Origin of the sequence: Martinezella lusitana (genome assembly GCF_900094565.1) — a bacterium.
Classification (GTDB): Bacteria; Pseudomonadota; Alphaproteobacteria; order Rhizobiales; family Rhizobiaceae; genus Rhizobium; species Rhizobium lusitanum.
On the sequence record NZ_FMAF01000012.1, the window covers coordinates 55,654 to 169,072 of the forward strand.

Here is a 113,419-nt window from a genome sequence, read left to right on the forward strand (position 1 = left end):
GATCCGTGCCGCATAGGTGCGTCGCGTCGTCGGTCCCACCTTAAGGCCGAAGCCGCGTAGAATGCTGCGGATGCTCATCTCGATGTCATGAAGTTTCCCCTGGATCAGTTTGCGGGCTGTCAGCAGCGCGCGCACCTCTTGGGCGGCAAGAGATTTGCAGTGGACCGGCCTGAACCAACCAAGCCGCATCAACTGCGCAATGCCCCGCGCATCCTTCTTGTCGGTCTTCACTGGCATCGTCTTGAAGGCCGCACGCACGTGCCGCGTCTCGATCAGCTCGACCGCCAGACCCGTCTTCGCCATCCCGGCATAAAGCCATTGCGACAGGGGGCCAGCCTCAAGGCCGATCCGCTCCATGGCCACGCCGTGCTCGGCAAACCAGGCGGTCAGCGCATCGGGCTCGCTGAGGAGCTTCGCTTCCCGCACGATGCGACCATCCGCATCCACCACGCACACACTCGAGTATTCCAATGATACGTCGATGCCGGCATACTGCTTCATGGTCGTCTCTCCGTGATGCTATGGAGCAGGCCACTCCTGACTCCGCGACACCATCATTGTGAGGGACGACCACCAAAGCACCAAACCTTCAAACTCGGCTGGCTGGGCTCCGCCCGTTACACCATCTAGAAAACTCTCTGGAGGCCAACCATGCCGATGACAGCAGATCAATCTCAAGCGCAGACCGCTACTCTCGTCGATCTTGGCGCAATTTTCGTCTCGTTGGTCTAAGTAAGTCAACATGGCTGGTGGCGGCTCTGTCACCTGGCAGCGAAAAGATGTCCCGCCACAGCATCAGTGGAGGCGATATCGCCGGTTTGTTTGCATGCTTCGCCGCACTTCGCCAGAAGGTCAAACGGCGAAAGAACACATTGTACCCATTGGTCGTGATCCAAGAGGTCGGGCTGGATGGCTTCTGGTTAGGACGAGTGCTGAGCAAGGAAGCTTGGATAGAGAGCCACATTGTCGAGGCCGCATCGATTGCCATGCCGCGCCGGCATCGCCGGGCGAAGACCGACCGTATCGACGGTGAGACGCTGATCCGGGCTTTGATTGCGTGGAAACGTGGCGAGCCTCGTGCGTGCTCAATGGTTAGGCTTCTCACACCCGAGGAAGACGACAACCGACGGATCGGGCGGGAGCGGAAAACTCTGATTGCCGAGCGCGTCTTCCACGTCAATCGCATTAAAGGACTACTCTTCGCGCAAGGAATACGGGAGTACGAACCTGTCAATCGAGATCGCCGCCAACGTCTGGATGAGCTTCGAACTGGCGATGGGCGTCCGCTATCAAAACACCTGAAGGCCGAAGTCTGCAGAGAACTTGACCGCCTCGAGTTGTTGCTCACACAAATCAAGGCTGTAGAAGCCGAGCGAGATGCCTTGATCGTCCGCGAGACGTCGGAGACACCGAAGGAAGCGACCGCTCTTTTGGGCATCAAAGGAATAGGGCCGGAATTCGCTACGATACTTTACACCGAAGGACTGTTCCGACACTTCGACAACCGACGCCAAATCGCATCGCACGCAGGCCTTGCCCCCTCCCCTTGGCAAAGCGGTAACATCAACCGCGAACAGGGCGTGTCTAAGGCGGGAAATCCTCGTTTGCGAGCCACTATGGTCGAGCTCGCCTGGCTCTGGTTGCGGCATCAACCGAAATCGACATTAACGCTATGGTTCAAAGAGCGCATTGCTCGCAACGCCGGCCGCTTAAAGACGCCGATGATCGTGGCGCTCGCGCGTAAGCTGCTCGTGGCTCTATGGAAGTATGTGAGCTCCGGTGTCGTGATCGAAGGTGCGATCATGAAAACCGCTTGAAGCTGGAATGTGTGAAACGAAAATTCGAATCCTCAGGACCTGATCAGTCCTGGCGGATCCAGGTGAACGGACCGGGAATCCTTTTGGCCTTTAAATGCCGATCTTGAGTTTGGTCCCGTTCTCCTGAGCCCGTGCCCGTCGAATGCGGGATAATGGTGCAGCCGCTAAGAGCGGCGACCGGATGTGAGGTTGTATAGGCCCGAGAACCGGGCCGGTAATTGCTATGGGCTCAGACCAAGGATCCCCTTACAAGGAGAAATACGATGCCACTCGAATGAACAATTGACAAAAGACCTGATGTGAAAGGATTCGAACCGCCGACCTTGTCGTTCAAGCAGCATATGTTTGTGTTAATTTCTATAAGCGGGGCAATAACTTGCGCTCCAGGAGCGCCGATCTGGAGCCAAGAACGGACCGATAGGTTTGCTTGTTCAGAACGGATTAACCGCCACTAATGGCACGCCTATTTGAATGACTACTTCTCACCTAGGTGAAGCATCTGAATGGTGAGGAAATTCGAGAAAATGGCAGCGGTCATCTGATCTGGCGGCTGGCATCGGTGGCGACAGCGTCAACGAGTCATATCAAATTTTCCGCAATAAGAGCGGATTTTCGAGAATGATTCAATAGTGGCATCATATTGATTTTTCCGCGTTAGAAGCGGATAAGGAGATATGATGCAAACCGGACGATCAACGCTGTCTTCCTACGCTTCTGGTCTACTTGCTACGGGCAGGGGAGTTTTCTCTGCAGATGAAGCCCAGCAGGAGATCGGCATCAGCCGGGGCGCATTCCTTGACGCCGCCGAGCGTTTGCAGCGGCGCGGCCAGCTTATCCGGCCTCGTCGCGGCTTCTATGTGGTTGTGCCGCCTCAGCACGCCGTCATGGGAGCGCCGCCGCCGGAGTGGTATATCGACGCCCTGATGCGCCACGAAAAACGACCCTACTATGTGGGATTGCTGACGGCCGCCGCCGCCCATGGCGCCTCCCACCAGGCCACCATGGTATTTCAGGTCGTCACGAACAAACTCCTGCCCGATATTGAGGCCGGGCGAACGCGGATCGTCTTTTCGTATCGCAAGGATATGGGAGCAGTCTCGGCGGGAATCGAAGATTGCAAGACGCCCTCGGGATATATGAAGCTATCCTCGCCGGAACTGACGGCGCTCGATCTGGTACGCTATCCGCATTCCGGAGCTGGTCTAGACAATATTGCTACGGTGCTTTCCGAACTTGCCGACCGGTTGCAACCCAAAAAGCTTGCTTCCCTGTCGCGTGCTTTCGAGAAAGCGGTCGCACAACGCCTCGGATATCTGCTTGGGAGGCTGGGTCACTCGCAGATAGCGGAAGCGATGTTTGCAGCGCTATCTCCACGTGGGCCGTTGCCATGGGTCGAACTCGATCCCAAGCAGGCCGGAGATCCAGATTTGTCGCCGCCGCCATCTGAACGCGATGAACACTGGCGTGTGATCGTTCGTTGGCCACCGGAGATCGACGAATGATACCGCAGGACTACATCACCGCCTGGAATGGTGTGGTGCCATGGGCAAGTCCACGGCAAGTCGAGCAGGATCTCATCATCAGCCGCGCGATTGTCGCCATCTTCTCCGATCCGTTCCTGCGCGACGAACTGCGCTTCCGCGGCGGCACTGCGCTCAACAAGCTGCACTTCCCCAAGCCACAGCGCTATTCGGAAGACATCGACCTTGTGAGGACGACTGCCGGTCCTATCCGCCCGTTACTGGAGCATCTCCAGGACGTTCTCGATCCGTGGCTGGGCAAGCCGCGTTTCGATCAGAGCCCGGTTGCGCCCAAACTTAAATACGCTGTCGAAGCCGAAGACAAGGCTTCTCCCGGTTCGATAAAACTCAAGATCGAAATCAACACGCGCGAGCGTAAAGCTTACGATCCACCCATCGAGATTCCTTTTGGTGTCGAAAATCCATGGTTCACCGGAACGGCTGCAATCCCGACCTTCTCTCGGGAAGAAATGCTGGCGACCAAGCTGCGTGCCTTGCTTCAACGCAATAAGGGCCGCGATCTGTTCGACCTTGACTACGCGCTCAGCGTGTTCGAGGGGCTGAACTCGGCCAGGATCGTCGAGTGTTTTCTGCTCTACCTTGAAAAAGGAGAGGTAGCGATTTCCAGAGCCGAGGCGCAACAGCGCATGTTCCAGAAACTCGTCAATCCGGGCTTCTTCACTGACATGGGCCCGCTGCTTCCAACGGATCTCGCCAAGGCTTTGACCGAAGAAACGCTTAAGGCCGCGTTTTCGAGGGTAATGAAGGAACTGATCGACCGGATGTCCGGCGACGAGTGGGCGAAGGCGGGGGAAATGCGAAAGCGGTTCGGGCTGTAACCAGCTTAAAGCGTCGGGACTGTGTGGCGCGCTTGCTGAAACAGAGCCACTATGTGAGCTTCAGGGATTTGATCTCCTTTGCCGCCTTCACGACACCCAGTTCGTCAGGGCCAGCTCGGGCTGCCGGGCTCTTTTTGAAGGTGGACCCGGCCGTCTCACATAGCGCATTGTGTGTCGACGCTGGCTAAACCGCAACGTCGATGGAACTCGATATGAAATGGATGGCTTCATCATTGGGCTGCGGCCTGCCGAGCAGATACCCTTGCCCAAGGTCGCAACAGAGCTCCTGAAGATATTGAAGCTGGCTCGGCTCCTCGATCCCCTCCGCCGTGACCTGGACACCAAGGCCATGTCCCAGCGCGACCATGGCCCTGACGACCTTGTCTTGCTTTTCGCTGGTCTCGAATGTCTGGATGAAGCTTCGGTCGATCTTAATCTTCTGGAACTGGTAATTCGACAGCTGTGAAAGGCTCGAATAGCCAGTCCCAAAGTCGTCCAAGGCGATCCTGATCCCCGCTTTCGTGAGATCCTCCAGAACCTCTTTCGCAACGGCGGCGTCCTGGATCAGCGCGCTTTCCGTGATTTCGATTTCCAAACGCTGAACCGGCAGCCCAACTTCTCCCATGATCTTCAACAGCCGCAGTCCGAGAAGTCTGTCGCTCAATTGCGTTGGTGACACGTTGAATGAAAGGATCGTATCTGATGGCCAGGACATGGCGTCCTTGCAGGCGCGGCGGAACAACTGCTCCGTCAACTCAACAATGCGGCCGGCGTCCTCTGCGACCGGAATAAAATCGCAAGGAGGAATGAAACGGCCTTCTGCCGTCTTCCACCGCGCCAATGCTTCAAACCCTGCCAGCTTTCGCGTGCCCAAATCCATGAATGGCTGATAGTAGGGTTCAATCAGACCGGTTCGCATGGCGTCACGAAGCTGCGCCTCGAGTTGGACCTGTTTGTTGAGCTCTTCAAGCATGGCAGGGATAAAGGCAGCGACGTTGTTACGGCCAGCTTTCTTCGCGGCGTACATTGCGCAGTCGGCCTGCTGTATCGCCTTTGGAAGGTCAGCGTCTTCCTGGCCGCTCATTGCATATCCGACACTGGCACCGAGATCGACAGTTGCACCTTTAATTGCCATCGGCTTCGAAATTGCCCGGACAATCCGCGTTCCAAGGGCCTGGAGATCGGGTTTACCTTTGATTTTTGTCAGAACAACAAATTCGTCTCCGCCCAGGCGGTAGATGAGATCATCTGGAAACACTTCCGCCAATCGGCCTGCCGCCGTTGTGAGGGCCTGGTCGCCGCTCTCATGCCCCCAGAGATCATTGACTTTCTTGAAGCCGTCGAGGTCAACAGTGAAGACGGCATAGCGATCGCTGGCGGCCAACTCCGCCCGGGAGCAAACGGCGTCAAGCATGCGTCTATTCGGCAATTGCGTCAGTGGATCATGACAGGCGATCCAGTCGACATTTCGCTCGGCTTCAAGGCGGCGGGAAATTTCGTGGGCCATATCCTTGATACGGAGCGCCGAATAAATCAGCCCAAGAAATCCGGCGATATTGAGCGCTGTGAAAATCTCGTCGAGATTGTAACTCTCGTGATCCCGAAAATAGTGATCGAGCACCTCATGGGCATCGAAATATACAGCCAGTCTATAAAGGACTATGAACGCACCGCCCCAAACGAGCGCTTCGAGCCGCGCGCGATTATACTGAATGCTAGGCATTCCCTACCTCTATCCACAAGAGTCGGCGTCATGCCTCGATTGAGAGATTAAATCATCTTCACATCTGCAATTTCGCTTTTATGTGTTGAATAACACTTAAACCGCCCCGATCGAGTCCATCTCTGCGTTCTCTCGCCAAGAAGCGTTCACAAAGGAACGTTTGCTGCACCTTCTGCATTTGTACAGACCGCTTACGAGACATATAGTGTGTCGATATATTGCGATTCTATCGACATGATTTGACGACATATCCGCTCGGCATGTCGATCGCACGAGGATGTGGAAACAAAGGTCGCTAGTCGCATCAAATGCTTCCATAACCGCTTCGGCAACTGGCAATTCTAAGAGCAGTTATTCGACCCACTTTGATGGGTTGAATAATTTAAAGAAATGCATTATTTGAACCATTGAAAGGGTCAATTAATGCGCCTAACGCTCCAAATCCATTTCAATGGTGAGTGGCATCGCGCCGCGACGCTGGAACTCAAGGACGATGCGACCGGCTTTCAAGGCGCGTCGATCGTCGATTACGACCTCGATTATTTCGTCACAGTGGCGTCGGCGGAATTCGTGGCCGGAAAAACGGTCTGCGACCATCGCGCCTTGTCAGTCCGTTATCCCGTTAACCTCGAAAACCGATTTAGCCGCAGCTGGCCGCCCTTCCTGTTGGATCTTATGCCCCAAGGGCATGCAAGGCGAAAGCTTGCCGAACATCTCGGCCTTGCTGAAGGCTCGCGCGCTTCCGATCTGCCGCTGCTTCTGCGATCGGCGACTGGGGGCATAGGCAATATCCGGATCAAAGAAGCGGCAGAAGCCGAGACGGAACGGCTGCGCGGCGTTGAGCGCCAAGGGGTTACAGAAGCGGAAATCCTTGAGCGCTCCGATCGGTTCATGGAAGTCGCCGATCGCTTTGGAAGGCTCGCCTCCGGCTCTAGCGGCCTGCAAGGCGAATGGCCGAAGGTCTCGATGACCCAGGCGAATGACGGGTTATATTACCCCGACAGCTTCGTGACCGATGATGAGGCCGTGCGCCACATCATCGTCAAGCTGGTCCGCAGCAACGAGCCTGTGGACCGCCTGATTCTCGAAGGCGAAGCCCTCTACTCGCGGATCGCTCAAGGGATCGGTCTAAATGTCAGCGAACCATCGACCTATGCCGAAGGCGTCCTGATCATTCCCCGTTTCGATCGGAAGACTAAAGAAGGCGGCGGAACCGTGCGGCTGGGTCAAGAAAGCCTGGTGTCAACGATCGGCGTTGCCGATTTCGACCATGTCGGCACGCATGAGGCCTATATCGACGTTCTGCGCGAATATTCAGCCGATCCCTTCGCGGACGTTGTGGAATACCTGAAGCGCGACATCGCCAATCTGGCGCTCGGTAATCCCGACAATCACGGCCGGAATTCGGCACTCAGCAAGCATCAGGACGGCACGATCCGCCTGTCTCCGCTCTTTGATTTCGCACCAATGCGGCTCGCCAAAGAGGGGATCGTTCGCTCCACCCGTTGGGCCATGATGCGTGACGGAGGTCGCGATCATCTTCCTGATTGGAAGCGGATTTGCACTGAACTGATGCCAAATCCGGAAGAGCAGAAAGTTCTCGCGGCTGCGCTTTCCGCGTTTGCCGAACATCTGCGCCAGGGTCCGGCCATGGCGAAGAATATGGCTGCGGCCCCGGAGGTTCTGGAGCGTGCAATGGGACGCTGCATTGAGATAGCAGACAGCATTCTGGCGGCGTGCCACTGATGACGAAGGACCGCTAAATGGCTCGATGGAAGAAACCGACGAAAGAGGAGATTCTGGAAAACCGGCGAGCACTGGCGGAACGTGCTCGAACTGGGGACCTGAGGCTGCCCGGTGCTGTGGCGGAGATCCGTAAAGGGTTCGGCATGACGCAGGAGGAGTTTGCCAAGACGCTGTCGCTTACTAGGCGACAAGTTGCGGAGATCGAAGCCGGCACCGGGAACCCAACGCTCGAAACATTGGAAAAGATAGGCCGGTTGTTCGGATTCCGAGTTGGTTTTGTGGCCAAATAGCTCTGCGTGGCGTGAAACGCGGGCAACACAGACATTGGAATATTCGGATTTTCAAGAGTCTGTATTGTGGGCACCAGACGGGAATTTGTAACGCAGCTTTTCATTCAGACATTACATCAATCCGGCTCTGCTTGCTCTTTTCAGTGACCGTCGGCCTCCGGTGGCAGCCGAGCGATGAAGCGCCCGGACACCAGACAGCGCCTGATCGGCTAACGGATACATCATTTGTCGCTAAGCGGATTCTCTGGCGCGGCGCTATCGTGCCGGTCGGTCCGCCTTCACCTCAGGCGCCAGTCGGGCAGTAGCCGCAACCGCGCAGGAAAAATGATGCCGCTTCGCGCGCATGATTTTCCATCTCCGTCTTGACCGGCGTCAGGTCGGCATGAAACAGCGAGGACATCATCATCGGCAGCAAGACCAAGTCGATGAAGCGGCGGGTCGTCGCCGGAAGATTGTCCGGTGCAAAGGCCGGGAGAGATCTGATTTCCTCGGCCTCCGCCAGTTCTGCGACGAGCTTCATCACCGTGGCCGTCCCATGCGCACGGATGGCATAGTGGATGGTGGTAGCCAGCTCCGGATGGCGCGTTGCCTCTCCCATCACGCTACGCATGAGCCCTACGGTCTCGTCCTTGATAGCGCGCTGCACAATCAGGACACCCGCAGTCTGGAAACGTTCCTGAATATTGCCCGAAGTGGCAGAGGCAGCCATCTCGCCGGACTTCTGCACCCAGCGCAAAACCACCTCCCTGAACAAGGTTTCCTTGCTGGTAAAGCGCGTATAGATGCTCGGCTTGCCGGCCCTGGCTACCTCGGCGATTTCGTCAATGCTGGCCCCTTCGTAACCGCGGGCGACGAAAACCTGAAGAGCGGCCTGCAAGATCCTGTCTTCGACTTCTCCAGCCATTTCTCGCGGCGGCCGCCCGCGCCGGGGCATGCCTGCCTTCGGCTCTATATTTTTTAGTTTTGTCGTTTCTCTCGCCAAAACGCGCCTCACCGATTTTTGATTGGCATGGATCGGGGTCCCTGCCCTGCCCGCCTCTTGACTAACATCCCGATCAGTTCTAAGTCAATATTTAAATGAAACGTTTCGTTTCAATTTAATGCATCGAGCAAAGAGGTAGAACATGAGCGCGCCTCAGGATGAGACCTTTGGAAAGCTGATCGTGCTGGAGCCTAAAAAAGGCAGCGCGGCGGCAGACAATGAGCAGGATAACATCACGGCAAAACAGGAGCAGGCGGAAGCGCCGCACACCAGCGAGCAAGCCCGCATACGTGAGGATGAACGACAGGCTCCGGACAATTCCGATGAGGAGAAAGCCAAAAGTGGGCGCTCGCGACGCTCAAGGATGCTTTTGATCGGCGGGACCGCGCTGGCTGTGGCGGCGGCTGCAACCTATGTCTATTGGGATAATGGCTCGCACTATGAAAGCACGGACGATGCCTTTATCGCCGCCCGTCAATATGCCGTCACCTCTAGGGTTGCCGGTTACATTTCTTCCGTTGCGGTTACCGATAACCAGCATGTGACGGCAGGCGAAGTGATCGCCCGGATCGATGACCGCGATTACCAGACATCTCTGGAACAGGCGCAGGCGCAGGTTGCCGCCGCAGAGGCCAATATCCGGAATACCGAAGCGCAGAAGCAGGTCCAGGAGGCGAATGTGGAACAGGCCAAGGCTCAGATTGAGCAGGCCAAGGCCAACCTCGTCTTTGCCCAGCAGCAATATGACCGCTACGAAACGCTGATGAAGAGCGGTTCCGGCACCATTCAGGAAGCACAGCAATATCAGTCGCAATTGCATCAGCAAGAGGCTGCCCTGAATACGGACGAAGCCTCTTTGACCGCCGCGCAGCGCCAGCTTGCTGCCTATGATTCTCAGATCGCCAGCGCCCAGGCCACCCAAAAACAGGATCAAGCGCAGCTCGACCAGGCAAAGCTAAATCTCTCCTATACGACCATAACGGCGGCGCAGCCCGGACGGGTCGTGCAGCTTTCGGCTGGCGATGGCCAATATGTCCAGACGGGGTCGAATCTTGCCATGTTCGTGCCGGACAAGCTTTGGGTGACGGCCAATTTCAAAGAAACGCAGCTCGACCATATGCGTCCGGGCCAGCCTGTCACGCTGACCATCGACGCCTATGGGGGACGCTTACTCGATGGCCATATCGCAAGCGTACAGCCGGGATCGGGTACCGCTTTTTCGCTGCTCCCGGCGGAAAATGCCACCGGCAACTATGTAAAAATCGTACAGCGAGTGCCGGTGAAAATCGTGCTTGACGATGTGCCCAGCGATGTGGCGCTGGGACCGGGCATGTCGGTCGTACCAACCGTGCGGACCGATGCAAGCCTATCCCTGTGGGAAAGCTTGAGGAGCCTGCTGTGAGCACGAACGCTGTTGCCAAACCATCGGCAACCCCTTGGATCATCGCCATTGTCGTAGCACTCGCCAGCTTCATGGAAGTGCTTGATACGACGATCGCCAATGTCGCACTGAATTACATTTCCGGTGGCCTCGGCGTCAGTCAGGACGAGGCATCCTGGGTTGTCACCACCTATCTCGTCTCCAATGCGGTGATCGTGACGGCGACGAGCTATCTCGTGCGCATTCTGGGACGTAAGACCTTTTTCCTTGGCTGCCTGGCGTTGTTTACAATCAGTTCGGTCATGTGTGGCTTTGCACCCAACCTGCAATTCCTGCTCTTAGCCCGGATATTGCAAGGCATCGGCGGCGGCGGGATGGTGCCTGTCGCGCAGTCCATTCTAGCCGACAGCTTTCCGCCCGAAAAACGCGGGCAAGGCTTTGCCCTTTTCGGGGTGGCGGTTGTTGTTGCTCCTGTGGTCGGACCGACCCTGGGCGGCTGGCTTTCCGATAATTTTTCCTGGCACTGGTGCTTCCTGATCAACGGGCCGGTCGGCATTCTGACGCTTGCAGCCGTTGCCATGCTGATCAAGGAGCCCGAAGGCAGCGCCGAGGAGCGCGTGCGGCTGCGGAAGGAAAAGATTGGCTTCGACTGGATCGGCTTCGGCCTTGTTGCGACCTTTCTCGGAGCGCTGGAGCTGATGCTTGATCGTGGCCTTGAAGACGATTGGTTTGGATCGAACTTCATCATCATGGCCGCCGCGATCTGCGCTTTGGCCTTTGTTTTAATGGTCCCCTGGGAACTGAAGCACAAGAATCCAGCCGTTGATATCAGGATGCTCGTTAGCCGGCAGTTCGGCACCTGCTTCCTGGTGATGATGGCGACGGGCGCGCTGCTTCTGGCGACAACTCAATATCTGCCGCAGTTGGTTCAAGCAAATCTCGGCTATACGGCAACTTGGGCTGGCTTGATGCTGTCTCCCGGCGGCCTTGTGACGATGATCATGATGTTCGTCGTCGGCGTTCTGTCGTCAAAAGTGCAGCCGAAATATCTGATAGCGGTGGGTGCCGGCTTTGTTGCCTTTTCCATGTATCAGGTGACCAGCGCCTACAGTGGCATCGGCTTCTGGTATCTTGCCGAGGCGCGCATGTTGCAAGGAATTGGCCTGCCCTTCATATTCCTGCCGATTACCACGGCCTCTTATGACGGCATTCCCTCCAGCAAGACGGACCAGGCATCGGCGCTGCTGAATGCCGCGCGCAACACCGGCGGATCGATTGGCGTGTCGCTGATATCGAACATCATTACCCATCGGGAGCAGTTTCACCAGAGCCGTATGGTCGAGCATGTCATACCTTCGAACGGGGCCTATCAGGATACGCTCAATCAGGTGACGAATTACTTCACCGGTCAGGGTAGTTCCCTGGTGACGGCAAATCAGCAGGCGCTTGCCTGGATCAACGAGCAGGTGCAAAGCCAGGCTTCGTTCCTGGCTTACATCGATGCCTTCTGGGTTTTGACGCTGATTTCCCTGGCCGCAATTCCGCTGGCCCTTACCCTACGCAACGTAACACTCGGCAAAAAGGCATCCATGGGACATTAGAGCCTTTCGAAACCAGCAGCCCCAACTTTGTTCAGATGTGTTCCGGTTCTTCAGAGGAGCATTTAGGAGACGGAGAAAGCCACCTCCTCAATGCCCGTCCGGTGCGACAGCTTCCTTCGGGATAGTGTCGGTCAGATTCTTCCGGTGGAAGATGAAAAGACCGGCAAGCACGATGATGGCGGCTCCGAGGAAGACCTGGATATCCGGAATGTCGCCGAAGAAGAAGAAACCGAGCGCTATCGCCCAGATAAGCAGCGTATATTGCAGAGGTGCGAGCAGCGACGCGGGCGCAAGTTTCAGCGATCGCGTTATCAGCATATGGGCGCTGCCGGCGACGACGCCGAGCGCCAACATGGCCGCAAAATCGAGCGTCGAGGCGGAACGCCAGTTGCCGATGCTGAGTACCAGTCCTGCGACAAGTGCGCCGACAGTCTGCCAGGCGACGAGCGTCGCATCGTTAGTCTGCCGCAGCCGCCGGCCAAGCACGAGCGTCATCGCGAACGCGAGGCTGCCGCAAAGGCCGAAAAGCGACGGCCAGGAGAACATTGCCGTCGAAGGTTTAAGCGCGATCAGTACGCCGGCAAAACCGAGGAAAACGGCCAGCCACCGCCGCCAACCGATCCTCTCGCCAAGGAAGAAATGCGAGATCGCGGCGACATAGATCGGACCGGCCATGTAGAAAGTCATGACATCTGCAAGCGGCAGATAGGCGACAGCCGCATAAAAGAGACCAACGTCGGTGGTCGTCATCACTATGCGTAGAAGCTGCAACGGCGGCCGCTCGATGCGGAACAGTGCATCGCTTCCCTGCCGCGCGATCATGGGCGCGAGAATGATGAAGGAGCCGAGCGAGCGTATCACCAGAACTTGGCCGACGGAAAAGCTCGCGACCAACCACTTGCCCATGGCATCGTTCAGTGAAAACAGAAAGTCGCCGAGAAGCATCAAAAGCACGCCGGCAAGCACGAGATTGCCGTCCGTGCCGGCTTTGCGAACATCCATGATGCTTCTCCCGACGATTCTCATGTTTCTTTCGCATGGCTGTAGCCGCTTTTGCCCCGACCCCGCAAGGCGGCCGCGAGCGGGTCGCCTGGCTCGCTGCCTATATCCCGATCAGCCATTTTGAGGCGCAGACCATCTGTTTGCGGGATCAGGTGACGCCTGTTACCTTTTGCCTTGCTGAGCACTTGGTGTTTCGCATGGCAAAGAAGGGTGACAAGATCGGCAGAGGCCGACCAGTTCGATCGCTTATCCGATCATGCGGGAAGAAATGCGCTTGGTTGGTCGCAAGTTGAGATCTATGCCCTTACCTCCAATGACCAAAATGCATCCTGTGTTTTCATGGTTGGATAACCCGTTGCCGATATTATTCATTAGCGAAGCAAGAGAGCAGTGATGACGCAGCAGCCGGGAAATCCGTCGAAGTCAACCATAGAAGATCAGAACGACGACGACCGGCAGGCCCGCGTCTCGCTCGAATTGCTCCAAGCTCAGCTTCTGTCGCTCACCGAGCGATACGAATGGCTCGAGGCGATGATCAACTACGTGCCCGACTTCATCTACGCCAAGGATAGAGACGGCCGCTTCCTCTTTGCCAACCGTGCGATCGTCCTCAACAATGGCTTCACGCATGTCGACGAATTGATCGGCCTTACCGACGCCGAAATCCACCCGGTAGCCGACGCTCATAAGATTGATGAAATCGAACGGCGGGTCATGGAGACGGGTGAGCCTGATCTCGGCGTTGAGGAACGACGGCTGAAGGGTGAAGGCTGGCTGATGATGTCGCGCGTGCCGTTGCGGGACCGGAATGGCAATATCATCGGCGTCGTCGGAGCCTCCCGCGATATCTCGGCCCGCAAGCGCGCAGAGGAGTTGATGAGCGCGCAAACGAAGCTTCTCCATGACGTTGCGCGAGGCGTTGACCTCGGTTCGTTTCTCAAGGATGCCCAATTCCTGCTTGAGCGCCTCCTCAACGGAAGACGGGTCAGCTTCATTTTGGACGGCCAGCAACGCGAGACCCTGGCGGATGAAGCGATTGAGTTTCCCATCTTCTCGCGAGATGGAGGCAAGCACGGTACGTTGACAGCGTCGAAGACTGAGGATGACGAAAGCGGCCTCGTGGAATTCCTCGCAGGAATCGCTCAAACCGTCGGCATCGCCATCGATCGCCATCGTGACATCGCTCACATTGCCTATCTTGCTGAGCATGATGCGCTGACCGGGTTGCCAAATCGCACGCTCCTCAATCGAAAGGTCGTCGCTCTCTTGGAAAAGGCATCGCAGGCGGGGAAATCCTTGGCCGTAGCCTTTGTGGATCTTGATAATTTCAAGCTGGTGAATGACAGCCTTGGACATGCCGCCGGAGACGAATTGCTCAAGGTGGTTGCCCAGAGGATATCGGCGCAAATTAAAAGCAGCGGCATCGTGTCGAGGATCGGCGGCGATGAGTTCATCATTGTTCTGGAAGAGAACCAGGACCCTTTCCATGAAAGACTCAAGGCTATTCTCGAAGGCATATCCGAGCCGCTGACCATCGATGGCGTCGAAATTCGAGTCAGTTGCAGCATCGGCGTAGCGTGCTCCAGAAAGCACGGCGATACCGCGTCGGAGCTATTCGCAAACGCCGATATGGCGCTTTATCGCGTGAAGGAATCCGGTCGCAACGGTATTCAGCTGTTCACGCCCGCAATGGGGGAAGAAGCCCGCAGCAAGCTGAGCCGTATTGAGGAGCTGCGGCGGGCGGTGGAGCGGAACGAGTTCGTGCTTCACTATCAACCGCAGAAGAATATCAGTAGCGGTCAAGTGATCGGCGTCGAAGCGCTCGTACGATGGCAGCATCCTGTCGAAGGCTTGCTATTGCCGGGAACGTTCATCCCGCTGGCCGAAGAAACGGGGCTGGTGGTCTTGATCGGCGATATGGTTTTGCGCGAGGCTTGCCGCCAAGCTCGGGCCTGGCAGGACCAGGGTCTGCCACCATTGCGTATAGCGGTGAATGTATCCGCCAGACAGTTTCTCGAGAATTCGCTGATAGACCAGGTTGCATCGGCGCTTCAGGCTGCCGGCCTCGATCCACAATGGCTTGAGCTGGAACTGACCGAAAGCTTGATCATGCGGGATGTGGAGGGGGCCATAGAGCGCATGCATGCATTGAAAGAGCTCGGTGTCAGCATCGCGATCGACGATTTCGGCACGGGATATTCGAGCCTAAGTACCCTCAGACGCTTCCCCCTCTCCCGGTTGAAGATCGACAGGTCGTTCATTGCGGACATTCCCGAGAAAGCTGGCGACATGGCGATCACCTCCGCCATCGTGTCACTTGGCAGAACTCTCGAATTGGAGGTCGTCGCCGAGGGTGTGGAGACCGAGGAGCAAGCCCAATTCCTCGAGGGGGCCGGATGCGAAATGTTTCAGGGCTTTTTGTTTGCAAAACCCCTTCCCGCTTCCGAGGTCGGAAACCTTATTGCCAAGCTGGTTGCCCAAACCGGATAGCCCAACCGCCGCACCTTACGCACCAGCGTAACCGCTCCTCTTCGGCTGTCCGAGTTCAAGGCAACGTCACGATTTCGATCCAGTTCGCGCCGGCGTCGACCGGATACCTGCCGACGGAACCGAGCGTGCCGCTCGTCTGGTCGATGGCATAAACAGACAGTTTGTCGGATTTCTCACCGGATGCCACAAGGAATCGGCCCGACGGATCTATGCGAATGCCACGCGGTTGCTGCTCGGTCGGGTAATTCGTGACATAGGTCAGCGTCCCGTCCCCACCAGCCACATGGAAGAGCGCAATTTTGCTGGTGGTTCGCTCGGTCGTATACAGGAATTTACCGTTGGGCGTGATGCCGATGTCGGCAGCCCAAACCTTCGGTTTGCCGTCATCCACTGGGGCTGCGGCGGGCGTGATTGCATTGAATGGTGGAGGAGCCGGCGGGGTGGCGCCCGGAGACAAATCCGCGTCGTCAGGCACGGACGCCACGCTTTCGATTTCGCTCAACGTACCCCTGGCGGGATCGAGAGCGTAGTGGATGACGTGGCCGGTCAATTCGGTCAGGACATAAGCGGACTTATTGTCCGGAGACAGAATGATATGACGCGGACCGTATCCCGGCCTGGTCGCGACGTGCGGCGGATCGTTCGCCTCCAGCATGCCGGCCTCTGGATCGAGGACGAACTGCTGCACGATATCGGAACCGAGATTGGTTGCGAAGACGAATTTGCCGGTCCGATCGCTGACGATCGAATGGGCATTGCGGCCGGTGAGGACCATCTGTCGCGCGCCATCGGTGACAAGTCCGTCCCTGCTGATAGGCAGTACGGCGATCTTGTTGCCGCCATAGGAGGCGGTGAAAAGCAACCTGCCCGATGGGTCAGTGGAGACGTAAGCCATGCTATCGGGCAAAGCAGCAACAGCTTCGTGCGTCAGCTTGCCGGTTTCTGGGTTGATCGCCAGCGTCAGCACCCGATATGGTTGCGAGCGAATGACGGCATAGAGATGCTTCCTGTCCGGGCTGACGGTCATCGGCATGATCATCTTGCCCGCATCGAAAGTCGAAACCTGCGTGAGCACGCCTGTCGTTTCATCCATACTGTATGTGTCGATCGTCCCCGCCGTCGTTGCGGCGACATAGACGAACGTCCGGGTAGCTGCACGGAACGAAGCTTCAATCATGGGTCACCTCACCCGAGCGTTGACTGCCGGCCTGGCTTGACGATCAGACGAGCCTTCTAGCAAAAATTATCCGGCTGCGGCGACGATCTTTTCCAGCACGGTCATTTCTTCCGCCGTCAGATCGGTCAAAGGTGGTCTCACTGGACCTGGATCCTTGCCGAGCACGCGCAGGCCCGCCTTGATGATCGAGACTGCATAACCTTTCCTGCGATTGCGCAGGGTGACCAACGGGAAGAAGAAGCCTTTGAGGATATTGTCCACCGTTGTCTGCTCGCCGGCACGCAACGCTGCATAGAAGCGCTGTGCCAAGGCGGGCACGAAATTGAAGACGGCGGAAGAATAGGTCGTTACTCCAGCGCCGAAATAGGCCTGAGCATAGACTTCGTGGGTCGGCATACCGCCTACATAGACGAGGCGGTCCTTGAGCAGCGTCGTGATCTCGATCACCTTGTCGACGTCACCCACGCCATCCTTGAAGCCGATGAGGTTCGGACATTCGTCGGCAAGGCGCGCCAGGCTCTCGGCGTTGAGCACGGCATTGTCGCGATTGTAGACAATGACGCCGATGCCGACGGCCTGGCAGACGGCCTTCACATGGGCAATCAGACCTGCCTGCTCCGCAAACATCAGATAGGGCGGCAGCAAAAGCAGACCGTCCGCGCCGGCTTTTTCCGCGGCCCTGGCGATTTCGACGGCAAGCGACGTTCCGTAGCCGGTTCCCGAAATGATCGGCGTATTGCCTGCCGCGGCCTTGGCGGCACGAACGACCTGAGGGATTTCGGCAGGGTTGAGGGAGAAGAACTCGCCGGTGCCACCGGCTGCAAAAAGTGCCGCTGCATCGTAGCCTGCCAGCCACTCGACGTGACTGCGATATTTGGCTTCGTCGAATGTCAGATCCTGATTAAAATGCGTGACGGGGAACGACAGAAGACCGCTGCCAACTGCCTTTTTTAGTTCATTCGGGTTCATCGTGAAATCCTTTTGCAGATCGATGGAGCGACGATGCTTCAGCCGTGTTCGAGCGTCTGGACGAGAGCGGCGATGTACCCGTAGCAGAAGGCGAAGGCGACGCCTGTGGGATCGCGGCCGCTGATCGTCGGCACGTGGTCGGGCATCAGCATGTATGGATAGCCGACCTCCTTGTAGATCCGGGCCGAGCGGATCATGTCCATATCGCCCTCGTCCGGGAAGGTTTCCATGAAGGACAGCTTGCCGCCCCTGATGTTGCGGAAGTGGACGTTGAAGATTTTGCCGCGCGTGCCGAACCAACGGATGATGTCGTCGATCTCCGCGCGCGGATTGTCGAGCATTTCGCCGATCGAGCCCTGGCAGAAGTTCAGCCCGTGATAAGGGCTTTCGCGCATAAGCACGAATTTCTTCAGGCCCTCCACCGTGCCGAGGACGCGCGTGACGCCGCGGTAACCTGGCGGCGTATAGGGATCATGCGGATGGCAGGCGAGACGGACGCGATTGCTTTCCGCCACAGGAACGACGCGCTCCAGGAAATAGTCGATCCGCTCCCAGTTCTCGTCTTCCGACAGCACACCGGCCAGGCCGGGGGTTGCCTGGTGGTCCGCCTTGTCCCAGCGGAAGCTCGCATTCATCGAGCCGCCTCGCCCCGCCTCCTCGGGCGTGCGCGGGATGCCGATGAGATTGAGATTGTATTTCGCCGATGGGATGCCAGCGGCCGCAATATCTTCGATCAGCTTGCAGACCGCGTCGATCTGCCGGTCGCGATCGGGTCCGGCAAGTAGGATATCGGGATAAGAAGCCTTCTCGATCGGCTGGGACGGCAGAGGCAGCTGGATCATGTCCAGGATCAGCCCGAAGCTTTCGATCTTGTCGCGGTGACGTTCGAGATCGGGCAGCGTCCAACTGTCAGGTCTTCCCGGCGGATCCGCGCAGATATGCTTCAGCCCTAGTTGCCTGAAAACCCGGTAGTCATCATCGTCCCGTGCCTCGACCTGCGTCCCTGCATACACCTGGTGTATCTCCCATGAGATTCATATCATATGACATAATATGACTTTTGTCGGGAGTCGAGCCCAATTGCGGTTGCTGTTCTGCAAGGAAGCGATACCGTCGCTGGCTCGCCATCATGTGAGCACGCATCGTTTGCCGCGCACGCTCCGGATCCTGATCTGCGATCGCCGCCAAAATCTCGACATGCTCCGCATGAACCTTTTCCAGATAGGCGCGATCATTCGCCTCCGGCAATGTCGGAAACTGCCCGCGCGGGATGGTGCGAGTACCGAAATGCCTGAGCACATCCACGTAGAATCGGTTGTTGGTGGCGATGGCGACGGCCATGTGGAATTCGTAATCCGCTTCGACGGTCGGGAGCCCCTGCTCTATCAGGGCAGCCATTTTCCGATTGGCCGCAGCGATTGCCGCCTCCTGTTCGGCGGTCCTGCGATAGGCCGCAATGGCGGCCGCCTCACCCTCCGTAGCCATGCGAAACTCCAGCAATTCCAGCGTTTCCGGGATGCTTCTGATCTCCACAGGCGTCAGCGTTGATCCTGAGGGTATCATCATTTCGGCAACAAACACGCCCTTGCCCTGAACGGGCCTGACGAGCCCGGCAGAGCGCAGATCGGCAATCGCCTCGCGCACGACGGTCCGGCTGACGCCATATGTTGCCTCCAGCTGCGGCTCCGTCGGAAGTTTATCGCCCGCCTGAAGCTTGCCCGTCTCGATCTGGACGCGCAGCTGGTCGATGACCCGCTGCGCCAGTCTTTGCCGGCCTCGGCCGATTATCGTCATTCCTTGGTCCCCAAATCTGTCATGGCAAGTCGATCTGTTTCGTCCATAGGCCGGATCAATCCAGAAATTCATATTATGACATGTGAATACCATAGGGAAGCAGGTATCGGAGAGCGCGTTATCCCGAAAACAAAATCAGCATATTGACATTTGTCGATAGCCTATCGAATATTGTCAATATTGGTGCTTAACGGAGGCAATCGGTGTTAGCCGACCTTGATCCGGCATCGGGAGTGCGGAGGAGAAAGTGGATTTCCTGCTTGAAGTGGAAGGACTGAAGAAGTCCTTTGGCGGCGTTGCTGCGCTGCGCGACGGGCGCTTTCAGTTGCAACCGGGGTCTGTCCACGCATTGTGCGGCGGTAACGGCGCTGGCAAATCGACCTTTCTTAAGATCCTGATGGGCATTCACAAGCGTGACGCCGGCTCCATCCGCCGCCGCGGCAAAGAGGTTGATTACGCCAGTCCAGCGGAAGCCCTTTCCGCCGGGATCGCCATCATCGAGCAGGAGCTCAGTCCGATCCCGCACATGACGGTTGCGGAGAACATCTATCTCGGCCGCGAGCCGTCTGCCCGTTTCGGCGGCATCGATTTCAAATCGATGAACCGCAATGCACAGGCGCTGCTCGAACGCCTGCAGTTCAATATCCGCGCCACGCAATTCATGATGAACCTCTCGGTCGCCCAGGTTCAATTGGTCGAGATTGCCAAGGCGCTCAGCCACGATGCCGAAGTGATCTTCATGGACGAGCCCACCTCGGCCATCGGCGAGAAGGAAGCGCAGCAGCTGTTCTCGACCATCGAGCGGCTGAAGGCCGAGGGCAAAGGGATCGTCTATGTCTCGCACCGGCTATCGGAAATCTTCCAGATCGCCGATTCCTACACGGCCTTTCGCGATGGCTCCTATGTCGGCAGCGGTGCGCTCGCCGATATCGACAGACCCGGCCTCATCCGCATGATCGTCGGCCGCGAACTCGGCGAAGAATACATCAAGACCAATGTGCCGACGGATGTGCCCGGACTGGACGTCTCGGGACTTAGGGCCGATGGCAAGATCGACAACATCTCCTTTGTTGCACATAAGGGCGAGATCTTTGGCATTTACGGCCTGATGGGGTCGGGCCGTACCGAGATCTTCAACTGCATCTTCGGCCTCGATACGGCAAGCGGCGGCGAGCTCAAGCTCGGCGGACAACCGATCACCGTGCGCAAGCCAGCGGAGGCCATGCGAAACGGCATCGCCTTCGTGACCGAAGACCGCAAGCTGACGGGGCTCAATCTCACCGATAGCGTGCGCAACAACATCTGCTTGGCGAGCCTGCCGGAAATGAGCCCGCATTTTTCGATGGATCGCCAAGCCGAAGCGGCCGCCAGCCTCGATATGATCAAGCGTTTCGGCATCAAGGCCGCGCACGACAGCATGTCCGTCTCCGGCCTTTCGGGCGGTAACCAGCAGAAGGTCGTGCTTGGCAAGTGGTTCCTGCGCAAGCCGAAGGTGCTGCTTCTGGACGAGCCGACGCGCGGCGTCGATGTCGGCGCCAAGCGCGAAATCTATCGCATCATCTGCGACTTCGCCGCCGAAGGCGGCACGGTCATCATGATTTCATCCGAAATAGACGAGGTTCTCGGCATGTCCGATCGCATTCTGGTGATGCGCCAGGGACGCTCTGCCGGAATTCTCAAAAGGGAGGAGGCCGACGCGCAAACGCTCGTACACCTGTCGACGTGAAGGCGACAGACGACGAAGCCCAAAAACAGCGCCCGGCAACAAGAGGTATTTGCAATGTCCGCCACTGAAGACAATCAGTCCAATTCCTGGTTCGGCTCCGACCGGCGCCGATTGATCATCCAGGAATACGGGATTTTCCTCGCCTTCCTGCTGCTCGCTGCCATTCTCTCGGTCTCGAACGAATATTTCCTGACGCCTGGCAACATCTCGAATGTGCTGCTGCAGACGTCGATAAACGGCGTGCTGGCAATCGGCATGACATTCGTTATCCTCACACGCGGTATCGACCTTTCCGTTGGCTCCGTCGTTGCGCTGACCGGCATCGTTAGCGCGAGCTTCGCAACGACCTCGGCGACCGCCGGCATCCTCGGTGCGCCCTATCCGCCTTATGTAGCCCTTACCGTCGGAGTGCTGGTCGGCCTGGCGTGCGGCGCCTTGGTCGGGGTCATCGTTTCGCGCTTCGCCGTTCCCGCCTTCGTCGCAACGCTCGGTATGCTCTCGGCAGCACGTGGTCTGACGCTGATCTATGGCGGCGGCAAACCGGTTCCGGCGCTAACGCCTGATTTCCGCTGGATCGGCACCGGCAGCGTCTTGTCCGTTCCCATGCCCGTCATCCTGCTTGCCATTGTCTTTGCCGTCGCATGGTGGGTTCTCAATCGCACGCGCTTTGGCCGCTATATCTATGCCGTTGGCGGCAATCCGCACGCCGCCACCACGTCAGGCATCAATGTCAGCAAGCTGCGCTTCCTCGTCTACGTCATTTCCGGCGGCCTTTCCGGACTGGCGGGCATGCTGCTTGCCGCACGTACCGGCTCGGCTTTGCCCCAGGCCGGTATCGCTTACGAACTCGATGCGATCGCCGCCGTCGTCATCGGCGGAACCAGCCTTTCCGGCGGCGTCGGGCGCATTACCGGCACTCTGATCGGCGCGTTGATCATCGGCGTGATGAACAACGGCCTCGATCTGATGGGGATCCAATCCTACTACCAGCAGGTCCTCAAGGGCGCCCTCATCGTCGGCGCCGTGATGCTCGACCAAAAGCGAAATCTGGGCGGCTGAGCCCCAAGACATCCAGGTGCTGCGCACTCGGAAACCAAACGGCGCGCCACGACGGCCGCCGGACTTTCAACGGAGGAGAATTATAATGAAGAAATTACTGATTGCTCTTGCAGCGGCCACTGCACTTCTGGCCTCGCCGGCCCTAGCCCAGGACAAGAAGCTGAAGATCGGCGCGGCGCCCTACGGCCTGAATGCGGAATTCATGCAGATCTGGTCGGCAGCACTCAAGGAACATCCCGCCGTCAAGAACGGCGATGTTGATCTTACCATCTTCGATGGCCGCTATGATGCTCTCGTCCAGCAGGAGCAGGTGAACACGATGATCACGCAGAAGTTTGACGCGATCATCTTCGCGCCGATCGATATCGAAGCCGCCGCAACCGCCGTTCAGGCCGCGCACGACGCCGGAATTCCGGTCGTTGGCTCCAACACCCGCGTGGACTCCGATCTGCTGACCGCCTATGTCGGCTCTGACGACACCGTTTCCGGCTACATGGAAGCGAAAACAGTGCTCGACAAGATCGGCTGCAAGGGCAATGTCGTCATTCTTGAAGGACCGGTCGGCCAGTCCGCGCAGATCTCGCGCCTCCAGGGCAACAAGAAAGCTCTTGCCGAGTGCCCGAATGTGAAGGTTCTGGAAGACCAGACCGCCAACTGGTCGCGTGCCGAAGCCCAGACGCTGATGGAAAACTGGCTGACATCACATCCAGGCCAGATCAACGGCGTCATTGGCCAGAACGATGAGATGGCGCTCGGCGCGATCGAGGCGATCAAGGCTGCGAAGCTCAACGTCAAGGACTTCGCCATTGCCGGTATCGACGGCATCACCGATGCACTCCATGCCGTCAAGCAGGGTACGATGACCTCCATCCTGCAGGATGCCAGTGCACAGGCACAGGGCGCGCTCGATCTCGCGATCTTCGCCGCCAAGAAGGGCAACTATAAGCCGGAATCGAAGATCTGGTCGCAGTATCCCGCCATGCCGTTCAACGATGGCAAGGACAAGAACTACAATGTCCCCTGGACCCCGGTGACGGCTGACAACGTCGACAAGCTGCTCGAAACCCGCAAGTAGAATCAATGCAGGTGGGGCGAAGATTTCGCCCCACCCAATCCCCAGCTAGAGGCTTGAACAAGATGACCGAGACATCCCCAGACATTGATTTGAACTTCCCGTTGTCAGGCAAGATCGCGCTCGTTACCGGCGGCGGCTCCGGCATCGGCGCCGCAGTCGCGGCAGCGTTTGTATCCAAGGGCGCAAAGGTCGCCGTTCTCGATATCAATGTCGATATGGCCACGACAAAGGCAAGTGAGATCGGTGGCGGTGCTGCACCATTTGCCTGCGATGTCTCCGATCCCGCTTCGGTCAACAAGGCCATCAGCGATGTGATCTCGCATTTCGGCGGCATCGATGTCGCTGTCAACAGTGCCGGCGTCGTGTTTCTCGCACCAGCTGAGGATCTGCCGCTAGACTATTGGGATAAAACGATAAACATCAATCTCAAAGGAACCTTCCTCGTAACGCAGGCCGTCGGCCGCGCCATGATTGCCGCCGGTAAGGGCGGCAAGATCGTCAACCTCGCTTCGCAGGCGGGCACGGTCGCCATCGAGGAACACGTCGCTTACTGCGCCTCCAAGTTCGGCGTCATCGGCATGTCCAAGACCTTTGCAGCCGAATGGGGCAAGCACGGCATCTGCGTCAACACCATTTCCCCGACCATAGTTCTGACCGAGCTCGGCAAGAAGGCCTGGGCCGGCGAAAAGGGCGAGGCTGCGAAGAAACGCATCCCCACCGGTCGCTTCGCATATCCGCAGGAGATTGCAGCCGCGGCTGTTTTCCTCTCCTCGGCCGGTGCGGACATGATCAACGGCGCCGATCTTCTGATCGATGGCGGCTACACAATTCTTTGAGCGTAAGCGCTCGACAATTCGACAGGAGAGACCATGCAGCGGTTCATCAACAACCCCGATGAAGTCGTTGAAGACACTGTAAAAGGCTTCATCAAGGCGCATTCGGATATCGTTCGTCTGGCCGAAAACCCACGCGTCGTCATCGCCAAGAATGCTCCCCACGCCGGAAAAGTCGGGGTGATCACCGGCGGCGGCTCGGGGCATGAACCGGCCTTCATCGGCTACACGGGCAAGAACATGCTGGATGCGGTCGCGGTCGGCGAACTCTTCTCTTCGCCGACGGCCAAGAGCTTCCATGATGCCATTCGCGAAGCCAATGGTGGCCGCGGCGTGATCTGCCTCTACGGCAACTACGCGGGTGACAACATGAACGTCAAGATGGCAATCAAGCTCGCCGCCAAGGACGGTATCGAGGTCGCAACTGTGGTCGCAAATGATGACGTCTGCTCCGCTCCGCCGGAGGAACGCGAGAAGCGCCGCGGTGTGGCTGGCGAGATCTTCATGTGGAAGATCGGCGGCGCCAAGGCGGCGACTGGCGCAAGCCTCGAAGAGGTACGCGTCGCCGCTCAGAAGGCGATCGACAGTTGCCGCTCCGTCGGCATCGGACTTGGTCCCTGCACCCTGCCCGCTGTCGGTCATCCGAATTTCCAGATCGAGCCTGGCACGATGGAAGTGGGCATCGGCCATCATGGCGAGCCCGGCGTTCGCGTTGAGCCCCTGAAGACCGCCGCTGAAATTGCCGAGACGATGTGCCAGATCGTTCTCGACGATCACGACCTAGCCGCCGGCACGGAAGTCGCTGTCCTCGTATCCGGCCTCGGGGCTACACCGGTCAACGAGCTCTACATCCTGAACGACACGATCGAGGCGAAGATCTCCGAGCGCGGTCTGAAGATCTACAAGACTTATGTCGGCAACTATTTCACCTCGCTTGAAATGGTCGGCGCGACACTGACCGTCATGGCGCTCGACCCGGAGCTGAAAAAGCTTCTGGATGTCGAAATTCAATGCACGACGCTGCTCTGAGGGGAACGCAATCATGCAGACATTCAACAATGCAACGGCGGGCGACATCGTGCTCGCGATGGCTGACCGCATCGTCGAAAACCGCGCCTATCTGAGCGAGATCGACGGCAAGATCGGCGATGGCGATCACGGCGTGAACATGGCCAAGGGTTTCGGCATGGCGTCGGAGCGCCTGAAGGGCAAAAACCTCTCACTCGCCGCTTCGCTCGACACGCTGGGCACGATCCTAATGACGGAGATCGGCGGATCGATGGGTCCGCTCTATGGCGTCATGTTCACCGAGTTCGCCGAGAAACTGGAAGGTGTCGAAGCGATCGACAGCGCCACCTATAGCCGGATGCTGCATGCCGGCCTGGAAGGCATCCAGGCGATCGGCTCGGCAAAGCTTGGCGACAAAACGCTGCTGGATACGCTAATTCCGGCAATCGAAGCCTTTGACGCTACGGATGCCGCCAGCAAATCCTTTGCTGAAGCGCTCGATGCTTTGGTAGCGGCGGCCGAGGCCGGGCGCGACTCCACGCTCAACTTGGTCGCCAAGATCGGTCGGGCCAGCCGGTTGGGCGAGCGCTCGCTCGGCGTGCTTGATGCCGGGGCAACATCCTGCGCCATCATCCTGAAGGAGCTTTCCTTGGGCGCTCGTTCGAGGCTGCAATAGATAGGCACATTTGATCTCCCAAGGCTGCGCGATCCCATGACCCTGCATGGGGCCGCGCGCCGCCCCCGTCCGAAGAAGCATTTGCAAACATACGCCATTGCTTTCATGTTCAGGCGGAAAAAAGGGAATTGTGAATCATCATGACAGGCAAGGCATCTTCGGTCAGCAAAACGGGTGGAAGCAAAGCGGGCGTGCCGGACGCGCTCGACGCTATGCCGCTGCGCTATGGCGATGATCCTTATGTATGGGCTTGCTGGCTCTATTATGAAGACGGCAAGACCCAGGGCGATATCGCCGAGATCATGGGCATTTCGCGGGCAACCGTGAACAGCTACCTGGCCGACGCACGCAGCCGCGGCATCGTCAATATCTCGCTCGAACCCTCGCGCCTGAGTTCGCTCTCCATCGCACAGGAACTCAAACGCCATTTCGGGCTGCATGACTGTCTCGTGGTGCCGAGCGACGATGGAACACGCCCGTTGATCGATCGCCTCGGGACAGCAGGCGCGCAGGCCATCGCCAGACTGCTGAAATCCGGCGACACGCTCGCCCTTGCCTGGGGCCGCACGGTTCTGGCAATCGCCGAACAGTCCAATGTTCCAAACCTGCAGGATGTCACGATCGTTCAGGCGACCGGCGGCACGCGGGCGCGTTTCGCCTATACGCCGGAGCTCTGTGCCGCGGCCTTCGCGAATGCCGTTGGCGGCAAGCTGATCAATATTACGGCTCCGGCGATTGTCTCGACGACGGAGGTCCGCGATATCCTGCTGCGCGAGCCGTTGATCGAAGATCAGTTTTCGATCCTTTCCAAAGCCAACAAGGCCCTCTTCGGCATATCGTCGTTGCGGCCGAATTCGACGATCCACACGAGCGGCTTCTTCGAATCCGTCTCGCTTCAGGATTATCTGGCCAAGAATGCCGTCGGCGTCGTCGCTGGCCGCTTCATCGATCCGAAAGGCCAGCCGGTCGCTGGTCCGCTCGATGACAGAACCATCGGCATATCCCTCGACATGCTCAAATCGATCGGGCTGCGCATCGCGGTCGCTGGCGGCTTCGATAAGGTGCCAGCCATTCTTGCCGCATTGCGCGGCGGCTATATCAATGTGCTCATCACCGATGCGGCCACCGGTAGCGGCATTCTGAATGCGGATGGGGTGACGGAGTTCGACCCGAAGGCAACCCAGCGCCCGAAAGCGGATAACAGCGTTGCGCTGCCCAGCAGCTATCGCACGCATATCAAGAAGTTCCTGAACAATCCCGATGATGTCGTCGACGAGATGCTGGATGGTGTCGTCAAGGCGCATGCGTCCTATCTCGCGCCGATCAAGGGATCGAACCGGGCACTGGTCGCGCGCAACGGCCCTCGGCCGCAAAAGGTCGGCCTGGTCATCGGTGGCGGCACGGGCCACGAGCCTGGCTTTCTCGGCTATGTCGGCAAGGGTCTCGCCGACGCCGTCGCCATCGGCAATATCTTCTCGTCGCCCCCGCCGACGCCTATCCTCGAATGCGCCAAGGCTGCTTCCGGCGGAAAAGGCGTGCTCTTCGTCTACGGCAATTATGCCGGCGACGTCATGAACTTCGAGATGGCTGCGGAAATGGCGCAGGAACAGGAGATCGACGTTCGGACCGTATTGACGACGGACGACATCGCGTCGTCCCCTATCGAAGACAGGGAGGGTCGCCGCGGCGTTGCGGGCAATTTCTTCATCTTCAAAATTGCAGGTGCGGCCTGCGACAGGGGCCTCTCGCTCGACGCCTGCGAGGCCATAACGCGCAAGGCCAATGACAGGACCTTCACCATGGGTGTTGCGCTGGAGCCCTGCTCGCTGCCGCAGACGCGACGCCACAATTTCGAGATTGGGCCAGACGATATCGAGTTCGGTATGGGCATTCATGGAGAGCGCGGCGTCACCCGCGAAAAAATGATGAGTGCGGACGAGATCACGGACCGGGTCATGGACCGTATTTTCTCCGAGATGAAGCCTGCCGCCGGCGACCGGATCGCTGTGCTGATTAACTCCTTCGGCGCGACGCCGCTGATGGAGCTGTACATCCTGTTCCGGCGCGTCGCACAGCGGCTGAGCGCCAAGGACATCAAGATCGAGGCGAACTGGGTGGGACACTACTGCACGTCGCTCGATATGGTCGGCGCATCCATATCCATTTTGCATCTCGATCAGGAGCTGACGGAATTGCTGTACCACCCATGCGATACCTTCGCTCTGAGGGTCGGATGATCGAATAAGAATGTTGCCCAGCAAGCCCTAGGGACTGCTGGGATCGGGAGGAAGACGATGTCAGAAAAAGCCGCGCGATGCCTGAGCGGCATGTTTCAGCGCATATCCATCGCGATCAATGCCGGGAAGGATCACCTCTCGGAATTGGACGGAGCGATAGGAGACGCCGACCACGGAATCACCATGTCCCTCGGCTTTATGGCCGTGAACGCCGAACTGACGAAGCTCGACCTCGCGCAGGCGTTACCCTCGGAGATCTTCGCCGTCGCCGCCTCGGCCTTTCTGGATGCCGTCGGCGCTTCGACCGGACCGCTTTACGCGACAGGTTTCCGCAGGGCTTCGCAAGCGCTGAAATCGGATGAATCGCTCTCGCCGGCCTGCCAGGCGATGATCGTCGACGAAATGAGGGCCGGTATTCAGCAGCGCGGCAAGGGACAACGTGGCGATAAGACGATGCTCGACGCCTGGATCCCCGCCGCCGAAGCCGCCATCAACGCGAGCGCGCGCGAACTCGCCGTTGCCGGCATGTGGAACGCCATCCTGGAAGCCGCTGAAGCCGGCGCGAACTCGACAAGCTCTATGGTCGCGGCCCGCGGGCGGGCGGCGCGGCTAGGCGAGCGATCTTTGGGACATATCGATCCAGGTGCGGCTTCGGCCGTGATCATCTTGCGGGCAATGCGGGATGCGTTTGTGGAAGCGCGACTGAACAACAGCTAATGTTTTCTTAGTATACAATGAACTGGCCCTGCGGAAAAACACCAGAAAATCCGCACGGAAAGTGCCCACGGAAATAATATAACGAAAGAGAGGAAAAAATGCCGGCTCCTATTGAGGAGTATTGATGGAATGGATGCCCCCTACCGACGGCATCGCGATGTGTCAAAGTGACGTTCGCCAAAACGTCACCTAGAGGAGAGAGCATCCATGAAGGAAGTTAGCATTGTCGGCCTGGACCTTGCAAAGCGGGTGTTTCAAGTTCATGCCGCAGGAAGCGATGGTAGCGTTGTCCTGCGCAGAAAACTGTCACGCAGTCATGTCCTTGCGTTCTTTACAGAATTGCCGAAGTGCATCGTTGCGATGGAGGCGTGCGCCACCGCCCATTATTGGGCACGAGAGATTGGCAAGCTTGGTCATGACGTGCGCTTGATCCCGCCGGCTTACGTGAAGCCCTTCGTCAAGCGGCAAAAGAATGATGCTGCCGACGCCGAAGCTATCGTTGAAGCCGCTACTCGCCCGTCCATGCGGTTCGTAGCATCCAAGACAGAAAGCCAGCAGGCCTGTTCGATGATCTTCCGGACGCGGGATCTGTTCTTTCGTCAGCGAACGCAGCTTATCAACGCTTTGCGCGCCCATCTTGCCGAGCATGGGGTTATCGCGCCACAGGGAACTGCTAACTTGCCTTTGCTCACGCAGATCATCGAGGAAGACCGCTCCGGCCTCGAACTTATTGTCGTGGAAACCGCTCGGCTTTATCTTGAGCAGATTGAGGCGCTCTCTTCTCGAATCATTGGCTTGGAAAAGGCGCTCAAGTCGGAGGCAAAACGCTCTGAGAACACGGCTCGATTGATGTCCATGCCAGGAATGGGACCAATCACCGCCATGGCGATTGAGGCTTTCGCCCCAACCATGACGACATTCCGCAAGAGCCGAGACTTCGCGGCCTGGCTAGGTCTGGTACCGAGACAGCATTCGAGCGGAGGAAAGCAGGTACTTGGACGAACATCGAAGATGGGTCAGCGCGACATCCGACGGCTTTTGATCATCGGCGCAATGACCGTGATCCGATGGGCATGCCGGAAGGCTCCTCCGGAGAACTCATGGCTTGCACGGATGTTGGCGCGTAAGCCCCGCATGCTCGTTGCAATTGCTCTTGCGAACAAAATGGCGCGAACGATCTGGGCCATGATGACGAAGAACGAAATTTACAGGAATTCTAGCCCAGCCGCGGCCTAGCAAAACGCTGCGCTGTTGCCAGGCGGAATCGTCGGCGTGTGAGGAGGTCAACGAACGGTAAGGACAAAGATCGGTGAGAGTGAGCCTGGAAATGCATCCGGAGCAATGAGCTAAGAGCTCGCAGTATTGATTTGCACCAGGTTCGCGTAAATCCATACCGGCCAGCGGCCAAGATCAGGTCGCGACGAAAGGCCTGATACATGACCGCACCCGATCACACGACCAAATCGCTCGATAAAAGCCTTGCATGAACGGGGGCATCCATACATGCTCCGGTACTGACACCAAACTAGAGCAACTGCTTCCGTGGAGCTAGCAGCCCTCGTTCCCAAGGCAAGAGCAGACTGTCGAACCGGCAACCTTCAGCGGTGGATTGCTTTGGCAATAGCCCCTCCAACTCCAAAGAGCGCAACATATGATTTGGGCTATCACTTCAGTTCTGGCATTTTATCTCGGAGCACTAAACACTTTGCTTGCCCGTGTGGCGGGGACATGCACCCAAGGAGAAGCGGACCGCCTTTGGGGCGTGGTGATATCTATTCCTTTCTATCTCGTCGCAGTGCTTGGTCTGTTTCAGACAAAATACCTCAGAGCGGCGACGATTGCTTGCAGCCCCGTTTTCCTCTTCACACTCTGGCAAGCTGCCTTCGCCGTCAGGCTCTCATTCGACATTCTCGTTTACGATGCCAGTGCTTGCGAAGTTCTCGAGGGCATGCCTTATCCGAATAGCGGAGCGGAGATCGCATTTGCTGTTCTCTGGCCTCTCGTTGGATTTGGAACCCTCGTGGCCTTAACGTTGGTCTACATCCTACGCCGACCGCAGAACGGTCTCGGTCAAAGATAAAAGCCGAACGGCATTTCGCAATTGTAACGACAAGGCGGTCTTCACCGAAGGGTTACTTTTCCTCACCGCTAAGCTCGCTTGCTGATCTCATCCAGGAAGAAGGTGCCAAAACTTTCCGCCAAACGTTCACCCGGATTCGTCACAGAGGCAGCCGGCGTCCATTCTACGACGGGATACTCGTCTTCTGAGTTCACGACGGAACTATCAAGGCAGAAAATGGGACCATAACCGCTGCTCATAATGGTGATATGGGTCCCAGGAAAGCCGGCAAGTTTGCGATTCTCCAAAGTCTGCCAAACCATGCTGGGCACAGAACTGCCGGGTATCTTGTTGGCGATGATTCCGTAGAATTCGGCATCATCAAATGAGCCTACCCCCAAAGTCGTCAGGAACATGCAATAGCTGGGTGGCATTCGAATACCCAACATCTGCTCTGCAGCGTCGACATTGTCGTCCGGTGCCGGGCCGAAGAAATCTGAGGCGGCTGGTTTAGCTCGCACAATTGCAAGCGCCTGCTCAAAGGCCAGTAGTCCTTTCATGGAAATTACGTGGTTCTCCAGATAACATCTCAAACTCTCATACGCCGAATAGTGCTATGTTGTCGTCATATTCCGAGTTTACTGCCGAAGTTCGAGAAGGATCATCATTGCCTGTTTTTTCTTCGTTAACGCCACGTCAGCAGAAGACCGCCCGGCGGCATTCTTGCGGTGGGGATTTTCACCTTTTTTTATAAGCAGTTCAATCAGCGGCAAACGGGGGCCTGGGTAGAGCACTGCTGTCCACAATCCGTCATTACCATATTTGTCGAGACAACTCAGATTGGCGCCCTTGTTGATAATACTTGCCGGGAGATCCTTCATGTCTCGTGAAATTGCATACTATAGGGCTGTTTGGCCATTGTCGTCCTGATGATCTAATGGAACTTCAGCCTGCAGAATCGTCTCAGCATATTCGGCTCTATAAGCGGTCGCCTCCTGAAGATAGCTGCGATTATCTTGACTGATCTCAGTTACATCCTGGATCACATCGGGATCGAAATTAGGGTTTGTCCGCAATTCCGCGAAAAGATCCACCATTCTTTCTACTCCGCTTCGCGGCGAGGACTGCAACTCAAGATGACTAAGTCGCCAGGCCGCTTCGGAAGAAATTGCGAAGTCGCTGCTTAGCTTTGCCGAAGCACTGCAGAAAGCTACCGCGGCCCTATCGGGCGCACCACGACCGACTGTCCATATCCTCGCGCGTCGATCAGATTGTATTCCATGGTCTGCGCGACGATAGCAAAATGCTCAGGCGCCTTCAGGCGCTTGAGGTGAGAAAAAGCTCAAGACTTGGTCTCCAAGAGCAGTTTGACATCTATGCGGCCTCTTGCCGTTCGGCAACTCCGACCCATGGGCTGAGAAGCTTCAGCGCCATTTCATCCGCCTCGACAAATGCTTGAGATAAACGCGCCATATCAAGGCATTGGCTCGCATCCATGACGAATTTTCTGGAAGGCACGAGGCACCAAACGTCAATCATCCAATCGGACGTACTGCCGTATATTGCCCCCTTTCAAATTTCATCAGATGGAAGGTGCCCAACTGGGCCAGGATTGTGAAATGCTCAAGCGCCTTTACACGCCGGATGTTCTCGATCCGCCGCATGGGACTATCCAGACCGACTATCGCAACCGCTGGAAAGTAGCCGTAGCATTCGTCTCGTTCCAATAAGCCGTAAGACGATACACAGCGATCGAACATAGGCTCGCCTTGAGCGTCGAATTCTTCGTAGTCTCTACGGTCTGAGACGAGTAGCGAGCGAGCGAGAATGTTTGGATCCGAACTGCGTTCCCGCTTTTCAAAGCCGGGGGGCAGGATGAATTCGGTTGGTGCGAGCTTGCTGGATGTCAATCGCAGATCAACAAGATCGATCTCGAAGTGATCATGTCGCTCAGACCAGCAAACGAGCCGACCAAACGCGGATTGTGCGATCACGAAGCAATCTTTGTGGCTAAAATCAGAATCCGCGCCGAAAACCAAAGCGAGGATGGACGAAAATTCCGCCGGATCACAATATTGTACCTTTCGATCGAAATAGTCACCCAGCCCATATGCGCGCAAAAAATCCATAAAGCTGCTGGGCAGGCATTTAGAAAGGCGGGCATCCTGCTCCACCGTGAGTGGAATGCATCTCTGTGGCGGCCCTATTTCGTCAATCGTGTCCGCAAAAAAAGAATCAAGCATTTTACACCCATGCTATCGTTATTTTTCGCCGCGTATCTTTAGTTCGACCTTCGTAAGGCTTCCAGCTTTTCGCCCTGCAGACGTCCCGCGACAACCAAACGACAATCGCTTGCTATCACCCCAATCAGTACGGCAGTGGATTATTTCCTTTCGAACCGGCGACCGCGACTCAGAACGAGTTGCTCACCACACCGTTTCGCAAGAGCTTGCGAAGTCGCTGCTTAGCTTCGCCGAAGCACTGCAAAAGGCTACCGCGGGCCTATCGGGCGCACCGCGACCGACTGTCCATATCCTTGCACGTCGATCAGATTATATTCCATGGCCTGCGCGACGATAGCAAAATGCTCAGGCGCCTTCAGGCGCTTGAGGTGAGCAATATCCGCAATTCCGCCAAGGGCTAAAGCGGGCACGAAACCATAACATTCGCCAATTTCGAGAGACCCTAGCTTCTTGGCTGCCCGCTTGAATAGGGGCTTACCGGCGTCGTCTTCAAAATCCAGCGCCTGATCCGATAGCCAAAATGGTACCGAGACCGCATTGACTGCCATCGGTCCTGCATGCTGACCCTTGACAAAGTTCTTGTGTGTCAAACGCCCTTCATAAATACTGATATTGCCATACCCGTACTCTTCCATCCAGAAGAAGATGACACCAAAAGCGGAGTATGCGAAAGCATGGCAATTGTCGTGCGAAAAATCTCTGTCAGCGCCCAAGATAAGAGCAAGAACTCCCCTCATATCGTCGGGATGGCATGATTGAATGAGGCCGTCACGCAAAACCGACCGACCAATATTGAAGCAAAAATCGGCAACTTGGTTTGGAAAAAATCTCCGGAGCGCTAAATGCTCCTGGTCCGTAAACGGGATCTTCAAAACCGGATTCCCATATTTATGCACTATATCTTCATAAATCTTATTCATACAAACGCTGCTTCAGCCGATTTTCCTCACAACTTTCGATACACCGTAGCCCTCAACATCAACAAGATTAAAATCATTTGTCTGCGCTACGATGGCAAAGTGCTCGGGTGACCTAAGACGCTTCAGATATTGAAGCTCTGGAGACCCGCCAAGTGCCAAGGCGGGCACGAAGCCATAGCACTCCCCTATCTGGAGCGACCCTAGTTTCTTAACGGCGCGCTTGAAAAGCGGTTTATCGTTCACATCGTAAAAGTCTGCATCCGTACCGAATGGCGTTATAAAGGTGCGATCGGTATTGGCATCTCTCGACAGGTTTTTCGTCAGCAAGCGACACGTCACGCTCCCCGCGATGATGTCAACTATCGTCAGCCCGTAATCCCTGTGCCAACAAAAAATCTCGCCAAAAGCGCTGTAGGCGTATGCATGGCAATTTTGATGGGAGAAAGTCTCATCGCCACCAAAAATCAAAGTCAATACTGAGTTCTGATCATCAGGGTGGCAGATCTGGATTTGTCCATCTTGAAAAACTGCGCGGCCAAAGGCGCTCATAAATGCGATTAGCTCCTCCGGAAATTTCCCAGCTAATTGGTGCATTTCCTCTTTAGCGAAAGCTACATGTAATTGGGGGGCACCGAAATCCTCTATATACTCTGCAGCCTCCCTCGATAGCTTCATCTCAACACTTCCTCAGTTCGAAATTCCTTTTTTTGCCTAAATTCTTGGCGTCATTTCACGTAGTCTTCCAGCGATTATGATCCGCGATCTCTCCGCTGCGAATCGAGGGGTCCAAGGAAACTTCAGAAGAATCACAATGGATGACCAGATTTAGCAATCTCATATTGAGCTCTGATACGTATCAAGCAGCACTGGCGAAAGGTAAGCTGCCGACGCTCAACTAGCCAATCGGCCGCACCGCCTGCAGCCCGCCTGAAACAGGTTTGGTAAGATAGAAGCGCTGTAACTGGGCAAGGAAGGTGAAATGCTCAAGTGCCTTCACTCGCCTAATGTGCTCTACGCTTTGCGCTGGGCCGAAAGCGCCGGCAATCGCTAAAGCAGGGAAGAAACCATAGCATTCGCTTGTCTCGTTTGCGCCGTAGGCGTGTTGGCATGCTGCAAACATCGGAGTACCGGCAACATCCAGGAAATCTGCCTCTTCTTCATCCGGAATCATGCCCGACGCAATATGCTCCGCACTCGCTTTGGGCGGCCAGTTTTCCGATGTTGTAAGAGCTCTGCAATAAATGACATTCAGGGGCAACTCTATCCGAAAATTGTAGAGCTTGTCTGACCAACAATAAAGAACACCGAAAGCAGTGTAGCCGAAGACGTGGCAATCCCGATGGTGAAAATCGTCGTCGGCACCGAATACCAGCGCAGTGACCGCCCGCATCTCCTCCGGATTGCACATGGTAAATAGACCATTGTGAAAAGAGCAGAAGCCCTTTTCCTTGATAAAATCGACCACTACCTGCGGCAGCATCCGATGCAACTCCGAAAGTTCCGCGTTCGATGCGCGCCGGATTTGTCTGACTGGGCCATACTCGTCCAAGGCATATTGAAAATTTTCATGAATTGCCGGCATGATCTATTTACACCTCTTCAACTCGACATGCATCTTTTCAGCGGCTCGACCACTGCGGCGCATACGTTCTGCCTCTTCTCCCAATGAGGCGGCGCGCCCCTTCTGAGTCCAGCTGCTTCCAATGTGAGAATTTACGTCACCCGCCCCAAGTATCGGATTGCCAGCCGCATCTCTAGAAAATACTGTCGGATTACCACCCGCGACCATATCAAGAAAGTGAGTAGCGTGAAGTCCCTGCATATGATTCTTAATATCCACGTCAGACCAGCCCTTATCTTTTAACATTTGTTTGTATTCATTTCGATGCTGGGTCTGTGCATAAGGTTGCCTAAGGGCGTCGGTACCTCCTGCCTTATCAAGCACCCAGTGGGAATAAGCCATATCATCAGCGGTCATATCGTTGATCGTCTTCATTTGCTCGTCAAGCTGACGATCATATTCCGCAAGATCAATGCCAGGAGGTGCTTCGAAGCAATCCACGTGATGGATGCGCGTACTTCGCGCGCCGTCCTTCCCCTCTTCCTTCGCCTCGCGCGCGCGCTCCGCCTGCTTTTCCTTTTCCCTGATTTCCTCTGCTTCTTTCCTAAGTTTCTCGGCCTTTTTCAGATCGCCAAGTTCTTCCGCAACCTCGGCGGCTCTCTCGAGCATCTTCAGCTTTTTCAATGGGTTGACGATCTCAACCGCGATGCCAGCGACCGCACCGACCGCACCGGCAACGCCGTGCTTCTCGTAGCCCGCCTCAACGCCATGCCAAGCCCCGACGGCTTGATCCTTCGCCCAGCCGCCCGTCGCCTTTGCGCTGCCAACCGGATCGTTCCACACCTCACCAGCCACATGCGCTGCGCCGCCGGCAATATTCTTCGTGCCCTGCCAGATCTCCGAGCCGGTCGGAATGCTATCATAGGCGGATTGAGCGTCCCGGCCGATCTGAGATGGGTCGTTCCACCATTCGCCAACCTTGTTGAATATTCCCTCGCCGCTGGACGCCGTGCCCGATGTTGCCGTCATCCCCTTCCAGAAATCGCCACCCGTGTCTTTCGCGGCATCCCACCAACTCCTGTCCTGGGCATCGTTACCGTCGGGTGGCATATCCATCGCCGTGGATTTCACATTGACATACTCCCCAGGGCAGTTGCCGTTATTCAATGTGCAACGATCGGTGTGACGTTGCACCGGAACGCCATTTGCTCGAACGATGTTGGATGATGTGACTGGCGTTACGACATTTCCCACCGTGCCTGATTTCACGCCTAGGCCCGTACCAGGTTGGTCTCCGTATGTAGCCGTGAAACGTGAATCGGAACGCTTGATGACATCGCCATTGGATCTCACGTCCGGAGAATAGTTCTGTTTATCATCAGCCTTGCCCCATACCATGTATGGCACGGGTGCAGTTGGCGATTTGCAGACATCCGGCGACAAGCAAATCGCAATTGCACTGCTGTCATCTGGAATAAGCTCCGGTGGCGGCGGAACAGCGGCGGTGGGGCGTGTCTGCTCCACAGGCTTCGCCGCCTCCTTCTTGGGAGGTGGCCAAGGCCCGTCATATTTGAGCATGGGGCTGCTGCCGTCCGGCGTCTTTGTAAGCAACGTGCCAGACATCGGGGGGCCGATGATTTTGGTATCGGGAGGGAGGCCATAAAGAGCGGCAAAGTCCCCATCATAAATTGGGTCTGGAAATTGCCTCTCGCCCATCACGCCACTCCTTCGACGGAACTTGCGAAGGCAAGACGCGGCAGGCCGCGGCGCTCCGGCCAGGGGAAACCAATTCGCCACGTCAGGAAAACACGCCCGACACCGGGCCGCATGTCGAAGTGGACACCGTCGAGCACCATGGGACCCCGCGCCGGCCCCATGCCTCGATCGATCGTAGCCTCCAGCCGGATGTTGGGGAGACGACCGCGAAACATCCCCAGTCCCGGCAAAAGGTGATCTAGTTCGAAAGGCTCGTCACCCCGTAGCCAGGGATCCGCCACCAGGTCGGGATGCGCCGCCTGCCAGAAGGAAAAATCGAAGTCGCGCGGAAGCAGCGGATGCCGATCGTTCAGCCAGGCGTCGTCATAGGTACCGGCTTTCTGGATCCGATCCTCCCAGAATGGCGAAAGCGGACCAAGGCCCGCCGGCGCTGGCCTATCATTGACAGAGCGAATGGGCGCATCCGCGTCCTCGATCTGCGGCGCCGGCCATTCTGGTCTTTCGAAGAATTGATCCTCGTTGACAAGTCCAACCCCCACCGGATTCCGTTCGACTGCCTCGCCGTCCTCGAGCCGCCCACCGAACGCAAACCGCCAATCGATTGGGACATGGGTTACGGCGTCGCCCGCGGTCAACTCCCAGCCGTCAAGGGCATCCTCTTTCTTCTTGTCGACCAGCCCGCGCCAGGTCTTGCGGGTCTTCGCACGCCAGAAACGTGGTCCGTGGACGCGCAGTCGTTTCTGAACGGGACCGACTTTGAGGCCGCATATCCACGAAGAAGCTGCCACACCGTCCGGAGCAAAGGCGGCACCGATGAAGGTTACGTCCGTGCCCGGCTTGAACGGTGCCAGATCCGTGCAGGCCATTTGCGGCGTCTGGTGCGGATCGCCGTCATAGGCATCCGACATGACTAGTGGCCGCTGGACATCAGCCATGACCAGCGGACCACCATTCGCCAGCTTGAACGTGCCTCTGGCGACAACGACACCAAGCAGATCGCCCGCCAGGTTGTACTGGCGAAAAGCGAGCGAGGGAAAGGGCGTGCGATTATCGACCGACATCAGCGCGTCAGCCCTGCGCCGTCGTATCCGACGAGGTCGGCGATGCCTCGGCAAAGCCGCCGCCTGGCTTATTGAGATCGACGACCTTGCCGTTGATCTGTGTCGGTCCGGATGCCGTGAAGTTGAAATGCGTCCCCAGAATGATGACCGTGCCGTCCTGACGCATGATGAACTTCGAAGCACCGCATTCGATGACGAACTCTTCGCCGACGATTACCTTCTTGAATTTACCGACCTTTTCGAGCGATGTCTGACCGACATTCGTGACCTTGCTCACGCCAATCTGCTCAACGCGGGCAACACCGACAGTATCCGACTTGAAAGAGCCGACAATGGTATTCATGATCCCCGGTAACGGGAAAAGATCCGACGCGGCGCTTCCAACACCACTTCCCGATCCCGCCAGCGCCGTACCTGCATCGGCACGCGGACTAGGGCCAGAGACGACACCTTCACGGCTGCCAAGGCCGCCGGCACTTAAGAAGCCAAGGGCAGAGGACGCCAGCGTACCGGCAAATGCGGCAAGGCCGGCTCCGCCTCCGCCGGCGATCTGACCTGCCTGGGAAAGTAGCCCGGCCGTCTGTCCCGAAAGCCCTTGCACCGCTCCCATCAAGGCCACCGCCATCGGGCCTGTACCACCGACCACCGTATTAACCGATCCGCCGATCTCATGCTTCTGATTGCCGCTGACCTCGACCGCACGGTTGCCGCCGATGGAGGCGACTTCGTGGCGGTCGACGCGTTTGGTGCGGTCGTTGCGGATGCGTGTCGTCTGGTCCTTCTGGGCGTGGAAGAACATGTTCTCGCGGCCGGCATCATCCTCGAAGGTCATTTCGTTGAAGCCGGTGCCCTTGTGCGTGTTGGAGCGCATGACCATGCGGGTCTTGTTGCCCGGCAGGTCGTAGGGCACGCCATTGCTCGGGTTCGGCACGACGCCCGTCACCAGCGGCCTGTCCGGATCGCCGTCGATGAAGGCGACCATGACTTCCATGCCGATGCGCGGAATAACCTGGCCGCCCCAGGAGCCGCCCGCCCAGTTCTGGGCGACACGCACCCAACAGGTGTCCGATCCGTCCTTCTTTGCCTTTCGATCCCAAGGGTACCAGAGTTTGATGCGGCCATATTGGTCCGGATGGATCTCCTCGCCGTCGGGACCGGCGACGATGGCGACCTGCGTGCCGCGGATGCGCGGCCGCTCGGTCTTGCGATGGGGCGTCATCGGCACGCGTGACGGCACCGCCTCGAACTCGTTGGTATATTCCGGCTGATCCATGTTGGTTTCGTAGGAGGGATCGACGGCGACGTGGGTCGCGCGGATGATCACGTGCTCCTCGTAGACATGTTCGGGATGGGCAACCTCATAGGGTGTAAACCGCCGGCCCGCCTCCAGTATCCGCGATGTCGAACGCCCGACGACGCGATTGTGGTCGGCCTCGCTCGCCTGCATGCGAAGCTTCTGCGCCCGCTCGGCCTCCGAGACAGAGGCGATGCGAGCGGGATATTCGTAGAGCTCGCGCTTCATCGCCCCCGGCATCTGCACCAGCGAAGGCGTGGTGGTGCCCGGCACGATCTGCGGGGTTTCGAAGTTCCAGTCGGCGCCAGCCCGTTGACCGGGGATATAAGCGTAATGCTTCATCCATTCATTGATATGGTTGCGGTCGGTCGACCCCTGAGCGAGACGCACCCTGCTCTCACCCTGCGCTGATGGCGATGGTCCGGCCCATGAGTTCGCGCCATCCGCGACATGCAGCCGGTGGCTGCCATTCTCATGGGAAAACCAGTAGAACAGGCCGTCCTCTTCAAAACGGCGGGTCAGATAGTCCAGATCGGTCTCGCTCCATTGCACCGAATAGTGCTGTGGCGGCGGTGTCGTGAGCACGCCGGAGACGTCGGGTGCCGGAATGCCATGCTCGGAAAACAGCGTTTCGACGATGTCGATGCTGGTCTTGTCCATCCATATGCGGCAGTCCGAGCGCTGCGACAGCAGCCACATTTGCGGCTTCAAGACCATTGAATAGGAGCGCAGCCCGCGCGTGATTGGAGGCCCCTCCTGAAGAGAGGTCACCAGACCGTTGAAGGGACGGCGAACGCCGTCGCCGCCATCTTCGGACTGCTGGACTTCGATAGAGATATCCACCAGGCGGCCGATCAAGTCCTCCGGCTGGATGACTTCCCGCTTGGCGCGCACGGAAAGCCGGATATCGAAAAGCGAGGATACGCCTTCCGTTATCGTCACCCGCTCCGGCAGGAGCTGGTCCGTACCAAGCGGCGAGACGACCCTGAGATTTCGAGTCGCCTGGATGAAATCATTGGCCGAAGGCTGGTCGTTCATCTGTGCGTCATCCTACCCGTGAGCTCGCTGCACCCGCCTTGCCGGCGCTACCGAGCACCTGCTTGCGGCCGCCGACGAGATAGGCCATCTGAAACAGCGTGCCGTTCGGCAAGGTCTCGTGCATGCCGGGGCCGTAAAGCACTTCCGGCGTCAGGATCTTGCCGATCTCGGCGCGTGAAGCGACCGTGCCGAGCAGATAGGCGCCTCGCGCCATATAGGCCCGGGTCTCGCCGTCGGTGACGGAATAGTTGAACTGGGCAACGAACACGGAATGATGGTTGGTGTCCATCTCCCGGATGATGTTGGCTTCGTTGTTGCGCAGCCATCGCTGCAACCAGTGCGTCAGCGACATTTCATTGGCTTTTTCGGAAAACATCCGAAAGAGAGATGCAGCGGCACCCATGGCCTGGTTCCGGGCGGCGAATTCGCGCGGACCACTGGGATAGGAGAAGTAATCATAGGAAGGACCGCGGCCTGCACGCCTCATTGGCGGAAGGTCGGTCTGCCTCACCGGCTCCATTTGCAGCGCCGGTGATGAAACGGAAAAATCTACCATGGCGACCTCGATGAAAAACGTTGTCAAAAACGTGCAAATCGCAGCCGCAGCGGCGATTTAGCATCGAACACGGTTCCGGCGCGTCTAATCGCAACGCGCCGGAAAACGGTGCTATCGTTAGGCAGCCTTGGTCGTTGCCAGGTCGTAGGAAGCGATCATCGGCGACTGCGGCGACTGCGAGTCGTCGTAAGGCGTGTACTTCACTTCCATCTTGGTGAAGTTGAGCTTGATCGTTTCGACCGGGCGATCGCCATTGGAATCGACCGAATAGCTGGCGATCAGCGTATTGGTGAGCGTGTATTCGATATAGGTATCGCCCGGGTTGCCGGTCGTTACCAGATGGATCACGGCCTGCTTGCCGGTGCGGCCCGAGCATGCTTCCTGGAACAGTTTGGTCGACGAGGAATCGCTGACCTTGGTCAGGATCACTTCCGAAACGGTGGGCTCGGAAGCTTCACGGTTCGCTGCCGAACCGGCCGACGTTTTCATGTTGCGTGAAACGTTCCAGTGGATGACTTCGATATCCATCCACTTCTTGTGCTGTTCGTGGGTGGCATCGCCCTGAATTCCGTCGATTTGCAGATAAATCGGCATGCTCTCAGCTCTCCTGTTGGGATTGAATTCGCCTTGTCGCTGCAAGGCGGGTTACCTTTCCGTCTAATGCCGCATCCGGACATGGTTCTCGTCCGGGGCTGCCTCATTCGCCGTGCCGCCTGTTTTGCGGCCAGCGAATTCATTGTCGTCCACCGGATTTTCCTCGATGAGGAACCGGTGATCGCCAAAACTGATGGTGATGCCGGCGACCTTGCATCCCGCCGCAACGGCATCGAGAAAGAAGGTCGACAATTCGGGCAGAAGATCGCGTCCGATCATGGTCTCGATGGCGCGGGCGCCCATTTCGCTCGCCTTGGCGCGGGCGACCAACGCCTCTCGGGCCTCTGCCGACAGTGAAACCGATGTGCCGTACGATGCCGCGACGCGATCGCGAATGCGACCGATCTGGATGTCGACGATGCCGCTCAGCGTCGCGCCATTCAGCGGCAGGAAGGGCAGAACCGTTGTACGGCCGACGAAAGCGGGCTTGAAATGTTTCTGCAGTTCTGGAAGCAGCAGGGCTTCCAACGCTTCGCCCTCGGGCATCGTCTCCGGATCGGAGGCAAACGCCGCCAGCAATTCCGAGCCGGTATTGGCAGTCATGACGATGGTGGTGTTCTTGAAATCGATATCGCGGCCTTCGCCGTCGCGGAGCGTTCCCTTGTCGAACACCTGGTAGAACACTTCCTGGACGCCGGGATGGGCCTTGTCGATCTCGTCCAGAAGCAAGACGCCATAGGGGCGGCGGCGCACGGCTTCGGTAAGCACCCCGCCCTCGCCATAGCCGACATAGCCGGGCGGCGATCCGAGCAGCAGCGAAACCTTATGCTCTTCCTTGAACTCCGACATGTTGATGGTCGTCAGATATTGGCTGCCGCCATAAAGAAGATCGGCCAGCGATAGCGCCGTTTCGGTCTTGCCGGTTCCCGACATGCCGACAAACAGGAAGACGGCGGGCGGGCGGCGCGGATCGGAAAGTCCGGCACGGGCGGAGCGCATGGCGGCCGAAATCCGCTCGATCGCGGCATCCTGGCCGAGGACGCGCTCCTTGAGCCTGGCATCCAGCGTCTTGACCGTCTCGACCTGATCCGACAGAAGCTTCCCGACCGGAATACCGGTCCAGCGCGCGACGATGCCGGCGATGACTTCCTTGTCGACAACCCGGGGAACCAGGGGCATCTCTCCGGCAAAGTCGGCGAGATTGCGTTCCGCCTGCGCCAGCGCCGCACGAATGGTTTCCGGGGACGAGCCATGGGGCGGGAAAAGCGCGACATTGTCGCCACGCACGGGCGTCTCGTCTTCGGTCGGCTGCGCGCCGGCATCTTTTAGCAAGGCTTCAATTCGGTCAGCCTCCTTCGATAGCCGGATCTCCTCGTCAAGCTTGGTCTGCAGCCGCTCGATCTCGGCGATTACTTCACGTTTCTCGTTCTCGATGACGGCCAGGCGGGCGTTGAGCTCGGGCGCGGGCGACTCAGCAGAAAGCGCATCGACCTCGGCTTCCAGCATCTCCTGCTCGTAGCGCAGGCCTTTCAATGCCTCGGGGACAGTTTGTCGAGCCAGGGATACGGCAGCAGCAGCCGTATCGATGAGGCTGATCGCCTTATCCGGCAGCTGTCGCGCAGGGATGTAGCGCGCCGAAAGGCGAACGGCGGCGGCCAGCGCCTCGTCGCGAATGCGAACCTTGTGATGAGCCTTGAAGCTGTCGACGACGCCTCGCAGCATGCGGATAGCCGTCTCCTCATCGGGCTCGAGCACCTGAACAACCTGGAAACGTCGCGTCAGCGCCGCATCCTTCTCGATGTGGCGCTTGTATTCGCTCCAGGTCGTTGCCGCGATCGTTCTCAGCTCCCCGCGCGCCAGTGCCGGCTTCAGGATGTTGGCGGCGTCGCCCTGCCCGGCCTGACCGCCGGCGCCGATCAAGCCATGGGCCTCGTCGATGAACAGAATGATCGGCTCCGCTGAAGCCCGCACCGCGGCAACGACACCGTGCAGGCGGCGTTCGAACTCCCCCTTCACGCCCGCTCCAGCCTGCAGCAGGCTGAGATCCAGCAGCAAAATTCGAACCGACTTCAGCATGTCCGGCACGCTGCCGGCGGCAATCTCAAGTGCCAGCGCCTCGGCGACCGCCGTCTTGCCGACGCCGGCCTCGCCGACCAGGATCGGATTGTTCTGTCTGCGTCGCATCAGGATGTCGATCACCTGACGGAGTTCGCGGTCGCGTCCGATGACGGGATCTATGCGGCCAAGCTTGGCATCGGCCGTCATGTCACGGGTGTAAAGGCGCAGAAATTCGTTCTCGCCGGCACTAGGAATCGGCTCGGAATGTGGCGTCGATGAAGCTGCACCAGCGGTCGACGATACAGCACTCAACCGCTTTTCGAGCGCGTTGCGGTCGAGATTTCGCAGCGAAGGCGCCATGCCGCGGGCCATGATTCGCAGCGATTGATCGTCGGTCAGCGCGGTGAGGAGGTCGGCCAGGGCGATGCTGTGCCGGCCACATTGAAGCGAGGCAACAAGCCAAGCTTCTCGCATCAGCGCAAGCAGCTGTTGGGATAGCACCAGTGCTGTCCCGCCGTCCCGCGGCAGCTCCGCGATGGCGGTATCAAGCTCGGCTCGCAGAGCGTGTGAAGATACGTTAAGCCCTTCAAAAAACGAGCAAACTTTAGATACGTCGAGCAGCGCACGTATCCAATGTGCGACATCCACGTTGGCGTGCCGATCGCGCGCAGCGAGAGACGCTGCAGCCTCAAGACCCACACGCAATTCGGGCTCAAGCGTTCTGATCAGACGATTGAGATCGATGTTGAACACGTGGAAATTTCCTCCTTAGGTTTCTAAACTAAGTGCATCCTCCATGCCGCGAGAACAACTAGGGCGGTTATCCAATTGTGTCCAGCCCGCAAACATTAATTTTTGCGAAGCCCTCCGATTTGGCATCGTCACAAATCCGTTACAGAATATACACAGTTGACAACGAAATATATCGACATAACTATCTTGCGCTTAGGCGATGTAGTTGGAAATGTGGAGTTAAGCCCCTGCTCAATGTTCGTGACATAGAGACTCAATTTGACAAAGATGCGCCATGTGGAGAAAACATACGCATCAATACTTCTACTCGTGAAATATACTATAGAATAAAAGACGCAAGGAACCAGGCTCGAGCTACTGAACGAGGTATATCACCTGGTGAGAATATTAGCCTTTCACCTGCTTGGTCAGACGTCAGCAATCTTGGATTGCAGATTGTTTCTTCAAAAAGTAAGGACCTCGAAGTATTAGCGTGGCTGGCGGAAGCAGAACTACGTCTTCGCGGTTTCGAGGGATTGAAGGATGTCTACCAGGCGATAGCGTCGCTTTTAGACAAGCATTGGGAGAAATTTCATTCGGTCGGCGAGGACGACATAGAAGAGCGTCTTGCGCCCTTGGCGGGGCTGAATGGGGTCGGCGGCGAAGGCACGATCATCCAGGCGATCAGGCTGACAGCGCTCGTGCCCGGCGTGAAATTCGGCCAGTTTTCGCTCTGGGATTTCCAGCTTTCGCAACGACCCAACGAGACCAGGCGACGCGAGGAACTGAACCAGGCGGTAATAGAAGCCGGCACGTCGGCGATGAGTGCCCATCTCGAACATGTCAACGGCTGCATCGCTGCCTTCGAGCGGCTCGTCTCCATCGTGAACGAGCGCTGCGGGGCGAAGGCGCCACCAAGCTCCAACACGCACAATGTCCTGCTTGAGGCCGCATCAGCGCTTCGCACGCTTGCCGGCATCGAAGCCCAGCCAGTCGAAGCCGCGGTCGTGCCGCAAGCGCCGGAAGGGACGAACGAACCGGCTCAGCCGCGTGCCCGGCCCTTGAGCGCCGAATCGATTGGCTCGCGCGAGGAGGCATTCGAGCTGTTGCTCGCCGTTGCGCGCTTCTTCCGTCGCACCGAGCCGCATTCGCCGATCTCGATGGCGATCGAGACGATGGTGCGGCGTGGGCGTATGGATTTCTCGGAACTATTGGCCGAATTGCTGCCGGAGCAGCAGGCTCGAAACGCCGTGCTGACGGCCGCCGGAATTCAGCCGAAATCCAACAAGAGCGGGTGACCGGTACAACCTGCCACACAACTTTTTGCAACCCGCCCTTTCCAAAATCGAGTTGCGCCACATGTGAAAAGCGAATTTTGCCGCTTGGGATTGAAGGAGAAGCTTATGGCGAGTGTTCATGAAAAACTAGAGCGAGTGCGCAAGCCGAGGGTCCACATCAAGTACGAAGTGGAGACCGAAGGCGCCATGGTCGTGAAGGAACTGCCCTTTGTCGTCGGCGTGCTCGGCGATTTCTCAGGCAATCCGACCCAGCCTCTGAAGCCGTTCGGCGAGCGCAAGTTCGTCCAGATAGACCGGGACAATTTCGACGACGTGATGCGCCGCATGACCCCCGGTCTGAACATCACGGTCGAAAACACGCTCGAAGGCAACGGCTCGGATATTGCCGTCTCGCTGAAGTTCGAGAGCATGACGGATTTCGAACCCGGTTCCGTCGTCAATCAGGTCCCCGCGCTAAAGGCCCTACTCGACGCCCGCAACCAGCTTCGCGACCTGATGAGCAAGGCGGACCGTTCGGAAGAGCTGGAGCGGCTGCTCGAAGAGGTCCTGCAAAACAAGGCGGATCTTTCGAAGCTGATGTCCGAACTTGGCGCCCACGAAAAGCCGGCAGCAAGCTGATAGCAATCGGCGGTCCGCGGAGCGGATCGGCCAATCCTGTTTCAAGCAGCCGATAGCGGCGGGCGCACAAGCTTCACCGATATCGCCGCATTTTCCGTAAGGATCGAAAAATGAGCGCTGAAAGCCAGTTGAAGACCAAAGAGGCCGAGTTTGCGCCCGAGGAGGATCTGCTGACGCAGATCGTTTCAGCAACCCGGCAAACCGAACCCGATCGCGCCCAGGACCTCCTGAGGACGCTGACCGACCAGGCCTTGAAGGGCACCGTCACCTACGACCGCAACCTGACGGTCACTCTCAACAACGCCATTGCCGAACTCGATCGCAAGATCTCCCGGCAGCTCGCGGCCATCATGCAATCGCCTGAGTTCGCCAAGCTGGAGGGCAGCTGGCGCGGGCTGCACTATCTGGTCAAGAATAGCGAAACCAGCGTCAATCTGAAGATCCGCGTGCTCAACGCATCGAAACGCGACGTCTCGAAGGATCTGGCAAAGGCCGTGGAATTCGATCAGTCGCGGCTCTTCAAGTCGATCTACGAAGACGAATTCGGCACACCGGGCGGCGAGCCCATGGGTGCGATCATCGGCGACTACGAATTCGACAATTCCTTCGACGACGTGCAGACGCTGCAGGCCATCTCATCGATCGCCGCAGCCGCTTTTGCCCCTTTCATTTCAGCGGCAAGCCCCCGCATGTTCGGCTTCGACGACTATCGTGAGCTTGCCCGTCCGCGCGATCTCGAAAAGATCTTCGAGACGGTGGAATATGCGAAGTGGCGCAGCCTGCGCGACAGCGAGGATTCGCGCTTCGTCACGCTTGCGCTTCCCCGTGTCCTTGCCCGCATGCCCTACGGGCCGAAGACCAACCCGATCGACGAATTCGGCTTCGACGAGACAGAGCATTCCACGACCGGCGAACTCGAGCACAATTCCTATTGCTGGATGAACGCGTCCTACGTGATGGGCACGCGGCTGACGGACGCTTTTGCCCAGAGCGGCTGGTGCACGGCCATCCGCGGCGCCGAAAACGGCGGCAAGGTCGAGAACCTGCCCATGCATATCTTCTCGAGCGACGACGGCGACCTCGATCTCAAGTGCCCGACCGAAGTCGGCATCACCGACCGTCGTGACGCGGAGCTCGGCAAGCTCGGCTTCCTGCCGCTCTGCCACTACAAAAACACCGACTATGCCGTATTCTTCGGTGCGCAGACCACGCATAAGCCGAAGCTCTACGACAAGCCGGAAGCGACAGCCAACGCGGCGGTTTCCGCTCGCCTGCCCTACATGATGGCGACGTCGCGTTTCGCGCATTATCTCAAGGTGATGGGCCGCGACAAGATCGGTTCCTTCATGGAAGCCGAGGACTGCGAAAACTGGCTCAATCGCTGGATCTCCAACTACGTCAACGCCAACGACGACGCAGGTGAGGAATCGCGCGCCAAGTATCCATTGCGCGATGCGAAGGTGACGGTCCAGGAGGTTCCGGGCAAGCCCGGCTCCTACAACGCCGTTGCCTGGATGCGACCCTGGCTTCAGATGGAGGAATTGACCACCTCGCTGCGAATGGTCGCCCGTATTCCGAGCAAGAACTAGGGGGAGACCGCGCGGCGGTCATCCCGCCGCGCGCCTTCAGTCAACCAAGATGATCGCGACGACGATGGAATCGAGAGCCGCCTGGCCCCGTCAGGTGCATCGCGTGATCGCCATGATCGACGATGCCCTTAACCGGCAGGTCAACGCTATCCTGCACCATCCCGAGTTCCAGGCGATGGAAGCACGGTGGCGCGGGCTTGCCATGCTGGTGCACCACACCGGGCAATCGGATGACGTGAAAATCAAGCTCCTAAGCGTCAGCTGGGCACAGCTGTCGCGCCATCTCGAGCGCACGACCGATTTCGATCAGAGCCATCTCTTCGAGCTGGTTTACAGCCGCGAATTCGGCATGCCCGGCGGCGAGCCCTTCGGCCTGTTGATCGGCGACTACGAACTGTCGCCCCAGGATCCAAGCGGCGGCGATACGATCGGCGCTCTGACCCAGATCGGCATGGCCGCCGCCGCCGCCTTTTGCCCATTCGTCGCGGCTGCTTCGCCGCAGGCGATCGGCCTGCAGCACTTCAACGAATTGAACCGGGTCCAGGATTTCTCCTGGCTCGCCTATGATCCCACCCGCATTCGCTGGAACGGGCTTCGCGCGCGGGAAGACTCGCGTTTTCTGGGACTTGTCGCGCCGCGAATCCTGATGCGCTCGCCCTACGAAGCGTTCGCACGCGAACGCGACGATCAATTTCCGTTCCGCGAAAACATTGCCGCCGACGGCAGCACCCTGCTGTGGGGCAATGGCGCCTTTGCCTTTGCAATGATCGTCATTCGCAACTTCATCGAATCCGGATGGTTCGCCGATATTCGCGGTGTGACCCAGGATGCGGTCGATGGCGGCTTGCTGAGCCCGCAGGAGCTGGCGCCCTATGATCTCGGGACCGAAAGTCACGGGCTTTCGCAACAGGCGCCGGTCGAAATACGCCTGACCAATACCCAGGAGCAGCAACTCTGCGAGCTCGGCCTCGTGCCGGTCGCAACCACCTATCTTTCCTCCTCGGTGATCTTCAATTCCAATCAGTCGCTGCATGCGCCGCCGCATTATTCGAGTGAGCAGGCGCGGCAGAACGCCCGCATCGCCGCCATGCTGCAATATGTGCTCTGCGCCTCCCGCTTCTCGCATTATCTCAAGGTCATCATGCGCGACGAGATCGGCCGGCTTGCCGACACAGTCTCGATCGAGCGCAAGCTCAATGACTGGCTCTCCAGCTACACCCTCGGCAACGACGATGCCGACGTGCCGTTGCGCATCCGCTTCCCATTGCGCTCGGCCGGCATCACGGTCGACGAGATTCCCGGCAAGCCGGGCATGTTTGCCTGCACGGTGCGGCTGCAGCCGCATTTCCAGCTCGACGACGTGTCGACAAGTTTCCATCTCATCGCGGAGGTAGCGAATTCGACCCAGGCGCCCTCCCGCCCCGCAAACGCGCCGCAAAGGATGTCCGCATGACTCTCTCCGCCAAGATCGCCGAAGCACTCCGCGAAAATGCACTCGAGAATGCGATCGAGCAGGCGAAGGCGCATTTGAAGGTGGCGCCGGGCGATAAGGACGCCAGACATCTCTTCATCGACCTGCTGATCCTTGCCGGCGACTATGCGCGCGCGGATGCTCAGTGCAATCTCGCCGCCACCTTCGCTCCGGAAGACACGATGGGCTTTGCCTTGCTGCGCAATCAGCTGCGGGCGATGGCAGCGCGGTCTGCCTGGTTCGATGAGGCAGCTACCCCGGATTTCCCGAATGGCCCGACCGGGCTCGACCAGGCGGCACTGAAGGTGGCGGTTGCACATCGCGACGGCTCTCCGGAAACGGCAGCAGCACTTCAATCCTTCGAGGAGCTCAGGGGCGAACGGCCGATGAGCTGGAACGGCCAGCCGGTTTCGGATTTCCGCGATCTCGACGACCGAATTCCGCATGCGCTCGAAGCGATCATGACCGGCGGAGCCTATCTCTGGATCGATTTTTCCAGGATCGCCGCCGTTCGCCTCGAACCCATATCGCGCCCACGCGATCTCGCCTTCCGTGTGGCAGAACTGGAGCTTGCCGATGGCGCCATCGCGACAGTTCTCCTGCCCGCAATCTATCACGGAACGACAGGGGCAAAGCTGCTGCTCGGCCGCGAAACAGAATGGATCGAGGAGCCCACGGGCATCACCACCGGCCGCGGCCAGAAGTGCTTTCTGGCCGGCGACGACCTCGTCTCCTTCCATGACCTCGAGATGCTGGAAGCCGTGTCCCGCAACGCCGACGAAACGAGGCGCGCCGCCCATGGTTGACCCTCTCGAACGCTACAGGCCCCGGGAAAGGATCGTCGCCAGATCGATCATCGATCGGCTGATCGACGAGAACCCGGATCGATTGCAGGACGCGCCGCTGACGGCGGCCGAGCAATTGCGCGAGCTGCGCGAATGCATCCGCCGCGATCTGGAAGCGCTGCTCAACACCCGACGCTGCCCGACCGCACCGCCTTCGATCTATGAGGAACTCGGCGATGCGCTGGTATCCTTCGGCGTCGATGGCATGGTGTCGGCAAACCTCGTCACGGATGAAGCCAAGAGCCGTCTTGCCCGCCTGATCGAGCGGCGGATCGCCCTTTTCGAGACGCGCCTTTCCGACGTGCGCGTGAGCATCCTGAAGAGCCGCGGCAACGGCGAACGCGCCTTGCGCATGCGCATCCAGGCGACATTCCGGGTGCATGAGGGCATGCCGCCGATCAGCTTTGAATCGACGATCGATCCGTCGACGCAGCGTTTCCTTGTGGAGGCCGGCAATGGCTGACGGCTTCCTGCAGCGATACAATGACGAACTCGCCGCCATCCGCCGCCGTGCTGCGCGTTTCGCAGACGCCTTTCCGAAAATCGCCGGCCGTCTGCGCCTGACGGGCGAAGTCGCCGATGATCCCCATGTCGAGCGGCTGATCCAGAGTTTTGCCTATTCGGCCGCTCGCGTGCGTCAGAAACTCGACGACGAGTTTCCGGAACTGACCGACGGCCTGCTCGAAACGCTCTACCCGCATTATCTGGCGCCACTACCCTCGATGAGCATCGTGCGCTTTGCGCCGAGCAACACGCTTGCCTCGGTTCAGACTGTTCCGCGTCACACGGAAATCTTCGCCGAGCCGATCGGCGGCGAGAGCTGCCGCTTTCGCACCACCCAGGATACCGAGGTTGCGCCGATCGAGATCGTCTCAGCTTCGCTGGCGGGCCATCCGATCAGCGCGCCGCCCTCGCCGCATGCCGGTGCTGCCGGTTGCCTGCGTTTGTCGATCCGCGCGCGCGACACCAACAAGCCGTTGAGCGAAATCGGCCTTGATCGGCTCCGGCTGCACATCGGCTCGTCCTGGCAGCAGGCGGTCGCCATCCACGAGCTTCTCGTCAACCACACCCTCGGCATCGCACTTGCGCATCATGCGGATGATCGGGCCCCCGTGATGCTGCCGGCCTGGGCGCTGCGGCCGGTCGGATTCGAACCGGACGAAGCCATACTGCCCTATCCCGCCTCAAGCTTTGCCGGCTACCGGTTGCTGACCGAATTTTTCGCGCTGCCGCAGAAGTTCCTCTTCATCGACATTGTCGGCCTGAAAGCCTGGCAAGGAGAAACGCTGGAGATCTTCATTTATCTCGACGAAACCAGCGCAAAGCTGGAGCGGACGATCTCGGCACGCGATTTCGTTCTCAACGCGACGCCGGTGGTCAATCTGTTCCTCCAGACCTGCGAGCCGATCGCGCTTGACGGCACGCGCACCGAATACCGTGTCCTGCCGGACGCCAGACGGCAGAAGACGCGCGAGATCTATGCGATCGACAGAGTGCTCGTGTCCGGACGCGCCGGCGAGGAGGAGCATTGCCAGCCCTTCTTCGGCCGCAGCCTGAAGGGTGGAGCCTCGTCGCTGTTCTGGCAATGCGCTCGCCGTTTCGATGCCGATGACGGCACCTCGGACATGGAAATTGCCTTCGTGGATCGCGCACACCGCCCCAGTGGGCCTGTAGACAAGATCGCCAGCATTGACGCGCTCTGCCTCAATCGCGAACTGCCGGAACAACTGCCGTTCGGCGGCGGCCATCCCTATCTGCAGCTTGCCTCCGGTAGCGAAGCGGTGGGCGCCGTCGAGGCCCTGATGGCCCCCACCCCTTCCGTGCGGATGAACGAGCAGCAAGGCCGCAACTGGCGGCTCATGTCGCATCTGCAGCTCAACCATCTCTCCATTTTCGACAATGACGGGGCCGCGCTGAAGGACATCTTTTCGCTCTATGCTTTCCGCGACAGCCGCGAGACCAGACAGCTTGCCGATGCCCTGGTGCGGATCGAAGCGAAGAGCTCGATGACCCGTCTAGGCAGTGGCGGCATGGTTCCCGGCACCGATATCCGGCTGGAATTCGATCCCGCGGCGATCGACCGGCCTTCGGCCTATCTCTTTGGCAGCGTTCTCGACCGGTTTTTCGGTCTTTACACCTCGATCAATAGTTTCACCCGTCTCTCCATCTCATTGAAGGGACAATCAAAACCGATTGCCGTCTGGCCGGCACGCGCCGCCGAGCGGCCCCTGCTCTGACGAAAGGATGGGTTGAAGACAATGGAGCAATTCCGGCCGAGTGACAGCGACATGCTCGCATCGCTGCTCGAACGCGACCCCGGTCGTTTCGAGCCGACGACGGCATTCCGCGTTGCCCAACATTCGGCTGGCGATCATCTGTCGGTGTCCTCGCCAGTCGGCGTTTCGCCGGCCCCGCTCGCTGTCAACGATTTCAAGCGGAAAAGCAATGGTGCGTCGCTGAGTGCCAGCATGGGCGGCTTGCTCGGCCCGCTCGGGGCAATGCCGCCGAGCTACAATGAACTTGTGATGCGCGAGGAGCGCAATCGCGCCCGCGGGCTTGCGAGCTTCTTCGATCTTTTCACCAGCCGTCTGACCGAGCTTTTCGTCGATGCCAGCGAGAAGTATCGCCTTGCCCGCAGGCTGCGATGGAATCCGGACAGAAACGGAAACTCCTTCGTCACGACGCTTTTTTCGCTTGCGGGCTTCGGCACGGCTCGACTGAAGGAGCAGGTTCGGCCCGACGACGAGCTCATCCTCAGATTTTCAGGTTTCTTTGCGGCCCGGACCCGTAATGCGGTCAATCTGCAGGCCATGCTGCATGAGTTCAGTGGGCTGCCCGTGGCAATCGAGCTGTTCAAAGGGCGTTGGCTTTCCATCCCCATCGAGGAGCGCAGCCGCATGGGCCAGCCCCACGGTGTGCAGCTGGGGGTAAACGCGACGGCGGGAGCGGCGATCCATGACTTCAGCGGTAGTTTTCGCGTCGTCATCGGACCCGTCGACTACAAGGACTACTGCTCCCTTTCCCCTGATAGCCGTAACATCGACGCGCTCTTTGCATTGACACGCCTTTATGTCGGCCCAGCGCTTGATTTCGATATTCAGGTCGTCCTCAAAAAGGAGCACATCCCTTTCTGCCGGCTGGGCGAAGACGGTGATCCGCCCAGACTCGGCTGGAACAGTTGGGCACGCGTCGGCAGCGCGGATCGTGACAGCGGCGACGCTATCATCACCGAGCCGCGCTCGAAACACGCGCAACCCACCGAAGGAGGCGCCCATGCGACTTGAGTTGCGTCAGATCGCTGGTGAGGGTGCAAGCAAGGGCTGGTTCTTCGAGCGCGGCAAACGCACGCTCGGCCGGTCACCGGACAGTGACTGGCAGGTCTCGGACCCGCGGCGGTTGGTTTCGAAGATCCATTGCATGATCGAGCGCGATCGTGGCGGTTTCCTGCTGCGTGACCAGAGCGCCAACGGCACCCAGGTCGACGGCGTCACGATCCTGGAAGGTGAAACTGCAAGGCTGACGGACAAGTCGAAGATCGCTTTCGGCGACATCGCCTTCAATGTCGTCATCACCGGCGAAGCCGATCGCGATATCGACGATCCCGCCGCTGATCTGCGGCTGAGCGACGAGACGATGACCATTTCCTCGATCCTCGCCGACATCGCGCCCGGCGGCGGCACAGCGAACGGCATACTCGGCCAGCGCGGCGGAGAAGACTGGATCGCCGCAATTCCACAATCGACGCGAAAGGACAAGCAGTCGAGCCGCAACGTCGATGTCGGCTGGAGCGGTCCGCCCGATATCGACGGCATCAAGCCGATCTTGCCTGACGATTGGAACGCGGACTTCGATCTAGGCAGCCAGTTGGAGCATAGCGCGGCGATGCATGTCTCCGTGGCGGTCGCGTGCAGCTCCGGTCGCGATGCCGCGGATACGACGAAAGCGATCGTTCCGGCAAACGATACCCGGGGAGCGGAAGACCCAAGTTATGGGGTGCAAGACGAAGCCCTGCTGCTGTCGGACGATCAGCTCCAGCAGTTTGAGGCTCTTGTCGATATGTTGGAGCAGACGCTCACCGATGAGGCGTCGATCCTTGGCATCGAAGATGACCGTGTTCATTCGCCCACTTCGCTCTTCAGTCGCGAGCGAGCCGAGCAGCTGACAGATCGGCTTCGAGCGCTCATCGCGAGGCAGTCCGCCCTCAACGCCGGCCTGGAAAATCTCATTCGCGAGGCGAGCCGCATGTTCGAGCCCCGTATGATCGAAGCCCATGTCGATGCCACCACCCGCAAGGTTCTGTGGCATGGCAGCCGGGACTATTGGAAGACCTATCGCGCCCAGTTCGAACGGGACGGCAGGAGCATTTCCGTCCGCGATCTGTTTACGGAGGCAGTACGCGCCTCAGCGGATAGCCGCGACGAACAGGAAATCAGCACCATTGCAGAGAGGACGGGTAACACCCGATGAAGAACGAAAATCGAGTGGCGTGGAGCGAGGGCATGTTCCTTCGCGTACAGCATTTCCAGCAGGCCGATCGTTGGACGGAGCGGCTGGTCCGCACCACCGCGCGCGGATTGGCGCCCTATCCCTGGGGCGTTGCGGAAATCGGCGTCGACCGCAGCGCGCTTGCCATCGGCCAGTTCGCGCTGTCGAACCTGCGCGGCATCCTACCCGATGGAACGCCGTTCGAAGCGCCCATCGACGCGGACTTGCCGCCTCCGCTCGATCTGGACGATTCCACGAAGAATGCCATCGTTTATCTCGCCCTGCCGGCGCGCCAGCCCGGCAAGGCGGACGTCGCATTGAACGGCAGCGCGATGCGCAACAGCGTGCGCGTCACTGCCTCGCTATACGAGGCGCCGGATTCCAATATCGAAACCGACTTCATGGCGCCGATCGATGTCGGCCGCCTGAGCCTGCGCTACCTGAAGACCGGTGACGAGCTTGCCGGCTACGAACTGATCGGCCTTGCCCGCGTAATCGAGGTGCGCTCGGACAGGGCGGTCATTCTTGATCCCGATTATATCGCGCCCTGCCTCAACTGCGCGGCCGAAGCGCGGCTGAACGAGTTGATCACCGAATTGCTCGGCATCGTGCGTCACCGCGCCGAAGCGATCGCCGAGCGCATCGGCGATCCGACGGTGCGCGGCACCGCCGAGGTGGGCGATTATTTCCTGCTGCACATCCTCAATCGCGCCGATCCGATGTTGCGCCACATTGCGGCGAATGCATCGAGGATGCATCCGATGGCCTTCTACGAGCAATGCATCGAGCTTGCCGGCGAGCTCGCCACATTCACGACCGACAGCAAGCGGGCGAGCGAGTTCCCGCCTTACCGGCACGATGATTTGAAGGCGACATTTGCCGCTGTTTTCAATGACCTGCGCGCTTCTCTTTCCTCGGTGCTGGAACAGGCTGCGGTCGCAATCGAGCTCATCGAGCGGCGGCATGACGTGCGCGTCGGCACCATCAACGACCGCTCGCTTCTCAAGGATGCGGGCTTCGTGCTTGCCGTGCGCGCCGAGATGTCGGCGGAGGACGTGCGGCGCAAGCTGCCGGCACAGATCAAGATCGGCCCTGTCGAGCGGATCGCCGAACTCGTCAATGTAGCACTGCCCGGCATTCCCGTCCGTCCGCTGCCGGTTCTGCCGCGGCAGCTGCCCTACCGGTCCGGAACGATCTATTTCGAACTCGATACGAAGAATCCGCTTTGGAAACAGCTTGATACCTCCGGCGCGATCGCCCTGCATCTTGCCGGCGACTTCCCTGGCCTGGAGATGGAACTGTGGGCTCTCAGAGAATGAACACACCACGATCGACACCATGGCACGAGTTGCCAACCATCATCGAGCTGACGGAAAGCGGCGCCAAGAAGAACGACGCCGCCCGCAAGATGGCCGATATCCTGGATGACGAACTCGATCAGCAGGCGGCTGTGGCGCCCGGCGGCTGGTCCGTCGATACCTTGATCCGCAACTTCCGTTTTGGGGGCGAGGACGTTCCGACCATTGTGCGCTCGGCCGCTCCCCTGCTGAACCTTGCCCATAATCTCCGCAACACCGACGAACAGCCTGATATCGCCGAGTTGCGGCGTGTGACGATCGAGGCCGTCGGGCGCTATGAGCGCGATCTCGCCAGCGCCCGTATCAGTCCGGAGCGGGCGCGGGCAGCCCATTATGTAGTCTGCGCAACCATCGACGACGTTGTGCTGAGCAAGCGCTGGGGCGTGCGCGTCGGCTGGGCGCGCTCGGGTCTCGTCTCCACCTTCCACATGGACGTCACCGGCGGCGACCGGGTGTTCGATCTCCTCGACCACTTCCAGCAAAGCCCGGGCACCAACAAGGACTTGTTGCTCCTTATATATCTCTGCCTGTCGCTCGCCTTCGAAGGCCGCACGCGCGTTTCGCCGCGCGGTTCTCTGGAACTCGGACGCATCCGCGATAGCCTCTATAAGACTTTGCTCGGACAATATGGCGTCTTCGAGCGCGAGTTGTCGCCGCACTGGCGCGGCGTTTCCGCCCGACACAAGCCGTTGCGCACCGTAGTCGCGCTGTGGACGGTTCTTTCCGTTCTCGCCCTGTTGTTTGCGCTCGGCTACATGTTCTTCACGCTCTCGCTCAATAGGGCTTCGGACGCGACCTTCGAGCGTCTGGCAAACTTGCCGCCGCACGATACGCCGAGCGTTCTGATCGACACGCCGAAACCCAAGGAGACGGTAGTCGAAGTTCCGCCGCCAAAGAAGCAGCCCGAAACGGCCCCGCCGGCGGTCAAGCAGGCTCCGAGCCCGCTCGACAATCTTCTGGCTTTCCTACAGCCGGAAGTCGACCGCAAGCTCGTCACCCTTTCCAACTCCAACGGGCGGCTGCTGGTCCGCATCAACAATTCCGGCCTGTTCGATACCGGCAGCGCCGAAGTCAGCAACCGGTTCCGCGACCTTCTCCAGCGCATCGGCGGTGCGCTTGCCTCGGAGAAGTTCCGCGCCGTCGTCGTCGGCTATACCGACAATGTTCCGATCCGCACGACCCAATTTCCGTCGAACTGGCATCTCTCCGAAGCCCGTGCCCGCGCCGTTGGCGATATCCTGGCTGCCTATACCGGCAAGGATGCGATCCTGACGGAGGGACGAGCCGACAGCGATCCGCTGGCCGGCAACGACACGCCGGAGGGCCGCGAAATAAATCGGCGCACGGAAATCCTGGTGCTGACCGATCCGACGCAACGGCTTGGTGACGCCGCCCTCAATCCGCAGTCGACGACCGGGCCCGTGAGCGGCAACGCGTCCTCCACGCCAGCAGCAACGACGGGGGCTGCCCGATGAACCCACTCGGCATATTTTACACGCTTCGCTCCTACGTCTCGGTCTATGCCGGCCTTCTTGGCCAGCGTTTCATATCGCTCATCTGGGTCGCAGCCATCTGCGTCCTCATCTGGTTCTACGGCTATACGATCGGCTACGGCACCTTCAAACCGTTCGCCACCGTCAGTGCCCGCCTGATCGCAATCGGCGCGGTCATTGCGGTTTGGCTCGCCTATCTGCTGCTCTCGAAGCTGCGCGCCCGCAAGCGCGACAAGGCACTCGTGGATGGTATCAGCGACGATGCAGCGAGCCAGCAGGCCGAAGTCGGAGAGATCCATAGCCGCCTCAAGGAAGCTTTGCTGCTGCTGCGTCGTATCAGCAAGAAGCGCTTCGGCTACATCTACGAGCTTCCCTGGTACGTCATCTTCGGCGCTCCCGGCTCCGGAAAGACCACGGCGCTCAGCAATTCGGGATTGAAGTTCCCCCTTGGTGATGCCCTTGGAAGCAATTCCGTGCAGGGCGTCGGCGGTACACGCAACTGCAATTGGTGGTTCGCCGATGAGGCGATCCTCATCGATACGGCCGGCCGATATACGACCCAGGACGATCTGAACGGCGCATCGAAGGCAGGATGGGAGGGCTTTCTCGGTCTCTTGAGAAAATACCGCCGGTCGCAGCCGATCAACGGCGCCCTCGTCACGCTCTCGATCGGCGACCTGCTCGGCCGCGATCATGAGGCGCAGCTCGACGAAATGCGTTCCATCCGCAAGCGACTGTCGGAACTTGACGAATATCTGCAGGCGCGGGTGCCTGTCTATGTCATTCTGACCAAGGCGGATCTGTTGACCGGCTTCGTCGAATTTTTCGATGGTCTTGCCAAGACCGACCGCGAACAGGTCTGGGGCACGACCTTCAGTCTCGACGAGAGCTACAAGGGCGAAAAGCTGCCCGAACGCTTCATGGAGGAATTTGCGCTGCTGCAGCAGCGGGTCGACGCGATGCTGATCGAACGACTGCAGCAGGAGCCGAATATCGAGGTTCGCGGCCGGATATTCCGTTTCCCCGCTGAGCTCGCCGCCTTGGGCGAGCGGTTGCAGGAAGTGCTGAGCGAGCTTTGCTCCTCGTCGAGCCTTATCGAAGCGCCGCTGATGCGCGGCGTCTATTTCGCATCCGGTACGCAAGGCCGGGAGGCGGCGATGGCGGAAGCGCCCCGCATGCGCCGCAGCTATTTCCTGTCGCGCCTCTTCAAGGACGTCATCTTCGGCGAGGCGTCGTTGGTCGCGCGTGACAGGCGCTTGTCTGGCCGTCAAACGATGATCCGGCGCATCGCTTATGGCGCGGCAGCGCTGGCGCTCGCAATCGTCTTCACCGGCTGGACCGCAACCTATTTCCAGAACTCGCGCGCCATTGCCGCCGCCGAGCGGCGCATCGACAATTACGAGAAGCTGGCGAACGGCATTCCGGTGCGCGATGTCAACGACGCGGATTTCCTGCGGGTCCTGCCGGCTCTGGACAATCTGCGCGCCGTGACCGGCGGCTTTGACGAGGCGAGGATCTGGCCGACGAGTTTCGGTCTTGACCAGGAAAGCAAGATCGCCAGCCGCCAACGCGGCGCCTATCAGCGGGCGCTGAATTCCCTCTTGCTGCCGCGCATGCTGGTGGAGCTTCAAACGGAGCTCAAGCAGTCTCCCGACGTCCAGAAGACCTTCGACAGCTTGAAACTCTACGGGATGCTCGGTGGGCTGGGCCCTGTCGACAAGGATTTCGTCTCGCAACAGGCGGAAGACATGTTTGCCGCCCTCTATCCAGGCGAAGGACGCGCCGCCGCCCGGAAGGCTCTGGTCACGCATGTCGAGGCCTTGGCCGCCGGCAGCCTGCCGGCGATCGAACTCGACAACACGCTGATTGCCAAGGCACGCGACACCATCCGGCCACAGAGCCTTGCCTCGCGCGCCTATGACATTCTCACCCACTCCCGTCCGGCACGCCAGCTCGATCCATGGATTCCCGGGGACGCTTTGGGACCGCTCGGCGCACAAGTCTTCCAGCGAAAGTCAAAAGCGGCGCTGCGCGATGGCATGCCGGGAATTTTCACCGGCAATGGCTATCGCACCGTCGTGCTGCCGAAAGTCGAAACAGCGGCGTCAGAAGCGCTTAAAGAACAATGGGTGCGCGGCGACAACAGCAACCCCACCGGAATGACCGCGGATACAATCGCGCAGGCGGCATTGCAGCTTTATTTCGATACATTCCAGCAGCGATGGTCGACGCTTCTTGCCGATCTGCAGGTGCGGCCGGCAAACAGTCTCGCCGACGCAACCGAAACGGCGAGGATCCTCGCGGCCAATCCCAGTCCTGTCGAGATGGTGCTGAAATCTATCGCGACAGCAACGGATCTGCGCCCAACGGCAGAACCCGAGGTCGCTTCGCTCGACGATGTTCCGGATGCCGCCCTCGCCTCGGTCGCAACCAGCGTCGCCAATACGCCTGATCCCTATGGCCCGCTACGTGCGGCCCTCGAAGTGAACAGCAACAATAGGCAGGCCGCCTCATCGGACGAAAGAAAGGCAGGGAGCAGCGACAAGCCTCGCTCCCAGATCCAGAATCTTCAACCCATTTTGCAGAATATCTATAGCCAGCTGTCGCGTGCCGCCACATCGACTGCGGAGGTCTCGCGCGTCTTCGACGCCGGCGGCCAGCTTGCCAACGCCAATCAGGACCTGCTTCAGCAGGCGCGCGGCCTGCCGGCGCCGGCGGACGCGTGGATGGTCGCGATCGCCGCCGATATCGGATCGCTTGCGGTCAAGACGGCGCGCGCACGGATCAACGATCTTTGGGCCACCGAAGGTGCGGATCTCTGCGCCCGCATCGTCACCGGCCGCTATCCTTTCGACCGGACATCCGTACAGGATATCGCCATGGCGGATTTCGTTCGTCTCTTCGGACCGCAGGGCCTCTTCCAGACCTTCTTCAAGAACCGGCTGGACGCCTTCGTGGATACCAGCGCACAGCCCTGGGGCTGGCGAGGCACTTTCGGCGGCGACAGCATCCCTAGCCAGGCGATCGCGCAATTCGAAAATGCCAGCAAGATCGAACGCGCCTTCTTCCCTGCCGGCAGCGAAAAGCCCGCGATCTCCATCAACGTGAAGCCGGTATCGCTGTCGGATTCGGCCAATGCCGTCATGATGGAGATCGAGGGCGAGCGCGTCGTCTATTTCCATGGGCCGATACAATCGAAATCCATCGGCTGGCCGGCTGCGGGCGCGGACAATCAATCCCGGATCGCATTTCTGCCCGGCGGCTGGCAGGAGGCCACGACGCAAGGCGGCGACTGGTCGCCCTTCCGCCTCTTTGACGCCGCGAAAGTCACGATCGAAGGGCCGGATCTTTTCCGGGCCCGCTTCGAAGACAGCGGCCGAACAGCTGAATTCGATGTGCAGTTCGGTTCCGTCCTCAACCCGTTCCGGCTGCAGGCATTGTCCGATTTCAGCTGCCCGGCGCAATTTTGACGGTCCGGTCGATGAACGAACATCTCGCCCGCACCCAATCGTCGACCCAGGCCGACGCGATCGGCTTCTTCGGCAAATTGCCGACGCATGGCGATTTCGTCTCTTCCGCGCTTGGCTTGCGCTTGCAAGGAGAGCTCGACCAATGGATCCGCGGTGGTCTGATCGCGCTCGAGGCTGCGTTGGCAACAGAATGGCGACGGCTGTTTCATGCGACAGTGGCCTGGCGCTTCGTCGTCGGTAGCGGTATTTGGGCACCCGGGGTTGTTGCCGGCGTGCTTCTGCCGAGCCGCGACCGTGTGGGGCGGAGCTTTCCGCTTGTTATCGCAGCGCAATTGCAGAGATTTTCCGGACAACTCCGCGATCTCTGCGAAGACGACAGCTGGTTCACCGCCGCCGAAGCGCTGGCGGAAACCTCCGCAAAGTCGGACTTCCAGATGCAGCGCTTTGTCGAAGGGATAAAGCGGCTGCGCCTGCCGCTTGCCGATAACCGCTCAACCACGCATCAATCCGCCACAGCGAGTGATGCGCCCCTGCCTGCTTCGCTCTGGTGGCGCATCAATCCCGGGACGCGTCACGGCAAGGGATTTCGCACTATGGCGGCGCCGACGGTTGAGGATTTTGTCAAACTCGTCACAGCGGAAAATCTCAAGACGTCGCAGCCTTCGGAACTGGCGGCACGCCCGGTCGTGGCTGTTGCGATCGAGGCGGTAGAATCCGTAGCGACACCCCAATCCGAATGGACGATGGAAAGCAGCCACGCCAGCCATCCGGGAACGCGGCTGTCGCTTAATGCCGACGCCCTCCTCGTTTGCGACAAGCCGCGCATTTTCGCGATTGCCGACGGTGTCGGCGACGGCATCGGTGCCATCGAGGCGGCACGCACCGCGACCCAGATACTCGCCGGCATTCCCGAGCGCGAGGCGTTGCAGACGTTGGTCCAGGATGTGAGAAGCAAGCTCAGCCACGCGCACGCCATCCTGCGCGCGAAGGGGACGAACGGAGAGCGGGAGGCACCCGTTGCCAGCATTGTCGTCGCGGCATTGTTCGACGGCAGATTTGCAGCCATATGGGCAGGAGACACGCGCTGCTATTTGCTGCGTGACGGCATGATGCGGCTCCTCACCCGCGATCACCTCGACATCGGGATGCGGCGCATGCTCGGTCGAGGTCTGGGCTTGAAGGAACAGTTCGCCTCGGACATCGTCATGGACGATCTTCAACGCGGTGATCGGCTGCTGCTTGCCAGCGGCCCGCTTTCACGCACGCTCACGGATCGGGTCATCGCCGAGATATTGATCGACGCTCCTGTGGACCACGCTGCCGATGCCCTGATTCAGGAGGCGCTCATCGCCAACTGCCGCGAGAATGTCAGCGCCATCGTCGTCGGCGCGACATGACGCGGGAACCTGATTCCAAGCATATGAGAGAAATCGCGGTGAGCTTTGCCGGGTTGCTGCGTCTCCTGACCCATGATGGCGAAGTCGAGCGACCGGCAGACATTCGCGATCGTCTGGTCGATCGCCTGCGCGATGCGCTCGACCGGCGCATGCCATCCATGCCCGACGGCGAAGCGACCTTCGTTGCAGGCACATTTCTGGTTGAGGCGATCATCCATTCTCATGAGCGAACGGAGATCACCCGTCTGCGTCACCGTGATCTCGGCACATCGCACGCGCTGAAGACCATCAGCGCCGATCGAGCCAATGAGACTGTAACCAGAGCTATGCTGCTGCGGGAGGCGCGTATCGGCATGACGCTCCACCATCCCAATCTCGTCGCGGCTCAACTCGCCATACGATTGGTCGACGGACGACCCGCGATCATCATGGAATGGGCGGGGCCGTCATTGTCGCAACGATTGGCGGCGGGATCGATTTCTTCGGCTGACATCAGGCAATCAATGAAGTCGCTGCTTCTCGGGCTGGATGCGATACATGCGGCCGGCTATGTCCATGGCGATATCTCTCCCGCCAATCTGCTCTTATGCGACGATGATTTCGAGCGATTGAAGATTGCCGATTTCGGCACCGCCCTGGAACGCGGCACGCGCTACGGCGATCCCGATATCGCCAAGGTGGCGACGCCGGGTTTCACCGCGCCGGAACTCTTTCGAGGCGAAGCCGCCGATCCTCGTGCCGATCTTTATTCGGCCGGCTGTGTCATGAGTATGCTTCTTGAACATTGCAGCGACACGGAAGATGCCGTGATCGAGCTGAAGAGCACCGCCAGAAATCTGATGGATCACTCTCCGCCCAAGAGGCCGCCAAGTGCCATGGCGGCTCTTCAACTCATAACTGAAAACTAACCCGGAACCCGTCAGTTAGCGGACGAGCTTCCCGGTTGCGGGGCAGCGGCTGTCGGCACGCTCTTCTGATAGACGGTCAGCAGCTTGGCGGCGTCGACCAGCCCGGCATTGCTGGCGTAAAGCGTATCGCCGTCCTGCATCTTGAACTGTTGCATCAGGACGAAATTCGAAACGTCCTTCAGATTGACGCCGTAAATGACAGGCTTGATCGAAACGACCGTCGGCACGCTGGCGCCCTTTGCCAGCGGGGCCGCGGCCTGCGTGTAGATCTTCTGATTGCGGAAGAGGTAGAAGTTCCGCGAGTCGGCGCGGTCATCGAGCAATCCGCCGGCGCGGGCGAGCGCCTGGGCCAGCGTCGTCTTGCCCGGTTCCAGCGGAAACTCGCCGACACTCTTGAAGGCGCCCAGCGCCGTGAAGCTCTGCGATGTGCCGTCGACGAAGATTTGATCGCCGGGCAGCAGGCGGACATTCTGCTTGTCGTCCTGCAGAACCCGATCCAGCGGCGCGGTCGCGCGCTGTGAACCGCGTGTAAGCGTGACGTTCGTGTCGCTCGGCGCAGAAGAAGCCCCGCCCGCAAGGGCGAGAACGTCAAGCACGCGTTCCTTGCGCGCCGTCAACGGGAAGCGTCCGGCAGTGCGAACCTTGCCATCGACGGTGACGGCGCTGGAGGGCTTGTCGACCACCGTCACCACGGCCTGCGGATTGACGGATGAGCCCTTGAGTGCGGTCACGATCTGCGATTGCAGGCCTTCGGGTGTCGAGTCGCTCACCCGCTGCTTGCCGACATAGGGCATGGTGACGAAACCACGCGAATCTACGGTGAAGCGACCGAGATTGAGCGACTTGCTCTGGGTGGTGGACAGCAATCCATCCTCGCCGGTATCAAGCACGGTCACGTCGATAACGTCACCGGGACGAAGGCGAGCGTCTGAAAAGCCGCCCGAGCGAAGCCGTGCAAGCCCTTGATCGGAAGGCGCATAAGACGGGGCAACGACCTGTCCGCCCATCGGGGCGTTGGCCAGCGGAACGACCGGAATCCTCTCGTTCGTATGCGGCATCGTCGCATTGCGTATGTTGCCGGCGCTTGGTCCATCGGACGGCCTTGCACAGGCGCTGAGGACAACCAAAGGTAAAATCGCCGCCAATTTCCGCATTCCCGAACCTCCTTCGGATGTTATAGGCACGGCAGAAATATCAACCATAAGGCGGGAGGCAATATGCGAGCCTAATAAATAATGAATTATGACAGTCTGGTTGTTTACCAATGTGTCCAATTCGCAACCGATCACCATTTTTGCCCTCCGAGCGCACTCTTCATGGCAGCTGCCGGATCAGGTTTTGAGCTTGAAACGCTTGCAAAAAACGAATCGGTCAGCGCCAGCATGGGCGTTACCCGTCACCGAGCGCGCGAACTGATATTGCACCTGTGCGGATCTCCCCTAGGAGGTCGTTTCATTCAGCGAACGCCATTTTCATATCGGCAAATGACAATCCGACATGCGGATTTCGCTATCTATACGCGCTGCGTTTGATATACATATTCGCGGTCAGATGGCATTTTTGTTCACGCAACGACCTTCTGTCTTTCGATACAATCAACGAGGCGTAAACCATGCTTGCGAGAATTACCTGCGTCTTTGCGCTTGCCATTCTTCCGGCCACTTCTGCACTGGCCGATGCCTGCGCGGGACATTACGAGAGCAGCGGCGTTCCGCTGGTGACGGGCATCACCTACAAGACCTGGATGGTTTTCCCTTCCATCAATTCCAACGTTGCCTTCGACAAGGTTTCCCAGGCCGTTCTGGCGGAAGGCTTTGTCGATGTGAATGTGGAAAAGAAGCTTGGTACCCTGACTGCGCAACAGGAAACGAGCGGATCCGGCCGGCCGCAGACATTGCGCGTCGTCGTCCGCAAGAATGGCAAGGGTAGCCGGGTCGATGCGGTGTTTATTGTGCAGCCAGGCCAAGTGGCTCCCGGAGTCGGTAAAAACCTTTGCCGTATCGTGAACTCAGTCGGCGAATAGTTCCGGTTCAAGAATAACACCGCTGTGAAATCAAGGTCGCCGCCGGTTCAACGTCATCCTGCGTTCTCCACCATCGCAACCAAGACTCATTCTCCGGCAAGTTTGTGCACGGCTGCGACAAGTTCCGGTTCGAAACCGACGGCAAAGGTGTAACAGCGCTTGCGGTTGAACTTCGTGCAGGACGCACTCATCGAACTCATGACGCCAACTGCTTCCAGACCTTGAGGTCCTTGGCGGAGCAACGCCCCACCCGACGCACCATGGCCGGAGGAACAATCTGTGCGAATGCCACTGGCGGCGACGCCATCAATATTGTCGATCGCACGTATCCTACAATCACTGAGAATTCGCTCGTTCCAGTCATCGGGAAGAAAGTTGTCCTGGCGAATAGTAGCCATTATGATCTTGTCGCCCGCAGAAACAGGCTTTGAAGGCATATGATAAGGCTCGAACTCGGTCACTGGTTCGGATAGTCGCATTACAACCCAATCAAAGCGGTCCGTCAGCGAACGTTGCTTGGCATCGGGAGAGAGGAAAGATCGAACATCGACCTTGTGCCATTTCGACCCTTTGCCGTCGCTCACCTCAAAGCCACAACGCGAAATCGACATCCGACCAGCGTAGCCGCCCATGCTCGCTTCGGGAAAAAGAACATGTCTTGCCGTGACAACAATATTGGACTTGAAAATAAGGAAGGCGCTAGCCTCGCCAAAGGGGCACATGATCCGGCCCGACGCACCGAACTTCTTGCGGGCCTCATCCGGCGACATGCTGTGTGATAGGGCATACTGATCGATTGGCTGCCGATTATCGCCGCCAATGGCTCCTGCTTTGGCGTGAGAAGATCCGAGGATCAATACAAGTATGATTGCGAATAGTTGCGGCAGCTGCCGAGCAACGATTGAGAGCGACTCCATTGATAATTGTGACATGTTCTGGCTTTCCCTCCCGCTTCTGTTTGGCCTGCGACGCCAAAACTATTCTTCGCATATCCCACCCGTAATTGCGCCGCACCTCTTTGATACAACTGCACCAGGCGCAGGTCCAGGCTAGTTCAGCAGTTGCTCAACGCAGCTACGGCCATGCCGGGGGACAGCGTTACGGAACTCCCTTCAACATTCATGGTGCTGTTGTCGAGCTTGATGGCATGGGGAAGACGAGGTTCTGGACCCGCTGCACATTCGTCGTCGGAACGGTTGCCTGTAACTGCTTGCTTGGATCGCCTTCGAGCTGATTTGCATCCGGCTCCGGAATGGCGTCCGTGGCGACTGCCGTCACGTGACCATGGATCACGCCATAAGGCGTGAATGGGAACGCCTCGATCTTGACCACGGTCGGCTGCCCCGAACATGACCATGGCCTGAAACTAATCAGCAACAACCGTTTCTCGCGCATAGGCGCGGAGCCTAAGCGCAGGGAAATCCAGCATCGGGCACAAGTGCATCGCCGAAACCGATGTCAACCGTAAGGTTGATGCGGGCGCGCTTATCGAAGCGACCATCCGCAGTCTGAGACCACCATATTCCACTCCCTCACGGATACGATCCACACGAAGAGTTTCGGCATCGAACGTGACGCCGTCATCAGCTTGTTGCGCCAGAATATCCGGAAAGGTTTTCAGCATCGGATCAAGTTCCGGGTCTCCAAAGCCCAACAGATCGAGACCACGGGTGCCGCGGTGCGGATCGTCAAACCAACTCATCATCAGCATTGCCCCCTTCAGAACGAAGCGACCAGCGTAGGGCGACTGGCTTGAGCCTAAGCAACAGCCGCTCAAGCGCGAAGCATGTCAGAACCAAATCGACGCTTTGTCCGCTTGTCTTGGCGAGTTGCAACAGGCGAGCTCACACCGAGGCTGCGACGTTTCTGACTTGTTTAGCCATTGACAGTCAGCGCCTCGAGGTATGGGCGGATCACGGTGCCAACGCCACCGCGCACCGCCTGGTTGGCTATCTGACCAGGAGTAGCACTTCGTTTTCTTAGAGCCTCCTGAAGCCCCTCAATTGCCACGGATAGGCCGATCTTGTTGCGATAGCGGAAGCAATCGGCAATTGTCTTGGCAACTCCGAAAATCTTTACGGGAACCCCCTCGATGGTGTGAATCTCGACACCTTCGCTGAGCAGTGTTTGCGTGAAGCGCACGATGCGAATAGGCATACGATCCGGTTTTGGAGCCCAATCCCTGTTGCCTATGGAAAGCCACACTTGTCTTGGAAGCTGGTCCGTCAGCCCGTGGAAGGCGAGGGCCGAGACAAGGCAGATGACAGCTTTTGGAGAGCGCTTAGCGGCCTCTGCCAGACTGTGGTTGGCATCAAGCTCCGCATCAGGAAGTTGATAGAGACCTCGCGCAAGCCGTATCACCTCCCGATCCCGTTCCATTCGGCTCATGGTGGCCGCCGTCACACCTGCCCTCCGCAGTTCTGCCAGACGTGCTATGCCGCGCTCAGCGAGCACGGCCAGCGCGATTTGACGTTGAGTGACGGAGCCGGGCATTGATATAAAAACTCGGATATTGGGATCTATTATCCAAGGTTTTGTATCAAAACGGCCAGGCTCCAGAAAGCCCATGTGTGCGAAGACTCTCGCCATTTTACGGTGGGCCCAGTGACCTTAAGGGAAATTTAACCTGCACGTCATTTCACTGAATCGACGAGCCTTCCGATAAAAACTGTTGAGTTTCACAACTGTCTGACCCGTATTTTCATTTGACGTCGGTCCATTCGGTCGTCGCGTCGGCGCAGCCTGGCTGTATCGGACGGCATTTCGCCGAAGGCTTGATGATAGAGGGCGGCAAAGCGCCCCATATGTGAAAATCCCCAACTCCGCGCAATTTCGGCGACCGCTTGACAACGGGCCGGATCCATCAATGCCCCGCGTGCGCCCTGCAGGCGTATCGTTCGCAAGTAGCTGAGAGGCGTCGTATTCTTGAACTGCTGAAAGGCGGCTTGCAGCGCACGAACGCTCGTGCCGGCCTCACGCGCGATTTCGGCGATACCCATATTCGAGCCGACATTGGCATGCATGTATTCTATCGCCCGTTTCAACCGTCTGGGTATGGCCGGTGAAGCCGGCTTCAGCATTCGTTCCGAATAGTTGTGCGGCACGGCTTCGAGCAGCGCGATCATCATCGCCTGCAACAGATGCTCAGTGAATGCGGAGGAGGATCGGTCAGCATCTTCCACCGTCAGGCTCTGCCAGATAAGATTTCCAAGGGTCGCGATCTGCATGCCTCTTGCCGACGACAGGTCGACGGTATCGGTAAATTCCAGATCGTCGAGTACAGGGGCGTCGAGCAGTTCACTCAATTGCCGGATAAGCGCCGATTTCTCGAACGCAATCCCCATATGGCTGCGCTGCTCGTGCAATGTCAGCTTTTCGAACGAGGACATATCACCCACCAGCCCCTCGCCCGGCTTCGACACAAGCTCCCTGGATCCCACATCGATCGCCATCCCGCCCGAGGATGGAATGTAAAGCCCGTAGGCATCCGGGCCGCCCGAGAGTGATACGCTCATGCCGGAATTACATTTACCGTTCCAGATGCTGCAATAGCCCACCGTGTAATGACGGTCTTCAACTGAGATCAGCGCGCGCCGATGCAAAGGTTCGACGACGGCGGGAAACAAGGTCCTGGCATAGTGTGCCGTCATCTCCTCGGCATCGGCATCTTCGATCTTGAACATGGATTGAGTAGCGTATCTCAAATATAGCCCTCTCCAGCGCCAAGGGCGCGCCTCCCGAGATATTGCTCAACGACAACGCGAGTATATCTTAATTTACACCCTTGCTGTAAATTAACACTAGAGCATTCTTGGCCGAAAAGCACTACCCAAGAAATATTGTACCCAAATAGCAATAGTACTGCCGTGATTAGTACCATGAATTAGATTAGCGATTGTTTCGATATTCATGTGATGATTGCGAACATCTGGAGATTTATTTTAATCATAAAGAAGTTCATCCCTGCCGCCGGACGACAACCTTCCCATCAACGCATGGAACCGGCGGGAAGCATCATGTCAGCGTGGAGCCTCTTGACGGAATGTTATCGATAACATAGCCTCTTCCCATAGAAGCTTTGGGAGGAGCGGGATGGACGACAGAAAGCTGCTCGAATTCTGCGATATCACCAAGGAGTTTGGTGGAACGCGTGCCCTGTCGAATGTATCGCTCGATCTGAAGCAGGGTGAAATCCTCGCGCTTCTCGGCGAAAACGGCGCGGGCAAATCGACGCTCATCAAGACACTGGCAGGCATCTACAGGCCGGACGGCGGACAGCTTCTGTTTCGCGGCAAGCCATATCAGCATCGTCCGCCGCAACCCAACCAGCGCCAACCGATCGCCTTCATCCATCAGGATCTCGGCTTGATCGAATGGATGACGGTGGGTGAGAATGTCGGGCTTGCGCAGGGCTATTCGCTGCGCGGCCGGCTGATCGACTGGCGGGCGACCGAACGGCGAACGAGAGAGGCCTTGAAGCTAGTCGGCTGTGATTTCGATCCCTCGACGCGCGTTCAGGAACTGACGAGAACGGAAAAGTCGCTGGTGGCGATCGCCCGCGCACTCGCTGTCGAGGCCGATGTTCTGGTCCTCGATGAACCCACAGCCAGCCTGCCCGCCGATGAGGTCGAGAAGCTGTTCGCGGCCATTCGCCCGCTCAAGGAGCGCGGCGTGGCGATGATCTACGTCTCGCACCGGCTGGATGAAATCTTCCGCATCGCCGACCGCGTCGCCGTGCTGCGCGACGGACAACTGGTGGGACAGAAGCCCGTTTCCGAAACCACGTCGGACGAGCTCATTCGGATGATCGTCGGGCGCAAGGCCGACCAATTGTTCGTCAAGGCGGAACGAAGCTCGGGGCCGGCCATCGTCTCGGTCAGGGATCTCGCCTGCCGCGGCGCCGGGCCGGTATCCTTCGATATCCGGCAAGGGGAGCTTCTTGGCCTTGTCGGATTGCGAGGCGCGGGCCAGGAACTGATCGGACGCGCGCTGTTCGGCTGCGAAGCATCGAGCGGCACGGTGCGGCTCAACGGTGTGGAACCCAACCTTTCGAGCCCGGTCGCCGCCATGGCGTCCGGCATCGGCCTGATCGCCAGGGACCGCACCGAAGAATCGGTCGCGATGTCGCTCAGCCTGCGCGAAAACACCTTTCTCAATCCTGGCGCCTCCGGGCGTGGCCTGATGTCGTTCCTCTCGCCGCGCAACGAAGCCGAGAAGGCCTATTCGCTCGGCAGCCGGGTCGGCCTCAGGCCCAACGACCAGAGCCTTGCGATCGAGGCCCTATCTGGCGGCAACCAGCAGAAGGTCGTTGTGGGACGGTGGCTGGCGACGGGCCGGAAGCTGCTGATCGCCGAAGATCCGACCGCGGGCGTCGATGTCGGCGCCAAGGCTGATATCTATCGGCTGATCGCCGAGGCGGTGGAAGGCGGCCTTGCCGTTCTCGTCGTTTCCACCGACTTCGAGGAAATCGCCCACATCTGCCATCGTGCCCTTGTGTTCTCGCGCGGTCAGATCGTGCGCGAACTCAGCGGCGCCGACCTGACAACACCGGCGGTGATCGCTGCCGCATCTGCATCCGAAGCGGCCTGAACCGGAGAGGAAAACCATGCAATCGATCGAATCCAATGCGCTCGAACCCACACGCTCCGAGCTGTCGGCAATGAGCTTCGGCCAGAAAATCCAGCGTCTTCTGCCGGTCTACGGCCTCGTCATCCTGACGGCCCTGCTGATCCTACTATTTTCCATTCTGCTGCCGCAGACTTTCCCGACCATGCTCAATCTGCGCTCGATCATTTCCGACAAGACCATTATCGCGATCCTGTCGCTCGCGGCGATGATCCCGATGGCGGCGGGCCGCATCGACCTGACGATCGGCTACGGCATCGTGCTCTGGCATGTGCTCGCGATCAGCCTGCAGACGATGTTCGGCCTCCCCTGGCCCGTCGCGGTGCTTGTCGTCATCCTGCTCGGCGCCTTTACCGGCTTCCTGAACGGGCTCCTGGTGGAAATCGCCAAGATCGACAGCTTCATCGCAACGCTCGGCACCGGCACCGTGCTTTATGCCATCGCACTCTGGCATACCGGCGGCCGACAGGTGGTCGGCATGCTGCCGCAGGGTTTCTATGCACTGAACGGCACCATGGTATTCGGCCTGCCAATCACCGGCATCTACGTCCTCGCGCTTGCCTTCGTCATGTGGATCGTCCTCGAATATCTGCCGATCGGCCGTTACATCTATGCCATCGGCGCCAACCCGAAGGCCGCCGCCCTGAACGGCATCCCTGTCCGCCGCTTCGTCATCGGCGCCTTCGTAACCTCGGGCACGCTTGCCGCCGTTGCCGGCGTCCTGCTCGCCTCCAAGCTGCGCATCGGTCAGGCAAGCGTCGGTCTTGAATATCTTTTGCCGGCGCTGGTCGGTGCGTTCCTCGGCTCTACCACGATCAAGCCCGGCCGCGTCAATGTCTGGGGCACGATGATCGGCGTCATTATTCTTGCGGTCGGTATCGCCGGCATCCAGCAGTTCGGCGGCTCCTTCTATGTCGAGCCGCTGTTTAACGGCGTCACCCTGCTCGTTGCCATCGGCATTGCCGGATATGCGCAACGCCGGCGCAGTCACGCCGGACGCATGGCCCCGGTCGAGAAGCCGCAATTGTCCGCCGCGCCAGCGGAGAAATGAACATCAGCTCAGTTTGAACGTCCAATGGGAGGAGACGAAATGAAACGCAGACAATTCCTGCAGGCAACGACAGCCTTATTCGTGTTGTGCGCCAGCCATGCCTATGCCGATCCGATGGCGGATGCGAAAGCCGTCGTGGCCAAGTATGCAACGGCGGTCACCAAATGGGACGGCCCGGCGACCGGCCCGAAGGCGCAGACGGGCAAGACGATCGTCGTTCTCGCCGGCGATCTCAAGAACGGCGGCATTCTCGGCGTCAGCAACGGCGTCGAGGAAGCCGCCAAGGCCATCGGCTGGCAAGTGAAGGTTCTCGATGGCGCGGGTTCGATCGGCGGACGCACGGCCGCTTTCGGTCAGGCCATGGCGCTCAAGCCCGACGGCATCATCATCGACGGCTTCGATGCGGTCGAGCAGGCACCGGCACTTGAAGAGGCAAAGGCTGCCAAGATCCCGCTGGTCGCCTGGCATGCAGGCCCGGTGATCGGCCCCGACGACAAGAACGGATTGTTCGCCAATGTCAGCACCGATGCCATGGAAGTCTCGAAGGCGGCCGCCGACTGGGCCTTCGTCGATGCCAAGGGCAAGCCGGGCGTGATCATCTTCACGGACTCGACCTATGCGATCGCCATTGCCAAGGCCGACAGGATGAAGGTCGAGATTGAACGCCTGGGCGGCAAGGTGCTGGAATATGTCGACACGCCGATCGCCGAGACGTCACAGCGCATGCCGCAGCTGACCACGTCGCTGCTGCAGAAATATGGAGACAGCTGGACCCATTCGCTTGCCATCAACGACCTCTATTTCGACTTCATGGGTCCGTCGCTCGCCTCAGCCGGCAAGGGCGGAACCGATGCGCCGATCAACGTCGCCGCCGGCGATGGCTCGCAATCGGCCTATGAGCGCATCCGCGCCGGCCAGTATCAGAAAGTGACCGTGGCCGAGCCGCTCAATCTCCAGGGCTGGCAGCTGGTCGACGAGCTCAATCGCGCCCTTTCCGGCGAGAAGTGGTCCGGATATCTGTCGCCGCTGCATGTGGTGACATCAGATAACATACAGTCCGACGGCGGCCCGAAGAACAGCTTCGATCCGGATAACGGCTACAGAGATCAGTACAAGAAGATCTGGGGCAAATGATCCCAGTTGCGCGGAAATGGCGCGGTCTTCGGGCCGCGCCGTTTCACTTAAGGGACAAGCTGAAGCTGACGGCTGCTATCACGGACGATTAGTTGCGTTGAAATCCTGACATTGCCGACCGGCTGCGCATTGTCGAGAATATCGAGGATCAGCTGGGCGGTTTGCTCGCCGATTTCCCTGGCAAAGGCATTGATCGTCGTCAGCGTCGGTACGCATACCTCACCGATTTCATAATTGCCGAACCCACCGATGGAAAAGCGCTCCGGCACGGGGACGCCCAGCCGGCGACATTCCGTCAGCGCGCCATAAGCGGCAAGGTCGGAAACGCAAACGACCGCCTCTGTGTCCGGATAGATCTCGATCAGCTTCGCCATGGCATTGGCGCCCTCGCGCATTGAAATTGGCGGCGGCCCAGCGGCGATCAGTCTCGAAGCGTCGAGGCCATGCGCCTGCATCGCTGCAATGAAGCCAAGTCGACGCTCGCTGCCGCGCGAATCCCGCTGAACGTCGCCACCGATAAAGGCGATACGCCGACAGCCGGAGGCGACGAAGTGGTCGACCATATCGCGCATGACCGCCATGTTGGAAAAACCGACAAAGTGGTCGATCGGATCGGCCGGAATATCCCAGGTTTCGATGATCGGAATGGCCACCGTCTGTAGAAGCCGGCGCGCTCGCGCCGTGTGCGAGCCACCGGTCACCACGAGCGCCTGCGGCTTGCGGCGCAGAAGCTGCTCGATCAGCCGCTCCTCCTCATCGATATCGTAGTTCGTATAGCCAAGCAGGATCTGCATTCCCCGCTTGGCCAGCGTGTCGGAAAGGCCGCCGACCGTGTCGGCGAAATTGGCGTTGTTGATGGAGGGAATGGTGACGGCGACAAAATCGGACTTTTGCGAACGCAGGTTGGAGGCCGTGCTGTCGAAAACATAACCCAGATCTTCCGCCGCCTTCAGAATCGCTTCCCGGGTCTCCGGGCTGACGAGACTGTCCGCCTTGAACGCACGAGACACCGTCATCGGAGAAACTCCCATGACGCGGGCTATGTCTGCCATAGTGGGCGGTTTGCGATTGCTACTCATCAATGGCCTTATGTTATCGTTACCATGAGAGTAATATGGCTTCCCCGCTAATAGCAAGTGCGTCTTTCGTCCATCCAGACAATGAGAAATGCGGAGCCTTTCGGCCCCGCGTAACGATTGTCTCAGGAGATTGGCCTATAGCTGGAACTCATGGGCGAGTGTCACATGATGATGAATGCGCCCTTCGAAGAAGCGTGACAGCACGGCTTCAGTTGCCGCCCGCGCTTCGGTACGCACGGGGCTGGCAAGGGCAGCCTCGACAGCCGCCAGGTCCGGATAGTTGACGGCGAGGATCATCGGAAATTCCGGAGCCCCCTCGTCACGCGCTTCGGCAAAGGTAACGCGTACGTCGAGCGCACCGGGAAACTGCTTCCATTTCGGCAGGATCGTCTCCATGACGGCGGCGCGGAAGGCCTCCGCTTCGCCTTCCCTGACCTTGCCTTCGAATAATGCGTATCGGGTGATCATCCGGCGATTTCCTTGTTCGGTCCCTTGAAGAATTCCATCAATGCAGCCTGGTCCTCGCCGCCGAGGCCGGCGGCCGTCAGCATGCGATGGATCTCGGCGCAGACAGCCGTCAGCGGCATGGCGGTGTTGGTGCGTCGAGCAAGATCCTGGGCGCCGTTCAGATCCTTGACCATGTTGTCGATCCGGCCGGTGCGGCGATAATCCTTGGTCACATAGCGCGGCATATATTCCTGAAGGATGGCGCTGTCGGCCCGACCGCCCTTCAATGCCTGCGGGATCTTGGCGGCATCCACACCGGCGTCAAGCGCCAGTTGCGTTGCCTCCGCCACCGCCAGAAAATTCAATGCGCAGAGGACCTGATTGATGAGTTTGGTCGTCTGACCCGCGCCGACCGGCCCCATATGGGTGTAGTTCGATGCGACATGGCGCAGCACCTGATGCGCATCCGAGACGTCCTCTGCGTCACCGCCCGCCATCAAGGTCAACTGTCCGATCAGCGCCTTCGGAGCGCCGCCGGAGAGTGGACTGTCTACCCAGCGCAACCCCTTCTCCGCCGCTTCGCCGGCGAGCGCCTTGGTCGCATCCGGATCGATCGACGACATATCGATGATCAAAGTTCCGCGCTTCGCCCCTTCGGCAACCCCGCCCGGCCCGAATACCGCGCTGTGGACGACCTTCGGCGAGTTCAGGCTCAGGATGACAAAATCTGATGCCGCGGCTGCCGCTGCGGCACTGTCGGCGGCATGTGCACCCTTGGCTGTGAGCGCGGCCACCTTCTCCTTGTCGAGATCGAAAACCGTCAACTCGTTGCCAGTCTCCACCAGGCGGGCGCCAATGGCACCGCCCATCGCACCGGCGCCGATCAGCGCCACCTTGTTGCTCATAACTGCTCCTCCTCCAATGCGGCGATGATCGCCGCCACGACCATATCCAGCGGCTGGTCGATATTGACAGTGATAGCTTGCTCGTCTGCACCGGGCGGCTCAAGTGCTGCAAACTGGCTCTCCAGCAAGGCAGACGGCATGAAATGATCCCGCCGCGCCTCCAGGCGCCGAAGGATGGTCTCCTTCGTGCCGTCGAGATGGATGAAGGAAACCGGCGCGCCGACGAGGGAGCGGATCCGATCGCGATAGACGCGCTTCAGGGCCGAGCATCCGATCAGCGCCGTATCGTCCGCCAGTGCCAGGCGCGCGCCGACCCTGTCGAGCCATGGCCAGCGATCAGCGTCGGTCAACGGGATGCCGGCGCTCATCTTGGCGACATTGGCCGGCGGATGCAGGTCGTCTCCATCGACATAGACACCAGCAAGACGAGCAGCGAGTGCTGCACCGACCGAGGACTTGCCACAGCCGCTGACGCCCATGACGACGAAGCGGCGTGCTGCACCTTATCAGAGCGAGGCTGTGATGCCGCCATCGACATAAAGCACATGACCGTTGACAAAGGAGGATGCGTCGGACGCCAGGAAAATGCAGGCGCCGACCAGTTCTTCGACCTGCCCCCAACGGCCGGCCGGCGTGCGCTTTTCGAGCCACGCGGAGAAATCGGCGTCGGCGACGAGCGCCGCATTCAATGGCGTGTCGAAATAGCCGGGCGCGATGGCGTTGCACTGCAGACCGTATTTGGCCCAATCCGTCGCCATGCCCTTGGTGAGATTGCCGACGGCGCCCTTGGTTGCCGTATAAGGCGCGATCGACGGCCGTGCCAGCGCCGTCTGGACGCTGGCAATGTTGATGATCTTGCCGGCGCCGCGCTTGATCATATGGCGCGCGACGGCCTGACCGACATTGAAGACGCTCGATATATTGGTGCGCAGCAGCCGTTCGAAGGCGTCTGCGGGGAAATCTTCCAGCGGCGTGCGGAACTGCATGCCGGCATTGTTGACCAGGATGTCGATCGCGCCCTTGTCCGCCTCGAAAGCATCCACCGCGCGGCGCGCGGCCTCATGATCCGTGGCATCGAATGGCAGAATATGTACCCTGCCGTCGAAGCTACCCGCCGCCTTGGCGAGCTTTTCCTCGTCGCGGCCATTGAGCACCAGTTCGGCGCCCGCCGCCGCCAATCCCTTGGCGAGCGCGAGCCCGATACCTTGCGATGAACCGGTAATCAGGGCGCGCCGCCCGTTCAGATCGAAGAGGCCAAGAGACACGGTTTCCTCCGTTTTTTATCTCGACAAAGACTGTTCCCCCTGTTTATGTTATCGATAACATTCGATGTCAAGTGAGGAGACGAAAGATGGACAAGCCGCCAATCCTGCAGATCGGGCCCTATCCGCAATGGGATCAGGAACCGCTCGATGCGGCGTTTCAGGTCCATCGTTATTTCGAGGCTACCGACAAAGCCAAGCTTCTGGCCGAGGTCGGCCCATCGATCAAGGCGATCGCGACACGCGGTGAACTTGGCGCCAATCGCGGCATGATCGAAGCCTGCCCCAATCTGCAGCTCATTTCGGTCTATGGCGTCGGCTTCGACGCGGTCGATCTGCAGGCCTGCCGCGAACGTGGCATCCGTGTCACGAATACGCCTGATGTGTTGACCAATGACGTCGCCGATCTGGGTGTCGCCATGATGCTGTGCCAGTCGCGCGGCATGCTCGGCGCTGAAACATGGGTGCGCGACGGCAGCTGGGCTGAGAAGGGTCTCTATCCCCTCAAGCGCCGCGTCTGGGGACGGCGCGCCGGCGTGCTCGGCCTCGGCCGCATCGGTTTCGAGGTCGCCAAGCGCCTGAAGGGCTTCGACCTGCAGATCGCCTATTCCGATGTCGAGGCGAAATCTTTCGCATCCGACATGAAGTTCGTGGCCGATCCTGTTGAACTCGCACGGCAATCTGATTTTCTGTTCGTGACGCTTGCTGCATCCGCCGCGACCCGCCATATCGTCGGACGCCAGGTGATCGAGGCGCTCGGGCCGGAGGGCATGCTGATCAATATATCCAGAGCCTCCAATATCGATGAGGAAGCCGTCCTCGAGGCGCTCGAGACCGGCAAACTCGGATCGGCGGCGCTCGACGTCTTTGAAGGCGAGCCGAAGCTCAACCCGCGCTTTCTGGCGCTCGACAATGTGCTGCTGCAGCCGCATCATGCCTCCGGCACGATCGAGACGCGCAAGGCCATGGGCCAGCTCGTGCGCGACAATCTCACCGCACACTTTGCCGGCCAGCCGCTGCCCACACCCGTTCTTTGAGGAGAAAGACATGAAGGCCATCGTCGCTCACGCCGCCAAGGATGTGCGGATCGAGGAGTATCCGGAGGAGGAACCGGGCGCTGGAGAGGTCAAGCTGAGACTGGCGACCGGCGGGGTCTGCGGCAGCGACCTACATTACTATCATCATGGCGGCTTCGGAACCGTTCGCTTGAAGCAGCCAATGATCCTTGGACATGAGGTCAGCGCGACTGTTGTTGCACTCGGGTCCGGCGTGGAGGGCCTTGAGATCGGCCAGCTCGTCGCCGTCTCTCCTTCCCGCCCCTGCCGGACCTGCCGCTACTGCCAGCAGGGCTTGCACAATCAGTGCCTCAACATGCGCTTCTACGGCAGCGCCATGCCCTTTCCGCATATTCAGGGCGCGTTTCGCGAGACGCTGGTTGCAGACGCGATCCAATGCGTTCCGGCGGATGGCCTGACACCCGGCGAAGCGGCCATGGCAGAGCCGCTTGCCGTCACCCTGCATGCGACGAGACGCGCCGGCGAGATGCTCGGCAAGCGGGTTCTCGTGACCGGTTGCGGTCCGATCGGCGTTTTGTCGATCCTAGCAGCGCGGCGCGCTGGCGCGGCCGAGATCGTGGCGACCGACCTTTCGGATTTCACGCTGTCGCTCGCAAAGCAGGCGGGCGCCGACAGGATCATCAACACCAAGGACGAGCCTGAAGCGCTTGCCGCCTATTCGGCCGACAAGGGTACTTTCGATGTACTCTACGAGTGCTCGGGCGCTGCTGCCGCTCTTGTCGGTGGGATCGCGGCGCTGAGGCCGCGCGGCATTATCGTGCAGCTCGGTCTCGGCGGCGACATGACGCTACCGATGATGGCGATCACGGCCAAGGAACTGGAACTGCGCGGCTCCTTCCGCTTCCATGAGGAATTTGCCGTCGGCGTCGACCTGATGCGCAAACGCCTGATCGACGTGCGCCCGCTCATCACCCATTCGGTGCCGCTCGCCGATGCGATCAGGGCATTCGAGATCGCCTCGGATCGCAGCAAGGCTATGAAGGCACAGATCGTCTTTGCCTGACCGACGAGGAACGGCCTCAGATCCGTCCAAGACGAGGGCGGATCTCACCCGACAGGCTCTTCTTATTCGAGATCGGCACCGATCGCCCTGAGGGCGGCAAGGGCGACCTGTTCATCCTGCTCGCCGGAGCCCGATCCGACACCGATCCCGCCAACGACCGTACCCGAAAAGCGGATCGGTAGGCCGCCGCGCAGTCCCGTCGCCTCCCCTTGGTTTGCGGCAGCCAGCAGCAACCTGGCATGTTCCGGTAGGGAATGGCTCGGCGCACCGATCGAGGCAGCGGTCCGCGCCTTGGCAAGCGCGCTTTTCAGCGACTGGAAACGCGAACCGCGCATGCGGAACGAACCGAGCGTCACGCCGCTCTGATCGACGATGACGATGCATTGCGGTTGACCCGTCGCGGCGGCAGCCGAAATCGCCGATGTCAGCAACGTCATCACACCCTCATCGCTCAAGACACTCGACGCCAGAATGTGGCTCATGCACTATCCTCCCTGCTTGCGGACTGACTTGGATATGTTATCGATAACACATCGATCAGGCGATGTAACATTATGGGAGGTATTGTCACAATGTCGTTCTTCGAGATCATCGACCCGGCCTTCGGGAAATTCGTCCTCGGCAACGCTCCCGTCAAGCCGATTGCCACCGGGTTCGACTGGGTGGAAGGCCCGGTCTGGTTCGGAGACCTGAATTGCCTGCTGTTCTCAGATATCCCCAATAATCGCATCATGCGCTGGATCCCCGGTGTCGGCACCAGCGTCTTTCGCGAGCCGTCGAATTTCTCCAACGGCCATACGCGTGACCGGCAGGGCAGGCTCGTCAGCTGCGAGCATGGCGGCAGGCGCGTGACGCGCACGGAGTTCGACGGATCGATCACGGTGATCGCCGACAGCTATGAGGGCAAGCGGTTGAATTCGCCCAACGATGTCATTGTCGCCTCGGATGGCGCCATCTGGTTCACCGATCCCCATTACGGCATCGCGACGGATTACGAGGGGCATAGAAGCGAGCAGGAACTGCACTGCAACGTCTATCGCGTCGATCCCTCCGGCACCATGCAGGCGGTGCTGACGGACTTCAATTGCCCGAACGGGCTCGCCTTCAGCCCCGACGAGAAAAAACTTTATGTCGCCGATACCGGCCGCATGCATAGCGGCGATCCGCAGCACATCCGCGTCTTTAGCGTCGGCGAAGACTGGCGCCTATCGGGCGGAGAAGTGTTCCATGCGATTTCGCCAGGCTGCGCCGACGGCATGCGGCTCGACACCGACGGCAATCTCTGGTCGTCGGCGGCCGACGGCGTGCATTGCATCGCGCCGGACGGGCACGTCATGGGCAAGATCCTGGTGCCGGAAACGGTTTCCAACCTTTGCTTCGGCGGGCGCGGCAAGCACAGGCTGTTCATAACAGCGACCACCAGCGTGTATGCGATTTCGCTCAACCGCAGCGGGACGCTTTGATAAACCGCCGCCGGAAAACAGGCCCTCGATCCTGGACCATGGGCGTCTGTTTACTCGACTATAGGAAATTGAATCTTCGCCACGACAATCGCCGATTACGGCGCGATTGTCGTCTCCACACGCAACTCATGGCTTCAGCGCAGATCGGCCTGCGTACCGGGACGCAGGCGAGCGCGAGCCATCGGCTTCAGGCCGACCGACAGGTCGTGGCCGGCATCGCGCCCGACCGCCTCCGCGCGCTGCTGTCTGAGTGCCGCATCCTGCAACAGGTTCGCCATTCCGGCGACAGATATGCGATCCGCGCGCATGACCTGGCGGATCAGCGGATCTTCAAGAACTTCAGCGATCGTCAAGTCCCTGTGGGTCATGGTTAGCTCCTGTTCGTTAGAGCAGAAGATAAACCGCTTAATTAGCAGTGTGATGTCAAAAGCCGGACAAAAACAAGGCATTCGGTTCGATTTTGTTACAGAATAATTGCAAAATGACTTGCGCACATATTCCCAAATTGCGCTCAGGCCCTAGTTGTCGCGTCACGAAAGGCCGATAAACGACAATCGGCCTGAGTGGGAGGTCCGGTTGCTCCGCGTGGGCGCAACGAATTGCAACAAATCAGAATATAATTTTGCAACGTTCGCGTTTATCGTCGCGTGTCGCCTGACCTCCGAGGATTGAAAAGCTTTCGCTAATAACGATCGGTCGCGTCATGTATTCAGATCAGACAAAAGAAGATGAGCGCCTCACTTACCACGCAGATCTTCTAAGCCAGCTCTCCAATCCGAAACGCCTGGAGGTTTGCATCCACCTGTCGGATCACGAGGAGGACGTCAACAGCCTGGCCAAGAGGCTCGGAATATCGCAATCGGCTCTCAGCCAGCATTTGACGCGGCTTCATCAGGCGGGAATCGTCAAGGTGCGCCGTCAAGCACAATTCCGATACTATACATGCGACCATCCGGGCGTGCAGCGCATCCTGAAGACCCTATCGGAGATTCTTGAAACCGATCCGGTTCGCACGGCGCCAGACGTCGCCGATAGCTCCGAGCGCAGCAAATCTTGAGGCTGTGCGGGTAATTACTGCGCAAGCCGATCGGATGATGGCGGCGAGCGCAGGCATCAGGTCACTTCATCTCCGCCAGCAAAGCATCGGCGCCTTTGCGAATGCCGACCTTGGAGGCCGTCGACGTCCTCGTGCAGGGCGGTCAGCATAAGGATTGGAACGGTTCGATCCGCGCGCAGCCGCCGGCAGGTGCTGAAACCGTCCTCGCCGGGAAGCATTGCATCGAGCACGAGGAGATCGAACTTTTGGCGCGCAAGCAGGCGATCCATGTCAGCGCGTTTGACGCGGAGATTGCCCTGAAACCGTTGCTGGCTATGAGCTCGACCAGCATGCCCGCTATATCGTGTCGTCCTCGACGATAAGAATATGAGATTATGCGGAAAACGCCATGTCGCGGGTCGCTGCCTTCGCTGGAAAGCCGGTCGCGCGATCCGTTGCGCGCAAAATTATCTCACCGGACCGCTGATCTGTCACGTTCACGTCCGCGATGCAGCTCCCACGAGAAGGTGACAAGCGCTACCGATGCTCGGCCATTGGATTTTTCCGACACGATGCCTTTCCAAAAGTTGAAGCGAGGGGAAAATAGCAGCTGCCTCGTGAAGCTGTGTTCGAAAATGGTGAGTTATGTTGCGGCGGCAGAAGAGAGGGCGACGGCCTGCCCGGCTCCGGCCCTGCTCAAACACCGCGCTTGTTGCCCCAGATGAACACATGCAATTGCGGCAGGACCCTCGCCTCGAACCACCTGTCATCGCTGACCTTGTCCACGAGCCAGCGCATTCGCTCCATGACACCCTCGATGTCGACGATAGCATCGTCGGCATCGGGCGGCGGCGGCGTATGGTTGCCGGGCTGCAGATAAACAGGCAGTTGCGGATAGCGAGAGGCAGCCGAGCGCGCATAGGCATAATCGACATCATCAAACACGACGATCTTCAGCGCGACCTGCGGCTTTTCCGCTGCCATGCGCAGACAGTCGTCGAAGGCGTCCCAATCCGTCACCATCCCGCTTGATGGCGGCTTCGGGCTCAACACCAGCGTGTCGAGCTCAGCGAACCATTCCTTGGCGACGCTCCCCTGTGTTTCCAGCGCGAAGCGATAGCCTTCCCTATGACCGTGCGCAATCAGCGGACCGAGTGGCTGGATGGCCGGATTGCCGCCCGAGAGCGATATCGTCAGCGGCCTGCCGCCGGAAAGCCTCGTCACCTCCAGCCAGACCTCCTCGACCGACATTGGCCGCCATTGATCGCGATAATCGCTGTCGACCGCGTGCAGCGTATCGCACCACGAACAACGGTAGTCGCAGCCGCCGGTGCGCACGAAAATCGTGGGGAGGCCGATCAGGATACCCTCGCCCTGGATCGTCGGTCCGAATATTTCGCTGACGCGAATTCGCGCCTCGCTCATGGCCGGTATTCCGCCCAGGTCTTCGGCGTCTCGCTGACGCGCATCGCCGACGTCTCGGGCAGACGGGCCTTGCACCAATCGTAGAAATGCCTGGCGAGACATTCCGAGGTGACGCGGCCATGGCCAAGAACGTCGTTCAGATGGCGATGGTCGAAATTGTCGTCGATATAGCGCTTCAGCGGCTGAAGCTCATGATAATCACGCACGAAGCCATTGCCGTCGAGCTCGGCGGCCGAAAGCTCCACCACGACGATGTAGTTGTGCCCATGCAGCCGCGCGCATTGATGATCGTCGGGAAGATGCGCCAGCTGGTGCGAGGCGGAGAAATGAAATTCCTTGGTGATGCGGAACATCACTTCACCTCCTGCGCCGAAAAGCCCGTCGTCGCGGCTTCCCAGAAATCGGGATCCTCATAATCCGTGGGGTCTTCGACGCCGGCGAGATGGAAGGCTTCGCGCCGCTCGACGCAGGTGCCGCAGCGCCCGCAATGGCGAGTGCCGCCCTTGTAGCAGGACCAGGTTTCGGCGAAGGGCGTCTGATGCCGCGCGCCGTTCGTGACGATATCCGCCTTCGAAATAGTCACAAAAGGCGCATAGAGCGAGACGCTGGCATAGCCTTCCAGAGCATGGTTCTGCATCTGCTGGAAGGCATCGATGAAGCCCGGCCGGCAATCCGGATAGATGAAGTGATCGCCGCCATGGACAGCGACAGCGACGGCATCCGCCTTTTGCGCCGCCGCAAGCCCGAAAGCGATTGCGAGCATAATCGCATTACGGTTCGGCACGACGGTCGCCTTCATGGTCTCTTCGGCATAGTGCCCATCAGGCACATCTATGTCGTCAGTGAGCGCCGATCCGGTCAGATGCTTGCCGATGGCGGTGATGTCGATGATCTCATGCGGTACGCCGAGACGCCTGGCGCAGGCTGCGGCGAATTCCACTTCCTTGCGATGCCGTTGGCCGTAATCGAACGACACGAGGCCGATGAGCTGATGTTCGGCCGCCACCTTGTGGGCGAGCGAAACGGAGTCCAATCCGCCGGAGCAGACGACGATAGTCTTCATAATTCAGGATCCCTTGTTTTGACCGGGTGGGCTGCGACCGGATTTCATTGCCCTTACGGGCTACGGCGCGCTCAGTAGCAGCAGAACTCGGCGGAAACAAGGACTCTGGCACTATAACGGTTTTGGGCCGGCATCGCTGCCGGCCCAAGGCAGGCCCCAACCTGCAACGTTAGCTGACGCCGGCAAACTTCCCCGAAATATTCAGATCCGGATAATAACCGGCCGGCTTGTCGCCCACCGTCTGACCGCCGGTCATAGCGCCCTGGATCTCAGATCCGAAGAAGGAATAGGGGAAGGTCGGCTGCAAGGCGCTGACATGGTCGAGCCTCTGCCGTAACTCCGAGGGAATCTCGAAATCCAATGCGCGGAGGTTGTCGTTCAGCTGCTCCAGCTTCGTTGCGCCGATGATGATCGAGGCCACGCCCGGTTGGGTCATTGCCCAGTTTACCGCCACCTGCGCCATGCTGCGCCCCAGCTCGGCGGATACCTTTTCCAGTTCGGCAACGATTGCCCAGTTGCGCTCGTTGAATTTCTGAAAGCCCGGATTTGTCGTCCCTCGGACGGTCTCGAGCCGCCCGGCCGTCGGCTCCGCCGCGCTCGGGCGATACTTGCCGCTCAACAGGCCGCTCGCCAATGGGCTCCAGGCCATAATGCCGGCGCCATAGCGCGTGCCGAACGGGATGAACTCATTCTCGATATTGCGCTCCGCCAGCGAATATTCGAGCTGCAATGCCGATATTGGCGCATAGCCTCTGTGTTCGGCAATGGCCTGGGCGCGGCTGGCGTACCAGGCCGGCACGTCCGACAGGCCGACGTGAAGCACCTTTCCCGAACGGACGAGATCGTCAAACGTGCGCATGACCTCCTCAGGCGGCGTCAGGCGGTCCCAGCAATGCATCAGGTAAAGATCGATATGGTCGGTGTTGAGCCGCTTCAGCGAGCCCTCGACGGCGCGCAGTATGTTCTTGCGGCCATTGCCGGCGGCGTTCGGTGTGTGTGCCTGAAGGTTCATGCTGAATTTTGTCGCGATCACCGACTCGTCGTGCAGTCCGCGTTCGGCGATGAACTCGCCGAGCCAGGTTTCCGACGTGCCGCCGGTATAGGCATCCGCGGTATCGAAGAAATTGCCGCCAGCCTCGACATAGGCGTCGAAGATGGCGCGAGCTGTCGCCTTGTCCGACCCCCAGCCCCATTCTGTCCCGAAGGTCATGGTGCCGAGGGCAAGCCGCGTCACTTTCAGGCCGCTATCGCCGAGAGTGAAGAATTGCATGCTCATGAATGTGCTCCTCATTGCCGCGTCCGGCCTCGTTCGGATGGTCGATGGAGCCCGTCGGCGATTTGACCTGCACAGGATTCCCCCTTTCCCGCCCTGCGATAAGATCATTTAATTCGCATGCATTGTGCGATATGATTCATGAATGGATCGCGATCTGCTGCCTCACCTTCCCATTATCGTCGCCGTGGCTCGCCGCGGCGGTTTCGCCGCTGCTGCCAGTGAACTGGGGATGAGTGCATCTGCTGTCAGCCATGCCGTCCGATTGGTAGAAGAACGGCTCGGCCAGCCGCTTTTCGCGCGGACGACCCGCAGCGTGGCGCTGACAGAAGCCGGCAGGAGCCTGATCGGCACCGTGACGCCAGCTTTGCAGGATATTCACGAACGGATCGAGCGCATCCGCGCCGTCAAGGGAAGGCCAAGCGGCCTTTTGCGCATCAATGCCGCGCGCGTCTGCCTGCCGCTTGCTGTCACGCGGGTGATCGCCGCGATGGCCGAACGCTATCCCGAGGTCGAGGTGGAAATCTTTTCCGACGAGCGACTGACCGACATCGTCTCCGAGGGCTTCGATGCCGGTATACGTATCGGCGAAATGATTGCTCAGGATATGGTGGCGATCCGTCTCACCCCTCCCTTTCGTTCGGTCGTGGTCGCCTCCCCCGCGTATATCGGCCGCCACGGACGACCGACGACACTGGGACAACTTTCCAATCATAATTGCATTGGTTACCGGCTCATCCGCTCCGGCGGTCTCTATCAATGGGAATTCGTCGAGGACGGCCGGGATGTGGCCGTCACGGTCGGCGGTCAAGCGATCGTGACAGAAGCGCATTCGGCGATAGAGCTTGCACTGGCAGGCATCGGACTTGCCTATGTCTTCGAACCGTTGGTGCAAGCGGACATCCAGGCTGGCCGACTGGTTCATGTATTGGCCGACTACGCCGTCACCGAGGGCGGCCTCTTTCTATACTTTCCGCGTCGAGCCGAGCTGGCGCCAAAACTCAGGGCCTTTATCGATACGATAAGGCAAATCGGCCGCGAATCGGCTGCAAACTAGGCCGCGTATCGGGCTAGGGGTGTCCACTTGACACCCTTCGCAATGTTCAGATAGCGCAAACATTGTACCAAATGCGCAAGAATCGGATGCCGTGACGACGGCCGGGATGAATTGACATTGCCGTCTCATATGACACCCGGCAGTCATAGGTCGAGGGCTCTGCCGACATGATGTCCAGGATCCTGCAGCCTCCCGCCCGTCGACCCCCCGCAGTTCGATGGGCGGCACCATCGCCAGAAAGAGGGTCTATGCAAGATACGTCGAAGCGAAAGCCACCCAGCCCAATCGATATCGAGGTCGGAAGACGCATCCGGATGCAACGGCGCATGTTGGGCATGAGCCAGACGGCGCTTGCCGAAGGGCTGAACGTGACGTTTCAGCAGGTCCAGAAATATGAGAAGGGCACAAATCGCGTCGGCGCCAGCCGGTTGCAGCGCGTTGCAGACTGCCTCGGCGTGTCGATTTCGCATTTCTTCGACAACCCGGTAGCCCATTCCAATGCTTCGGTAAACGAGGCAATGGGCGTCAAGAATGACCTCGTCAGCTTCCTTTCATCTGATGAAGGTGCCGAACTCAATCGCGCCTTTGCGAAGATCAAGGACACAAAGACGCGGCAGAAGATCATAGGCCTGGTCAAAACGCTGGTCACGGCGTAGCCCACCCGTGGCCCTAAGCGGCATATGCCGTCGCGCGCTCCACGCGATGCTCTGACCGGGCGGCAGCCAACCGCTTGAGAGACCGATAGAAGCAGCTCATTTGCGAGCGCAAATCGCGTCGCGATGCTGCGTGGCGCGCTATAAGCCCTTCAGAAAATCGAAATTCCTTCATCGTGAGCGATGGATGGCGAGCAGGTCACAGTCGTTGCAAATAAGAGGCTCGTTGGAAGCAGCTCCGTCTCGAACCCGAAGCACCCGCATGATGAGCGAGTTCTATCGCGTTGGAGCCAGGAGCCACCCTCGCATGCACGGCCGCGCAGACAATCGTGCGACGGCACGACCTGGTCGGTCATCGGATGCACCCGTCAGCCTGTCAGTCGAGGCGTCCGAATGACCTTCAGGAACAGTGCATTCATCGCATCTGAAATACCCTGTGTCGGGCTGACTTCGAAATAGAGGCCGGGCGACGCGCAGTTTTGCAGGTTCGTGCCGATCTGCGATTGGAACGGCGCGATCCAGGTATTGTACCAAGGATTCTGCGGCAGCGGGAAATAGGTCGTATAAAGAATGGCAATCTTGACGTTCTGGTCCTTCAGTGGCTTGCAGAAGGATATATCGAGCGGCTCCTGACAGCGACCACCCGTCGTCGGCTTGGTGCACGTGCTGGGCTTGTAGCTATCGCCAACCCCATCGGTCACGAAGAACAGCACTTTAGCGCGATCCGAGCTTGTCGTTCCGCCGCCGCCCGTGCCGACGATCGGCTGGAGCTGCGTCAACATCGTGTCGAAGCTCGTGTCCTGGTCGTTGTTGTAATTCTGTTTGGGCGTGGTCATCAGATCGACCGCGCCGGTGGAGGTCTTAACCTGAGCCATATCGGAAGACAGAGCGGACACGCTGGTCAGACCCGCGCTTTCCGCCTTGGTACCGAACGTGTAGACGGCCATGCGATACTGGTCGGGGGTCGAGCGGTTAGTGACAGCCGTATCCGTCAGCGATTGCGTTGCCTGCCGTACCACATCGATACGCATCTTGACATTAAGACGTTTCGCTAAGTTATAATAATTATTAGTGGTATCCAGATTGTGACAAGCGAAAGCACAGGTGTCGGTGGTGTTCTTTTGCATCATCGCGATGTCATCCGAAGTGGCGCCCACACCCATCGAAGGCGTGTTATCCAACAACATGTAGAAATCGATGAAGCTTGCCGTCTGATATTGCGCGGAAGCCGTGCCGCTGATCGGGATCGATGTTTGCCCCATGATCTGCATCAGAGTCGTCGGCACGCTGGCGGAGAAGTTCACCGTCGACTTGACGACATTCGAAACCCTGTTGACCGAAATATTCACGTTGACAGGCACATTTTGCAGGTCGCCGGACGTCTGGCCGAAGAAGAGTTTCCGTGCATCATCCTGACCGACGCTGACGGTGCCGTCGCTGGTCATCTTCAGCGCAGCGGCGACCGCTGGCGACGAGTCAGCGATCGCGCCGAGCGCTGCAGCATCCGCCGCATTATAAAGCTCGGTTCTGGCCATCAGTGCGTTGGTGATGTCTATTGCCATTCCGGCGGCCGCAATCAGCGGAACCGCAAGCAAGACCGTGACCGTCGCGAAGTTCCCGGCTCGATCAGCCATCAGCTTTCGCGATAGCTGCTGAAGTCTGCGGATAGGTCTGATGCGGGCTTTTGGTCTCTTCACGAACGAGCTTTCATATAATGGAAATTGCATAGCATACCAAGCACAATCCTTGCTTAGTATAATTTTCAAATATACTTAAATACATTGTCGCCCATAAAGATTGATATTCGGCTAATATCCAGCATTACATTTTAGGATTTGCTGTATTTCCAACAGAGTTACTTGAAACTAAATTCAAGCTTTGAATATCGAAGTCAGTTCTCGGATCAGAGTTCTGACGAGAGATCTCCATCGCTGCTTGCAAAATTCGAGCCGAGCGCGGAAATGGTGGGAAGCGCGGCTCTAATGCGGCATTGTGGAGCAGTTGCCACGAGGCATATTGCAGTTCGATGGCCCCTGCTCCTAAATCCTGCAGCATGAGAACCACCGTGTAATCTTCTGCATTGACAATTTACGCAAAATACGTAATTTGCATGTCAATAGAGGAGATAGATTATGGGTGCAGCGCTTCAAATCCCCGCATCGGATTTCTCTCGTCACTTTGGACGAATTCGCGAAGCGGTACATAAGGCCGGGGTGATTGAAGTCACGTCGCATAACCGAGTCGTGGGTGCCTACATCAGCGCAGACGAGCTTGAACATTTCAACCGTCTCAAGCGACGTGAGGTGCAGGTGCTTCATGTAAGCGAGATCGATGACGAGCTACTTACTGAGATTGAGAACGCAGAGTATGGCGTGATCTCTAAGTGAAACTGCCAGACCCTACTCCGGGTCTCGTGATCCGGTTCGATTACACTTGGTACAAAGACCAGTTCAAGAAAGAACGCCCGTGTGCCATCGTCCTGGCCTCAAGTCAGACAGGAATGGTCACCGTTGTTCCAATTACACATTCGTACCCAGATATTGGGGAAGAAGACCAATCGTTGCAAGTACCCGAAGATGTCTGCAAAACAATGGGTTTGGATGAGGACATCAATTACGTTCGCCTGAGTGAGGTCAACCGATTTGAGTGGCCTTCAGACCGTATCAAGCCATTGCCAAACGATCCCTCTCGCTGTGACTACGGAAACGTTCCCAAAGATTTCTTCTTAGAAATGAGAAAGCGTCTAGCAGAGGCCGTCCGAGCAGGCCGGCTCAACACTTCCAAGGTTTGAACAATCCAAAATCCATAATTGCTCAAAAATGTCGCCGGCGCGGTCGACATCATCAACCTGATTGGCTGGCCAACACACATCCATGAGCCTGCAATCAGGTTTGTGGCAACTGCTCCATAATGCCGCTCTAATGGCTGATCCGCGACGTGATGATGAGATCACAGACCCGTGTGGAGGCGCAGTTTCACGCGATTTGTAGCATCCGTCTTTACGCGATCTTCAGTGTTCATCCACGAAGGATCTGCGCGGCGATTTCCGGCGCGACGACGGCCTACCAAGGATCTGTCGCCGCCACAAAATAGATTTGGGATTTCTGCGTGCGCGTTCTTTCATGCATCGTCACAGAACATAATTTGTGGCTCGTCCTTCTTGCTGCATTCGTCTGTATCAGCGGTGGATGGATCACGCTCGGCTTGCTGCAGCGAGCAGAAAAAACGCAAGGACTGCAGCGCGGCGGCTGGATCTTCCTGACAGCGGTCGCCGCCGGTTCCTCCGTCTGGTGCACGCATTTCATTGCCATGCTGGCCTATGAGGTCGGCGCTCCCGTCACCTTCGATCCGATCCTTACGATGGCATCATTTCTGCTGGCCGTGGCGGGCTCCAGCGTTGGTTTCGCAGTGATGCTGTCCCGCACGCCGCAGCTAGCGCCGGAATTGGGCGGCGCCGGCGTCGGCCTTGCCATTGCGACGATGCATTATACCGGCATGATGGCTTACCACGTCGATGGCATCGTCGAATGGAACCAAAGCTATGTCATCAGCTCCGTCGTGCTTTCGGCCACTCTCGCTGCATTTGCCTTCAATCAGGCGATCCGTCGGCCGTGGCGTCTTGCGCCGCAGGCTGCTCTGGTCCTCTTCGTTCTTGCGGTTGTCGCGCTTCATTTTACCGCGATGACCGCCGTATCGGTCACACCATTGGCAAATGACGCCGGCCTTGTCGATTCCTACGCGCTGAGGGCCATGGCCGTTGCGGTCGCCGGCGGCGGCCTGCTTATCATCGGCACCGGCGTCGCCAGTTACATGATCGATGAACGCGCCTCGCGCGAATCCATCGAGAAGCTTCAGCATATGGCGCTCAACGATCTGCTGACCGGCTTGCCCAATCGCTGCAGCTTCAGCGACTATCTTCGCGGCGAGATAGAGCGCGCCAAGGAAGACGGCGCAAAACTCGCCGTGATCGGCATAGATCTTGACCGCTTCAAGGAGATCAATGACCTGCGCGGCCATAAGGCGGGCGATCAGGCCCTGAAGGCCATCGGACGCCGACTTGCTCGCCTCATCAAGGACGGCGAGTTTGTCGCGCGCGTCGGCGGTGACGAGTTTGCGGCGGCCAAGCGCTTCTTGAACCAGAGCGAGTTGCTGGATTTCGTGGCGCGTTTGGAAAAGACCATGTTTGAGCCGATCCGCATCGACGATTTCGAGACCGTGACCGGAGCAAGCATCGGCGTCGCCGTTTATCCCGATGACGGCATCGACCAGGAGCGCCTTGTCAGCAACGCCGATCTTGCGATGTATCGTGCCAAGGCCGATATCGGCCGCGCCGTCTGTTTCTACGAATCCAGAATGGACGAGGCAGCGCGCGCCCGACACACGCTGGCCCAGGATCTGCACCGTGCCGTCGAACTGGATCAGCTCGAACTGCACTATCAGGTGCAAACCTCGGTCATTTCCGGCGAGATCTGCGGCTACGAGGTGCTGGCGCGCTGGAATCATCCCGAATACGGCCAGGTTCCGCCATCGGAATTCATCCCGATCGCCGAGGAAAGCGGTACCATCCTCATGATCGGCGAATGGGTGTTGCGAACAGCCTGCAGGCAGGCAGCCTCATGGGACAGGCCCAACAAGATCGCCGTCAATCTCTCGCCTGTGCAGTTCGCCCATGCGGATCTTGCCAAGCTTATCCATTCGATCCTGCTTGAAACTGGCTTGTCTCCGGCAAGGCTCGAACTGGAAATCACCGAATCCACCATCATCGCCGATAAGAGCCGCACCCTGCATGTGCTGCGACAGATCCGAACGCTTGGCGTCACCATTGCAATCGACGATTTCGGAACGGGATATTCGTCACTCGAAACGCTACGCTCGTTCCCTTTCGACAAGATCAAGCTCGATCGCTCCTTCATGAGCGAGGTGGAGCGCAGCATCCAGGCGAAGGCGATCGTCCGCGCCGTCCTCGCGCTGGGCAAGAGCCTTGAAATTCCCGTTCTGGCCGAGGGCGTCGAGACCAATCACCAGCTCGAGATCCTTCGCACCGAAGGCTGTGACGAGGCCCAGGGCTTCTTTCTTGGACGGCCCAAACCGGTCGGCCAGATCTTTCAGCCGGATCATGCTGCCGACGACGGGCTTGGCTCCTCATTTTCGGGGCGTATCCCGCCCGTGCGCATGCGCCGTCGTTAGCGGCAGTTGTACGGCCTGACCACTAACGGCGCCCCTGTTACGAACTCAGATGAAGCGATCCGAGGTTTTGCCGATCCATTCCCTGGGGTTTTCGATCGTGATCGCCGAGCGGATATCCGTCGCATTGGCAGCCAGCAGAAGCTGGTAGCGGCCGGCAGCGGCGCGGAACGCCTTCGTCTCCATATCGAAATAGCTGAGATCGCGGGGCTTGACGAGCAGCGACGCCCTGCCCCTTTCTCCAGGAGCAAGCCGAAGCTTAGCAAAAGCGCGCAACTCCTTGTCCGGCCGCTCTACTGTCGCGGCAAGCGGCCGCACATAAAGCTGCACCAGTTCCGATCCCGCTCTGTCGCCGACATTGGTGAGGTCGACCGTGACGGTGATGCCGTCGGGTTCCATCTCCGTCGTCGACACCTGCCCCTCGCCCCAGGAAAAGCGCGTATAACCGAGACCGAAACCGAAGGGGAACAAGGGTTCGATGCCGCGCGTATCATGGTGACGGTAGCCGACGAAAACGCCTTCGGCGTAGCGCACATGTCCATCCTTGCCGGGATAGATCGCGGCATCGTGCGTGATCGCGGAATTGTCCGCCAGGCGCTTCGGGAAGGTCTGAGGCAAGCGGCCACCGGGCTCGGCGTCGCCGAACAGCACATCGGCCACGGCGTTCCCAAGTTCCTGGCCTGGATACCACATCTGCAGCACAGCCTTAACCTTGTCGAGCCATGGCATCTCAATAGGTCCGCCCGTCTGCAGCACGACGACCGTATTGGCATTGACCGCCGACACCCTTTCAATCAGCTCTTCCTGCCGGCCAGGCAGGCGCATGTCGGGCAGATCGAGCCCTTCGGTGTCCCATTGTCCATCGCGGCCAACGAACAGCAGCGCGATATCAGCGGCACGTGCCGTCTCTACGGCCTCTGCCATGTCCGCTTCGCCGAGAGGTTTCTCCACGCCGAAGCGGACGGCCGTCAGATTGATCCCCTCCTCGACTGTCGCGGAAGAGCAATACTCGACAACGATCTGATATTGCTGGCCGGCCTCAAGGTGTACGCCCTGACGCTGCTCGACATTGGCCGTGCCGAAATAATTGTCGCCGCGTGTCCAGCCGTCATAACCGTTCACGAGCAGCCTGCCGTCGACATAGAGCTTGGCAAGGCCGGCATTGGTCATGCCGAAGATGTACTCGCCGCTTTCCGTCGGTGTGTAGAAAGCCGTCATGCGCGCGGAGAAGTCGCTCGGATCAAGTTCGGGGGACGGCAGGTCAAACCAGAAGAACTCACCCTTATTCGCCGGCTCCGCCGCCACCGGCGAACCGGTCAAGTTTTGACCCTTGAAGTATTCCACTCGCATCTCGCCGGAAAAGACATTGATCAGACGATTGTTGCGGCAGCCCGCGGCATAGCGGATGCTGTTGGCATTCGACAGCGACGCACGGATGCCTTCAAGTGGGCTAATCTTATAATGAGCGGCAATCTGGGCACTGCCGCCGCCCATGACGCGCGCCTCGGCGGCATTCGGCCCGATAACAGCCACATGCCCGAGCCCTGGTTTTTGCAGCGGTAGAATGCCATCATTCTTAAGGAGAACCGCGCCTTCGGCACCAAGCTGACGGATCAGAGCCCTATCTTCCGGCAAATCCGACGCATGCTCGGTCAAATCTGGGGTGTTCTCGAAGGCGCCGACGCGTTCAAGCAGCGTCAGGATGCGGCCGGCTGCCGCACGGACGGTCTCGGGCTTGACCTCACCGTTCCGTACCGCCTTCACGAGCTTTTCGCCGCGATCGCGCGTCGGCCCCGGCATTTCCAGATCGAGCCCGGCATTGACCGTTGCTACGGTCGAATGCGAACCGAACCAGTCGGACATGACGATACCGTCGAAACCCCATTCGTCACGCAGGACCTTTGTCAGCAGCCAGGGGTGCTCGCTGGTATAGGTGCCGTTCAATCTATTGTAGGAGGACATGACCGCCATCACGCCGGCCCTCTTCACGGCCTGTTCGAACGGCGGCAGGTAGATTTCGCGAAGCGCGCGCTCATCAATGTCCGACGACATCGTCTGCCGTTCGATCTCGGACTCATTGCCGGCAAAATGCTTGATCGTCGCTGCAACACCCTGGCTCTGCACGCCCTGGATATAGGCGACCGCGAGCGCTGCCGTCAGCATCGGATCTTCGGAGTAGCATTCGAAGTTGCGGCCGTTCAGGCCCGAACGATGAATATTGACCGTGGGCGCCAGCAGGACGGCAGCGCCCTTGCTCTTCGCCTGGCCGGCAAGTGCCACACCCATGCGTTCGACGAGCGCCGAGTTCCATGTCGCGCCAAGCGCGATCGCAACCGGAAAGCAGGCCGCATTGACGCCGGCGACCAGCGAGCCGGCACCCCGCGCGCCATTCGGACCATCCGTGACCTTGATCTTCGGAACGCCGAGACGCTCAATCGGCACGGTAGTCCAGAAATCGGCACCCGCAAGCAGCGAAACCTGTTCCTCAAGCGTCATCCGGTCAAGAATATCGTCGATCATAAAACCTCCCGAAGTTTTCTGCACTCGCCGGCTTTAGGACAGCCACTCTCTTTTGCCTTTGTGCTTGTCGAATAACACCGGCTGGTTCAAATCGCCAGCAGGCAACAGCACAACAGAGAACAGCTCTCCGGGTTGGCCGCCAGAAACCTTATTCTAACCGCCGTCCACAATGAGGCGTCGCGATACCCGTTTTTGGGTAAATTTGCATAAGGGGGCTATTCTCGGTTTCCATGCTTTGCTAGGGGTTCGCCTTAAAAATGATCGCATGTCTTTGTTGCTGAAGCAGAAGACGAAGCTGAAAATGGATTGCCGGTGAGAAATCTGAAAATCGCAAGTAACGAAGTGCCTTATCACGGCGCCGTGTGGGATATTACGGAAGCCTTATCGAATTTCCGCCTGGCTGCTTTGCTCGGATGGCAAGATGTGGCGCAGCGCTACAGACGATCCAGGATCGGCGCGTTCTGGCTCACCATCAACATGGGGGTCTTGATCGGAGCACTAGGTCTCGTTTTCGGCACGATCTTCAATACGCCTATGAGCGAGTTTCTTCCCTTCATATGCGTTGGCCTGATTTTTTGGGGTTATTACACGCAGATCGTCAGCGAGGGGTGCTCCGGATTTATATCCAATAGCGATATAATACTGCAATTGGATCTACCATTCTTCACATACATTTTGAGAGTATGGTATCGAAATTCCGTAATACTCGCGCATAACCTGGTTATATTTCCGATCGTTCTGCTAATATTCTGGAAATCCATAGGGCTTTCGGCACTATTGATAGTGCCAGGATTCTTCATCGTGACGTTAAATATGACTTGGATCGCATTGACGCTGGCGATCCTATGCACTCGCTATCGCGACCTGACCCAAATTGTGCAGAACATCATGCAAGTGATGATGTACGTCACCCCGATCATGTGGATGCCGGACCATTTGCCGCAACGTGCATCGCATGTCATGCTCGACTACAACCCCTTCTTTCACATGATTTCGGTCGTCAGAAATCCGCTTCTTGGGCAAACTGTTACAGCAGCAAACTGGGTTGTTGCTATCGGCATAGCGATTGTCGGCTGGTCTTTCGCGCTTCTTCTATTGAAAAAATACAGAGCCCGCATTGCCTACTGGCTGTGAGCAAAGAAACCAGACATCTCAGAAAACGCAGGCAATTATGACATCCATCTCTCTACAGAATGTCACAGTCGACTTCCCGATCTATAACGCGCGCGGCAGGTCGCTCAAAAATCGCGTTATGAAAATGGCGACTGGTGGCTCGATCAACTCTGAAAGTGGCGGTGTCGTCGTCGTCCGCGGACTGGACAATATCAATATCGAACTGAGCCGGCATGACCGGATTGGTCTCATAGGCCACAATGGCTCGGGCAAGACGACACTTCTGCGCGTGCTGACGGGCGTTTATGCACCGACTTCGGGCAAGGTCGACATAAGAGGCAAATGCACATCCCTCATCAACATCTCTCTCGGGATCGACCCAGAAGCCACAGGGCGTCAGAATATTTTTCTTCGGGGCGCTCTATTGGGCTTCAAAAAGGAAGAGATGAAGGAAAGGCTGCAGGAAATCGAGGACTTTAGCGAGTTGGGTGATTTCCTTGAAATGCCGGTTCGCACCTATTCGTCAGGCATGCAATTGCGATTGGCATTTTCTATCTCCACCATTCTTCAACCCGAAATCCTGATCATGGATGAATGGCTGGCGACAGGCGACGAGGGATTCAAGGCCAAAGCCAACCAGCGTTTAAACGAGCTTGTTGAAAAGACCCAGATTCTCGTGATCGCTAGTCACGCCAAGGATCTTCTGGCAAAAAATTGCAACAGAGTGGTGTGGCTTGAACACGGCAAAGTGCGGATGGATGGCGCACCGAGCGAAGTGCTGGACGCCTATTTCGGCCCGTAACCAAGCGCGTCTCTTCGGCGAAGCCCGCAGGCGTCGCCGCTGAGAAAGTACATTAACTCTCGGGGACAAAGCTTGGATCTTATTGTTCAAAAGCCAAGCGTTCTCAATTTGTCGGGAATTCCCCAAAAGGCAAGTGCTTCGTAATCGGGATAGCCATAAACACCACGGTTCAGTCGAATGGAGCCTGAATTCGCCCGTAGATGTCGATCAACCAAGTCGAACACTGAAGTGGGACGTCCACTACAGCAATTTATCACACCCGAAACGTCTGGTCGCATGATCACACGCGCAAAACGCTCGGCAACCTCCTCTATCGGAAGATAATCACGAAGCTGATCGCCTGGTGACATATCGAATGACGGCCGCTTTTCCGCGAGCGCTTTATCAAGCTGCGATAGGAGGCTTCTTTCCGACTGGCCTGGCCCATACATGTAGAACAGACGCATCCACTGCAATGTGAACGGCTGCGTTTTTTGCATCAGCTGAAGGGTTTTTCGAACCGTATCCTTGGCCAGCCCGTAGGGTGTAGTCGGCCTTGTTTCCGCGTCTTCAGCCAAAGGACCGAACTGCAATCCATATTCAAGGCAAGTCCCGGCGACGACCAAATGAGGCAAACCCCATTCGACAAGCCTCTGGAACAAGGCTATTTCGGCCCCAAGATTATGCGTGAGATTGAACAGCCCACGATAGTCGGGAAGACCAGGCCAAGCGAGGTGAACAAATACGTCGGGCCGATCCATCCTCGCAGCAAGCGATTCCGGATCGATATACAGATCACAGCTCACGAATTTGACCTTGTCCGACCAGGACATTTTCGCAGCTTTGCTCGCATCTCGAGCGATAGCTGTGATCTCGTGCCCTTCGGCAAGGAGGCGGGCTACGACATGCCCGCCCACAAAGCCAGTGGCCCCAGATACGGCGATCTTCACTGCAGCACAGTCAGCTTGGGAATGGCCACCACAAACTGACCACCCCAGCTACGAATAACAGACTGCGCCCCAGCCACCTCTTCGGCAATGTTCCAAGGCAGGATTACAACCCAATCAGGCTTGCGGGCCTTCAGCTCGTCGGGATGAAGTATCGGGATATGACTGCCCGGCATGAACTTCCCCTGCTTCGACGGCGCAGCATCACATACGAACTGAATGAGGTCCGTCTTCAGCCCGGCATAGTTCATTAAAGTGTTGCCCTTTGCGGCGGCACCATAGGCAGCGACAATCTTACCCTTTTTCTTCTGCTCCAGCAGAAAGGAGAGGAACTCATCCTTGATGGCGTTCGCTTTATCCTGGAAGTCCAAATAGGTGTCGACTTTGCTTAAACCAAACTCTTCCTCGCGCCGCAGCACTTCAGCCACGTGAGGCGATGTATCGCGCGTGTCCGCAGTGCGGCAACCATAGACTCGCAAGCTTCCACCGTGGGTGGGAATTTCCTCCACGTCGAACAGCCGCAACCCGGCGCGCTCAAAAATTCGCTTTACGGCACCAAGCGAAAGGTACGAAAAATGCTCGTGATACACGGTATCAAACTGAACGCTCTCCATGAGCCGCATCAAATGCGGAAACTCGAGCGTTACCGTTCCACCGGGCTTGAGAACGATTTCAAGCCCAGCCGTGAAATCGTTGATATCGGGCACGTGCGCATAGACGTTATTGCCGCAAATCAGATCGGCGGAACGGCCTTCCTTCACCAAAGTCCGTGCCGTTTCAGCGCCGAAAAACTGCCTAAGCGTTGGCACGCCGAGCTTCTCGGCAGCATCCGCAGTGCTGTCCGTCGGCTCGATACCGAGACACGGGATTCCCTTAGCCACGAAGTTTTTCAGAAGATATCCATCATTGGACGCAACCTCGATAACAAAGCTGTTCGACGACAATCCAAGGCGCTTCTCGATAGCATCGCTATAGGCTTGAGCATGACGCAGCCAGCTTTGCGACGTTGAGGAAAAATACGCGTAGTCACGAGCAAAGAGATCCTCGGCCTTCTTATAGTCGTCGGTCTGGACCAACCAGCACTCGTCACAGACAAAAAGGCGCAACGGGTTGTAAATTTCTGAGCGCGTCAAATCTGCGACACTGAGATAGTCGTTCGAGGCGGGAGCGTGACCAAGGTCCAGGAAGACAAACCTGAGTTCGTTTGCACAATGGCGGCACTTCATAGATCAACTCCGTGGAAATTTGCGTCAAGAAAGGGATGACCGACATCCCTGGATGAAAGATGAACTGGCGGCAATGGCCATGCTATACCGACCCGCGGCTCGTCATAGCGGACGCCGCCTTCGTGTGCCGGAGAATAAAACTCGGTATGCAGATAGAGAAGACGCGAATTGGCTTTCAACACTTGAAATCCATGTGCACATCCCTCGGGGATTATGAAAGCGAGACCATTCTCAGAAGAAAGCTCGACGCCATGCCATTGCAAGAATGTTGGGGATCCGCGCCGCAAGTCGACCGCGACATCGTAAACCTGCCCCTCAATGCAACGGACAATTTTTGTCTCGGCACGTGGCGCATACTGAAAATGCATGCCACGCACCGCACCAACGGCAGCCGTCATTGACACATTCGCCTGGCGGATGACCCGATCACCAAGCGCGTCACCAAGCTCTTCTTGGCAGAAGACCCGCGAAAACGTCCCACGCTCATCGCCAATGACCGTAGTTTCGGCGATAAACAGTCCTTCAATTTCGGTCTCGATCAATTTCATGCAGCAGCCCCAGACCAGGCAACGCCCCTCTGCGAGGCAAGCGCACAATATTGTTCCAGCTGCCGGATCGAGGAGACCGCTTCATTCTCGATGAACTCCTGATACCAGGAAGCTGTCATCTCAACGGTTTCCTCAAAGGAGAGAACCGGCCGCCATCGCAGCAGTTCGCGCGCCTTGCTACTGTCGAGATAAAGGAGGTTGGCCTCATGCGGTTGTGGTGACGCCGAACGATGCCACTCCACTGCCGGCCACTGTGCCTTGACGGCTTGGAGCACCTGCTCCACCGGGCGGTTCCCCTCTTTCTCAGGGCCGAAGTTCCATGCTTCCGCCGCTTTGCGCTCGCCTGACAGCAACACTTCACCTAGCATGAGGTAACCGGATAGGCATTCCAAAACGTGCTGCCAAGGACGGGTCGCCGCTGGTGAGCGGATTTCCAGGTTCTGGCCTGACTTTACCGCTCGAACCAAATCAGGAATAAGCCGGTCCTCCGACCAATCACCGCCGCCGATTACATTGCCCGCACGCGCGGTTGCAAGCAGCTGATTGCCCTTATCCAAAAACGACCGGCGGTAGCTCGCGGCTGCAATCTCAGCTGCTGCTTTCGAGGCGCTGTACGGATCGTGCCCGCCTAATCGATCGGTTTCTCGGTATCCCCAAACCCATTCGTTATTCTCATAGCACTTATCGGTGGTTACCGAGACAATGGCTTTGACGGTGCTGCTATTGCGACACGCGTCAAGAACATTGACCGTTCCCGTGACGTTGACATCCCATGTTTCAATGGGCTCACGGTAAGAGCGTCGAACAAGCGGCTGCGCCGCAAGATGGAAAACAATCTCAGCTTGGCTGTCTTCAACGATCTCGCGAACTTTGACGCGATCTCGGATATCGACATACTCGGATCGCATGTCCAAACCCAGCAGATCCCAGTGACTTGGCTGTGTCTCGGGTGGCAAAGCAAGACCGACCGGCTCAGCACCAAGCATACGCAGCCACAGGCAAAGCCAGCTGCCCTTAAAGCCGGTATGGCCCGTAACCAGAACCTTCCGGTTCTTATAAACGTTGTTAAACATGCCTACCAGCTCTTCCAGGGAGCCTGACCAGACGCCCACATCTCTTCAAGCAAATTCTTTTCACGCAGCGTATCCATGGCCTGCCAGAAGCCGGTGTGTTTATAGGCTGATAATTGATCTTCGCGTGCAAGTGCCTGCAGCGGGTCCTGTTCCCACACCGTTAGATCACCATCGATATAGTCGATGACTGAGGGCTCCAGGACAAAGAAGCCGCCATTGATCCAAACGCCGTCACCGGCAGGTTTTTCCTGAAATTGATGAACTGCGCCATTTTCGATCAGGAGCGAGCCATAGCGGCCAGGCGGCTGAATGGCAGTCACCGTCGCCTTACGGCCGGCGGCGCGGTGATGAGCAATAAGTGCCGCTATGTCGATATCCGAAACACCATCGCCGTAGGTAAAGCAGAAGGTGTCGTCGTGCAAATAACGCTCAACACGCTTCAAGCGACCGCCCGTCATCGACTTTTCACCCGTATCGATAAGTGTGACATTCCAAGGTTCAGCGTTACGCTGATGTATTTCGATTTCATTCGACTGCATACGGAAAGTGACATCGGACATATGCAGGAAATAGTTGGAGAAATACTCCTTGATTACATATCCCTTATATCCGAGGCAGATAATAAAATCATTGATGCCATAGTGCGAATACATCTTCATAATGTGCCACAAGATCGGCTTGCCACCGACCTCGATCATCGGCTTCGGACGCAGGTGCGACTCTTCGCTGATTCGCGTTCCAAATCCGCCCGCCAGAATGACCGCCTTCATCAAATATCCCCTATCTGTCCAATAGCTGCTGGTGTCTGCAAATCGCGCTTATCTTATAAAGACCCGCTTTCGCAAGCGCTTCAATAAGCCGTGGAGCATAAAAATGCCATCGACAATGCGCGGATACTGTGCAAGTTTGGTTACAAGCAACTGCTCTCGAGAGAGATGCACGGCTCCAAAAGTGGGTATCTGCACAGGTGCTGGCGCTGCGCTGGCGTGCCGCTTCATCCAGAGATATGCAAAGGGATAGGAAGAGCGCAAGAATTCGCCCTGGATTGCAATCTCGACAAGTGGCCCCGCGTCGGCGGACAACTGTTTTAGAGTTGTTCGCAGGTAACCGCCTAGTCTCCTTAAGAAAAAGACGCGAGCGCGCGCGACCAGCCTAAATACAAAGACCCTTTCGCTGAGCGCACCGCCCTTATGATCGTTAAAAACGGAACGGAAGATTCCGATTGGCATAACGAAGGAAGCCAGCGGGATGATCCCGCCGGAAACGATATCTTCGATGGTTTCGGTCTTCCACCCCTCAATGAGCCTAGGCTCGAGCTCAGCGTCCTGTCTCTTGCTTTCGAGAACTGCATAATTCATGTCGAGGACAGCGACGACATTCTCGACACCCGCGCCTAAGACATGAAATTGGCGCGCGTCCCGAACGTAATTTGGGAACAACGACGTCGTAGCATCAAGAAAGGAAACCAGCCCAGACGTCGGCAATAGCGCGGCTATTTCATCGCCGCATCCCATTAGCACATCTTCGGAAGATACGGTCGTCGCCGGATGTGCTGACAAGATGCGAATGTCAACAAACATGCCGAAGTAGCTGCACTCCAGCTCCAAAGATTTGCGTAGTCGGTCTGAACAGAGCACGATCACCTGTGACGGTTTATCAAACTGACCGCAAACGCTGAGCAATGCCTCCCCGAAGCTGCTTTCGCTCGCATCGTCACAGCGTAAAACGAGCGTGACGTCTTGTAACGTGCGATGATGGAACAGGCGAGCCAGCGTAGACTCTACCTCTTGTTTGTAGAAATCACGCGTTACGCCGGGTTCTACATCGAGTTCTACCGGGCCCATCGACGTTACAATTGTCTTGTTGCCATAAACTCTTCCTAAATCCCGACCAAGCGCGTCAGAACGTTCCTGCCATTCCGCGACATTACCCTGACCAAGATGTCGGAGGGGAAGATTGATGACGAAAACGGGTAAGCTCTGGGACCAAGAGCGGATGCAAAGCAACGTGTCGTAGTGATGGAAGCCCCGATAATCCTTATTGAAGTCGAAAACGAGATCCTTGTGGATTACGAGCAGGTGACCATCAAGGTGTACGGCTGGCAACGGATATGGGAAGGGATAGAGAATTCCGTGATAATCAACCATATTTCGAACGATTTTGAAATATGGATAGCTGACGCCCGCTGGACCTAGCAGTCCCCAGGCCAAGCCGGCCTCTTCGATAAAGGCAATCTGCTCGATCAACCGATGCAGGAAATCCTCCGCGAAATAGATATCTGCATGCATAATAAGCAGATGCTTGCCTGGATGGCGCTCCCTCACCTGCTCCAAATATGTGAAGTAGTCGAGCTGAGAATTGTGGTTGACGACGAGATCGACTGTGATCGCGCTTCTTATTCGCCACTGGTCGAGGCACTCTAATGTCGCCGCCGTTGCTTGATGGTGCTCTCCAACAAGAATGGAAAGCACGAAATCATCGAGTGATATGGATATCAAAAGCTACTCCCGAATCTAAGAAATCGCCGCAGACGGACGCGTAGGGAAAGAGCAGCTCTTTTCAAGAAAAACAAAAATCCATGACGATTGTAAGTGTCTCTCAGCAAAAATGAGAAGGTCCCGCGCCCACGTAGATCAATGGCAGGTTGGTTTGTCTTGCTATCCTTATCGGAATGAGCCGCAGCGCGCAGTGCAGCCTCCAGCTCAACGGCACTCTTTTCCCAGCTAAAACCTGCTGCAAAGGCCCGTGCATGTGACGCCAACCGCTGTCGCAAGTTCCTATCGTTGGCAAGCAACAATAATTTCTTCAGCAAGTCCTCAGCGCTATCAACGAGAATACCCGTCTCGTTGTCGCAAACGACCTCGGTATGAGGGCCAAGTTTGTATGCCATCACGGGCGTGCCCTGATACTGAGCCTCGAGCAGGGGCAAATTCAACCCTTCCCAATGTGACGTACTGACGAAAATGTCACTGCCAGCAAATGCCGCCCCCATGCGGCTAGCCGGTAGATTGAGACAACACTCGATGCCGCGGGAACGCAGCAATTTCGCCTCGTCGTCTCCTCCTCTGCCAACAACGACAAATCGAAGCGTCGGCTGCTGGGATCTTGCGCGAGCGGCAAGCTCGAGAAATTCTGAGAACCCCTTATATGGCTGTTCGTCATTCTTGGCCTGAACACGCCCAACCCAGAGCACAAGGACACTATCGGCTTCAAGTTCCAGATCCTCCCGGAACTTGCGAGCTTGTTCAGGTGTCGCTCTTTGGTAGTGATCACAGCCGAGATAGACGACTTCTGACAAGCCGCGCAATCTTTCCGGTAACCAGTTCTGGATACTGCGGGAAATGCATAGGATCTTGTCCTGAGCACGAAGTTTGGGAAATACGTTCTTGAAACGATATGAAACGGAAGCGTCAAGATTGCGCCCAATTTCCAGTCCAAAAAAACGAGCCGGCGGAGTTCCGTATTCGATAGCCACTACAGGGGAGCGCAACAACGGCATGACGTCATAGAATGGCGACGTATTGACGACCCAGACATCATTGTCAGACCGGTTGAAATAATCCGCCAGGACCACTGTGTTGCGGGAAGCGGAGCTGGTCATGGCAACTTCTTTTTCAGCCGATAGGTCGATCACATTGTAGGGTCGGGGAACGGAACTATCGAGCCGCTGACAAAAAACGCTAACATCGTAGCCTCTTTTGGTGAGGAAGCACGCATACTCATGCACTACGAGATCGACACCGTAGCCCAAAAGCAATCTTTCCGTCAGAAAGCCAATCTTCAAGGCCATCCGCAAACACCTCTGTTGTAGGACTTATAAGGCCTGAGCATAGACTTGCATCAAGCGATCAAGATGATGATCCCACGAGAAATTTCTGCTTCGCATCAGACCGTCAGCCCTCATCTTGTCAGCATTTGCAGGAACATGCACGATCGCTTCGATTGCCTTTGCCGTGCCTTCGATATCAGATGGTGAGACCAGAGCTCCCGCATCCCCAATAACCTCCGGCATAGATGATGTGTCAGAGCAGATCACGGGGCATCCCGATTTCATGGCTTCCAAAATAGGCAGACCAAATCCTTCATAAAGGGAAAGATATAGAAAGCAGTCCGCATGATGGTATAGGGATGGCAAGTCCGCCAGATCGGCAAAACCGGTAAAAATCACGCGGTCCGCAAATCCACATTTTGCAAGATAATCTTTCAGATCGTCGTTCTTCCAACCCCACATTCCCGTACAGACCAAGACATAGGGCTCCTTCGGATTCGCACGAATGAACGCGCCAAACGCATCCAGGACTTGCTGGAAGTTCTTTCGCGGTTCAATTGTCGATACCGACAATAAGTAGCGATGACCTGGCGGAATGCCGAACTTCGCGAGAAACGGCTCGCGCTCAGAGAATATACCCCGATCGAAAATCGGATCAGCATCGATATAGTTCACGCTCACTTTGTCTGGACTTACATCGGCATGATTCAAAAGATCATTTCTTGTCGCTGCAGAAATGCAAAATACATGATCGAAGTCCGCCAAACGCTTCATTTTCATGCGTTCTTTTGTGATGTTCAGTTCCTCATGAAATTGAGGAAATAAGGTCGTCGTTAAGTCGAAGTAAGTAATCGCATTGAACCTCGTCTTTGACGGAGGCTCAAAAAACCAGTCAATGCAATGATAAACATCAGAATGCTCTGTCGCCTTGGCAATTGCCGAACCGAGGCCTGGCATATAATTTCGAAAGGAATTTCCGGCCCACTTACGTCGGATTTTCTCGACGATAGTTTCTTTATTCCCCTCCAAGATGGCAACGACGTCGCCGCGTTGCAGAAACGCTGCAATCTCCGGGTCCGTAACATTACGATCCCCTATAAGAATCCTGAAATCTTCAGGAGCAAGGCGTTCACGATAGCCGCGAGCAACGGCATAACCATAATTTACTATGCCGGTGCGTGGAAATCTGAGGGCATAGCCGTCAAATGAGATCTTCAATGGCGTACCTCAGATCAGATTGGGTCTCATGTCAGAATATAGGCCAAAATCAAGGATATCAATTCTGGGATGGCTTTGGGCAAAACGCTCGATTCTTGGCTTAATAGCCTCGAGCTGAGCAAGTGCAGCTTCCTTCGTATGGCGCGCAATCCACTGATTATCCCAGAACAATTTCATCTTGGATGCAAGTGCCCCTTCGTTCGCCGAAAAATACTTCCATGTGAGGATCAGATGGCTCAATGCCATGTTGAATTCATGAGTGGCCACCGAATGAGAATTGTAGCGTGCCTCGAAGATACCGCGCGTCATGTGTGCAACAACGGCATCGTGACGATAGAGACACAATCCCCCATCCAGCCAGGCTCGCCAGCTAAGATCGACATCTTCGCAATAAAGGTAGATCGCCTCGTCGAACCCTTTCGCGCGCTCAAAAAAAGCAGCGGAGATAAGTATGCAGGCCCCGCTGCACCAATTGACCTCCAGCGTCTCGTGGTCAAAGGCCCTTGGCGGATTTTCGATTGGAAACTGTCGGGCTTCGACGATATTTGCGCGACCGGCACTACTGATGAAGGTCGAATATAGCTTATCGAGAACATCGGGCATGAGGATCATGTCCGGATTCATGGTTATGAACGCGTCAAAAGGCTCGACCAGTTTCTTCGTGTACTCTCTCCAAATCAAATTCTGCTTTTCGCCATAGCCGCAATTTCGGTCTATGATGATCACATTCGCCATAAAATGATCGCTTGAGAGCGCCTTAACTCGCGCAATCGTAGCTGCCTGCACCGGCTCATATGCCACGATATTGGCAGTAAGTTTGTATTGCTTGCCAACTCCATTTTGCTGGCGCAGGGCAAGAACACAATCCTCGATGTAACGCTCGAACTCTACCGCATTCGACAATATTTGAACTGGAATATGGATCACGTCATACCAACCTTTAGCGACGCCCCTGTCGGAGCTTTGCACGCAGCCATTCGAAAAATGTCCGCGGGCGCTTGCTCTCTTCTACTCCAGCTGCGAGCGCAGCCAGCCTCTCCAATATTTCGGCGTGCTGTATTGTGGTGGCCTGCATGACCTTATCTTCGATAGCGCCGAGGCGTGCCGCCGTTTCGCTTTCGATAGCATCAAGACGCTCCGCGATTTGCGCCCGCTCAAATTTTGAGGCATCCAAGTGTAAAAGTACGCCGGCGAGAATACCAAAAACGTGCTTATTGCTTATCAAATCGAGATCAGAATAAGGATTGCCGTGTTGATCGTTTCGCAAAGCATCGCCCAGATTGAAACGCGCATTGTCTGCAACCGAAAACTGGTTTCCGGTCACAAGTCGTTTCCCAAGCGTAACCGACGAGGCTGCCTTCTTTCGGACAACGCTCATAGAATTGAAAAATTCGACGGAAGATATCTTTGCAAGCTCGTCTTCAGCAATCGCAAAGCCGTAATGATGCAGCATATCCTGCACAAGACGCGTCCTTGACTGCGAGATACCCCAATGTTCGAAATTAATAATATCCGTAAGAAGCTTGAAAAAGCTCATCGATGAGAACGGATGAGCAAGACCACCTTCATACTCATACCAATAGCTACAATGCAGATCTTCGGCGACAAATAAACCGCCTTCACGCAGCTTTGGGAAATAGTGGCAGAACGCAGCGACGATGTCCTTAGAGGTGTGTGACCCATCATCAATGATGATATCGAACTCAGCTGAAATAGAATTTATACGCGCGGCCGCCTCAGCGGCGGACGCGTCACCGACGACTACCGATATGCGAGGATCACTGAAAACGAGCTCCCCGGACTTCGGGTCGATATCACATCCCACGATCTGCGTCGCGTTCGGGAAGTAGGCAGCCAAAACTTCTGTAAAGCCGCCATTCTGAATCCCGATCTCCAAAATTGAAATCGGTCGTTCGCGAAACGGCGCAAACAAATCCTCGTAAACATCCAGGTAAAGAGCCCATTTGTCCGAGGACTTTTCGCCGTTGGTGAAAATATGCTGTAGTGATTCATTTTTCATTGACTAGAACCGACACGAGTACAATTTGGTGCAACGCTTTTTCATCCTAAGCACACTTCCTGAAACAGCGTCTCCATGCACCCACCTTCAAGACATTACGAAACACCGCACGACACGACCATCTGCGACCATAACCAAATATTGCTCGTTGGGAAGCATAGAAGGTTCATTTCGGACACGACCTTAAACGCGAGCTCATGCGTATCCTATATTGTACCGGCGAACTGAAGTTATCTGCAAACGCCGCTTTCGCCGTGGATAAGAGTCCCCGTCGTGTAAGATACTCGCTCAAATTTAGAGCGCATGTGATCGCAGAACGTTGACAATTTCATGCACGTATCGGCCTTTCAGGGAAAAAATATGGCACTTTGAACTGGGCGCACCTTCGAGGGTTTAACAGCTTACAATATGTCTCAACCATGTCGGAAATGTGAATTGCTCTCGGCCACAAAGCGGTTCGCGGAATTGGTATGTAGGGTAGAGATCTGCCAACCTCGGTCGGTGCTGAATGGCAAAGTTTGGTCCCTCCGACTGACTGCTTAAGCAACTAGGAATATAACTCTGGGGCGCGTCGGATTTCATGTCCCTCTTCGAGAGAGCTCACAATATTGCAGCCGCGTCGCTCCAACCCTAGCATACGACAGCCAAGATCGTAAAAAACGCAGCTTTGCTAAAATGCGAGTAATCTTCTTCTGAATAAATTTGACCGCATCGGATTTCATGAATCGCATTCATGGAGCCGAATATGCGTTCATTCCTTGTTACTGCCAACTTTCTCTTCGTTGCCGGCCTGCTGTTTTCGACAGCGACCACAGCAAAACCCGTCGCGAATGCTACCACTGAGGCGCATCAGTTTGCCCGTATCATCACCGATGCCAGTGCGCCCATCGGCTGGACCGCCTTCTGCGCGGCGCAGCCTGCGGAATGCGTGCCCGGCCAGGAGAGTGAAGAATTTGTCACGATCAACCAGGAGCGCTGGGCGCAACTGAAGCAGATCAACAGCCTTGTCAATCACGAGATCCGGGGCATCGGCGACAATGATCATTACGGAATCTACAAGCTCGGTATCATCAATTGGTGGACCTATCCGGACGACGGCGCCGGCAATTGCAACGACTATGTCCTTCTGAAAAAGAAGCTGCTTGTAGAAGCCGGCTGGCCGCGCTCGGCGCTGCTGTTAACCGTCGTCCTCGATACGCACAATGAGGGACATCTCGTTTTGATGGCCCGGACGAATGACGGCGATCTGATCCTCGACAATCTAACCGACTCCATCAAGACCTGGGCAGGGGCCGGCTATACGTTCATCAAGCGCCAATCCGCCGCCAATCCGAAAAGCTGGGTCCGGCTGGAATCGGGCCGCACGCCGGAAGAACTCGCCATGACCAGCAAGGCGCTGACGGCTCATTCGCAGTGATTTTCGAACCAATAGGTGTCAACAAGGCTTTTGCCGTCCTGGTCCAATATGGCGAAATCGCCGGGTATGATGACAAAAAAACGCTCCGCTTCCGGAGTGCTTTCCCCTCCCGGGCCGGAAGTGCCATCAACGCGGCCGCAGACGACGAAACCGGGCATTTTCGAACTCGGCTTGGCGGCCAAGATGTGAATGGCGGAAGCCGGCACGTCGATGCGTCTCGCGACCGCGGCCTTCGCAAGAGCCGGAACATCGGCGATCGTCGGTACCGCCTCGCCCGGAGCTGCCACAAGCAAGATACCACCAGCCATCAAAAGATGTTTCACGGGCATCCTCTCCAATAATCACCGGGCGGGTTTACAGCGCGCTCCAGCAGCACTGCTACGCGCCTCTGCAGCCGGAAGCTGATCTACGGGAAGTTTATTGTGATTCGGCGGGCGAAAGAAGCACGTGTCCTTGCCTTCGCGAGCCGATCGAATATGAAGATCATCCCGGTGCCGGGGACTATTTTGAAAGCCATTGCGAATGCGAACAAGCCTGTCGAAAACCCCTGCGCTTAGCTTCCTTGTCATTCTGATGCTGACAAGCGCCTGCTTCGGCCACGAATTGGTGCGGGTGCCTCCGGGCAATCGCAACAGCGTGCAGCCGCCGATACCTAATACATCGGCGTTGCGAGCGAGGGCTTTCGATACGACCTACGAGGACAAATACCAGAAGATCGTCGGCGTGCTTCGTGAGGATAAAGACCTGATGGCCTCGATCAGGAAGGCCGCGCAAACCTATCAGATCGACCCCGTCCATATCGTCGGCGCGCTGGTCGGCGAACACACGTACAACATCACAATCGTCAACAGGGTGAAGTCCTATTATGTCAAGGCTCTTGCATATTCGCAGGCGGATTTCGCCTTCAGCTACAAGGGTGTGAGTGTCCAAGCCTTTGTGAAAAAGCCGGAATTCGCCCATTGCGAAGCCTTCACGGGCAGCGCCGAATTGTGGGAATGCCGCGACGAGACCTGGGACAAGAGTTTCCGCGGTAGGGTCATCGACGGCGTCACCTATGAAAACATGACGTTCCAACGAGCTTTCTTCCAGCCCTTCTTTGCGGGACAGACCTTTGGCCTTGGCCAGATCAGCCCGTTGACCGCGCTCGAAGTTACCGATCTCGTGCACGCCACGAGCGATTTGCCGAGATTATCAGCCGACGATCCGCAGGCAATCTACCACGACATCATGGATCCCGAGCGCAGCGTCGTCTACATCGCAGCGATCGTCAGGGATGCCATAGACGCCTACCGTGACCAGGGCTTCGACATCACGGACAATCCGGGGCTGACGGCTACGCTTTACAATGTCGGGCAGCCGCGTCGCCGGGCGCTGGCCTTGCGGCAGGCGGCAGACGCTGTCGGTGGCAAGAAGCTGCCTGAGGAGAATTACTACGGCTGGCTGGTCAATGACCGGCTATCGGAGTTGCGTGGATTGCTGGGACGGTAGAGGCAAACGCAGGCATGCCCGCATTTACCGCTGGCTAACGTCGCGCGGTTTAAGCTATCAAGCTGACGCGGCTCGTCATTATCTTATTCTCGGCCCACGAGCGCTCATTTTGCCATTCATGCCATCTCCCTCCTTCCCAGCTTAAACCGCATAATTTCGCATCCCATTCGGATACAGTTTGCGAGTGCATAATAGATGCCGACGAAGCCGGCGCTCGGAATGACCTTGCGCGTTCGGGATTGGGCAAGCCCGAGCTCCATGGAAGCGCCAACATGGAATGGCGCGGCGTGATACGGATCTCCTTGCCGGTAATACCCGTGCGCTTGATCGTTTGCATCGCCCAATCGGCCCCTCTGCCGTCAAGCGCTGCAGGATGTTGGTCCAAGGATGACATTTGCGGGTGATCTCGGGATGATAGGCGAGCATCATCACTTTTGTGGACTTGAGCACCGCATTCTCCAGAAGGGCCGGATTGGCCAAACGCTGATGCAGCGCCGTGCTCGATGCGGCCAGCATGAGCATGTCCGTGCGCGGGCCGCATGTCGTCGGCGAGACTCGGCTCGTTGAAACGCATCATAAACTGCGCGTTGTCCACGACTGTCGAAAGATCACTTTCCAGTTTTCCGTTACCAACAAGAACTGCGGTCTTGCGTGTCAATTGTGATCGTCCAGCAAAATCCGGCTGCGCCGAGTACCGAGGCTAACTTCAAGCGGTTGGCTATGGCCGTCTCCCCTCAGCACTTCAGCAGGGTGCCAAAGCCAGATTGCCCAGCAAAGTATGAGCCAATCGAGGCGCGCGCTACAGGAAATAGCGGAATTTCAACGGCAGGAGCGCCGCTCCAATGGCGGCAGCATCCCCCTTCGTTTCACTGAGGATTAACTGCGCCTCGCCAGGGGCGACTCCATAGCGATGACGACGTTCGGAGGGCATGCTCACGCGGGAAATCATCATCCGCCCGAGCTCCGGTGGCAATTGTCCGCCGAAGACGATAGCTTGCGGATCGAGCACGCCAATCAACGTCGCGATCAATCGATCGAGGGTCGGCATGGTATCGGCGAGCCAGCTTTCCACGCCCGGCCAGGTCGGATCGAAGTTTTGCCGCAGCTCTTCGATGGAGCTTATCTCGATACCATTCTTCCGCAAGCTGTTGATCAGGTACTGCAGGGCCGGTCGTCGTGGCGCCTCTTCGGACGTGTAGATGGCACTGAGTTCTCCGGCATTACCGTGAAAGCCGAGATAGGGCTTACCCTCCAACACAAGACCGCCGCCAAATCCGTAATTGAAGGAGAGGTAGGCGAAGGTGGAGCACCACAGTCCGACCCCGCGCAAGCTTTCGCCGATAGCGCCTGTCGTGGCATTGTTCTCCAGCCAAGCGGGCAGCTCGAAGACCCCTTCCAATTCGGGTCGCAGGTCGATCAGCGACCAGTCCCTTAAGGGTTCCGGAGCGTTGAAAGCGCGATTGTCCGAAACGAAGAAGCCTGACATGGCGAAGCCAAGCCCGATAAGACGATCACGCGATACGGCATGCTCCTTCAGAAGGGACTCAAGTGTTTGCGAGAGTGCTGCAAGCGTTACCCGGCGATCGCTCGGGACCATCTCCAACGTCTGCTGCGCGATGATGTTGCAGCCAAAATCGGCGAGAGATAGGGTTACGGCGTCTGTGTTGACGGAAATGCCGACGGAATAGGCCGCCTCCTTCACCAGCTTGATCGTCGGGCTTGGCTGACCGCGCGTGCCCCTGAGCGGTGCCGCCGCGCGGAGCAAGCCGGCTGCTATCAGAATCTCGACCAAGCGATGCACGGATTGCTGAGTCAGATTGGTGCGCGCCGTGATCATCGCGCGCGCGATAGGCTCGTGCCGACGAACGATGTCGAGGATGAGGCGTTCGTTCTCGCTCGCCAACGGAGATTTCTCAAACGCAGCCATGAATTCAATCCCGATCCCGCCTTAGGTCGTGTGGACAGTTACCTGATCCATAGGACGATTGCTGCGACAGTCACAACAACCTAGTAGTTTTTGGCTGCTTTCTCGAAGCGTGAACGCTTCAAAACAGATCTCTCGAGACGATCCATTACCTCGGCCTCGAATGGTTTGGAAACCTGCTTGCAATCCTATTCAGCTGCCATCGCGTGCTCGTGTCTTCTGGCCATTCCAGGAAGGCAGATCCAGGCAAAACGCATGAAATCGACAGCGCTGCTAGGTATAGCTGCTTTGCTCGTTTCAACATCCTGCACGTCTACCGATTCCATCGACGATTTGCTTGCGACAAGGGTGGAGCTTGGAATCCGGCGTTCTCTTGCAGCAGTTGTAAAGCCTAGGGAATGCAGAAGTCGCGTTGATGCGCGATGTCCGTGACATGTCTAGTGAACGGGAGCGGCAGCGGGCGTCCTGATCTCTAAGCCCAGCCGACATGCTTCTGCTGTACCAGTTTGAGAAACAGGCCGAACCAAAATTGGTACTCGGGGTCGTTACGATCGCCCCAGGTCTCAAACGCACAATAGGCAACCGACGTGGTTTCATCTTCGCCATGCCGGTCGACTGCAACCTCGATCGCTTCGGCTTCGGTCAGGATGTACCAATCCTCAATCACGATGTAGTCCGTGCCCATGATTTGCTTCCTCACTGTCAATCAATCGTTTCCAAGCCGCCGAGGCCTCGCTGCTCTGCTGTATCGTCGCCATCGTCAGCCTCGAGCTTAATCCGGGTAAAGGCGCGGGTTCTGAGCCGCAGCGGGAGACGCACGATTTCCTTGACGAAGCGCCGGCCCTCGCCCGTCGGCAGGTCAGGGAGACGCTCGCCTATTTCGGAAAGGCCGCCCTCCAACGATGCTGATTCAGCCAGCGGTATAGCCTCTAAGAAGTGTGCAAACGGAACGTTCAGGCTGTTGGCTAACTCATAGAGGACAGAGGCAGTCATGCGGCACCCGCCGCTCTCGTATAGCTCGATCTCCTGATGGATCAAGCTAACCTTTTGACCGAGCTCCGTCTGGGACAGGTTTGAATGCATTCTGATGATCCGCAGTTTTTGACCCACATGGTGGTCAATCGGATGGGTCGATTGCGTGTCTGGAGCAGGACCCCTGAAGGACGAACGCCGTTCCGCACCGATACAAA

At 58.0% G+C, this 113,419-nt stretch carries 105 protein-coding genes and 3 pseudogenes (2 of these 108 running past the window's edge); 50 read left to right on the top strand and 58 right to left on the bottom strand.

Annotated features, from left to right (window positions below; translation table 11 throughout):
* Nucleotides 1-501: the beginning of an IS110 family RNA-guided transposase gene (locus GA0061101_RS22270; RefSeq protein WP_092574890.1), read on the bottom strand. It extends 537 nt beyond the left edge of the window; only the first 501 of its 1,038 coding nucleotides appear in the window; its start codon is at nucleotides 499-501; its stop codon lies beyond the left edge, outside the window.
* A gap of 150 nt (nucleotides 502-651) precedes the next feature.
* Between GA0061101_RS22270 and GA0061101_RS22275 the strand changes: the two are divergent.
* From GA0061101_RS22275 to GA0061101_RS22285, 3 genes and pseudogenes are all read left to right on the top strand, one after another.
* Nucleotides 652-1,817 (top strand): annotated as a pseudogene (locus GA0061101_RS22275) (IS110 family RNA-guided transposase).
* Nucleotides 1,818-2,491: 674 nt separating this feature from the next.
* Nucleotides 2,492-3,319, top strand: coding sequence for a type IV toxin-antitoxin system AbiEi family antitoxin (locus GA0061101_RS22280; RefSeq protein WP_047640194.1), 828 nt, complete (start codon nucleotides 2,492-2,494; stop codon nucleotides 3,317-3,319).
* Nucleotides 3,295-4,176 carry a nucleotidyl transferase AbiEii/AbiGii toxin family protein gene (locus tag GA0061101_RS22285; RefSeq protein WP_342587926.1) on the top strand — a complete coding sequence of 294 codons (882 nt, stop codon included), beginning with the start codon at nucleotides 3,295-3,297 and terminating at the stop codon, nucleotides 4,174-4,176. The genes GA0061101_RS22280 and GA0061101_RS22285 overlap by 25 nt, the downstream gene beginning before the upstream one ends.
* Nucleotides 4,177-4,360: 184 nt before the next feature.
* Here GA0061101_RS22285 and GA0061101_RS22290 read toward each other — a convergent pair whose 3' ends face one another.
* Nucleotides 4,361-5,590 carry a putative bifunctional diguanylate cyclase/phosphodiesterase gene (locus GA0061101_RS22290; protein ID WP_425350008.1) on the bottom strand — a complete coding sequence of 410 codons (1,230 nt, stop codon included), beginning with the start codon at nucleotides 5,588-5,590 and terminating at the stop codon, nucleotides 4,361-4,363.
* On the opposite strand from GA0061101_RS22290, the gene GA0061101_RS41130 reads away from it, so the two are divergent.
* The 3 genes from GA0061101_RS41130 (at nucleotide 5,483) to GA0061101_RS22300 (ending at nucleotide 7,935) form a co-directional block, all read left to right on the top strand.
* Nucleotides 5,483-5,950: a hypothetical protein gene (locus tag GA0061101_RS41130; protein WP_425350010.1), complete on the top strand. Its 468-nt coding sequence runs from the start codon at nucleotides 5,483-5,485 to the stop codon at nucleotides 5,948-5,950. The genes GA0061101_RS22290 and GA0061101_RS41130 overlap by 108 nt on opposite strands.
* A gap of 372 nt (nucleotides 5,951-6,322) precedes the next feature.
* Nucleotides 6,323-7,645 carry a type II toxin-antitoxin system HipA family toxin gene (locus tag GA0061101_RS22295; protein ID WP_092574896.1) on the top strand — a complete coding sequence of 441 codons (1,323 nt, stop codon included), beginning with the start codon at nucleotides 6,323-6,325 and terminating at the stop codon, nucleotides 7,643-7,645.
* Between the two features lie 17 nt (nucleotides 7,646-7,662).
* Nucleotides 7,663-7,935 (top strand): helix-turn-helix transcriptional regulator, encoded by a 273-nt coding sequence (locus GA0061101_RS22300; protein WP_037199144.1) that lies wholly within the window; start codon nucleotides 7,663-7,665, stop codon nucleotides 7,933-7,935.
* Between the two features lie 283 nt (nucleotides 7,936-8,218).
* Here the strand turns inward: GA0061101_RS22300 and GA0061101_RS22305 are convergent, their stop codons facing one another.
* Nucleotides 8,219-8,839, bottom strand: coding sequence for a TetR/AcrR family transcriptional regulator (locus GA0061101_RS22305; RefSeq protein WP_051964015.1), 621 nt, complete (start codon nucleotides 8,837-8,839; stop codon nucleotides 8,219-8,221).
* Between the two features lie 220 nt (nucleotides 8,840-9,059).
* On the opposite strand from GA0061101_RS22305, the gene GA0061101_RS22310 reads away from it, so the two are divergent.
* Together GA0061101_RS22310 and GA0061101_RS22315 are read left to right on the top strand one after the other, a co-directional pair.
* Nucleotides 9,060-10,319 (top strand): HlyD family secretion protein, encoded by a 1,260-nt coding sequence (locus GA0061101_RS22310; RefSeq protein ID WP_092574898.1) that lies wholly within the window; start codon nucleotides 9,060-9,062, stop codon nucleotides 10,317-10,319.
* Nucleotides 10,316-11,899: a DHA2 family efflux MFS transporter permease subunit gene (locus GA0061101_RS22315; RefSeq protein ID WP_245297541.1), complete on the top strand. Its 1,584-nt coding sequence runs from the start codon at nucleotides 10,316-10,318 to the stop codon at nucleotides 11,897-11,899. Before GA0061101_RS22310 ends, GA0061101_RS22315 begins: the two co-directional genes overlap by 4 nt.
* Nucleotides 11,900-11,986: 87 nt before the next feature.
* On the opposite strand, the gene GA0061101_RS22320 is transcribed toward GA0061101_RS22315, so the two are convergent.
* Nucleotides 11,987-12,901, bottom strand: coding sequence for a DMT family transporter (locus tag GA0061101_RS22320; protein WP_037199150.1), 915 nt, complete (start codon nucleotides 12,899-12,901; stop codon nucleotides 11,987-11,989).
* Between the two features lie 531 nt (nucleotides 12,902-13,432).
* On the opposite strand from GA0061101_RS22320, the gene GA0061101_RS22325 reads away from it, so the two are divergent.
* Nucleotides 13,433-15,391, top strand: a complete 1,959-nt coding sequence (locus tag GA0061101_RS22325; RefSeq protein WP_051964026.1) for a putative bifunctional diguanylate cyclase/phosphodiesterase — start codon at nucleotides 13,433-13,435, stop codon at nucleotides 15,389-15,391.
* 55 nt (nucleotides 15,392-15,446) lie between these two features.
* Here the strand turns inward: GA0061101_RS22325 and GA0061101_RS22330 are convergent, their stop codons facing one another.
* The 4 genes and pseudogenes from GA0061101_RS22330 to GA0061101_RS22345 all read right to left on the bottom strand — a co-directional run.
* Nucleotides 15,447-16,568, bottom strand: a complete 1,122-nt coding sequence (locus GA0061101_RS22330) for a lactonase family protein (protein WP_037199152.1) — start codon at nucleotides 16,566-16,568, stop codon at nucleotides 15,447-15,449.
* 66 nt (nucleotides 16,569-16,634) lie between these two features.
* On the bottom strand, nucleotides 16,635-17,537 hold the full coding sequence (kdgD, locus tag GA0061101_RS22335; RefSeq protein ID WP_092574900.1) for a 5-dehydro-4-deoxyglucarate dehydratase: 903 nt from the start codon (nucleotides 17,535-17,537) through the stop codon (nucleotides 16,635-16,637).
* Nucleotides 17,538-17,575: 38 nt separating this feature from the next.
* Nucleotides 17,576-18,550: a mannonate dehydratase gene (locus GA0061101_RS22340; RefSeq protein WP_092574902.1), complete on the bottom strand. Its 975-nt coding sequence runs from the start codon at nucleotides 18,548-18,550 to the stop codon at nucleotides 17,576-17,578.
* Nucleotides 18,551-18,623: 73 nt separating this feature from the next.
* Nucleotides 18,624-19,331: pseudogene (locus GA0061101_RS22345) on the bottom strand (FadR/GntR family transcriptional regulator); the annotation flags it as partial.
* Nucleotides 19,332-19,578: 247 nt separating this feature from the next.
* Between GA0061101_RS22345 and GA0061101_RS22350 the strand changes: the two are divergent.
* From GA0061101_RS22350 to GA0061101_RS22395, 10 genes are all read left to right on the top strand, one after another.
* Complete coding sequence (locus tag GA0061101_RS22350; protein WP_037199161.1) at nucleotides 19,579-21,057, top strand: sugar ABC transporter ATP-binding protein; 1,479 nt, start codon at nucleotides 19,579-19,581, stop codon at nucleotides 21,055-21,057.
* Between the two features lie 54 nt (nucleotides 21,058-21,111).
* Nucleotides 21,112-22,116 carry an ABC transporter permease gene (locus GA0061101_RS22355; protein WP_047561810.1) on the top strand — a complete coding sequence of 335 codons (1,005 nt, stop codon included), beginning with the start codon at nucleotides 21,112-21,114 and terminating at the stop codon, nucleotides 22,114-22,116.
* 85 nt (nucleotides 22,117-22,201) lie between these two features.
* On the top strand, nucleotides 22,202-23,191 hold the full coding sequence (locus tag GA0061101_RS22360; RefSeq protein WP_037199164.1) for a substrate-binding domain-containing protein: 990 nt from the start codon (nucleotides 22,202-22,204) through the stop codon (nucleotides 23,189-23,191).
* Nucleotides 23,192-23,253: 62 nt separating this feature from the next.
* On the top strand, nucleotides 23,254-24,027 hold the full coding sequence (locus tag GA0061101_RS22365) for an SDR family oxidoreductase (protein ID WP_037199213.1): 774 nt from the start codon (nucleotides 23,254-23,256) through the stop codon (nucleotides 24,025-24,027).
* A gap of 33 nt (nucleotides 24,028-24,060) precedes the next feature.
* The gene (locus GA0061101_RS22370) at nucleotides 24,061-25,053 is read left to right on the top strand and encodes a dihydroxyacetone kinase subunit DhaK (RefSeq protein ID WP_037199165.1); all 993 of its coding nucleotides are present in this window, start codon (nucleotides 24,061-24,063) and stop codon (nucleotides 25,051-25,053) included.
* A gap of 13 nt (nucleotides 25,054-25,066) precedes the next feature.
* Complete coding sequence (gene dhaL, locus GA0061101_RS22375; protein ID WP_037199166.1) at nucleotides 25,067-25,708, top strand: dihydroxyacetone kinase subunit DhaL; 642 nt, start codon at nucleotides 25,067-25,069, stop codon at nucleotides 25,706-25,708.
* A gap of 140 nt (nucleotides 25,709-25,848) precedes the next feature.
* Complete coding sequence (locus GA0061101_RS22380) at nucleotides 25,849-27,945, top strand: bifunctional sugar-binding transcriptional regulator/dihydroxyacetone kinase subunit DhaK (RefSeq protein WP_092574906.1); 2,097 nt, start codon at nucleotides 25,849-25,851, stop codon at nucleotides 27,943-27,945.
* A gap of 57 nt (nucleotides 27,946-28,002) precedes the next feature.
* Nucleotides 28,003-28,662, top strand: a complete 660-nt coding sequence (gene dhaL / locus GA0061101_RS22385; protein ID WP_037199167.1) for a dihydroxyacetone kinase subunit DhaL — start codon at nucleotides 28,003-28,005, stop codon at nucleotides 28,660-28,662.
* Nucleotides 28,663-28,869: 207 nt separating this feature from the next.
* Nucleotides 28,870-29,898 carry an IS110 family RNA-guided transposase gene (locus GA0061101_RS22390; RefSeq protein ID WP_092574908.1) on the top strand — a complete coding sequence of 343 codons (1,029 nt, stop codon included), beginning with the start codon at nucleotides 28,870-28,872 and terminating at the stop codon, nucleotides 29,896-29,898.
* 415 nt (nucleotides 29,899-30,313) lie between these two features.
* On the top strand, nucleotides 30,314-30,742 hold the full coding sequence (locus tag GA0061101_RS22395) for a hypothetical protein (RefSeq protein WP_092574910.1): 429 nt from the start codon (nucleotides 30,314-30,316) through the stop codon (nucleotides 30,740-30,742).
* Nucleotides 30,743-30,810: 68 nt separating this feature from the next.
* Here GA0061101_RS22395 and GA0061101_RS22400 read toward each other — a convergent pair whose 3' ends face one another.
* The 14 genes from GA0061101_RS22400 to tssH all read right to left on the bottom strand — a co-directional run bounded on the left by GA0061101_RS22400 (nucleotide 30,811) and on the right by tssH (nucleotide 44,515).
* Entirely contained in the window at nucleotides 30,811-31,281 is a 471-nt protein-coding gene (locus GA0061101_RS22400) for an SMI1/KNR4 family protein (protein ID WP_092574912.1), read from the bottom strand.
* Nucleotides 31,282-31,359: 78 nt separating this feature from the next.
* The gene (locus GA0061101_RS22405; RefSeq protein ID WP_092574914.1) at nucleotides 31,360-31,602 is read right to left on the bottom strand and encodes an ankyrin repeat domain-containing protein; all 243 of its coding nucleotides are present in this window, start codon (nucleotides 31,600-31,602) and stop codon (nucleotides 31,360-31,362) included.
* 18 nt (nucleotides 31,603-31,620) lie between these two features.
* Nucleotides 31,621-31,818, bottom strand: a complete 198-nt coding sequence (locus tag GA0061101_RS22410) for a hypothetical protein (protein WP_092574917.1) — start codon at nucleotides 31,816-31,818, stop codon at nucleotides 31,621-31,623.
* Between the two features lie 277 nt (nucleotides 31,819-32,095).
* Nucleotides 32,096-32,218, bottom strand: coding sequence for a hypothetical protein (locus tag GA0061101_RS40765; RefSeq protein WP_280518158.1), 123 nt, complete (start codon nucleotides 32,216-32,218; stop codon nucleotides 32,096-32,098).
* A gap of 38 nt (nucleotides 32,219-32,256) precedes the next feature.
* Nucleotides 32,257-32,964, bottom strand: coding sequence for a GAD-like domain-containing protein (locus GA0061101_RS22415; protein ID WP_092574920.1), 708 nt, complete (start codon nucleotides 32,962-32,964; stop codon nucleotides 32,257-32,259).
* 248 nt (nucleotides 32,965-33,212) lie between these two features.
* Nucleotides 33,213-33,884 carry a T6SS immunity protein Tdi1 domain-containing protein gene (locus tag GA0061101_RS22420; RefSeq protein ID WP_092574921.1) on the bottom strand — a complete coding sequence of 224 codons (672 nt, stop codon included), beginning with the start codon at nucleotides 33,882-33,884 and terminating at the stop codon, nucleotides 33,213-33,215.
* Between the two features lie 12 nt (nucleotides 33,885-33,896).
* Entirely contained in the window at nucleotides 33,897-34,559 is a 663-nt protein-coding gene (locus tag GA0061101_RS22425) for a GAD-like domain-containing protein (RefSeq protein ID WP_092574922.1), read from the bottom strand.
* 220 nt (nucleotides 34,560-34,779) lie between these two features.
* Nucleotides 34,780-35,466 (bottom strand): GAD-like domain-containing protein, encoded by a 687-nt coding sequence (locus GA0061101_RS22430; protein ID WP_092574924.1) that lies wholly within the window; start codon nucleotides 35,464-35,466, stop codon nucleotides 34,780-34,782.
* Nucleotides 35,467-35,469: 3 nt separating this feature from the next.
* The gene (locus tag GA0061101_RS22435; RefSeq protein WP_092574926.1) at nucleotides 35,470-37,161 is read right to left on the bottom strand and encodes a PAAR-like domain-containing protein; all 1,692 of its coding nucleotides are present in this window, start codon (nucleotides 37,159-37,161) and stop codon (nucleotides 35,470-35,472) included.
* Nucleotides 37,161-38,222, bottom strand: coding sequence for a DUF2169 family type VI secretion system accessory protein (locus GA0061101_RS22440; RefSeq protein WP_092574928.1), 1,062 nt, complete (start codon nucleotides 38,220-38,222; stop codon nucleotides 37,161-37,163). Before GA0061101_RS22440 ends, GA0061101_RS22435 begins: the two co-directional genes overlap by 1 nt.
* Before the next feature lie 7 nt (nucleotides 38,223-38,229).
* Nucleotides 38,230-40,554: a type VI secretion system tip protein TssI/VgrG gene (gene tssI / locus GA0061101_RS22445; protein WP_092574929.1), complete on the bottom strand. Its 2,325-nt coding sequence runs from the start codon at nucleotides 40,552-40,554 to the stop codon at nucleotides 38,230-38,232.
* 7 nt (nucleotides 40,555-40,561) lie between these two features.
* The gene (locus tag GA0061101_RS22450; RefSeq protein ID WP_092574930.1) at nucleotides 40,562-41,110 is read right to left on the bottom strand and encodes a hypothetical protein; all 549 of its coding nucleotides are present in this window, start codon (nucleotides 41,108-41,110) and stop codon (nucleotides 40,562-40,564) included.
* A 117-nt stretch (nucleotides 41,111-41,227) separates the two neighbouring features.
* Entirely contained in the window at nucleotides 41,228-41,704 is a 477-nt protein-coding gene (locus tag GA0061101_RS22455) for an Hcp family type VI secretion system effector (protein WP_034511314.1), read from the bottom strand.
* 63 nt (nucleotides 41,705-41,767) lie between these two features.
* Entirely contained in the window at nucleotides 41,768-44,515 is a 2,748-nt protein-coding gene (tssH, locus tag GA0061101_RS22460; RefSeq protein WP_092574932.1) for a type VI secretion system ATPase TssH, read from the bottom strand.
* A gap of 287 nt (nucleotides 44,516-44,802) precedes the next feature.
* On the opposite strand from tssH, the gene tssA reads away from it, so the two are divergent.
* The 14 genes from tssA (at nucleotide 44,803) to GA0061101_RS22530 (ending at nucleotide 63,426) form a co-directional block, all read left to right on the top strand.
* Nucleotides 44,803-45,792, top strand: a complete 990-nt coding sequence (gene tssA / locus GA0061101_RS22465) for a type VI secretion system protein TssA (RefSeq protein ID WP_425350009.1) — start codon at nucleotides 44,803-44,805, stop codon at nucleotides 45,790-45,792.
* 105 nt (nucleotides 45,793-45,897) lie between these two features.
* A complete protein-coding gene (gene tssB, locus GA0061101_RS22470) occupies nucleotides 45,898-46,410 on the top strand; it encodes a type VI secretion system contractile sheath small subunit (protein ID WP_034511320.1) in 513 nt (170 codons plus the stop codon).
* A 110-nt stretch (nucleotides 46,411-46,520) separates the two neighbouring features.
* Nucleotides 46,521-47,999, top strand: coding sequence for a type VI secretion system contractile sheath large subunit (tssC, locus tag GA0061101_RS22475; protein ID WP_037199572.1), 1,479 nt, complete (start codon nucleotides 46,521-46,523; stop codon nucleotides 47,997-47,999).
* Between the two features lie 64 nt (nucleotides 48,000-48,063).
* Complete coding sequence (gene tssC, locus GA0061101_RS22480) at nucleotides 48,064-49,452, top strand: type VI secretion system contractile sheath large subunit (protein WP_092575021.1); 1,389 nt, start codon at nucleotides 48,064-48,066, stop codon at nucleotides 49,450-49,452.
* Nucleotides 49,449-50,276: a type VI secretion system accessory protein TagJ gene (locus GA0061101_RS22485; protein WP_092574934.1), complete on the top strand. Its 828-nt coding sequence runs from the start codon at nucleotides 49,449-49,451 to the stop codon at nucleotides 50,274-50,276. The genes tssC (GA0061101_RS22480) and GA0061101_RS22485 overlap by 4 nt, the downstream gene beginning before the upstream one ends.
* The gene (gene tssE / locus GA0061101_RS22490; protein WP_037199574.1) at nucleotides 50,269-50,778 is read left to right on the top strand and encodes a type VI secretion system baseplate subunit TssE; all 510 of its coding nucleotides are present in this window, start codon (nucleotides 50,269-50,271) and stop codon (nucleotides 50,776-50,778) included. The genes GA0061101_RS22485 and tssE overlap by 8 nt, the downstream gene beginning before the upstream one ends.
* On the top strand, nucleotides 50,771-52,552 hold the full coding sequence (gene tssF, locus GA0061101_RS22495; protein ID WP_037199575.1) for a type VI secretion system baseplate subunit TssF: 1,782 nt from the start codon (nucleotides 50,771-50,773) through the stop codon (nucleotides 52,550-52,552). Before tssE ends, tssF begins: the two co-directional genes overlap by 8 nt.
* A gap of 21 nt (nucleotides 52,553-52,573) precedes the next feature.
* Nucleotides 52,574-53,599 carry a type VI secretion system baseplate subunit TssG gene (gene tssG / locus GA0061101_RS22500; RefSeq protein ID WP_092574936.1) on the top strand — a complete coding sequence of 342 codons (1,026 nt, stop codon included), beginning with the start codon at nucleotides 52,574-52,576 and terminating at the stop codon, nucleotides 53,597-53,599.
* Entirely contained in the window at nucleotides 53,589-54,782 is a 1,194-nt protein-coding gene (locus tag GA0061101_RS22505; protein ID WP_092574939.1) for an FHA domain-containing protein, read from the top strand. Before tssG ends, GA0061101_RS22505 begins: the two co-directional genes overlap by 11 nt.
* Nucleotides 54,779-56,119 (top strand): type VI secretion system baseplate subunit TssK, encoded by a 1,341-nt coding sequence (tssK, locus tag GA0061101_RS22510; RefSeq protein WP_092574941.1) that lies wholly within the window; start codon nucleotides 54,779-54,781, stop codon nucleotides 56,117-56,119. The genes GA0061101_RS22505 and tssK overlap by 4 nt, the downstream gene beginning before the upstream one ends.
* Nucleotides 56,116-57,633: a type VI secretion system protein TssL, long form gene (tssL, locus tag GA0061101_RS22515; protein ID WP_092574943.1), complete on the top strand. Its 1,518-nt coding sequence runs from the start codon at nucleotides 56,116-56,118 to the stop codon at nucleotides 57,631-57,633. Before tssK ends, tssL begins: the two co-directional genes overlap by 4 nt.
* Nucleotides 57,630-61,121: a type VI secretion system membrane subunit TssM gene (gene tssM / locus GA0061101_RS22520; RefSeq protein ID WP_092574945.1), complete on the top strand. Its 3,492-nt coding sequence runs from the start codon at nucleotides 57,630-57,632 to the stop codon at nucleotides 61,119-61,121. Before tssL ends, tssM begins: the two co-directional genes overlap by 4 nt.
* Before the next feature lie 11 nt (nucleotides 61,122-61,132).
* On the top strand, nucleotides 61,133-62,518 hold the full coding sequence (gene tagF / locus GA0061101_RS22525; RefSeq protein ID WP_092575022.1) for a type VI secretion system-associated protein TagF: 1,386 nt from the start codon (nucleotides 61,133-61,135) through the stop codon (nucleotides 62,516-62,518).
* Between the two features lie 23 nt (nucleotides 62,519-62,541).
* Nucleotides 62,542-63,426, top strand: coding sequence for a serine/threonine-protein kinase (locus GA0061101_RS22530; RefSeq protein ID WP_162693771.1), 885 nt, complete (start codon nucleotides 62,542-62,544; stop codon nucleotides 63,424-63,426).
* An 11-nt stretch (nucleotides 63,427-63,437) separates the two neighbouring features.
* On the opposite strand, the gene GA0061101_RS22535 is transcribed toward GA0061101_RS22530, so the two are convergent.
* On the bottom strand, nucleotides 63,438-64,580 hold the full coding sequence (locus GA0061101_RS22535; RefSeq protein WP_047561879.1) for a polysaccharide biosynthesis/export family protein: 1,143 nt from the start codon (nucleotides 64,578-64,580) through the stop codon (nucleotides 63,438-63,440).
* Nucleotides 64,581-65,038: 458 nt separating this feature from the next.
* Here GA0061101_RS22535 and GA0061101_RS22540 point away from each other — a divergent pair, with 458 nt between their 5' ends.
* Complete coding sequence (locus GA0061101_RS22540) at nucleotides 65,039-65,449, top strand: hypothetical protein (RefSeq protein WP_037199594.1); 411 nt, start codon at nucleotides 65,039-65,041, stop codon at nucleotides 65,447-65,449.
* 86 nt (nucleotides 65,450-65,535) lie between these two features.
* Here GA0061101_RS22540 and GA0061101_RS22545 read toward each other — a convergent pair whose 3' ends face one another.
* The 5 genes from GA0061101_RS22545 to GA0061101_RS22565 form a co-directional block, all read right to left on the bottom strand.
* Nucleotides 65,536-66,381: a trypsin-like serine peptidase gene (locus GA0061101_RS22545; RefSeq protein WP_112442724.1), complete on the bottom strand. Its 846-nt coding sequence runs from the start codon at nucleotides 66,379-66,381 to the stop codon at nucleotides 65,536-65,538.
* A 187-nt stretch (nucleotides 66,382-66,568) separates the two neighbouring features.
* On the bottom strand, nucleotides 66,569-66,781 hold the full coding sequence (locus GA0061101_RS22550) for a hypothetical protein (RefSeq protein ID WP_051964075.1): 213 nt from the start codon (nucleotides 66,779-66,781) through the stop codon (nucleotides 66,569-66,571).
* Nucleotides 66,782-66,815: 34 nt separating this feature from the next.
* A complete protein-coding gene (locus GA0061101_RS22555; RefSeq protein ID WP_081938831.1) occupies nucleotides 66,816-67,160 on the bottom strand; it encodes a nucleotidyl transferase AbiEii/AbiGii toxin family protein in 345 nt (114 codons plus the stop codon).
* Nucleotides 67,161-67,324: 164 nt separating this feature from the next.
* Nucleotides 67,325-67,942, bottom strand: coding sequence for a type IV toxin-antitoxin system AbiEi family antitoxin domain-containing protein (locus tag GA0061101_RS22560; protein WP_037199599.1), 618 nt, complete (start codon nucleotides 67,940-67,942; stop codon nucleotides 67,325-67,327).
* A 185-nt stretch (nucleotides 67,943-68,127) separates the two neighbouring features.
* On the bottom strand, nucleotides 68,128-69,132 hold the full coding sequence (locus GA0061101_RS22565; RefSeq protein ID WP_092574947.1) for an AraC family transcriptional regulator: 1,005 nt from the start codon (nucleotides 69,130-69,132) through the stop codon (nucleotides 68,128-68,130).
* Nucleotides 69,133-69,541: 409 nt separating this feature from the next.
* Between GA0061101_RS22565 and GA0061101_RS22570 the strand changes: the two genes are divergently transcribed.
* Genes GA0061101_RS22570 through GA0061101_RS22580 form a run of 3 tightly spaced genes read left to right on the top strand, consistent with a single transcriptional unit; the run spans nucleotide 69,542 to nucleotide 73,259 of the window.
* Nucleotides 69,542-71,038, top strand: a complete 1,497-nt coding sequence (locus GA0061101_RS22570) for a sugar ABC transporter ATP-binding protein (protein WP_092574949.1) — start codon at nucleotides 69,542-69,544, stop codon at nucleotides 71,036-71,038.
* A 16-nt stretch (nucleotides 71,039-71,054) separates the two neighbouring features.
* The gene (locus tag GA0061101_RS22575; protein WP_092574951.1) at nucleotides 71,055-72,125 is read left to right on the top strand and encodes an ABC transporter permease; all 1,071 of its coding nucleotides are present in this window, start codon (nucleotides 71,055-71,057) and stop codon (nucleotides 72,123-72,125) included.
* 39 nt (nucleotides 72,126-72,164) lie between these two features.
* Nucleotides 72,165-73,259, top strand: a complete 1,095-nt coding sequence (locus GA0061101_RS22580; protein WP_092574953.1) for an ABC transporter substrate-binding protein — start codon at nucleotides 72,165-72,167, stop codon at nucleotides 73,257-73,259.
* A gap of 47 nt (nucleotides 73,260-73,306) precedes the next feature.
* Here GA0061101_RS22580 and GA0061101_RS22585 read toward each other — a convergent pair whose 3' ends face one another.
* The 5 genes from GA0061101_RS22585 to GA0061101_RS22605 all read right to left on the bottom strand — a co-directional run bounded on the left by GA0061101_RS22585 (nucleotide 73,307) and on the right by GA0061101_RS22605 (nucleotide 76,955).
* The gene (locus tag GA0061101_RS22585) at nucleotides 73,307-74,338 is read right to left on the bottom strand and encodes a LacI family DNA-binding transcriptional regulator (RefSeq protein ID WP_037199606.1); all 1,032 of its coding nucleotides are present in this window, start codon (nucleotides 74,336-74,338) and stop codon (nucleotides 73,307-73,309) included.
* Nucleotides 74,339-74,473: 135 nt separating this feature from the next.
* Nucleotides 74,474-74,806: a hypothetical protein gene (locus GA0061101_RS22590; RefSeq protein WP_034511374.1), complete on the bottom strand. Its 333-nt coding sequence runs from the start codon at nucleotides 74,804-74,806 to the stop codon at nucleotides 74,474-74,476.
* Nucleotides 74,803-75,690 (bottom strand): NAD(P)-dependent oxidoreductase, encoded by an 888-nt coding sequence (locus GA0061101_RS22595; protein WP_037199607.1) that lies wholly within the window; start codon nucleotides 75,688-75,690, stop codon nucleotides 74,803-74,805. The genes GA0061101_RS22590 and GA0061101_RS22595 overlap by 4 nt, the downstream gene beginning before the upstream one ends.
* Complete coding sequence (locus GA0061101_RS22600) at nucleotides 75,687-76,169, bottom strand: gluconokinase (RefSeq protein WP_037199608.1); 483 nt, start codon at nucleotides 76,167-76,169, stop codon at nucleotides 75,687-75,689. The genes GA0061101_RS22595 and GA0061101_RS22600 overlap by 4 nt, the downstream gene beginning before the upstream one ends.
* 27 nt (nucleotides 76,170-76,196) lie before the next feature.
* The gene (locus tag GA0061101_RS22605; RefSeq protein ID WP_092574955.1) at nucleotides 76,197-76,955 is read right to left on the bottom strand and encodes an SDR family oxidoreductase; all 759 of its coding nucleotides are present in this window, start codon (nucleotides 76,953-76,955) and stop codon (nucleotides 76,197-76,199) included.
* A gap of 86 nt (nucleotides 76,956-77,041) precedes the next feature.
* Between GA0061101_RS22605 and GA0061101_RS22610 the strand changes: the two genes are divergently transcribed.
* Both GA0061101_RS22610 and GA0061101_RS22615 read left to right on the top strand, forming a co-directional pair.
* Entirely contained in the window at nucleotides 77,042-77,989 is a 948-nt protein-coding gene (locus GA0061101_RS22610; protein ID WP_092574957.1) for a 2-hydroxyacid dehydrogenase, read from the top strand.
* Nucleotides 77,990-77,999: 10 nt separating this feature from the next.
* Complete coding sequence (locus tag GA0061101_RS22615) at nucleotides 78,000-79,031, top strand: L-idonate 5-dehydrogenase (RefSeq protein ID WP_092574959.1); 1,032 nt, start codon at nucleotides 78,000-78,002, stop codon at nucleotides 79,029-79,031.
* A gap of 62 nt (nucleotides 79,032-79,093) precedes the next feature.
* On the opposite strand, the gene GA0061101_RS22620 is transcribed toward GA0061101_RS22615, so the two are convergent.
* A complete protein-coding gene (locus GA0061101_RS22620) occupies nucleotides 79,094-79,513 on the bottom strand; it encodes a GlcG/HbpS family heme-binding protein (RefSeq protein ID WP_092574961.1) in 420 nt (139 codons plus the stop codon).
* 90 nt (nucleotides 79,514-79,603) lie between these two features.
* Between GA0061101_RS22620 and GA0061101_RS22625 the strand changes: the two genes are divergently transcribed.
* A complete protein-coding gene (locus GA0061101_RS22625) occupies nucleotides 79,604-80,494 on the top strand; it encodes an SMP-30/gluconolactonase/LRE family protein (protein WP_092574963.1) in 891 nt (296 codons plus the stop codon).
* 134 nt (nucleotides 80,495-80,628) lie between these two features.
* Here the strand turns inward: GA0061101_RS22625 and GA0061101_RS22630 are convergent, their stop codons facing one another.
* Entirely contained in the window at nucleotides 80,629-80,862 is a 234-nt protein-coding gene (locus tag GA0061101_RS22630; protein ID WP_092574964.1) for a hypothetical protein, read from the bottom strand.
* A 335-nt stretch (nucleotides 80,863-81,197) separates the two neighbouring features.
* On the opposite strand from GA0061101_RS22630, the gene GA0061101_RS22635 reads away from it, so the two are divergent.
* The gene (locus tag GA0061101_RS22635; protein ID WP_092574966.1) at nucleotides 81,198-81,551 is read left to right on the top strand and encodes an ArsR/SmtB family transcription factor; all 354 of its coding nucleotides are present in this window, start codon (nucleotides 81,198-81,200) and stop codon (nucleotides 81,549-81,551) included.
* A gap of 107 nt (nucleotides 81,552-81,658) precedes the next feature.
* On the opposite strand, the pseudogene GA0061101_RS22640 reads toward GA0061101_RS22635, so the two are convergent.
* The 5 genes and pseudogenes from GA0061101_RS22640 to GA0061101_RS22660 form a co-directional block, all read right to left on the bottom strand.
* A pseudogene (locus tag GA0061101_RS22640) lies at nucleotides 81,659-81,917 on the bottom strand (response regulator); the annotation flags it as partial.
* A gap of 309 nt (nucleotides 81,918-82,226) precedes the next feature.
* Nucleotides 82,227-82,955 carry a 7-carboxy-7-deazaguanine synthase QueE gene (queE, locus tag GA0061101_RS22645; RefSeq protein WP_092574968.1) on the bottom strand — a complete coding sequence of 243 codons (729 nt, stop codon included), beginning with the start codon at nucleotides 82,953-82,955 and terminating at the stop codon, nucleotides 82,227-82,229.
* Nucleotides 82,952-83,308, bottom strand: coding sequence for a 6-carboxytetrahydropterin synthase QueD (queD, locus tag GA0061101_RS22650; RefSeq protein ID WP_092574970.1), 357 nt, complete (start codon nucleotides 83,306-83,308; stop codon nucleotides 82,952-82,954). Before queD ends, queE begins: the two co-directional genes overlap by 4 nt.
* The gene (queC, locus tag GA0061101_RS22655; RefSeq protein ID WP_092574972.1) at nucleotides 83,308-84,018 is read right to left on the bottom strand and encodes a 7-cyano-7-deazaguanine synthase QueC; all 711 of its coding nucleotides are present in this window, start codon (nucleotides 84,016-84,018) and stop codon (nucleotides 83,308-83,310) included. Before queC ends, queD begins: the two co-directional genes overlap by 1 nt.
* A gap of 169 nt (nucleotides 84,019-84,187) precedes the next feature.
* Nucleotides 84,188-85,294, bottom strand: a complete 1,107-nt coding sequence (locus GA0061101_RS22660; protein WP_092574975.1) for an aldo/keto reductase — start codon at nucleotides 85,292-85,294, stop codon at nucleotides 84,188-84,190.
* Nucleotides 85,295-85,436: 142 nt separating this feature from the next.
* Between GA0061101_RS22660 and GA0061101_RS22665 the strand changes: the two genes are divergently transcribed.
* Nucleotides 85,437-86,348, top strand: coding sequence for a LysR family transcriptional regulator (locus GA0061101_RS22665; RefSeq protein ID WP_092574977.1), 912 nt, complete (start codon nucleotides 85,437-85,439; stop codon nucleotides 86,346-86,348).
* A 248-nt stretch (nucleotides 86,349-86,596) separates the two neighbouring features.
* A complete protein-coding gene (locus GA0061101_RS22670; RefSeq protein WP_092574978.1) occupies nucleotides 86,597-87,004 on the top strand; it encodes a helix-turn-helix domain-containing protein in 408 nt (135 codons plus the stop codon).
* Between the two features lie 365 nt (nucleotides 87,005-87,369).
* On the opposite strand, the gene GA0061101_RS22675 is transcribed toward GA0061101_RS22670, so the two are convergent.
* On the bottom strand, nucleotides 87,370-88,635 hold the full coding sequence (locus tag GA0061101_RS22675; RefSeq protein WP_037199716.1) for a pilus assembly protein TadG-related protein: 1,266 nt from the start codon (nucleotides 88,633-88,635) through the stop codon (nucleotides 87,370-87,372).
* Nucleotides 88,636-88,822: 187 nt separating this feature from the next.
* A complete protein-coding gene (locus GA0061101_RS38810; protein WP_141694112.1) occupies nucleotides 88,823-89,056 on the bottom strand; it encodes a hypothetical protein in 234 nt (77 codons plus the stop codon).
* Nucleotides 89,057-89,133: 77 nt separating this feature from the next.
* Here GA0061101_RS38810 and GA0061101_RS22680 point away from each other — a divergent pair, with 77 nt between their 5' ends.
* The 3 genes from GA0061101_RS22680 to GA0061101_RS22690 all read left to right on the top strand — a co-directional run bounded on the left by GA0061101_RS22680 (nucleotide 89,134) and on the right by GA0061101_RS22690 (nucleotide 92,188).
* On the top strand, nucleotides 89,134-89,388 hold the full coding sequence (locus GA0061101_RS22680) for a type II toxin-antitoxin system Phd/YefM family antitoxin (protein WP_047620978.1): 255 nt from the start codon (nucleotides 89,134-89,136) through the stop codon (nucleotides 89,386-89,388).
* Nucleotides 89,385-89,792: a hypothetical protein gene (locus GA0061101_RS22685; protein WP_245297542.1), complete on the top strand. Its 408-nt coding sequence runs from the start codon at nucleotides 89,385-89,387 to the stop codon at nucleotides 89,790-89,792. Before GA0061101_RS22680 ends, GA0061101_RS22685 begins: the two co-directional genes overlap by 4 nt.
* Nucleotides 89,793-90,109: 317 nt before the next feature.
* On the top strand, nucleotides 90,110-92,188 hold the full coding sequence (locus GA0061101_RS22690; protein ID WP_092574982.1) for a putative bifunctional diguanylate cyclase/phosphodiesterase: 2,079 nt from the start codon (nucleotides 90,110-90,112) through the stop codon (nucleotides 92,186-92,188).
* Between the two features lie 45 nt (nucleotides 92,189-92,233).
* Here GA0061101_RS22690 and GA0061101_RS22695 read toward each other — a convergent pair whose 3' ends face one another.
* Nucleotides 92,234-94,705, bottom strand: a complete 2,472-nt coding sequence (locus tag GA0061101_RS22695; RefSeq protein ID WP_092574984.1) for a beta-glucosidase H — start codon at nucleotides 94,703-94,705, stop codon at nucleotides 92,234-92,236.
* Between the two features lie 312 nt (nucleotides 94,706-95,017).
* Here GA0061101_RS22695 and GA0061101_RS22700 point away from each other — a divergent pair, with 312 nt between their 5' ends.
* Both GA0061101_RS22700 and GA0061101_RS22705 read left to right on the top strand, forming a co-directional pair.
* Entirely contained in the window at nucleotides 95,018-95,839 is an 822-nt protein-coding gene (locus GA0061101_RS22700; RefSeq protein WP_245297543.1) for an ABC transporter permease, read from the top strand.
* Between the two features lie 37 nt (nucleotides 95,840-95,876).
* Nucleotides 95,877-96,620 (top strand): ABC transporter ATP-binding protein, encoded by a 744-nt coding sequence (locus GA0061101_RS22705; protein ID WP_034511416.1) that lies wholly within the window; start codon nucleotides 95,877-95,879, stop codon nucleotides 96,618-96,620.
* A gap of 86 nt (nucleotides 96,621-96,706) precedes the next feature.
* On the opposite strand, the gene GA0061101_RS22710 is transcribed toward GA0061101_RS22705, so the two are convergent.
* Genes GA0061101_RS22710 through GA0061101_RS22755 form a run of 10 tightly spaced genes read right to left on the bottom strand, consistent with a single transcriptional unit; the run spans nucleotide 96,707 to nucleotide 107,400 of the window.
* Nucleotides 96,707-97,549, bottom strand: a complete 843-nt coding sequence (locus tag GA0061101_RS22710; protein ID WP_092574986.1) for an NAD-dependent epimerase/dehydratase family protein — start codon at nucleotides 97,547-97,549, stop codon at nucleotides 96,707-96,709.
* A complete protein-coding gene (locus tag GA0061101_RS22715; protein ID WP_092574988.1) occupies nucleotides 97,546-98,772 on the bottom strand; it encodes a class I SAM-dependent methyltransferase in 1,227 nt (408 codons plus the stop codon). Before GA0061101_RS22715 ends, GA0061101_RS22710 begins: the two co-directional genes overlap by 4 nt.
* Entirely contained in the window at nucleotides 98,769-99,320 is a 552-nt protein-coding gene (rfbC, locus tag GA0061101_RS22720; RefSeq protein ID WP_092574990.1) for a dTDP-4-dehydrorhamnose 3,5-epimerase, read from the bottom strand. Before rfbC ends, GA0061101_RS22715 begins: the two co-directional genes overlap by 4 nt.
* Nucleotides 99,317-100,393: a CDP-glucose 4,6-dehydratase gene (gene rfbG / locus GA0061101_RS22725; RefSeq protein WP_208865026.1), complete on the bottom strand. Its 1,077-nt coding sequence runs from the start codon at nucleotides 100,391-100,393 to the stop codon at nucleotides 99,317-99,319. Before rfbG ends, rfbC begins: the two co-directional genes overlap by 4 nt.
* Nucleotides 100,394-100,395: 2 nt before the next feature.
* Entirely contained in the window at nucleotides 100,396-101,163 is a 768-nt protein-coding gene (gene rfbF / locus GA0061101_RS22730) for a glucose-1-phosphate cytidylyltransferase (RefSeq protein ID WP_092574992.1), read from the bottom strand.
* 48 nt (nucleotides 101,164-101,211) lie between these two features.
* The gene (locus tag GA0061101_RS22735) at nucleotides 101,212-102,891 is read right to left on the bottom strand and encodes a hypothetical protein (RefSeq protein ID WP_092574994.1); all 1,680 of its coding nucleotides are present in this window, start codon (nucleotides 102,889-102,891) and stop codon (nucleotides 101,212-101,214) included.
* Nucleotides 102,888-104,183 (bottom strand): glycosyltransferase family 4 protein, encoded by a 1,296-nt coding sequence (locus GA0061101_RS22740; protein WP_092574996.1) that lies wholly within the window; start codon nucleotides 104,181-104,183, stop codon nucleotides 102,888-102,890. Before GA0061101_RS22740 ends, GA0061101_RS22735 begins: the two co-directional genes overlap by 4 nt.
* 24 nt (nucleotides 104,184-104,207) lie before the next feature.
* Nucleotides 104,208-105,380, bottom strand: coding sequence for a glycosyltransferase family 4 protein (locus GA0061101_RS22745; RefSeq protein ID WP_092574997.1), 1,173 nt, complete (start codon nucleotides 105,378-105,380; stop codon nucleotides 104,208-104,210).
* A 9-nt stretch (nucleotides 105,381-105,389) separates the two neighbouring features.
* A complete protein-coding gene (locus tag GA0061101_RS22750; RefSeq protein WP_141694113.1) occupies nucleotides 105,390-106,349 on the bottom strand; it encodes a glycosyltransferase family protein in 960 nt (319 codons plus the stop codon).
* A complete protein-coding gene (locus tag GA0061101_RS22755) occupies nucleotides 106,321-107,400 on the bottom strand; it encodes a class I SAM-dependent methyltransferase (RefSeq protein ID WP_092575000.1) in 1,080 nt (359 codons plus the stop codon). Before GA0061101_RS22755 ends, GA0061101_RS22750 begins: the two co-directional genes overlap by 29 nt.
* Before the next feature lie 745 nt (nucleotides 107,401-108,145).
* Here GA0061101_RS22755 and GA0061101_RS22760 point away from each other — a divergent pair.
* Entirely contained in the window at nucleotides 108,146-108,817 is a 672-nt protein-coding gene (locus tag GA0061101_RS22760) for a transglutaminase-like cysteine peptidase (RefSeq protein WP_092575029.1), read from the top strand.
* Here GA0061101_RS22760 and GA0061101_RS22765 read toward each other — a convergent pair.
* Nucleotides 108,805-109,146 carry a hypothetical protein gene (locus GA0061101_RS22765; RefSeq protein WP_245297544.1) on the bottom strand — a complete coding sequence of 114 codons (342 nt, stop codon included), beginning with the start codon at nucleotides 109,144-109,146 and terminating at the stop codon, nucleotides 108,805-108,807. The genes GA0061101_RS22760 and GA0061101_RS22765 overlap by 13 nt on opposite strands.
* Before the next feature lie 193 nt (nucleotides 109,147-109,339).
* Here GA0061101_RS22765 and GA0061101_RS22770 point away from each other — a divergent pair, with 193 nt between their 5' ends.
* Nucleotides 109,340-110,305 (top strand): DUF1402 family protein, encoded by a 966-nt coding sequence (locus GA0061101_RS22770; protein WP_092575001.1) that lies wholly within the window; start codon nucleotides 109,340-109,342, stop codon nucleotides 110,303-110,305.
* Nucleotides 110,306-110,354: 49 nt separating this feature from the next.
* On the opposite strand, the gene GA0061101_RS22775 is transcribed toward GA0061101_RS22770, so the two are convergent.
* The 4 genes from GA0061101_RS22775 to GA0061101_RS22790 form a co-directional block, all read right to left on the bottom strand.
* Nucleotides 110,355-110,963, bottom strand: coding sequence for a hypothetical protein (locus tag GA0061101_RS22775; RefSeq protein ID WP_245297545.1), 609 nt, complete (start codon nucleotides 110,961-110,963; stop codon nucleotides 110,355-110,357).
* A 141-nt stretch (nucleotides 110,964-111,104) separates the two neighbouring features.
* Nucleotides 111,105-112,232, bottom strand: coding sequence for an ROK family transcriptional regulator (locus GA0061101_RS22780; RefSeq protein WP_092575002.1), 1,128 nt, complete (start codon nucleotides 112,230-112,232; stop codon nucleotides 111,105-111,107).
* Nucleotides 112,233-112,701: 469 nt separating this feature from the next.
* Nucleotides 112,702-112,914 carry a hypothetical protein gene (locus GA0061101_RS22785; protein WP_425350007.1) on the bottom strand — a complete coding sequence of 71 codons (213 nt, stop codon included), beginning with the start codon at nucleotides 112,912-112,914 and terminating at the stop codon, nucleotides 112,702-112,704.
* 17 nt (nucleotides 112,915-112,931) lie between these two features.
* Nucleotides 112,932-113,419, bottom strand: partial view of a helix-turn-helix domain-containing protein gene (locus GA0061101_RS22790; RefSeq protein WP_245297546.1) — the 3' portion only. The gene runs 10 nt beyond the window's last position; the window shows 488 of its 498 coding nt (coding positions 11-498); the start codon falls outside the window, past its right edge; it ends in the stop codon at nucleotides 112,932-112,934.

What these genes read in the sequence shown, in the direction of transcription:
- GA0061101_RS22295 (WP_092574896.1), top strand. Translation starts at nt 6,323, where the DNA reads ATGCGCCTAACGCTCCAAATCCATTTCAATGGTGAGTGGCATCGCGCC.
- GA0061101_RS22600 (WP_037199608.1), bottom strand. Translation starts at nt 76,169, where the DNA reads ATGGGCGTCAGCGGCTGTGGCAAGTCCTCGGTCGGTGCAGCACTCGCT.
- GA0061101_RS22770 (WP_092575001.1), top strand. Translation starts at nt 109,340, where the DNA reads ATGCGAACAAGCCTGTCGAAAACCCCTGCGCTTAGCTTCCTTGTCATT.
- GA0061101_RS22325 (WP_051964026.1), top strand. Translation starts at nt 13,433, where the DNA reads ATGATCAACTACGTGCCCGACTTCATCTACGCCAAGGATAGAGACGGC.
- kdgD (WP_092574900.1), bottom strand. Translation starts at nt 17,537, where the DNA reads ATGAACCCGAATGAACTAAAAAAGGCAGTTGGCAGCGGTCTTCTGTCG.
- GA0061101_RS22630 (WP_092574964.1), bottom strand. Translation starts at nt 80,862, where the DNA reads ATGACCCACAGGGACTTGACGATCGCTGAAGTTCTTGAAGATCCGCTG.
- GA0061101_RS22540 (WP_037199594.1), top strand. Translation starts at nt 65,039, where the DNA reads ATGCTTGCGAGAATTACCTGCGTCTTTGCGCTTGCCATTCTTCCGGCC.
- GA0061101_RS41130 (WP_425350010.1), top strand. Translation starts at nt 5,483, where the DNA reads ATGCCCCCAGAGATCATTGACTTTCTTGAAGCCGTCGAGGTCAACAGT.
- GA0061101_RS22380 (WP_092574906.1), top strand. Translation starts at nt 25,849, where the DNA reads ATGACAGGCAAGGCATCTTCGGTCAGCAAAACGGGTGGAAGCAAAGCG.
- GA0061101_RS40765 (WP_280518158.1), bottom strand. Translation starts at nt 32,218, where the DNA reads ATGGATGCGAGCCAATGCCTTGATATGGCGCGTTTATCTCAAGCATTT.
- GA0061101_RS22570 (WP_092574949.1), top strand. Translation starts at nt 69,542, where the DNA reads ATGGACGACAGAAAGCTGCTCGAATTCTGCGATATCACCAAGGAGTTT.
- GA0061101_RS22320 (WP_037199150.1), bottom strand. Translation starts at nt 12,901, where the DNA reads ATGGATGTTCGCAAAGCCGGCACGGACGGCAATCTCGTGCTTGCCGGC.
- GA0061101_RS22455 (WP_034511314.1), bottom strand. Translation starts at nt 41,704, where the DNA reads ATGCCGATTTATCTGCAAATCGACGGAATTCAGGGCGATGCCACCCAC.
- tssL (WP_092574943.1), top strand. Translation starts at nt 56,116, where the DNA reads ATGAACACACCACGATCGACACCATGGCACGAGTTGCCAACCATCATC.
- GA0061101_RS22560 (WP_037199599.1), bottom strand. Translation starts at nt 67,942, where the DNA reads ATGCCCGGCTCCGTCACTCAACGTCAAATCGCGCTGGCCGTGCTCGCT.
- tssI (WP_092574929.1), bottom strand. Translation starts at nt 40,554, where the DNA reads ATGAACGACCAGCCTTCGGCCAATGATTTCATCCAGGCGACTCGAAAT.
- GA0061101_RS22435 (WP_092574926.1), bottom strand. Translation starts at nt 37,161, where the DNA reads ATGGGCGAGAGGCAATTTCCAGACCCAATTTATGATGGGGACTTTGCC.
- tssC (WP_092575021.1), top strand. Translation starts at nt 48,064, where the DNA reads ATGGAATCGAGAGCCGCCTGGCCCCGTCAGGTGCATCGCGTGATCGCC.
- GA0061101_RS22485 (WP_092574934.1), top strand. Translation starts at nt 49,449, where the DNA reads ATGACTCTCTCCGCCAAGATCGCCGAAGCACTCCGCGAAAATGCACTC.
- rfbG (WP_208865026.1), bottom strand. Translation starts at nt 100,393, where the DNA reads ATGTTTAACAACGTTTATAAGAACCGGAAGGTTCTGGTTACGGGCCAT.
- GA0061101_RS22625 (WP_092574963.1), top strand. Translation starts at nt 79,604, where the DNA reads ATGTCGTTCTTCGAGATCATCGACCCGGCCTTCGGGAAATTCGTCCTC.
- GA0061101_RS22400 (WP_092574912.1), bottom strand. Translation starts at nt 31,281, where the DNA reads ATGAAAGGACTACTGGCCTTTGAGCAGGCGCTTGCAATTGTGCGAGCT.
- rfbC (WP_092574990.1), bottom strand. Translation starts at nt 99,320, where the DNA reads ATGAAATTGATCGAGACCGAAATTGAAGGACTGTTTATCGCCGAAACT.
- GA0061101_RS22390 (WP_092574908.1), top strand. Translation starts at nt 28,870, where the DNA reads ATGAAGGAAGTTAGCATTGTCGGCCTGGACCTTGCAAAGCGGGTGTTT.
- dhaL (WP_037199166.1), top strand. Translation starts at nt 25,067, where the DNA reads ATGCAGACATTCAACAATGCAACGGCGGGCGACATCGTGCTCGCGATG.
- GA0061101_RS22430 (WP_092574924.1), bottom strand. Translation starts at nt 35,466, where the DNA reads ATGCCGGCAATTCATGAAAATTTTCAATATGCCTTGGACGAGTATGGC.
- GA0061101_RS22680 (WP_047620978.1), top strand. Translation starts at nt 89,134, where the DNA reads ATGGGTGCAGCGCTTCAAATCCCCGCATCGGATTTCTCTCGTCACTTT.
- GA0061101_RS22330 (WP_037199152.1), bottom strand. Translation starts at nt 16,568, where the DNA reads ATGATTGAAGCTTCGTTCCGTGCAGCTACCCGGACGTTCGTCTATGTC.
- queD (WP_092574970.1), bottom strand. Translation starts at nt 83,308, where the DNA reads ATGTTCCGCATCACCAAGGAATTTCATTTCTCCGCCTCGCACCAGCTG.
- tssC (WP_037199572.1), top strand. Translation starts at nt 46,521, where the DNA reads ATGAGCGCTGAAAGCCAGTTGAAGACCAAAGAGGCCGAGTTTGCGCCC.
- queC (WP_092574972.1), bottom strand. Translation starts at nt 84,018, where the DNA reads ATGAAGACTATCGTCGTCTGCTCCGGCGGATTGGACTCCGTTTCGCTC.
- GA0061101_RS22665 (WP_092574977.1), top strand. Translation starts at nt 85,437, where the DNA reads ATGGATCGCGATCTGCTGCCTCACCTTCCCATTATCGTCGCCGTGGCT.
- GA0061101_RS22580 (WP_092574953.1), top strand. Translation starts at nt 72,165, where the DNA reads ATGAAACGCAGACAATTCCTGCAGGCAACGACAGCCTTATTCGTGTTG.
- GA0061101_RS22530 (WP_162693771.1), top strand. Translation starts at nt 62,542, where the DNA reads ATGAGAGAAATCGCGGTGAGCTTTGCCGGGTTGCTGCGTCTCCTGACC.
- GA0061101_RS22405 (WP_092574914.1), bottom strand. Translation starts at nt 31,602, where the DNA reads ATGAAGGATCTCCCGGCAAGTATTATCAACAAGGGCGCCAATCTGAGT.
- GA0061101_RS22670 (WP_092574978.1), top strand. Translation starts at nt 86,597, where the DNA reads ATGCAAGATACGTCGAAGCGAAAGCCACCCAGCCCAATCGATATCGAG.
- tssE (WP_037199574.1), top strand. Translation starts at nt 50,269, where the DNA reads ATGGTTGACCCTCTCGAACGCTACAGGCCCCGGGAAAGGATCGTCGCC.
- tssK (WP_092574941.1), top strand. Translation starts at nt 54,779, where the DNA reads ATGAAGAACGAAAATCGAGTGGCGTGGAGCGAGGGCATGTTCCTTCGC.
- tssG (WP_092574936.1), top strand. Translation starts at nt 52,574, where the DNA reads ATGGAGCAATTCCGGCCGAGTGACAGCGACATGCTCGCATCGCTGCTC.
- GA0061101_RS22595 (WP_037199607.1), bottom strand. Translation starts at nt 75,690, where the DNA reads ATGAGCAACAAGGTGGCGCTGATCGGCGCCGGTGCGATGGGCGGTGCC.
- GA0061101_RS22590 (WP_034511374.1), bottom strand. Translation starts at nt 74,806, where the DNA reads ATGATCACCCGATACGCATTATTCGAAGGCAAGGTCAGGGAAGGCGAA.
- GA0061101_RS22355 (WP_047561810.1), top strand. Translation starts at nt 21,112, where the DNA reads ATGTCCGCCACTGAAGACAATCAGTCCAATTCCTGGTTCGGCTCCGAC.
- GA0061101_RS22365 (WP_037199213.1), top strand. Translation starts at nt 23,254, where the DNA reads ATGACCGAGACATCCCCAGACATTGATTTGAACTTCCCGTTGTCAGGC.
- GA0061101_RS22615 (WP_092574959.1), top strand. Translation starts at nt 78,000, where the DNA reads ATGAAGGCCATCGTCGCTCACGCCGCCAAGGATGTGCGGATCGAGGAG.
- queE (WP_092574968.1), bottom strand. Translation starts at nt 82,955, where the DNA reads ATGAGCGAGGCGCGAATTCGCGTCAGCGAAATATTCGGACCGACGATC.
- GA0061101_RS22675 (WP_037199716.1), bottom strand. Translation starts at nt 88,635, where the DNA reads ATGGCTGATCGAGCCGGGAACTTCGCGACGGTCACGGTCTTGCTTGCG.
- GA0061101_RS22765 (WP_245297544.1), bottom strand. Translation starts at nt 109,146, where the DNA reads ATGCCCGTGAAACATCTTTTGATGGCTGGTGGTATCTTGCTTGTGGCA.
- GA0061101_RS22575 (WP_092574951.1), top strand. Translation starts at nt 71,055, where the DNA reads ATGCAATCGATCGAATCCAATGCGCTCGAACCCACACGCTCCGAGCTG.
- GA0061101_RS22545 (WP_112442724.1), bottom strand. Translation starts at nt 66,381, where the DNA reads ATGTCACAATTATCAATGGAGTCGCTCTCAATCGTTGCTCGGCAGCTG.
- GA0061101_RS22415 (WP_092574920.1), bottom strand. Translation starts at nt 32,964, where the DNA reads ATGCTTGATTCTTTTTTTGCGGACACGATTGACGAAATAGGGCCGCCA.
- tssM (WP_092574945.1), top strand. Translation starts at nt 57,630, where the DNA reads ATGAACCCACTCGGCATATTTTACACGCTTCGCTCCTACGTCTCGGTC.
- GA0061101_RS22705 (WP_034511416.1), top strand. Translation starts at nt 95,877, where the DNA reads ATGACATCCATCTCTCTACAGAATGTCACAGTCGACTTCCCGATCTAT.
- GA0061101_RS22425 (WP_092574922.1), bottom strand. Translation starts at nt 34,559, where the DNA reads ATGAAGCTATCGAGGGAGGCTGCAGAGTATATAGAGGATTTCGGTGCC.
- GA0061101_RS22585 (WP_037199606.1), bottom strand. Translation starts at nt 74,338, where the DNA reads ATGAGTAGCAATCGCAAACCGCCCACTATGGCAGACATAGCCCGCGTC.
- GA0061101_RS22290 (WP_425350008.1), bottom strand. Translation starts at nt 5,590, where the DNA reads ATGCTTGACGCCGTTTGCTCCCGGGCGGAGTTGGCCGCCAGCGATCGC.
- GA0061101_RS22420 (WP_092574921.1), bottom strand. Translation starts at nt 33,884, where the DNA reads ATGAATAAGATTTATGAAGATATAGTGCATAAATATGGGAATCCGGTT.
- GA0061101_RS22620 (WP_092574961.1), bottom strand. Translation starts at nt 79,513, where the DNA reads ATGAGCCACATTCTGGCGTCGAGTGTCTTGAGCGATGAGGGTGTGATG.
- GA0061101_RS22360 (WP_037199164.1), top strand. Translation starts at nt 22,202, where the DNA reads ATGAAGAAATTACTGATTGCTCTTGCAGCGGCCACTGCACTTCTGGCC.
- GA0061101_RS22780 (WP_092575002.1), bottom strand. Translation starts at nt 112,232, where the DNA reads ATGGCTGCGTTTGAGAAATCTCCGTTGGCGAGCGAGAACGAACGCCTC.
- GA0061101_RS22280 (WP_047640194.1), top strand. Translation starts at nt 2,492, where the DNA reads ATGATGCAAACCGGACGATCAACGCTGTCTTCCTACGCTTCTGGTCTA.
- tssB (WP_034511320.1), top strand. Translation starts at nt 45,898, where the DNA reads ATGGCGAGTGTTCATGAAAAACTAGAGCGAGTGCGCAAGCCGAGGGTC.
- GA0061101_RS22370 (WP_037199165.1), top strand. Translation starts at nt 24,061, where the DNA reads ATGCAGCGGTTCATCAACAACCCCGATGAAGTCGTTGAAGACACTGTA.
- GA0061101_RS22310 (WP_092574898.1), top strand. Translation starts at nt 9,060, where the DNA reads ATGAGCGCGCCTCAGGATGAGACCTTTGGAAAGCTGATCGTGCTGGAG.
- GA0061101_RS22505 (WP_092574939.1), top strand. Translation starts at nt 53,589, where the DNA reads ATGCGACTTGAGTTGCGTCAGATCGCTGGTGAGGGTGCAAGCAAGGGC.
- GA0061101_RS38810 (WP_141694112.1), bottom strand. Translation starts at nt 89,056, where the DNA reads ATGCTGCAGGATTTAGGAGCAGGGGCCATCGAACTGCAATATGCCTCG.
- GA0061101_RS22410 (WP_092574917.1), bottom strand. Translation starts at nt 31,818, where the DNA reads ATGGTGGATCTTTTCGCGGAATTGCGGACAAACCCTAATTTCGATCCC.
- GA0061101_RS22555 (WP_081938831.1), bottom strand. Translation starts at nt 67,160, where the DNA reads ATGCTGATGATGAGTTGGTTTGACGATCCGCACCGCGGCACCCGTGGT.
- GA0061101_RS22395 (WP_092574910.1), top strand. Translation starts at nt 30,314, where the DNA reads ATGATTTGGGCTATCACTTCAGTTCTGGCATTTTATCTCGGAGCACTA.
- GA0061101_RS22565 (WP_092574947.1), bottom strand. Translation starts at nt 69,132, where the DNA reads ATGTTCAAGATCGAAGATGCCGATGCCGAGGAGATGACGGCACACTAT.
- GA0061101_RS22695 (WP_092574984.1), bottom strand. Translation starts at nt 94,705, where the DNA reads ATGATCGACGATATTCTTGACCGGATGACGCTTGAGGAACAGGTTTCG.
- GA0061101_RS22610 (WP_092574957.1), top strand. Translation starts at nt 77,042, where the DNA reads ATGGACAAGCCGCCAATCCTGCAGATCGGGCCCTATCCGCAATGGGAT.
- GA0061101_RS22760 (WP_092575029.1), top strand. Translation starts at nt 108,146, where the DNA reads ATGCGTTCATTCCTTGTTACTGCCAACTTTCTCTTCGTTGCCGGCCTG.
- GA0061101_RS22305 (WP_051964015.1), bottom strand. Translation starts at nt 8,839, where the DNA reads ATGGCTGGAGAAGTCGAAGACAGGATCTTGCAGGCCGCTCTTCAGGTT.
- rfbF (WP_092574992.1), bottom strand. Translation starts at nt 101,163, where the DNA reads ATGAAGGCGGTCATTCTGGCGGGCGGATTTGGAACGCGAATCAGCGAA.
- tagF (WP_092575022.1), top strand. Translation starts at nt 61,133, where the DNA reads ATGAACGAACATCTCGCCCGCACCCAATCGTCGACCCAGGCCGACGCG.
- GA0061101_RS22785 (WP_425350007.1), bottom strand. Translation starts at nt 112,914, where the DNA reads ATGGGCACGGACTACATCGTGATTGAGGATTGGTACATCCTGACCGAA.
- dhaL (WP_037199167.1), top strand. Translation starts at nt 28,003, where the DNA reads ATGTCAGAAAAAGCCGCGCGATGCCTGAGCGGCATGTTTCAGCGCATA.
- GA0061101_RS22755 (WP_092575000.1), bottom strand. Translation starts at nt 107,400, where the DNA reads ATGAAAAATGAATCACTACAGCATATTTTCACCAACGGCGAAAAGTCC.
- tssF (WP_037199575.1), top strand. Translation starts at nt 50,771, where the DNA reads ATGGCTGACGGCTTCCTGCAGCGATACAATGACGAACTCGCCGCCATC.
- GA0061101_RS22715 (WP_092574988.1), bottom strand. Translation starts at nt 98,772, where the DNA reads ATGAAGTGCCGCCATTGTGCAAACGAACTCAGGTTTGTCTTCCTGGAC.
- GA0061101_RS22660 (WP_092574975.1), bottom strand. Translation starts at nt 85,294, where the DNA reads ATGAGCATGCAATTCTTCACTCTCGGCGATAGCGGCCTGAAAGTGACG.
- GA0061101_RS22450 (WP_092574930.1), bottom strand. Translation starts at nt 41,110, where the DNA reads ATGGTAGATTTTTCCGTTTCATCACCGGCGCTGCAAATGGAGCCGGTG.
- GA0061101_RS22300 (WP_037199144.1), top strand. Translation starts at nt 7,663, where the DNA reads ATGGCTCGATGGAAGAAACCGACGAAAGAGGAGATTCTGGAAAACCGG.
- GA0061101_RS22535 (WP_047561879.1), bottom strand. Translation starts at nt 64,580, where the DNA reads ATGCGGAAATTGGCGGCGATTTTACCTTTGGTTGTCCTCAGCGCCTGT.
- GA0061101_RS22635 (WP_092574966.1), top strand. Translation starts at nt 81,198, where the DNA reads ATGTATTCAGATCAGACAAAAGAAGATGAGCGCCTCACTTACCACGCA.
- GA0061101_RS22740 (WP_092574996.1), bottom strand. Translation starts at nt 104,183, where the DNA reads ATGGCCTTGAAGATTGGCTTTCTGACGGAAAGATTGCTTTTGGGCTAC.
- GA0061101_RS22440 (WP_092574928.1), bottom strand. Translation starts at nt 38,222, where the DNA reads ATGTCGGTCGATAATCGCACGCCCTTTCCCTCGCTCGCTTTTCGCCAG.